We start from the raw sequence: 111,060 nt of genomic DNA, 5'->3' as shown, positions 1-111,060 counted from the left end.
GCCACGGCCACGGCCACGACGACCACGGCCACGGCGGCCACGGTCACGACCGCGAGCCCGGCTACGGCCCGCTGCGCTCCGACCCGAAGGGCATACTCGCGCTGCCCGCCGGGTTCTCGTACCGGATCATCACGCACTGCGGGGTCACCAAGCTGGAGAGCGGTGAGTACACCCCGTCCAACCACGACGGCACGGCCGCCTTCGAGGGCCCGCGCGGGGTGACCCTCCTGGTCAACAACCACGAGCTGAGCGGCACCCGGGCCGGCTGGGAGCACCCCGTGCCCCTCACCGACGGCCTGGTCTACGACCCGGTCGCGGCGGGCGGCTGCACCGTCGTGGAGACCCGCCGCGACGGACGCACCGCCGAGTGGGTCGGCATCGCCGGCACCTCGACCAACTGCGCGGGCGGCGCCACTCCCTGGGACACCTGGCTCACCTGCGAGGAGACCGAGGACAAGGCCGGCAAGAACGGTCTCCTGAAGGACCACGGCTACGTCTTCGAGGTCGACCCGTACGACAAGCGCGCCAACCGTTCGCCGCGCCCGATCAAGGCGTTCGGCCGGTACGCGCACGAGGCGGTCGTCATCGACCCCAAGCAGGGCCACGCCTACCTCACCGAGGACGCGTCGGGCCCCAACGGGCTGTTCTACCGCTGGGTGCCGCCGCAGGGCTTCCGGCACGGCCGGGGCAAGCTGCGCACCCTGGCCGACGACGCGGGCGTACTCCAGGCGTTCAAGTGCTTCGACAAGAACGGCACGTTCGTCGACGACCTCTCGCGGGCCACGAAGACCGGCACGGTGTACGGCGTGGACTGGGTGGACGTGCCGGACCGCGACGCCAAGTCCGTCTCGGTGCGCAAGCAGTTCGCGGCCGGCCAGGTCACCCGCGCCCGCAAGCTGGAGGGCATGTGGTGGGCCGACGGCGGCGCGTACGTCGTGTCCTCCTTCGCCCGTGACGAGAGCCCCGTCCAGCACGACGGCCAGGTGTGGTTCTACGACCCGAAGCGCCGCACGCTGACCCTGAAGGTGCTCCTGGGCGTCAACCCGGACCCGTCGAAGGACGGCGCGTTCGACGGCCCGGACAACATCACCGTCTCGCCGCACGGCGGGCTGGTCATCGCGGAGGACGGCGAGGGGGTCCAGCACCTCTTCGGGGCCACCGAGAGCGGCCGCACGTACCCGATCGCGCGCAACGAGCTGAACATCGGCAGCGAGGAGGAGCCGGAGTACAGCGAGTTCACAGGGGTCACGTTCTCGCCGGACGGGCGCACGCTGTTCGCCAACATCCAGACCCCGGGGATCATGGTCGCGATCACCGGCCCGTGGAAGCGGCAGCCCAACCGTTAGCCGCGGGGCATGGCGTCGGGCTCCGCGGGGGCGCATACTCGACCTTAATGAAACAGTCAGCCGGCTCCCGGCGCCACCTGCCGTCCAGTCCCTTCAACCGCCCGGCCCAGGCGGCCCCACCGGTCGAATTGTTCGACGTGGGTGACCGGGTCTCGCACGACCAGTTCGGTCTCGGGCGCGTCCTCGCCGTCGAGGGCGACAACGACGCGGTGCTCATCGACTTCGCGGGCCGCCAGGGCCGCATCATGAGCCCGTACTCCAAGCTCACCAAGCTCTGAGGCCGTCACAGGGGCCGTCCGCCGGCCGCGCGGACGGCCCCTGAGCCATGCCGGGGTGCTACAGCGCCTGGGCGGCGGGCTTGACCATGCCCCGGACGGTCCGCGACTTCACGAAGTCGCCCATCGCGGTCATCTCCCACTCGCCGGAGAACTGCTTGATCAGCTTGGCCATCATCACGCCGGTCTGCGGCTCGGCCCCGGTCAGGTCGAAGCGGACCAGCTCCTCGTCCGTCGCGGCGTCCACCAGCCGGCAGTACGCCTTGGCGACCTCGGTGAACTTCTGGCCCGTGAACGAGTTGACCGTGAACACCAGGCCGGTCGCCTCGGCGGGGATCTGCCCCAGGTCGACGGTGATCACCTCGTCGTCCCCCGCGCCCTCACCGGTGAGGTTGTCCCCGGAGTGCTTGATCGCGCCGTTCAGGATGGAGAGCTTGCCGAAGTAGCAGCTGTCCAGGTGGTTGCGCTGCGGCCCGTACGCGATGACCGAGGCGTCCAGGTCGATGTCCTTGCCCCGGAAGGCGGGCTCCCAGCCGAGGCCCATCTTGACCCGGGAGAGCAGCGGGCGCCCCGCCTTGACCAGCGAGACCGTCTCGTTCTTCCGGAGGCTGACCCGGCCCTTGTCCAGGTTGATCCGGCCGGGCGCGGCCGGTGCGGAGGCGGCCGGGGGCGCGGGGGCGGCGACCGGTGCCGGGGGCGCGGGGGTGGTGACCGCCGGGGGAGCGGGTGCGGCGGCGGGCTCCTCGACGGTGACGCCGAAGTCCGTGGCGATGCCGGCCAGGCCGTTCGCGTAACCCTGGCCGACCGCGCGGACCTTCCAGGCGCCGCCGCGCCGGTAGACCTCCATGATCACGAGCGCGGTCTCGGCGCCCAGCTGGGGCGGGGTGAAGGAGGCGATCACGGAGCCGTCGTCCGCGTTGCGCACGGTGGCGGTCGGCTCGACGCCCTGGAAGGTCCGGCCGGCCTCGTCCGGGCTCGCGGTGACGACGATCTTCTCGATGCCGGCGGGCACCGCCGCGGTGTCCACGACGACGGCGTCCGGGGCGGTCCCGCCGCCGGAGCGGTAGCTCACGCCGGGGCCCGCGGGCTGGTTGTAGAAGATGAAGTCGTCGTCGGAGCGCACCTTGCCGTCGGCGGTGAGCAGCAGGCCCGAGACGTCGAGCCGCACGGGCGCGGCGACGTCCACCGCCACGCGGACGGCGTTGAGCGGGAGGTTCGAGCCGGGTGTCATTGCGGTCATGTCCGGATGAACGAACGACCCGGCTTTGCCGTTCCCTTACCTTCCGAGGGCTTCGCCCGTACGGCGGAATTCCCCGTTCCGGGCCCTGCTCAGTGCGGCCAGCGCGGCGGGTTGGTGCAGAAGTGGCCGCCGAGGTGGGCGTGGTCCGGGTTGGCCGGGTCCAGCTCGCCCTGGTCCGCGATGAGCTTCGCGGCGTACGGCTCCGAGTCGTCCTGCGGCTCGTAGCCCAGCGCGCGGGCCGAGGTGAGGTCCCACCACAGGCGGGTGTTGTCCGAGGAGCCGTACACGACGGTGTGTCCGACGCCCTCGGCGGTCAGCGCTGCGTCGAAGAGCCGGGCGCCGTCGGCGGGGCTCATCCACACCGAGAGCATCCGTACGGAGGTCGGCTCCGGGAAGCAGGAGCCGATGCGGACGGAGACCGTCTCCATGCCGTGCAGGTCCCAGTACAGCTGGGCGAGGTCCTCGCCGAACGACTTGGAGAGGCCGTAGAAGGTGTCGGGGCGGCGCGGTGTCCCGATCGGAATCAGCGGATCGCCCGGGAGCGGGCGCGGGGTGAAGCCCACCGCGTGGTTGGAGGAGGCGAAGACGACGCGCCGGACGCCGGCCTCGCGCGCGGCCTCGTACAGGTTGTACGTGCCCTCGATGTTCGCCTTGAGGATCTTGTCGAAGGAGGCTTCCAGGGAGATGCCCGCGAGGTGGATGATCGCGTCGACCCCGGTCACGGCCGCGCGCAGCGCCTCCCGGTCCCCGAGGTCGGCGGTGATCGCGTCCGGCTCGCCCTCGATCGGCACCATGTCGAACAGGCGCAGCGTGTAGCCGTGGGCGGGCAGCAGCTCGCGCATCAGCGTGCCGAGGCCGCCGGCGGCGCCGGTGAGCAGGACGGTGCGGGGCTTTTCGGCGGGCATGCGGGGTCTCCTCTTGGATCAGGTTCACATGCGTGGACAAGGTATGCGGGGGCCCCGGGAGCGTCAAGGGAATCCGTGGAGGGGTGGCCCGGACCGGGGCGTCGTTGCCTTGACCCCGGCGTCCTGCCGGGCCTAGCTTAGGCACCGTTCATAGATATGGACGCTAATCAGAGATGCGCACGCCTCAGGAGGCGCCCGTGAGCTCAGACCCGCTTGCCGCCCGGCTCACCGCCGTTGCCGGGCCGCTCTTCTTCCCCGTCACCGCGTACGACGCGACCGGCGCCGTCGACCTGGACGCCTTCCGGGCGCACGTCCGCCAGGGCATCGACGCGGGCGCGGCGGCCGTCTTCGCGTGCTGCGGCACCGGGGAGTTCCACGCCCTGACCCAGGAGGAGTTCCGGAGCGTCGTCGCCGCCGCCGTCGAGGAGACCGCCGGGCAGGTGCCGGTCGTCGCGGGCGCCGGTTACGGCACCGCGCTGGCCGTCCAGTTCGCCCGGCTCGCCGAGGAGGCCGGTGCGGACGGACTCCTCGCGATGCCCCCGTACCTCGTGCACGCGGACCAGGAAGGGCTGCTGGCCCACTACACCGCGCTGGCCGGGGCGACCGGCCTGGAGACCATCGTCTACCAGCGCGACAACGCCGTCTTCACCCCGGAGACGGTCCTCGCCCTGGCACAGACCCCGGGGATCATCGGCCTGAAGGACGGCTACGGCGACCTGGACCTCATGCAGCGCATTGTGAGCGCGGTGCGCACCGGGCTGCCCGGGCGGGACTTCCTCTACTTCAACGGGCTGCCCACCGCCGAACTCACCGGCCTCGCCTACCGGGGCATCGGCGTCACGCTCTACTCCTCGGCCGTCTTCGCCTTCGCCCCGGACATCGCGCTCGCCTTCTACCGCGCCCTGGACTCCGGCGACGACGCCCTGGTCAACGCGCTGCTCGACTCCTTCTACCGGCCGCTGGTCGAGCTCCGGGCCCAGGGCCGCGGCTACGCCGTCTCCCTCGTCAAGGCGGGCGTCCGGCTGCACGGCCTGGACGTCGGGCCGGTGCGCAGCCCGCTCACCGAGCCCCCGGCCGCCCACATCAAGGAGCTGACGGAGATCGTCGCCGCCGGCCGCGCCCTGCTGGAGGGGCGCGGATGAGGACGTCCGCCTTCCTCTACCCCTGGGACGTCGTCGGCGACCCGGACGCCCCCGCCCGCGTCGCGGACCTCGGCGTCCAGCAGGTGACGCTCGCCGCCGCCTACCACTCCACCCGGGCGCTGACCCCCCGCCACCCCGGCCACCGCATCGTCACGGCCGCGTACGCGGCGGTCCTCTACCCGCCGGACGAGGGCCGCTGGGCGGGCCGGGAGCCGCGCCCGTACCGGCAGGCGTGGACCCCGTCGGACGACCCCTTCGCGGAGGCCGCCGAGGCGCTGTCCGGCGCCGGACTCGACGTGCACAGCTGGGTGGTCCTCGCGCACAGCTCACGCCTGGGCGCGGACCATCCGGACACCTCCGTGGTCAACGCCTACGGAGACCGCTACCCGTGGGCGCCCTGCGTCGCACGCCCCGAGGTCCGCGCGTATCTGGTGGACCTGGCGGCGGAGGCCGCGGTGCGCGACGGGGCGCGGGGCACCGAGCTGGAGTCCTGCGGCTGGTACGGCTTCGCCCACCTCCACGCCCACGACAAGGTGGCGGGCGTCGGGCTCGGGGACGCGGCGCAGTACCTGATGTCGCTCTGCTTCTGCGCCGTCTGCCGGGCCGGTTACGCCGGACAGGGCCTCGACCCCGCGGAGCTGACCGCGGCCGTGCGCCGGGCCCTGGAGCCGGTCTGGTCCGGGTCCGGATCACCGGAAGCGGGCTGGGACGCCGTCGGGAAGCTGCTCGGCCCCGATCTCGCGGAGGCGACGCTGCGGTGGCGCACCGGGGTGGCCCGGAGCCTCCAGGAAGCGGTGACCGGCGCGGTGCGGGCTGCCGCGGCGCCCGGCTTCCAGGTGCTGCTGCACGCCGACCCCGCCCCGTACCGTTGCGGGGCCAACGTGGGCGTCGACCCCGGGCACGTCCTGTCCGTGGCGGACGGGGTGGTCCTGCCGTGCACGGGGACGGACGCGGCGCGGGAGGCGGTGCTCGGGCCGTTCGCCGGTGCCTCCGGCGCGGTCGTCGCCGCCAACCTCACCGTGGTGCGCGGCATGGGCGGCAGCCCGGACACCCTGGAACGGGACGCCGCGCACGCCGCTTCGCTCGGCGCGAACCAACTCCGGCTGTACCACGCGGGCCTGGCCTCGGACCCGGACCTGGCGACCGTCAGGGGGGCGCTCTCACGCCTCGGCTGAGACGGGCGGGCCGGCGGGTGCCAGGGGGCCCCGCCGGCCCGTCACCAGCAGCCCCGCCGTCAGGACCGCCCCCGCCCCCACCAGCGGCAACAGCACCCCGACGTCCACCCGCGCCACCAGACCCGCGCCGATGCCCAGCGCCACCGCGTTCGGGGACATCATCAGCGTGTCCGCGGTCGCCGCCGTCCGGCCCAGCAACGCGTCCGGGGTCTCCCGCTGCACCGCCGTCAGCGCGGCGATGAGCACGCACGGCAGACCCACCCCGACCAGCGCGCACGCGGCGAGCGCCACCGCGTCGGACGGCACGGCCCGCAGCCCCACCGCGACCCCGAACACCGCGGTCCCGGCCGCCGCGAACACCCGCCCCGGCATCCGGCGCATCAGCGCGCCCGCGAACAGCCCGATGGCGACGGACCCGATCCCCTGGGCGACGGACAGCACCCCCGCGTACGCGGGGGAGCGGCCGAGGACGTCGTCCACGACGGCGTACAGCGTCGCCCCGTTGAGCCCGGCGCACAGCATCGTGGCCGAGGCGGCGAGGACCAGGGGGCGCAGCACCGGCGACCCCCACAGCTGCCGCAGCCCGGCCGTCCGGCCGCCCGGGCCCAGGGGAGCGGGGCGCTCCGTCCGGCGTACCCGGAGCAGCGCGTAGAGACCGGCCGCCAGGGCGAACGAGACCGCGTCCAGGAGCGCCACGGCCCCGCCGCCGAAGCGGGCGTAGAGCCCGGCGCCGGTCAGCGGGGCCACCAGCTTCATGCCCTCGTTCGCCGTCATCCGCAGGCCGTTGAAGTCACCCAGCAACGCGGGGGGTACCGTCCCCGCGACCACGGCCGCCTCCGCCGAGTCCATCAGCACCGTGAGGCACCCGTACAGCACCAGCACCGCGAACAGCAGCCACACCCGTCCCTGGGCGCCCACCAGCGCGAGCACCGCCAGCAGGGCCGCCAGGACGACGTTCGTGCCCACGAGGAGCGGCTTGCGCGGCAGGCGGTCCGCCACCGCTCCGAGCAGCGGCCCGGCCAGCACCGGCAGCCAGACCGCGAACAGGGCGAGCGCCGCCAGCGCGTCCGAGCCCGTCAGCGACTTCACCCAGATCCCGGCCGCCAGCGTCATCGCCGAGCTGCCGAATCCGGAGACCACGACCGCCGTGAGGAACACCCCCGCCGTTCGGTCCCGCAGCACCCGTCCCACCGCCATCACACCCACCGCCATCACACCCACCGCCCCCTTCCGACCTGCGCGTTCTCTCTGCGGTCAGGCTGGCGGCTGAGGCCTCGGCGCGGCATCGGGCAGATGCCCTACCCCGGGGAACTCCCGTGCGGCGGAGCGGAATCCGTGTACGGCACATGTCCCGGTCCCACGAAGTTCTTTCGTCAGAAGCGTTGACGAAACATTCGCGGCGGCCCTAGCTTCATCGCGTCGTACTCCGTACGTCATATATGAGACGCGATACGCGAGATGTGAGAGCCCTTCACCCATGACCTTTGCGCCCACCCCGATTCCGTCCCGCACCCAGTACGTGCTGGAGGCGGTCAAGCACGCGATCCTCACGGCACAACTGAGGCCGGGGCAGGCGCTCGTGGAGACCGAGCTCGCCGCGCAGTTCGGGGTCTCCAAGACCCCCGTCCGCGAGGCACTGAAGACCCTCGCCGGCACCGGACTCGTCGTCATGAGCCAGTACAAGGGCGCCACCGTCCGGCTGGTCGACGCGGCCATGGCCCGCGAGGTGTACGACGTGCGGCTGCTGCTCGAACCGGAGGCGCTGCGCCGCTCGATCACCCGCAAGGCGTCGCTCGACGCGGCGCAGGAGGCCCTGGAGCGGGCGGACTCGGCGGGCGACAAGGCCGACCGCTCGCTCGCCAACCGGGACTTCCACCGGGCGCTCTACCTGCCCTGCGGCAACCCGCTGCTCGCCCGGATGCTGGACGAGGTCCGCGACCAGGCGGCGCTCGTCTCCACGGTCGCCTGGTCCACCATCCCCTCCTGGGAGCGGGAGGCGGCCGAGCACCGCGAGATCCTGCGGCTCGCGCTCGCCGACGACGCGGACGCGGCGGCCGGGGCCCTGCACGACCACATTGCGTCGTTCGTCCGCCGCGCCTTCCCCGACGACGAGGACGGGGGCGGCGCGGCGTGAACCGGCACACCGACGAAAGGCCAGTCCGCATGGACCTCACCCCGCTGAAGGCGGCCCTCGCAGATGTCGTGGCGATCCCGGTCACCCCGTTCGCCGGGGACGGGACCATCGACACGACGGCGCACCGCGCCCTGCTGCGGAGACTGCTCGACGGCGGCGTGCGCATCGTCACCCCGAACGGCAACACCGGGGAGTTCTACGCGCTCACCCCCGAGGAGCGGCGCACCGTCACCGAGCTGACCATCGAGGAGGCCGGCGGCCGGGCCGCGGTCCTGGTCGGCGTCGGACACGACGTGCCGACCGCCGTCGCCGCCGCCGAGCACGCCCGGGACGCCGGGGCCGAGATGGTGATGGTCCACCAGCCCGTCCACCCGTACGTCTCGCAGGACGGCTGGATCGACTACCACCGGGCCATCGCGGAGGCGGTCCCCGGGCTCGGGGTCGTCCCGTACATCCGCAACCCGCACCTGGACGGCGCCTGCCTGGCCGTCCTTGCCGACAGCTGCCCCAACGTCATCGGCGTCAAGTACGCGGTGCCGGACGCGGCCCGCTTCGCCGCCTTCGCCCGCGACGCCGGACTGGAGCGGTTCGTCTGGGTCGCCGGGCTCGCCGAGCTGTACGCCCCGGCCTACTTCTCCGCCGGTGCCACCGGCTTCACCTCCGGGCTCGTCAACGTGGCGCCCGGCGTCTCGCTGGCCATGCTGGAGGCGCTGCGGGCCGGCGACCACCCGGCGGCCATGAAGGTCTGGGAGCAGATCCGCCGCTTCGAGGAACTGCGCGCCGACCGGCAGTCCGCCAACAACGTCACCGTCGTCAAGGAGGCCCTGGCCGCCCTCGGGCTGTGCGACCGCGCGGTGCGCCCGCCCAGCAAGGTGCTGCCCGAGGACCAGCGCGCCGAGGTCGCCGACCAGATCGCCGGGTGGTCCATATGACCGCCCGCATCGCCCCCGAGGAACTGCGCAGCCACCAGTGGTACGGCACCGACGGGCTCCGCTCGTTCAGCCACCGCGCCCGCACCCGCCAGCTCGGCTACCTCCCCGAGGAGCACCTGGGCAAGCCGGTCGTGGCGATCCTCAACACCTGGTCGGACATCAACCCCTGCCACGTACACCTGCGCGACCGGGCGCAGGCCGTGAAGCGCGGGGTGTGGCAGGCGGGCGGCTTCCCGCTGGAGTTCCCGGTCTCCACGCTCTCGGAGACCTTCCAGAAGCCGACCCCGATGCTCTACCGGAACATGCTGGCGATGGAGACCGAGGAGCTGCTGCGCTCCTACCCGGTCGACGGGGCGGTCCTGCTCGGCGGCTGCGACAAGTCGACGCCCGCCCTGCTGATGGGCGCCGCCTCCGTGGACCTGCCGGCCGTCTTCGTGCCGGCCGGGCCGATGCTGCCGGGGCACTGGCGCAACGAGGTCCTGGGCTCCGGCACCGACATGTGGAAGTACTGGGACGACAAGCGCGCCGGGCTCATCGGCGACTGCGAGATGGGCGAGCTGGAGAACGGGCTCGCCCGCTCGCCCGGCCACTGCATGACCATGGGCACCGCGTCCACCCTCACCGCGGCGGCCGAAGCGCTCGGCGTCACCGTCCCCGGCGCCTCCTCGATCCCCGCCGTCGACTCCGGCCACGACCGGATGGCCGCCGCCTCCGGCCTCCGCATCGTCGAACTGGTGTGGCAGCAGCGGAAGCTGTCCCAGATCCTCACGGCCGAGGCGTACGAGGACGCCGTCGCGACCGTCCTCGCGCTCGGCGGGTCCACCAACGCCGTCATCCACCTCATCGCGATGGCCGGCCGCTCCGGGATCGAGCTCACCCTGGACGACTTCGACCGCATCGCCCGTACCGTCCCGGTCCTCGCGAACCTGCGCCCCGGCGGGAAGTACCTGATGGAGGACTTCCACTTCGCCGGCGGCCTCCCCGGCTTCCTGTCCCGGCTCGCCGACGTCCTGCACCTGGACCGTCCCACCGTCGCGCACGACACCCTGCGCGAACAGCTCGACGGGGCGCTCGTGCACAACGACGACGTCATACGGGAGCGCTCCAACCCGCTCGCCGACGAGGGCGGCGTGGCCGTGCTCCGCGGCAACCTCTGCCCGGACGGCGCCGTCATCAAGCACATCGCCGCCGAACCGCACCTGCTGCGCCACACCGGACCCGCGGTCGTCTTCGACGACTACAAGGAGATGCAGCGCACCATCAACGACCCGGCGCTCGCGCTCACCCCCGACCACGTGCTCGTCCTGCGCAACGCGGGCCCCAAGGGCGGTCCCGGGATGCCCGAGTACGGCATGCTGCCGATCCCCGACTACCTGCTCAAGCAGGGCGTACGGGACATGGTCCGGCTCTCCGACGCCCGGATGAGCGGCACCAGCTACGGGGCGTGCGTGCTGCACATCGCGCCCGAGTCCTACGTCGGCGGGCCCCTCGCCCTCGTCCGCACCGGTGACCTCGTCACCCTCGACGTCGAGGCGCGGCTGCTCAGCCTCGACGTGCCCGACGAGGAACTGGCCCGCCGCCGCGCCGAGTGGACCCCGCCGCCCGTCCGGTACGAGCGCGGCTACCAGGCGCTCTACCAGGACCAGATCACCCAGGCCGACACCGGCTGCGACTTCGCCTTCCTGGCCCGGCCGGGAGAAGTGCCCGACCCGTACGCCGGCTGAACGGCCCTCAGGAATTCCAGCGCCCTCCTTGTTCGGCATACCGAACGCCATGCGGGAAGCGCTTGCGCACTACACGCACCACCGGCTCCGCCGTATCACCGCACGACCCGCACCCCCGTACAGAGAGAACGGAGACGTGTCATGGCCCAAGCCTCCGCCGCGGCCACACCGCCCAAGGTGCCCAGGCGCCGCTCCGCGAGCCCCCGCCGGCTGCCGTATCTGCTGATCGCCCCCGCGGGGCTGCTGATGCTCGGCTTCATCGCCTACCCGGTGGTCAGCGTCTTCTACTACAGCCTGCAGAACTACAACGTCACCAAGCCCTGGCGGAACGGCTTCGCCGGCTTCGACAACTTCACCCGGATCTTCACCGAGGACGACCAGTTCTGGACGACGCTCGGCTTCAGCGCCCAGTGGGTCTTCGTCCAGGTCGCGCTCCAGCTCACGCTGGGGCTCGCGCTGGCCCTGATCGTCAACCAGACCTTCATCGGCCGGGGCATCTCCCGCGCCATGGTCTTCTCGCCGTGGGCCGTCTCCGGGGTGCTGACCAGCACCATCTGGATCCTGCTCTACAACTCCTCCACCGGCTTCAGCCGCTACCTCGCGGACGCCGGGATCGGCGAGTACGGCACCTCGGTGCTCTCCGACACCGGCACCGTCTTCTGGGCCGCCACCGTCGCCGAACTCTGGCGCGGCGTCCCCTTCTTCGCCATCCTCATCCTCGCCGACCTCCAGTCCGTCTCCAAGGAGCTGTACGAGGCGGCCGCCGTGGACGGCGCCGGACGGATGCGGCAGTTCTTCCACATCACCCTGCCCCACCTGCGCGACGCGATCATCCTGTCGACGCTGCTGCGCGGCGTCTGGGAGTTCAACAACGTCGACCTGCTCTACACGCTCACCGGCGGCGGACCGGCCGGCGAGACCACCACCCTGCCGCTCTACGTCGCCAACACCGGCATCGAGGGCCACGACTTCGGCTACGCCTCCGCGCTCACCACCGTCGCCTTCGTGATCCTCCTCTTCTGCTCGATCGTCTATCTGCGCCTGAGCAAGTTCGGAGGCGACCACAAGTGACTGCCGCCCTCGCCGAGAAGAACGGCACCCACGCCGCACGGCCGACCGCCCCCGAGGGCCCGCCGCCCGCCGCGCCCCGCCGCAGGCCCGGCCGCGAACGCGCCTTCGACGACGTGCCGCGCTGGCAGATCTACGTACCGCTGGGCATCTACCTGATCTTCACGCTCGTCCCGTTCTACTGGATGTTCCTCTTCGCCGTCCGGCCCGCGGGCTCCACCTCGCTGGTGCCGTGGCCGATGACCGGGGAGCACTTCTCCAAGGTCTGGAACGAGCGCAGCTTCGCCGTCTTCTTCCAGAACAGCATGATCGTCGGCGTCTGCACCCTGGTCGCCACGACCCTCGTCGCACTGGCCGGCGGCTACGCCCTCGCCCGGTTCGACTTCAAGATCAAGAACGGCTTCATGCTGGCGCTGCTCTGCTCGCAGTTCATCCCCGGCGCGCTGATGCTCGTCCCGCTGTTCGAGATCTTCAAGAACCTCCAGATGATCAACTCCCTGGGGAGCGTGGTCATCGCCGAGACGGTCTTCCAGCTGCCGCTCTCCATCATCCTGATCAGCGGATTCATCAAGAACGTGCCGCCCTCGCTGGAGGAGGCCGCCTGGGTGGACGGCTGCTCGCGCTTCCGGGCCTTCTGCGCGGTCGTGCTGCCGCTGCTGCGCCCCGGGCTCATCGCCGTCGGCTCCTTCGCCTTCGTGCACAGCTGGAACCACTTCCTGTTCGCCCTGATGTTCCTCAGCGAGCAGGACAAGCAGACGATCCCGGTCGGCCTGAACACCCTCATCGGCGCGGACAGCGTCGACCTGGGCGCGCTCGCCGCGGGCGGGGTGATCGCCGCGGTGCCCGTGGTGATCGTCTTCGCCTTCATCCAGAAGTGGCTGATCACCGGCTTCAGCGCCGGCGCCGTGAAGGGGTGACGGACATGACCTCGCTGCCCCCCACCGCCACCCCCGTCCCCCTCGTCCTCGCGGGCGCCCGGGGCCACGGCCGCTGGCACCTCGCCAACATCCGCCGCCTCCAGCACCAGGGCCTCGTCCGGCTCGCCGGCATCTGCGAGCTCACCCCGCTCGACGCCACCGAGCTCGACGCCTTCGCGGACGAACTACCCGAGCAGTCCGCCGACTTCGGTGCGCTGCTGGACTCCACCGGGGCCCGCGCCGCGGTGATCTGCACCCCCATCCAGACCCACACCGCCCTCGCCCTGACCGCCGCCGGGCGCGGCGTGCACCTCCTCCTGGAGAAGCCGCCCGCCGCCACCCGGGCCGACTTCGGCCGCATCCTCGCCGGGGTGCGCGACGCGGGCACCGCCTGCCAGGTCGGCTTCCAGTCCTTCGGCTCGCACGCCGTCCCCGCCATCCGGGAACTCGTCGCCACCGGCGCCATCGGCACCGTCCGGGGCTACGCGGCGGCGGGCGCCTGGGTCCGCGACGACGCCTACTACCGGCGGGCGCCCTGGGCCGGCCGGCGCCGCATCGGGGACACCGACGTGGTCGACGGCGTCCTCACCAACCCCCTCGCCCACGCCGTCGCCACCGCCCTCGAACTCGCCGGGACCACCGCCGAGGACATCACCGCCATCGACACCGAGCTCTTCCGGGCCCACGACATCGAGGCCGACGACACCTCCTGCGTCCGCGTCACCACCGCGTCCGGGCCGCCCGTCACCGCCGCCGTCACCCTCTGCGCGGAACAGGCGGGGGAGCCGTACGTCATCGTCCACGGCGACCGCGGCCGCATCACCTTCTGGTACAAGCAGGACCGCGTCCTCGTCCAGCGCGCCGGACACGGCCCCCTGGAGACCGTGCACGGGCGCACCGACCTCCTGGAGAACCTGGTCGCCCACCTGACCGAGGGCGCCCCGCTCCTCGTGCCGCCGGAGCGCACCGGTGCCTTCATGGAGGTCGTGGAGGCCGTACGGACCGCGCCCGAACCGCGCCCGCTGCCGTCCGGTGCCTGGCACACCGCCCCCGTGCCCGGCACCGGGGCCACCCGCCGGGTGGTGCGCGGCATCGACGCCCTGGTCGCGTCCGGCGCGGAGACCCTCGCCCTCTTCTCCGAACTCGGCGCGCCCTGGGCGCTCAGCGAGGTGACCTCCTCATGACGAACACCGCCCTGCTCAGCTGCGCCGGCCGTCCCGTCGGCCGCTACGCCTACGCGCCCGCCGACGCGGGCCGCCCCTACCTCCACCCGGTCACCACCCTCGCGGGCACCCCCGTCACCGAGGAGCGCCCCGCCGACCACGTCCACCACCTGGGGGCCTCCGTCGCCGTGCCGGACGTCTCCGGGCACAACTTCTGGGGCGGGCGCACCTTCGTCCGGGGCCGGGGCCCCACCGTGCTCGACAACCACGGGACGCAGCGGCACCTCGGCTGGAAGCTGTGCGACCCGGACGGCTTCGTGGAGGAGCTCGGCTGGGAGGCGGGCGGCGGCGAACTGCTCCGCGAGCACCGCACGGTGGCCGCCACCGCGCTCTCGGACACCGCCTGGGCGCTCGACTTCTCCTTCTCGCTCACCAACCCCGGCCCGGCGGACCTGTCGATCGGCAGCCCCGCCACCAACGGCCGCCCGGGCGCCGGATACGGCGGCTTCTTCTGGCGCGCCCCCAAGGAGGCGTCCGCGCCCGCCGTGTTCGGCCCGACGGCGGAGGGCGAGGAGGCGGTCCACGGGCGGGCCGCCGACTGGGTCGCGCTCTGCGGCGACGGCTGGTCCCTGGTCTTCGCCGGGGCCACCGAGGAGACCCGCCGCGACCCGTGGTTCGTGCGCACCGCCGAGTACCCGGGCGTCGGCTCGTCCCTCGCCGCCGCCGAACGGCTGCCCGTCCCCGCCGGTGCCACCGTCGTACGCCGGATCGTCACGGTCGTCGCGGACGGCCGCCTCGACCGGGCCGGGGCCGACGCCCTCGTCCGCCGGGCGGTGACCGCGTGAACGCCGCCCGCCCCTGGACCGCCGACCTCGGTGACGGCACCTACCGCAACCCGGTCCTCCACGCCGACTGGTCCGACCCCGACGTGATCCGCGTCGGCGACGACTTCTACCTCACCGCCTCCAGCTTCGGCCGCGCCCCCGGGCTGCCGCTGCTGCACTCGCGCGACCTGGTCAACTGGACGCTGACCGGGCACGCCCTGGACCGTCTGGAGCCCGCCGCCGAGTTCGCGGTGCCCCGGCACGACTGCGGGGTGTGGGCCCCCTCGCTGCGGCACCACGCCGGACGGTTCTGGATCTTCTGGGGCGACCCCGACCACGGCATCCAGCAGATCAGCGCCGAGGACGTCCGGGGCCCTTGGACCACACCCCATCTGGTCAAGGCCGGACGCGGGCTGATCGACCCGTGCCCGCTGTGGGACGAGGAGACCGGCGAGGCGTACCTCGTGCACGCCTGGGCCAAGTCCCGCTCGGGGATCAAGAACCGGCTCACCGGACACCGGATGAGCCCGGACGGGCGGGAACTCCTGGACGAGGGCAAGACCCTGATCGACGCCGACACGCTGCCCGGCTGGTTCACCCTGGAGGGCCCCAAGCTGCACCGCCGCGACGGCGAGTTCTGGATTCTGGCCCCGGCGGGCGGGGTCGCGACGGGCTGGCAGGGCGCCTTCCGCTCCCGCGACTTCTTCGGCCCCTACGAGGAGCGCGTCGTCCTCGCCCAGGGCCGGACCGGCGTCAACGGCCCGCACCAGGGCGCCTGGGTGGACACCCCGTCCGGTGAGGACTGGTTCCTGCACTTCCAGGAGCGCGGGGCCTACGGCCGGGTGGTGCACCTCCAGCCGATGCGCTGGGACGGTGACGGCTGGCCGGTCATCGGGGACGCGGGCGAACCCGTCGCCCGGCACCGCAAGCCCGCCCTGCCCGCCCAGCCCGTCGACGCCCCGGCCTGCGACGACGGCTTCCCGGGCGGCCGCCACGGCAGGCAGTGGCAGTGGACGGCGAACCCGCGCCCCGGCTGGACCGTCGAGCACGCCGGGGACGGGCTGCGGCTGAGCTGCGTACCGGCCCAGGACGCGCACGACCTGCGGCTCCTGCCGCACGTCCTGGTCCAGCGGCTGCCCGCCGAGACGTTCACCGCCGAGGTGGACCTCGCCCTGGACAGCGAGGTGCCCGGGGCGAAGGCCGGGTTCGCCGTGCTCGGCGACGCCTACTCCTGGATCGGGCTCGAACGGCGGGCGGAGGGCGGGGTGCGGCTGGTGCACCGGTTCGCCGAGGCGACCGCCGGCGCCGAGCGCGACGCCGGGCACGCCAGGCCGGCGCCCTCGGGGGCGGCGCGGCTGCGGATCGAGGTGGCGGCGGGGGCCCGCTGCCGCTTCCTGGCCGACACCGGGGACGGGGCGGGGTTCCGGCCCTCCGGGCAGGTCTTCGCCGCCGCCCCGTGGCGCTGGGTCGGTGCGCTGCTCGGGCTGTTCGCCTCCGCGCCGCCGGGGACGGGCCCGACCGGGACCGCCCGCTTCAACAGCTTCCACGTAACCGCGTGACCGGACCCCCGTCCGGCGCGCAACCCCCCACGCACGCGTACGAACCGAGAGAACCGAGAGAGAAGAGCCGATCATGAACATCTCGAAGACGCAGCGGGGGCGCGCCGCGGCCGCCGTCTCCCTCGCGGCGGTGCTCGCCCTGACGGCGACCGCGTGCGGCGACGACGGCAGCGACAGCGGCGACGAGGGCAGCGGGAAGGGCGAGATCACCTTCTGGGACAACAACGGCGGTCCGCGCACCGCCGTCTGGAAGGAGATCATCCAGGACTTCGAGAAGAAGTACCCGGACATCAAGGTCAAGTACGTGCCGATCCCGATCGCCGACGTGCAGTCCAAGTACGACACGGCCATCGCGGGCGGTGGCGTGCCGGACGTCGGCGGCGTCGGCACCGCCTACCTGGCCAACATGGTCTCGCAGGACGCCCTGGAGCCGCTGGGCGACCGGATCAAGGACTCCTCGCTCAACGGCAAGCTGGTCGAGGGCATGGTCGAGAGCGTCAAGGACGCGGCCGGCCGGGACGACGAGATGTACACCGTGCCGACCTCCGCGAACAACGGCGCGCTCTGGTACCGCACCGACCTGTTCAAGGCGGCCGGGCTGGAGGCGCCGACCACCTGGGCCAAGTTCTACGAGGCCGCCGAGAAGCTGACCGACGCCAAGGACAACAAGTTCGGCTACACCATCCGCGGCGGCGCCGGCTCCATCGCGCAGGCCGTCGACGCGGCCTACGGCCAGTCCGGGATCACCGAGTTCTGGAACGGCGACAAGACCACCCTCAACGACCCCAAGAACGTGGCGGCGCTGGAGAAGTACGTCGCCCTGTACAAGAAGACGACGCCGTCCGCCGACGTCAACAACGACTTCACCAAGATGGTCGCCCAGTTCGACACCGGCACCATCGGCATGCTGAGCCACAACCTCGGCTCCTACCAGGACCACCTGAAGGCCCTCGGCAAGGACAAGTTCGCCGGCATCCCCAACCCGGTCGGCGACGGCGGCACCCGCGTCCAGGTCTCCAACCCGGTCGACGGTCTCGGCCTGTTCAAGGCGAGCAAGAACAAGACGGCCGCCTGGAAGTTCATCGAGTTCGCCGCCTCGCACGAGTCGAACAGCAAGTGGAACGAGTCGGCGGGCGCCATCCCGGCCAACACCGAGGCCGCCAAGGACCCGTGGATCAGTGAGGCCGCGCCGACCGAGCTGGCCGCGAAGGCCCTCACCGACGGCTCCACCAAGATCGTGCAGCTGCCGTACTACCTGCCCGACTGGAACAACATCAGCAAGGCCGACAACGAGCCGGAGTTCCAGAAGCTGCTGCTCGGCAAGGTCACGGCCAAGGCGTTCCTGGACAAGATGGCCGACGAGCTCAACGCCGCCCAGAAGGAGTGGAAGGAGCGGAGCAACGGCTGATCCGGCGCGGGGCCGGGCGCGGGCCCGTCGTGCGGACGGCCCGCCCCTGCCCCGCCACCCCTGCCCTCCTGCGCACCCACCCACGAGAGAGGCAGTTCCACCGTGTCACTGACCCGCAGGCAGACCGCGGCCGCCCTCGCCGCACTGCCCCTGGCGCTCGCCGCCACTCCCGCGGCGGCACACGGCGCCCGCCCCCGCAGCCGCACCGTGCACATCGCCGGCGACTCGACGGCCGCGCAGAAGTACGCCGACGCCGCACCCGAGACCGGCTGGGGCATGGCCCTGCCGTTCTTCCTCGGGCCCGGGCTCACCGTGGCCAACCACGCCATGAACGGCCGCAGTTCCAAGAGCTTCATCGACGAAGGGCTGCTCGCCGCCCTGCTGCCCGGCCTTCGCCCGGACGACCTGCTGCTGATCCAGTTCGGGCACAACGACGAGAAGACGGAGGACCCGGCGCGCGGCACCGACCCGTACACGACCTACCAGGACTGCCTGCGCCGGTACATCGCCGAGGCCCGCGCCCGGCGCGCCCGGCCCGTGCTGCTCACCCCGGTCGAGCGCCGCAGGTTCACCGAGGACGGCACCGCCAAGGCCACCCACGGCGACTACCCGGCAGCGATGCGCGCCCTGGCCGCCGAGGAGCGGGTCCCCCTGCTCGACCTGCAGGCCCGCACCCTCGCCCGCTGGCAGGAACTCGGCCCCGACGGCACCGAGGCGTACTTCAACTGGCTGGAGCCCGGCGAGTCGCCCAACTATCCCGACGGGCGGCAGGACAACACCCACTTCCGGCCCGCCGGTGCCATCGAGGTGGCCCGGATGACGGCCCGTGCCCTGCTCGACGCGCGGGTGCTCGCCCCGCGTGAACTGCGCCGGCTCGGCGCGCGCGTACCCGAGTCGTGGATCAGCTGGCCGTCGGCCGTCTGACGCCGCGCCACCCCTCCTTCCCCTTCCTCCCCCTTCCACAGGTCCCGCACCAGAACCGAGGATTTGTCATGCCCACACGTAGAATCCGTGCCCGTGCCATCGCCGTCGCGATGGGCAGCGCCTCCCTGGCCCTCGCCCTGACCGTCCCCGCCCAGGCGTCCCCGCAGCCCCACGGCAAGAAGGGCATCGAGCGCGCCGTCCTGGCCGAGGGCGACGGCTGGGCCTCCGCCGAGGGCTCCACCACCGGCGGTGCCGCCGCGACCCCCGACCACGTCTACACCGTGCACAACCGCGCCGAGCTCATCGCCGCCTTCGAGGACGCGGGCGACGCGCCGAAGATCGTCCGGATCGCCGGGACCGTCCACGGCAACGCCGACGCCGAGGGCAACCCGATCGACTGCGAGGCCTACCAGACCGACGGCTACACCCTGGACAAGTACCTCGCCGCCTACGACCCCGCCACCTGGGGCCGCGAGGAGGTCCCGTCCGGGCCGATGGAGGACGCCCGGCTCGCCTCCGCCAAGCTCCAGAAGGCCGCCGTCAACGTCTACGTCCCGTCCAACACCACGCTGATCGGCGTCGGCAAGGACGCCACGGTCATCGGCGCCTCGATCCAGATCCAGAACGTCTCCAACGTCATCGTCCGCAACATCTCCTTCGAGGACACCTACGACTGCTTCCCGCAGTGGGACCCGACCGACGGCGACACCGGCCACTGGAACTCCGAGTACGACAACCTCGTCGTCCACGGCTCCGACCACGTCTGGGTCGACCACAACACCTTCAGCGACGGCGACCGCCCGGACGCCGACCAGCCCCGCTACTTCGACGAGCTGTACCAGCAGCACGACGGGCTCTTCGACATCGTCAAGGGCGCCGACCTGGTCACCGCCTCCTGGAACGTCCTCGAGGACCACGACAAGACGATGCTCATCGGCAACAGCGACAAGGCCGGGGACACCGACCGGGGCAAGCTCCGCGTCACCCTGCACCACAACCTGTTCAAGGACGTCAACGAGCGCGCGCCCCGCGTCCGCTTCGGCCAGGTCGACTCCTACAACAACCACTTCGTCGCCACGAAGGGCAGCGTCTACGGCTACTCCTACGGGATCGGCGCCGAGTCCCACCTCGTCGCCGAGCACAACGCCTTCTCGCTCAGCGGTGATTTCGACAAGGCGAAGATCCTCAAGAAGTGGTCCGAGTCCTCGCTGACGGCCTCCGACAACTGGGTCAACGGCCGCCGCACCGACCTGATCGCGGTCCACAACGCGGGCGTTCCCGAGGAGCAGCTGACCACGGGCGCCGGCTGGACCCCGACGCTGCGCAACCGGGTCGACCACCCGCTGCTCGTGCCGCTCGTCGTGGGCCTCGGCGCGGGTGCGGCCCGGCTGCCGGGCGCCTGACCAGCCGCCCCTTCCTCCGCCGGCGCCCGCGCGGCGCCGGCGGAGGCCGCCCCAGCAAAGGAGCACCCATGCCCACCCGACGCACCGCCCTGGCCCTCTTCGCCTCCTCCGCCCTCGCCCTGACCACGGCCTCGCCCGCCCTCGCGCACGGCCGCCCCTTCGGCCGGTACGGCTCGCCCGCCCGCCGCCCCGACCCCGCCACCCTGTACGTCGACGCGCGCGGCCGGGGCGACCACACCACCGTCCAGGCCGCCGTGGACGCCGCCACCGGCACCGGGCGCACCCTGGTCATCGCCCCCGGCACCTACCGCGAGACCGTCGACATCCCCGCCGACCGGACCGGCCTCACCCTGATCGGCGCGAGCGGCGACCCGCGCGACACGGTGATCGTGTACGACAACGCCAACGGCACCCCGCGCCCCGACGGCTCGGGCACCTACGGCACCAGCGGGTCCGCCACGGTCACCGCCCGGCCCGCCGGGCTCACCGCCCGCGACCTGACCTTCGCCAACGACTGGCTGCGCGCCGACCACCCCGACTACACCGGCACCCAGGCCGTCGCCATCAAGGTGACCGGCGACCGCTCGGCGTTCCACCACTGCCGCTTCCTGGGCCACCAGGACACGCTGTACGCGGACTCGCCGTCGCTCACCGACTTCGCCCGGCAGTACTACCGCGACTGCTACGTGGAGGGGGACGTCGACTTCGTCTTCGGACGCGCCTCCGCCGTCCTGGACCGCTGCCACTTCCGCACCCTGACCCGCACCGACCTGGCCGCCGCGCCCTACGGCTTCGTCTTCGCGCCCAGCACCGCCGGGGCCTCCCCGCACGGCTTCCTGGTCCTGCGCTCCCGCGTCACCAGCACCGCCCCCGACGGGTACTTCAAGCTGGCCCGCCCCTGGGTGCCGTCCTCCGACCTCACCGCGCACCCCATGCTGACCGTGCGCGACAGCCACCTCGGCGCGGGCATCGACCCGGACGAGCCGTACGGCACCATGTCGGCGGGCTTCCCGTGGCAGGACCAGCGGTTCGCGGAGTACCGCAACACGGGGCCCGGCGCGCGCGTCACCGTCCCGGCCAACCGGCCGCAGCTCACGGACTCCGAGGCGCGGGAGCACACCCCGGCCGCGTGGTTCGGCGACTGGCGGCCGTAGAGGGGGCCGTCGGTCAGCGCGTACGCCCGAAGCGGTCGCCCACCGCCGCCTTCCCGCCCGAGGCGCGGACCGCGTGGGCGGTCACGTAGTCGCCGGTGGCGTCCCGGTCGCCCTCCGCGTGGTTGTACTGCCCGGCGAACGTGTGCGTCCCGGCCGGTACGGTCCGGCCGGGACGCAGCGTCCACCGGTAGACCAGATAGCCGCCGCTCTCGTTCACCGAGACGGTGAAGTCCGGCTCGGGCAGGGAGCGCCAGGAGCCGGTGCTGTTGACGCCGCCCGTCAGGGCCACCCGCAGCTCCACGGTGAGCGCGGTCAGCGGCTCGGTGGTCCGCAGGGTGACGTTGCTCTGCGCCCAGTACGGGTTGCTGTTCGGGTCCACCGCGCCGCCGGTCCACAGCGGGCCGTCCTCGGGCGGCAGCCCGCCCGGGCCCTTCGCGGCGGGGGAGTCCGGGGCAGGGGAAGGCGCCGAGGCCACCGGCCCGCCGCGCGCCCGGGCGTCGTCGCCCGCCGAGGTGACCGCGAACGCGCCGGCCGCCAGCACCCCGCAGACCGCCGCCGTCGCCCCGGCCACCCGCAGCCACGGGCGCACCGCGCGCGGCGGGCGCACGGACCGGGGTGCCGGACGGCCGCCCGCCATCCCGCGCTCGACCCGGGCCAGCATGCGGGCCCGGTCGGGGAGGTGCGCCTCGGCGGCCTCCCGAAGCCGCCCGGACAGCTCCTCGTCCTTCACCGGTCTCCTCCGCTGCGCTGCGCCGCGACGGCGACCCGGACCCGTGCGGCGGGCGTCCGAGGCCCCAGCAGCCGCTGCAGCTCCGCGACGCCACGCGAGGTCTGGCTCTTCACCGTACCCACCGAGATCCCCAGGACCAGCGAGGTGTCGCGCTCCGAGAGGTCGAAGGCGTGCCGCAGCACCACACAGGCCCGCTTGCGGAACGGCAGCCTCCGCAGCGCCTCCTGCACGTCCACCACCGCCGGCACATCGGGACCGTCGGCCGCCCCGTCGTCCCCGCCGCCGCGCGGTGCCCAGAACAGGGCGATCCGGCGCCGCTCGCGGACCGCGCTGCGAATGCGCGTCCTGGCCAGATTGGCGACGACGCCCCGCGCGTACGCCACGGGGTGTCCGGTCTCGCGGACCCGGTCCCAGCGGTGCCAGAGCGCGAGCAGGGCGTCGGCCGCGAGATCGTCGGCGGCGTCCGCCTCACCGGTCAGCAGATGGGCGAGGCGGGCCAGCTCCGCGTAATGGGCCTCGAAGAACTCATGGAACTCGGCGGCGGCGTCGTCGACTGCTGTGCCCACGGCTACCCCGTCCCCTGCGCTCGCACGCCCGGCCCGTCCGGATACGTTCCCGCCGGGGCGTGAGCGTACCGCAAGCGCTTCGACAGAAGGAGAGGGGCGGCCGGGCGCTACCGCCGCAGCGCGGCCTCCATCATCTTCCTGGCGACCGGCGCCGCGAGCCCGTTGCCGCTGACCTCCGAGGCGGTCGAACCGGAGTCCTCGACGATCACGGCCACCGCGACCTCCTGGCCGCCGGACTTCGCGTACGAGGTGAACCAGGCGTACGGGGTGTTGCTGTTGTCCACGCCGTTCTCGGCGGTGCCCGTCTTGCCGCCGACCTCGGCCCCGGCGATCCGGGCGTTGGTGCCGGTGCCCTTCTCCACCACGGTCACCATGGCGCTGCGCAACTGCTTCGCGGTGTCCTCGGAGACGATCCGCTCCGTGTCGCCGTCCGCGAAGTCCTCCAGTGTGCCGCCGGCCCCGTCGGTCACCTTCGAGACCATGTGCGGGGCGGCCAGCTCGCCGCCGTTGGCCAGGGCGGCGGAGACCATCGCCATCTGGAGCGGCGTCGCGGTCACCTCGAACTGGCCGATGCCCGACAGCGCCGTCTGCGGCTTGTCCATGTCCGTCGGATACACGCTCTTCGACGCCCGGACCGGCACGTCCAGCTTCTCCTCGTTGAAGCCGAACTTCTCCGCCATCGCCCGCACCTTGTCCTGGCCCAGGTCGGCGGCGACCTTGCCGAAGACGTTGTTGCACGAGTACTGGAGGGCGACGCGCAGCGAGGCGTTCTCGCAGGGGGCGGAGGCGCTCTCGTTCCGCAGCGGGGTGCTGGTGCCCGGCAGGGTGTACGGGACGGGGCTCTTCGTCGCCTCGTCCACGGAGTCGTACAGCCCGTTCTCCAGCGCGGCCGCCGCCACGACCAGCTTGAACGTCGAACCGGGCGCGAGCGGCTGCCGCAGCGCCCGGTTGACGAGCGGCTTGTCCTTGTCCGCGAGCAGCTTCGACCAGGTGTCGCCGTCGTTCGTGCCGCTGATGTCCGAAGGGTCGTACGACGGGGACGACACCATGCCCAGGATCTGCCTGCTCCTCGGGTCGATCGCCACGGCCGCGCCCTTGTCGTCGCCGAGCGCGTCGCGCGCCGCCTTCTGCACGTCCGGGTCGATCGTCGTCACCACGTCACCGGGCGCGGACCGCTTCCCGGTGAGCGCGCCCAGCGGACTCTTCAGCCGGTCGTCCGTGCCGTCCAGCACATGGCTGTAGATCCCTTCGAGCTGCGTCGAGCCGTACGCCTGCGAGCTGTAGCCGGTGACGGACGAGTAGAGACCGCCCTGCTTGTAGGTGCGCTTGTACGCGAGATCGCTGCCCTCCGTCCGCTTCGAGCCCGTGACCGGCGAACCGGCCACGATGATGTCGCCCAGCGGCTGCGCGTACTGCGCGATGATCTTCCGCCGGTTGTGGTCGTCGTCTGCGAGCGCCCGGGCCTGGTACGCCTGCACCCAGGTCGCCCGCCCGAGGAGGGCGAGGACCAGCAGCAGGCAGAAGACCGAGGCGCGCCTTATCGTCTTGTTCATCCCGCTTGAGGGACGAGCGGCGTCCGGCGGGTCGTTCCCGGTTGTGCCGCTTCTCACCGATTCCTCATACGGTGACCACGGCGTCCACGCCCGTACGGGCTCAGCCCGGCTTGATGAACCCCGACTCGTACGCCGTGATCACCGCCTGGGTGCGGTCCCGGGCCCCGGTCTTCGCGAGGACCGCCGCCACGTGCGTCTTGGCCGTCGCCGCGCCCACCGTCAGCCGGTCCGCGATCTCCGCGTTCGTCAGCCCCGCCGCGATCAGCCGCAGCACCTGCGCCTCCCGCTCGGTGAGCCGCGCGGCCCACGGCGGGGCGGGAGCCGGTGCGGGCGGCCCGTACGCGGCGGCGAGCTGCCGCACGGCGGACGGGAAGAGCAGCGAGTCGCCGCACGCCACCAGCCGGACCGCCTGCACCAGCTCCTCGGCCGCCGCCCGCTTCAGCAGGAAGCCCGCCGCCCCCGCGCGCAGCGCCTCGTACACATAGGCGTCGTGCTCGAAGGTGGTGACGACCACGACGCGCGGGGCCGGGTCGAGGCCCGCGAGGATCTGCTCGGTGGCCCGGATGCCGTCCGTCTCGGGCATCCGCACGTCCATCAGCACCACGTCGGGCCGCAGCGCCCGCACCACGGAGACCGCTTCGGCGCCGGTGGCCGCCTCGCCGACGACCTCCAGGCCGTCCTCGGCGTCCAGGATGGCCCGCAGCGCGGTGCGGACCATGCGTTCGTCGTCGGCGAGGACGATCCGGACCGGCGCGCTCATCGTGACTCCTTCGCGGGGGCCTGCAGGGGGAGGCGGGCGGCCAGCCGCCACACGCCGTCGTCGCGGGGCCCGGCCTCGGTGGCGCCGCCGAGCAGCAGGGCGCGTTCCGCGACGCCGGTCAGGCCGCGTCCGCCGCCGGGGCGGGCGACCGGGGGCCCGGGCGGGAGCGCGCTGTCCAGGACGAGCGTCAGTTCGCGGGGGCCGACGCCGACGCGCAGCCGGACCGGCGAGCCGGGGACGCCGTGCCGCAGGGCGTTGCTCAGGCCCTCCTGCACGATCCGGTACGCCTCGGCCGAGAGGGGTCCGGGCACCCTGCCCGGGTCGCCGTCGGTCTCGTGGCGCACCGGCACCCCGCACCGGGCGAGCAGTCCGCCGAGCGCGTCGAGCCCGGGACCCGCGAACGCGTCGGACCCGTCGCCGTCCTGCCGCAACAGGCCGAGGACCGCGTCGAGTTCGCCGACCGTGCGCCGCGTGGTCTCCTCGATCGCGGTGAGCGCCTGCCGGGCGAACTCGGGATCGCTGTCCAGGACCCGGCGGGCGGCCCCCGCCTGGAGCGTGACGGCGCTCAGCGCGTGGCCGACCGAGTCGTGCAGCTCCCGGGCGAGGCGGTTGCGCGCGGCCAGCTCGGCGGCGCGGCGCTCGGCGGCGGCGAGCCGGTCGTCCGGGGCCGGGCCGAGCAGCACGGGCGCCCCGTGGGCGAGCAGGGCCCCGGCCGCCGCCGCGCACCCGGCCAGCGCGACGAGCATGGCCGCCCCGGCCGGGGGCGCGACGGCCAGGACCCAGGTGTGGTCCAGGGCCGGACGGGCGCCCAGGGCGGCTGACTCGCGGAGGGCCGGCACGAACGGCAGCGCCATCACGCAGACCGCGAACGGGACGAGCGCCAGGGTCATCCCGCTGACGATCCCGCCGATCCCCACGTGCAGCGTGAACCAGGCGGCCGAGCGCACCCGCGCCTGCCGGGACGCGGCGGGCCCGTCCGCGAGCGGCCGGTCCGGGGCCAGGCCGCACAGGGCCCGGGCGGCGGCCACCGAGAGCGGCCGGGCGGTGGGCAGCAGCGCGGTGACGGCGGCCATCGGCAGCGCGTAACCGAAGGCGGAGAACTGGGCGGACTGCGAGGTGAAGGCGTTGGCGCCGGGCGCGTACAGCCCGACGATCACCGTGCCGACCAGGAAGTACGGCATCAGCAGGGCGCCACCGATGATCAGATGCAGCCAGCGCAGCCGGGCGCGCCGGCCCACCAGCCGGGCCATGAGCGGGGTCATGCGGAGACGTCTCGCGCACCTCGCGCACCGGCCGCGCGTTCTGCGAGGAAGTACGCGCCGAGGGTCACCACCAGCGTTCCGACCAGCATCTGCACAGCGTAGGTGAGCACCATGCCGGGCGTGGCCCTTTCAGCGGCCTCCCCGGCGGAGCCCAGCGCGGCCAGGCAGAGCCAGCCGCCCCAGCAGGCCGTCGCCCCGGACCCGCCCCAGGCCAGCGCGAGCGGCACCCGCAGCGGCAGCGCGGACCGGCGGAAGGCGAGGAGCAGGACCCCGGCCACGGTGGCCGCGATCCACAGCGCGTACACCGCCTCCAGCACGTGGAAGCCGCTGTCCCGCCCGGCCGCCCGGTCCGGGGTGAGGCCGGCCGTCGAGCCCGCCGCCCAGAGCAGGTGTGCGGTGCCGGGTGGCAGGGCGAGGAGCGACGCGGCGACGGCGGCCGCCCGCAGCGCGGGGGCGGTCGGGCTCGCGGGCAGCTCGCCCAGCGTGCCCCGCCAGAGGTGCCCCCAGCGGTCGCGGGCGTACAGCACGAACAGGGCGCCCAGGGACAGCCCCTGGAGGATGAAGCCGCCGTAGACGACGCCGAACACCCACTCGTGCAGGAACGGCCGGCCCGCCGCGGCCTCCGCGCCGCCGGTGTCCCCGCCCAGCGCCCGGACCAGCAGCTGCGCCGGATAGCCGGTCATGATCGGCAGCAGCAGCCCGGTCGCCGTCCACATCGGCAGTGCCAGCATCCACGCGGGCACCCGCAGCCCCCAGGGCCGGGTGAGCAGCAGGGCCAGGACCACCACCCCGCCGTCCATCAGCACCGAACCGCCGTTGGCGACGGCCATCAGGGCGCGGTGGTCGAGCAGCACGCTGCCGTCCGGAATCCCGACGCGGCTGCCCGCCACCCACAAGATCTTGAGCGTGATGTACGGCAGGCAGGAGACGATGGCGACGGCACGCAGCGCGGTGCGGGCGGAGACGGTTGTCATGGCCTCCACGCTGCCGGGCGACGCGCCCCCGCACGTCCTGCCCGGTGACGATCCGCCTCCGCCGCGTGGGGGAGACGGGCCGGGGCGTCAGAGCCTGCGGGTGGCGAGCGTCAGCCGGTCGCGCGCGTCGAACAGCGCGTCCTTGACCATCTGTTCGTGCGCGGGGGTGAGCCGGGCGACCGGCACCGAGCAGCTGATGGCGTCCCGGGCCGGGGTGCGGTACGGGACCGCGACGCCGAAGCAGCGCAGCCCCAGCGTGTTCTCCTCGCGGTCCACCGCGTACCCCTGCTCGCGGATCTGGTGCAGCTCCTCGATGAGCTTCTCCCGGTCCGTCAGGGTGTGCTCGGTGAGCGCGGGCAGCGTCTCGGGCAGCATCTTGCGGACCTGCTCGTCGCTGTGGGTGGCGAGCAGCGCCTTGCCGAGCGAGGTGGAGTGCGCGGGCAGCCGGCGGCCCACCCGGGTGAAGGGGCGCAGATAGTGCTGGGACTGGCGGGTGGCGAGGTAGACCACGTTGGTGCCGTCGAGCCGGGCCAGGTGGATGGTCTCCGTGGTGTCGTCGGAGAGCCGGTCGAGGGTGGGGCGGGCCGCGGCGACGACCTCGTCGCCGTCGATGTAGGAGGTGCCGACCAGCAGGGCCCGTACGCCGATCCCGTACCGCGTGCCGGTGGCGTCGGTCTCCACCCAGCCCAGCTCCACCAGGGTGCGCAGCAGCATGTAGAGGCTGGACTTCGGGTAGCCGACGGCCTCCTGGACCGCGGCGAGCGAGTGCATGCCGGGCCGCCCCGCGAAGTACTCCAGCAGCTCGACCGTCCGTACCGCGGACTTGACCTGCGCCCCACCCGACTCGGGAACCGACATCGCCCTGCTCCTTTCACCCCGCCGACGAAACCCTGCGACTTCTTGCCAACACCGAACGCCCGGAAATAGAGTCGCTTCACATTCACGTTCAGGAACGCTGTTCAGAATACCGAACAGCCTATACCGGACGACTTCTGATGTGCGGCAGTGGAGCGGAAGGAAACACGGTGGCAGCAGCACCAGTCTGGAGCGTCGACCCCCGCACCGGGAACCCGCGCGAGCAGGTTGCGGTGGAGGCCACAGCGGAGGAGGTCGACCGCGCGGTCCGTGCCGCCCACGCGGTACGCGACTCGCTCGCCGACCGCACCACGCGTGCGGCGTTCCTGCGCACGGCCGCCGAACTGCTCACCGAGGCCGGAGACCACGTCGTCGAGGCCGCCGACGCCGAGACGGCCCTCGGCCCGGCCCGGCTCACCGGCGAACTCGCGCGCACGGCAGCCCAGTTGCGGGCCTTCGCGGAGGTCGTGGACGAGGGCGCCTTCCTCGACGTCCACATCGACCACGCGGACGCCACCCGCACCCCGCCCTGGCCCGACCTGCGCCGCTACAAGATCCCGCTCGGCGTCGTCGCGGTCTACGCCGCCAGCAACTTCCCGCTCGCCTTCTCCGTCCCCGGCGGCGACACCGCCAGCGCCCTCGCGGCCGGCTGCCCCGTCGTCGTCAAGGCCCACCCGGACCACCCGGCGACCTCCGAGCTCTGCGCCTCGGTCCTGCGCCGGGCCGCCGCGCGCACCGGGCTGCCCGAGGACGTCGTCTCGCTCGTCCACGGCTTCGAGGCGGGCGTCGCCCTCGTCCGGCACCCGCTCGTCGCCGCCGCCGGTTTCACCGGTTCGGTGCGCGGCGGGCGCGCCCTGTTCGACGCCGCCGCCGCCCGCCCCGCGCCCATCCCCTTCCACGGCGAGCTGGGCTCCCTCAACCCCGTCGTCGTCACCGGGGCCGCCGCGGCCGAGCGCGGCGAGGAGATCGGCGCGGGCCTGGCCGGCTCGATGACCATGGGCGCGGGCCAGTTCTGCACCAAGCCCGGATTCGTCCTGGTTCCCGAGGGCGAGGGCGGCGACCGCCTCCTCAAGGCGCTCACCGAGGCCGTCAGCGACACCGAGGCCGGCGTCCTGCTCGACCACCGCATGCGCGACGCCTTCCTCGCCGGGGTCACCGAGCGCGCCGCGCTCCCCGGGGTCGAGGCGCCCGTCACTCCCGGCGCGGGCGGCGAGCACACCGTCGCGGCCGGCTTCCTGACCGTCCCGGCCCGCGAGCTCACCGCCGAAGGCCCGCACGACGCGCTCCTGGAGGAGTGCTTCGGGCCCGTCACCGTCGTCGCCCGCTACGCCTCCGACGACGAGATCACCGCCGTCCTGGCCCGCCTCCCCGGCAACCTCACCGCCACCCTCCACATCGCCACCGAGGAGGCCGGAGGCGGTGCGGCGGACCTCCTCGCCGCGCTCACCCCGCTCGCCGGGCGGGTCCTCGTCAACGGCTGGCCGACCGGCGTCGCCGTCGCCCCGGCCCAGCACCACGGCGGCCCCTACCCGGCCACCACCTCCACCTCCACCTCGGTCGGCGCCACCGCCATCGAGCGCTGGCTGCGCCCGGTCAGCTACCAGTCCACCCCCGAGGCGCTCCTCCCGCCCGAGCTGCGCGAGGACAACCCGCTGGGCCTGCCCCGCCGCGTGGACGGACGCCCGGCATGAACCTCCCCGAACTCCCCTTCCCGCTCCGGCCCCACGGCCCGGACGGCGGCTGGACGTACGAGAACGGCGCGCTCACCGGCCGCGCGGGCGCCCGCCAGGACCGCTTCGTCCCGCCGGGCGGCGCCGGCCTGGACCCGGCGAGCGACGCGCCCCGGCTGCTCGGCGCCGCCCCGGCCGGTGACTTCCAGCTCATTGCCCGGGTGAAGGTGGGCTTCGCCGCCGCCTTCGACGCGGGCGTGCTCTACCTCCACACCGGCGAGCGGGAATGGGCGAAGCTCTGCCTGGAGCTGTCCCCGGAGCGCCCGACCATCTGCACGGTGGTCACCCGGGGCCACTCGGACGACGTCAACTCCTCCGTCGTGGACGGCGACACCCACTGGCTGCGCCTGAGCCGCACGGGACACGCCTTCGCCTTCCACGCCTCGGCCGACGGCGAGAAGTGGACCTTCGTCCGCGTCTTCTCCCTCGGCACCCCGGAGCAGGCGGCCGCCGCCTCCGTCGGCTTCCTGGCCCAGTCGCCCACGGGCGAGGGCTGCGAGGTGACCTTCGACCGGATCGCCTTCCGGCCCGAGGGTCTGGCCGATCTGCGCGACGGCAGCTGACGGCACGGGGCGGCGGAACCGGCGCCCCGTGCCGTACGTCCTCCCCACCATGATCCGTACAGCGACGCAGGACGACCTCGACGCGATAGTCGCCCTGCACACCGAGGCCAGGGCCACCTACTACAGCGGACATCTCGCCGAGGAGGAGTACGCGGGCCCGGCCGAGGTGGGCCGGGCCCGGGACGACTGGGCCCGCGCGGTGGACGGGGAGGACGCCACGGTGCTCGTCGCCGAGGAGGACGGCGCCCTCGTCGGCATCGCCGCCCACGCGGTGCGCGACGGATGGACGTACCTCACGCAGCTCCACGTCTCCCCGGCCCACTGGCGCCAGGGCGTCGGCAGCGCCCTGCACCTCGCGTGCGTCGCCGACTGGCAGCGGCGCGGCGTGACGCGGGCCCGCCTGGAGGTCTTCGAGCCCAACAAGCGGGCCCAGGCGTTCTACTCGGCGTGCGGCTGGGTCGCCGACCCGGAGACGCCCCGGCACGGCGACCATCTGGTGCTGCGCCTCGCGGTGGAAGCGCCCGGGAGAGGCTGAGCACAAGGGCGGCGGACCGGGAATGGCACGGGTCCGCCGCGCGTTGGCCCGGGGAGCGGAGGGTGCCTCCGCGCCCTGCCGCAGTCGTCGACGAGTCCGGAGAGAAGAAGAGTCATGCGCGTCGAGATCTGGAGCGACATCGCCTGCCCCTGGTGTTATGTCGGAAAAGCCCGTTTCGAGAAGGGTCTCGCGGGCTTCGCTCACCGCGACGACGTCGAGGTGGTGCACCGCTCCTTCGAACTCGACCCCGGCCGCGCCAAGGACGACATCGAGCTGGTCACCGACATGCTGGCGCGGAAGTATGGGCGCACCCCCGACGAGGTCCGGTCGATGGAGGCCAACGTCGCGGCCAACGCGCGGGCCGAAGGGCTCGGCTACCTCACCGAGGGCCGCGACCACGGCAACACCTTCGACATCCACCGCCTGCTGCACCTGGCCAAGGCCCGCGGCCGCCAGGACGAGCTGCTGAACCGCGCCTACCGGGCCAACTTCGCCGAGGAGCGGTCCGTCTTCGACGAGGCCGTCCTGCTGGACCTGGCCGTCGAGGCGGGACTCGACGCCGAGGAGGCGCGCGCCGTGCTCGCCGACCCGCAGGCGTACGCCGACGAGGTGCGCGCCGACGAGAAGGAGGCGGCCGAGCTGGGCGCCAACGCGGTGCCGTTCTTCGTCTTCGACCGGCGCTACGGCATCTCCGGCGGCCAGCCCGCCGAGGTCTTCGCCCAGGCGCTGGAGCAGGCGTGGAAGGACCGCCCGGTGACCGCCGCCGGCGACGCGGCGGCCTGCGACGCCGACGGAGCCTGCGAGGTCCCCGGAGCGGCCCGGAACGCCTGACCCCGCCGCGCGGGCCGTTCCCGGCGGCCCGCGCACCCGGCGCCGGACACATAAGCATCGCTTGGGGTTGTCCGTGAATTTTTGTCAATTGACCCCAGGTCGGCGAAGGTTCACGCTGAACGCATGACGATCTCTCCGCTCAGCCGTGCCGCCGCCGCCGAGTTCGCGCCCGAGACCACCTACCTCAACACCTCCACCTGCGGGCTGCTGCCCCGTCGCACCGTCGACGCCGTGAAGACCCTCGCCGAGGAGGGCGCCTCCGGCCGCCGCGTCGGTTCGGGCGACTTCGAGGCGGTGGACCGCGCCCGGGACGGCTTCGCACGGCTCGTCGGCGTCGGGGCCGACCGGGTCGCCGTCGGCAGCTCGGTCGTCGCCCACGTCGGGCTGATCGCGGCCTCACTGCTGCCGGGGGCTGAAGTGCTCGCCCCCGAGGGCGAGTTCAGCTCGGTCGTCAGCCCCTTCGCGGTCCGCGGCGACCTCGACATGCGGTACGTCCCGCTGGACGGGCTGGCCGAGGCGGTGCGCCCGTCGACCGCGCTCGTCGCCTTCTCCTCGGTGCAGTCGGCGGACGGCCGCCGCGCCGACCTGGAGGCGGTCCGGGCCGCCGCGGCCGCCCACGGCGCCCGCACCCTGCTGGACGCCACCCAGTCCGCCGGCTGGCTGCCGCTCGACGCGGGCGCCTACGACTACACGGTCACCGGTGGCTTCAAGTACCTGCTCTGCCCGCGCGGTACGTCGTTCCTCACCGTCACCGAGGAGGCGCAGGAGGACGTGCGGCCGGTCGACGCGGGCATGGCCGCCTCCGAGGACCCGTGGGGCAGCGTGTACGGACCGGTCACCAAGCTCGCCTCCGACGCCCACCGCTACGACGAGCCGCCCGTCTACCTCGCGTACCACGGCGCCGAGCACTCCCTCGCCCTGATCCACGAGATCGGCGTCGACGCGCTGCACGACCACGCCCTCGCGCTGGCCGGCCGCTTCCGCGCCGGGGTCGCGGCCCTCGGGCACCCGGCCGTCCCCGCGGACACCGTCGTCGTCGCGGTGCCCGGACTCGGCGACCGGGCCCCCGAACTCCAGCGGGCCGGGGTGCTGGTCGCCGGGCGGGCCGGCAACCTGCGCGCGTCCTTCCACCTCTACAACACCGAGGCGGACGTGGACCGCGCCCTCGAGGTGCTCGCCGGCTGACGGGCCCCGGCCGCGCACCCGGTCACGCCGAGTCGCGGTGGACCAGCTCGGTCGGCAGGATCACCGCGGCCGGGTCCTCCCCGCCGATCTGCGCCAGCAGCACCCGTACCATCTCGGCGCTGATCCGGTCCCACGGCTGGCGGATCGTCGTCAGCGCCGGCCGGGAGGCGAGCGCGGCGGGGGAGTCGTCGAACCCGCCCACCGCGACGTCGTGCGGCACGCTGCGCCCGGCCTTCTCCAGGGCCGCGAGCACGCCCTGCGCCATCAGGTCCGAGGCCACGAACACCGCGTCCAGGTCCGGGGCCCGCTCCAGGAGCAGCGCCGCCGCCGTCTCGCCGCCCGCCCGGCTGTAGTCGCCGGGGACGATCAGCGCGTCGTCGGCGGGCAGCCCGCACTCGGCCAGCATCTCGCGGTAGCCGGCGAGCCGCTCGACGCCGCCCGGGGTGTCCAGCGGGCCGCTGACCGTGCCGATGCGGCGGCGGCCCGACTCGTACAGGAAGCGCACCATGTCCCGGGCGCCGTCCCGGTCGGCGGCCGCCACGTAGCTCACCTTCGAGCCCTGCCCGAGCGGCTTCCCGCAGGCGACGAGGGGCACCCCGGCCTTGTGCAGCTGGGCGGCGACCGGGTCGCCGGAGTGGCTGGAGACCAGCAGGACCCCGTCCACATGGCCGGCGATGTACCGCATGTTCCGGCGGCGCTCGGCCTCCGTGCCCGCGATCATCAGCAGCAGCGGGATGTCGTGCGCGGCGAGCGCGCTCGTGCAGCCCCGCAGCAGCACATTGAAGTTCGGGTCCTCGAAGAACCGCTCCTGGGGCTCGGTGAGCAGGAACGCCACCGAGTCCGAGCGGCCCGTGATCAGCGACCTGGCGTGCCGGTTCACCGTGTAACCGGTCTTCCGGATGGCGGAGTTCACGGCGTCGAGGGCCGCCGGGCTGACGTTGTGGCCGCCGTTGAGCACCCGGGAGACCGTGCCCCGGGAGACCCCCGCCTCCCGCGCCACGTCGTGGATCGTCGGCGGCCGACGGCGTTCCGTTCCGGTCTGTTCTGTGCGGCTCATGGTGCGTGATCTTTCATCAAGTGGGCTCCTGGCGGCGCCTGTCAGGACTTTACGGCCCCGGAGAGCAGGTCGAGGCTCCAGAACCGCTGGATGACCAGGAACAGGGCGATCAGCGGGACGATCGCCAGCAGCGCCCCCGTGATCACCAGCGTATAGAGGGCCGGGGTGGTGGACCCCTGCTGGAGCAGGGTGAACAGCCCGAGCGTGACCGGGAACTTCTCGTCGTCACCGAGCATGATGTACGGCAGCAGGAAGTTGTTCCAGATCGCGACGAACTGGAAGAGGAAGACGGTCACCAGGCCCGGCAGCATCATCGGCAGGGCGATGGTGCGGAAGATCCGCCACTCGCCGCCCCCGTCCATCCGCCCGGCCTCGATCACATCGCCCGGCACGGCCGCCGATGCGTAGATCCGGGCCAGGTACACCCCGTACGGGGAGAGGATCACGGGCAGCATCACCGACAGGTAGGAGTCGGTGAGGTCGGCCTTCGCCATCAGCAGGTACTGCGGCACGGCGAGGATCACCGGCGGCATCAGCACCCCGGCGAGCAGGATGTTGAAGATGCTCTCCCGGCCCCGGAAGCGGTACACCGCCAGGGCGTACCCGGAGACGGCGGAGACCGCCGTGGACAGCAGCGCGCCCACGCCGGCGTAGAGCGCCGAGTTGGCCATCCACCGCCAGTACACCCCGTCCCGGTACGCCGACAGGTCGGCGACGTTGTCCGCGAAGCCGGACCCGGGCAGGAAGGTGAACGTGGAGAACAGCTCGCTGCCGGACTTCGTCGAGGCGACGAGGATCCAGGCGACGGGGAGCAGGCAGTAGACGGCGCCCAGCAGCAGCGCCGCGGTGGGCACGAGGGCGAACCGGCGGCGGGTCGCGGTCCCGGGTCCCGGGTGCGTCGTGGTCACTGCGATCCCCCCTGCTTCGTACGGGAGTTGGCCGCCCGGAGGAATCCGAAGGACAGCGCCAGGGTGACGGCGGCGACGATGACCGCCTGCGCGGCCGCCGCGTAGATGTCGTTGTTGACGAACGCGTCCTGGTAGACCTTCATCAGCGGACTCCAGGTGGTGGAGAGGGAGTTGGTCAGCGGCTTCAGCGTGGTCGGCTCGTTGAACACCTGGAGCGTCGCGATGATCGAGAAGAAGAAGGTCAGCACCAGCGAGGGCGCCACCATCGGGATCTTGATCCGGAGCGCGATCTGCAGCTGCGAGCAGCCGTCGAGGCGGGCCGCCTCGAAGACCTCACCGGGGATGGCCCGCAGGGAGGTGTAGATCACGATCATGTTGAAGCCGGTGCCGCCCCAGACCGCGATGTTGGCGAGCGCGGCGTAGAGCGGCCCGCCGTCCAGGAGGTCCGGCGCGGGCAGCCCCGCCTTGTCCAGGACGAAGTAGAACGGGCTGACGTCCGGCAGGTAGAGGAAGCCCCACATCAGGGCGGCGACCACACCCGGGATGGCGTACGGCAGGAAGATCGCCAGCCGGGTGAAGCCGCGCAGCCGCAGCCGTTCGGTGTCCAGGAGCAGGGCGAAGAGCAGGGCAAGACCGAGCATCACCGGCACGACGATCGCGCCGTAGCCGAGGATGCGCAGCGCGCCGTGCAGCAGTTCGGAGTCGGAGAGCGCCTCGCGGTAGTTGGCGAAGCCGGCCCAGACCTCCTCGCGCGCGCCCCTGCCGAGCCCCAGTCCGCTGACCTCGGTGCGGCGGACGGAGAGGTACACGGCGTAGCCGATGGGCAGGGCGAAGAAGAGCAGGAACAGCGCGGTGGCCGGGATCAGGAAGACGTACGGGGCGCTCTTGACCCCGTACGGCTTCCGGCGGCGTGCGCGAGTCACTCGGCGACTCCGAAGCCCTGCTTCTTCAGGTCGGCGATGGTGGCGTCCTGCATCGCGGTGAGCGCGGGCGCGAAGTCCGACTTGTTCTTGGCGGCCTTGGCGAAGTTGTCCTTGAAGGCGGAGTACGCGACGTTCACGTTCGGGCCCCAGGCGGCCGGGGCGGTGCCCTTGGCGATCTTGGCGGCCTCGGTGTAGAAGTCCGGCTGGTTGGCGAAGTAGGCCGGCGGCTTCGCGAGCGCGCCCCCGGTCTGGGCGGCGGTGGCGGCGGGGTAGATGCCGCTCTCCTTGACCAGGGCGGCGAGCGCGGCCGGGTCGGTGTTCAGCCACTTCGCGAAGGTGGCCGCGGCCTCCTTGTGCTGCGAGTCGTTGGTGACCGCGGTGGAGGAGCCGCCCCAGCTGCCGGTGACGTTCTCGCCGGCGGTCCACTGGGGGAGCGGGGCCATCGCCCACTTGCCCGCGGTGTCGGGGGCAGCGGTGGTCAGGGTGCCGGGCGCCCAGACCGCGCTGACCCAGGCGATCTGCTTGCCGGTGTTGAGCGCCTTGTTCCAGGCGGGGGTGTACATCGGCTGGTTGTCGATGGCGCCCTCCTTCACCAGCCCGCCCCAGAAGTCCGCGACCTTCCGCGTGGCCGGGTCGTCGATGGCGACCTTCCACTTGTCGCCGGAGGTGGTCCACCACTTGGCGCCGGCCTGCTGGGCGAGGCCCGCGAAGAGACCGGAGTCGTTGGAGGAGAAGGTGGTGAGGTCCTTGTCCGGCGCCTTCTTCTTCAGCGCCCGGGCGGTCTCGGCGAACTGGTCCCAGGTGGTGGGCACGGACAGCCCGTACTGCTCGAACAGGTCCTTGCGGTAGTAGAACATCAGCGGGCCGGAGTCCTGCGGCAGCGCGTACAGGGCGGCCGAACCGACGGTCGCCTGCTGCCAGACGCCCTCGGCGAACCGGTCCTCGACGTCGCCCGCCTCGTCGGATATGTCGGCGAGCACGTCGTTGGAGACCAGCGTGGGCAGCGCCTGGTACTCCGCCTGCACCAGGTCGGGGGCCTTGTGCGCCTTCGCCGCGGTGATGATCTTGGTGACCAGGTCGTCGCCGGACGCCTGCTTCTTCACCGTGACCTTGATGCCGGCCTTCTTGCCCTCGCCCTCGTTCCAGATGTCCGCGACCTTGTCCAGGCCGGGGGCCCAGGCCCAGTAGGTGAGCGAGACGGGACCGGACGCGGCCGGGCCGTCGCCGTCGCCGTCGTCCGACGAACCGCAGCCCGTGAGCAGTGCGGTGGCGGCGAGCGAGGCGGCCGCGCAGGCCGCGACGATGCGGTACTTCATGGAGGTCTCCCCTGACGAGAACCGAGGGTGCAGCGCCTGATGTGCGCTGTGATCGTTCACAGTAGAGAAACGAAACCAACACTTGTCAATGGTTGTTGCTGTGCGGTTATGTTGGCTCTGCGCCACCGGGAGGGTGTGTGCACGTTCCCAGAATTTGTATCAAAGAGCCCAGGAGACGCCCATGCCGCACACCCCTCGCGCGACTTTTCCGAAGGGTCTGCACCAGCTGGCCTTCGGCGGCGACTACAACCCCGAGCAGTGGCCGGAGGAGGTCTGGCCCGAGGACATGCGCCTCATGCGGGAGGCCGGCGTCACCATGGTCAGCGTCGGGATCTTCTCCTGGGCCCTGCTGGAACCCGAGCCCGGCCGCTACGACTTCGGCTGGCTCGACCGGCTCCTGGACCTGCTGCACGCCAACGGCATCCGCGCCGACCTCGGCACCCCGACCGTCGCCCCGCCCGCCTGGTTCTACCGCGCGCACCCCGACGCGCTGCCGGTCAGCAGGGACGGGATCCGTTACGCCTTCGGCTCACGCGGCGCGATCTGCCACAGCAGCCCGGACTACCGGGCGGCCGCGGCCCGTATCACCGAACAGCTCGCCCGCCGGTACGGGAACCACCCGGCGCTCGCCCTGTGGCACGTCCACAACGAGTACGGCGTCCCGGTCAGCGCCTGCTACTGCGACCACTGCGCCGCCCACTTCCGCCGCTGGCTGACCGCCCGCCACGGCACCGTCGAGGCCGTCAACGAGGCGTGGGGGACCGCCTTCTGGGGCCAGCGCTACCGCGGCTTCGACGAGATCGACCCGCCCCGCACCACCCCGACCGTCGGCAACCCCGCCCAGCAGCTGGACTACGCGCGCTTCGCCGACGCCACCATGCGCGAGAACTTCCGTGCCGAGCGCGACCTCCTGCACCGCCACGCCCCCGGCATCCCGGTCACCACCAACTTCATGACCGCGCTCAGCCAGTGCGAGTCGGTGGACTACTGGGCCTGGGGGCGCGAGGTCGACCTCGTCACCAACGACCACTACCTGATCACCGACGGCCGCCGCACCCACGTCAACCTGGCCATGGCCGCCGACCTCACCCGGTCCGTGGCGGGCGGCGCCCCCTGGCTGCTCCTCGAACACTCCACCGGCGGCGTCAATTGGCAGCCCCGCAACCCCGCCAAGCGCCCCGGCGAGATGGCCCGCAACAGCCTGTCCCACGTCGCCCGGGGCTCCGAAGGCGCGATGTTCTTCCAGTGGCGGCAGTCCCGGCGCGGCGCCGAGAAGTTCCACTCGGCGATGCTCCCGCACGCCGGCACCGACTCCCGGGTCTGGCGCGAGGTCTCCCGGCTGGGCGCCGACCTCGGCCTGCTGGACGGCATCCGCGCCACCCGGACCGTCGCCGACGCGGCCATGGTCTGGGACTGGCAGTCCTGGTGGGCGCAGTCCCTGGAGTGGCGGCCCAGCCAGGACCACGACGCCCGCGAGCGCGCCGACACGTTCTACGCCTCGCTCTACGACCGCCACCTCACCGTCGACTTCGCCCACCCCGAAGCCGACCTCTCCGGCCACCCCCTGGTCGTCGTCCCGGCCCTCTACCTCGCCACCGAGGAGACCGGCCGCAACCTGCGCCGGTACGTGGAGGGCGGCGGCACCCTCGTGGTCTCGTACTTCTCGGGCATCGTCGACACGAACGACGCCGTGCACCCCGGCGCGTACCCGGGCCCGCTCCGGGACGTGCTGGGGCTGAGCGTCGAGGAGTTCGCGCCGCTCGCCGAGGGGGACACGGTCCGCCTGATCACTCCCGAGGGCGCCCCGGAGGGCCCGGAGCTCACCGGCGACCTCTGGTCGGACGTGGTGATCCCGCGCGGCGCCGAGACCGTGTGGTCCTACGCGAACGGCATCCCGGCCGGCCGCCCCGCCGTCACCCGCCACCGCCTCGGCGAGGGCACGGCCTGGTACATCTCCACCCGGCTGGGCGGCGCGGACCTGGACGCCGTCCTCGACCGGGCCTGCGAGGACGCCGGCATCGCGCCCCGCACCGCCCTCCCCCACGACGTCGAGGTCGTCACCAGGACCGGCGAGAGCGGCACGTACCTCTTCGCGATCAACCACACCGGGGACGAGGCGAAGGTCCCGCTCACCGCCCCCGGCACGGAACTCCTCACCGCCGAGCCCGTGTCGGGCGAACTCGCCGTACCGGCGGGCGCCGTCCGCGTCGTCCGGCTCGGCGGCTAGGCACGACCGCTCCACCCCAGGCAACTCCCGCGCACGGTCGAAGGGACATCGACGATGTACGCAATGAAGCACGGCAGGAAGAGAGCGGCGGCGATGGCCGCCTCGCTCTCCGGACTCCTGCTGGCCGCCCTGCCCGCCCAGTCCGCCCACGCCGCCACCACGCTCACCAACCCCGGATTCGAGTCGGGCACCACCGGCTGGTCGACCTACTCGGCGGGCGGGCAGAACGCCGCCTCGTTCACCGAGGCCGGCGGCCACGGCGGCAGCACCCGGCTCAGCCACTGGTCCGCCTCCGCCTACAAGGTGGAGACGTACCAGTACCTCACCGGCCTCACCGACGGCACCTACACCCTGAGCGCCTGGGTGCGGTCCGGCGGCGGCCAGAAGTCCGCCTACATCGCCCTGCGCAACTGCGGCAGTGCCGAGCGGCGCACCGACCTGCCGCCCACCGCCAACGGCGCCTGGATCCGCATCGTCACCTCCGTGAAGGTGGTCGGCGGTGCCTGCACCATCAGCTTCAACTCCGATGCGCACGCGGGGGAGTGGGCCAACTTCGACGACATCTCCTTCGCCCGCGGAACCACCGGCCTCACCGTCAGGGGCGGCGACCTCTCCACCCTCCCGAAGAACGAGGCCCACGGCGCCGTCTACCGCTCCGCGAGCGGTACCACCGGCGACGCGATGGGCCTGCTGAAGTCCGCCGGGATGAACTACGTCCGCCTCAAGGTGTGGGTGAACCCGGCCGACGGCTTCAACGACAAGGCCCACGTGCTGGCCATGGCCAAGCGCGCCAAGGCCCTCGGCATGAAGGTGCTCGTCGACTTCCACTACTCCGACAGCTGGGCGGACCCCGGCAAGCAGAACAAGCCCGCCGCCTGGTCCGGACACGGCTACGCGCAGCTGCGGACGGACGTGTACAACCACACGTACGACGTGCTGAACGCACTCAAGGCGCAGGGCACCACCGCCGACATGGTCCAGATCGGCAACGAGATCAACGCCGGCATGCTCTGGCCCGAGGGCTCCACCGACCACTGGTCCCAGCTCGCCGGCCTCCTCACCTCCGGTGCGAACGCGGCCAAGGCCGTCTCCTCCGGTACGAAGGTGGCCCTGCACCTGGCCAAGGGCGGCGACAACGCGGGCACCCGCTGGTGGTTCGACAACGCGGTCGCGTACGGCGTGCCCTTCGACGTCGTGGCGCTCTCGTACTACGGCTACTGGCACGGGCCGCTCTCCGACCTCCAGGCCAACCTGGACGACGCCGCCGCCCGCTACGGGAAGCCGGTGCTGGTCGCCGAGACCGCCTACGCCCACACCCTCGCGGACGCCGACGGCCTGGAGAACAACATCGCCACCGCGGACCAGCTGGTCAGCGGCTACCCGGCCACCCCGGCCGGCCAGGCGGCCAACTTCCGGGACGTGCTGAACGTCGTCGAGGCCGTCCCCGGCGGCCGGGGCCTGGGCGCGGTGTACTGGGAGCCGGCCTGGACCGCCGTCAGCGGCAGCGGCTGGGACCCGGCCGACCCGTCCTCCGGCAACGCCTGGGAGAACCAGGCCCTCTTCGGCTACGACCAGAAGCTGCTGCCGGCGGCGAACTGGTTCTCCCACCCGTGACCGGCGGGGTCACGCCTGCGGGGCGCCCTGCCACCTCCACGAGGTGACGCGCTCGCGCCCCGGCAGGTCGGCACGACCGGTGGACCACAGCAGCACGGTCCACCGGTCCTTGTCGTCCGGTGCCCCCGGGAAGAGCCGGGCCAGCACCCGGTCGCACAGCTCGGCGGGCGGCTCCCAGGAGACGCCCAGGCCCGACGCGATGTCATGGGCGTGCACCAGGGTCTCCACGACGCCCATGGCCGCGAACCCCTCCGGGTCGGAGACCCCGTACCCGTGGTACGAGCGGAGGTCCGGCGAAGCCGTACGCACCATCGCGGCCAGCAGCGCGCCGCTCGCCTCCACGGTCTGGAGCAGCCCCGCCACCCCCGCCTCCGGGTCCGCGAAGACCGCGTTCCACGGGCCGCCCTCGCGCCGGGGGCCCCAGTGGTACGGCACCTCGGTCTCCACCGACGGCGTACGCGGGCCCAGCTGGACGGCGTACGCGAAGAGGTCGTCGCTCAGGTGCTCCGCGGTCTCCCGGCAGTCCCAGGTCAGCGTCCCGGCCGGGACGAGCCAGTCGGCGTCCGCCGCGCCGGAGAGCGTGTCGACCGCCAGCCGGACCGCCCGCGTCACGTCGTCGGCGGTGACCGGCAGCCGCGTACCGGTGAGCGCGGCCCGTTCACCGGCGCTGCACTCCACGCAGAACTCGTTGCCCTCCGGGTCGGCCAGGGTCGCCCAGCCCCGTCCGTTCGGCTTGCGGTGGTCGGCGACCAGGGTGGCGCCGAGGGCCAGCAGCCGCTCGACCTCCTCGTCCCGGGTGCGGTCCTCGGGCTTGATGTCCAGGTGGACGCGGTTCTTGGTCTGCTTCTTGTCCGGCACGGTGACGAACAGGAGGGCGGCGCCTTCTGCCTGGACCAGGGCCTCGGGGTCGCCGGGGAAGTCCTCGTCGGAGAGCGGGGAGCCGAGCACGGCCGCCCAGAAGGTGCCCAGGGTGTAGGCGTCGGCGCAGTCGATGGTGATGTGCTGTACGTGGGATGTCATGCGCCCACTGTTCCCGCCGCCCCCGCCCCGGTCCACCGAGATATGCCGGAGGGGGGGGGCGCGGTCGCTCCCGTGCCACCCCCTTCCGAAGGCCCTACTTCACCGGGGTGAAGTCGCGCGCCCCGATGAACTCCGGGCGGCGGACCGGCGCCGCGAACGGCTCCTGCGCGGCGTTCTCCACGCTGTTGAACACGATGAACACGTTGCTGCGCGGGTACGGCGTGATGTTGTCGCCCGAACCGTGCATCGCGTTGCAGTCGAACCAGGTCGCCGACCCGGGCTTGCCCGTGAAGAGCCTGATGCCGTGCCGGTCGGCCATCTTCGTCAGCGCCTCGTCCGACGGAGTGCCCGCGTCCTGCATCTGGAGCGACTTCTTGTAGTTGTCCTTCGGCGTCTCGCCCGCGCAGCCGAGGAACGACTTGTGCGAGCCGGGCATGATCATCAGCCCGCCGTTGGTGTCGTGGTTCTCGGTCAGCGCGATCGACACGGACACCGTCCGCATGTTCGGCAGACCGTCCTCCGCGTGCCAGGTCTCGAAGTCCGAGTGCCAGTAGAAGCCGGAAGCCCCGAACCCGGGCTTGACGTTGATCCGCGACTGGTGGACGTAGACGTCCGAACCGAGGATCTGGCGGGCCCGGCCCACCACTCGCTCGTCGGCGACCAGCCGGGCGAAGACCTCGCTGATCCGGTGGACCTCGAAGACCGACCGCACGGACTGCGACTTCGGTTCGATGATGGAGCGCTCGTCGGCGCGGACCGCCGGGTCGGTGATCAGCCGCTCCAGCTCGGCGTGGTAGCCGGCCACCTCGTCCGGGGTGATCAGCTGGTCGACGGTCAGGAAGCCGTCGTGCTCGTAGCCCTGGAGGTCCTTGGCGCTGATCGGCCCCGGCGCGCCCGGCGCGGACCAGATGACCGGGTCCTGGCGGGGAGTGGTCATCTCGGCGGCGCCGCGCGAGGGGTACAGATCGGTGCGTACGTCGGTGGTCATGGGTTCAGCCCTCCTCGGTCAGCAGTGGATAGACACCGTTCTCGTCGTGCTCCTCCCGTCCGGTGACCGGCGGGTTGAAGACGCAGACGCAGCGGAAGTCGGACTTGGGCCGCATCGTGTGGCGCTCGTGGCCGTTGAGCAGGTACATGGTCCCCGGCGTGATCCAGTGCTTCTCACCGGTCTCGTCGTTGGTCAGCTCGGCCTCGCCCTCGACGCACAGCACCGCCTCGATGTGGTTCGCGTACCACATCGACGTCTCGGTGCCGGCGTACATGATGGTCTCGTGGAGCGAGAAGCCGACCTTCTCCTCGGCGAGCACGATGCGCTTGCTCTCCCAGGTGCCGGAGGCGGCCTTGATGTGCCGGTCGGTGTTCTCGACGTCGGCGAACGATCGGACGATCACGGTGTTTCGGTGCCTTTCTCTCTACGGGGGTGAGGGGTGCGGTTCCGGGCCGTCAGGCGGTCTCGCGGACGGCACGGGCCAGCGTGCGCAGGCCCTCGTCCAGCTCCTCGGGCGTGATGGTGAGCGGCGGCAGCAGCTTCACGACCTCGCTCTGCGGGCCGGAGGTCTCGAGCAGCAGCCCCAGCTGGAACGCGCGGGCGCAGACCGCGGAGGCGCGCGCCGGGTCCTCGAACTCCAGGCCCCAGACGAGCCCGCGGCCCCGGAACCGGGCGCTGTGGTGCTCGCCGCAGATGGCCAGCATCGTCTGCTCGATCTGCTCGCCCCGGGCCAGCGTCTGCTTCTCCATCTGGCCGTCCGCCCAGTAGGCGTCCAGCGCGGCGGCCGCGGTGACGAACGCGGGGTTGTTGCCGCGGAAGGTGCCGTTGTGCTCGCCGGGCTCCCAGACGTCCAGCTCCGGCTTGAACAGGCAGAGGGACATGGGCAGTCCGTAGCCGCTGATGGACTTCGACAGCGTCACGATGTCCGGCGTGATCCCGGCCTCCTCGAAGGAGAAGAAGCCGCCGGTGCGGCCGCAGCCCATCTGGATGTCGTCCACGATGAGCAGCATGTCCTGGCGGTGGCACAGTTCCTGGAGCGCGCGCAGCCACTCGGCGCGGGCTACATTGATGCCGCCCTCGCCCTGGACGGTCTCCACGATCACGGCGGCCGGGTGGTTGAGCCCGGAACCCTGGTCCTCCAGCAGCCGCTCGAACCAGAGGAAGTCGGGGACCTTGCCGTCGAAGTAGTTGTCGAACGGCATCGGGGTGCCGTGCACCAGCGGGATGCCGGCACCGGCCCGCTTGAACGCGTTGCCGGTCACGGCGAGCGAGCCGAGCGACATGCCGTGGAAGGCGTTGGTGAACGAGACGACGGACTCGCGTCCCTTGACCTTGCGGGCCAGCTTCAGCGCCGCCTCGACGGCGTTGGTGCCCGTGGGGCCGGGGAACATCACCTTGTACGGCAGGTCGCGGGGGCGCAGCACGACGTTCTGGAAGGTGTCCAGGAAGGCGCGTTTGGCGGTGGTCGCCATGTCGAGGCCGTGCGTGATGCCGTCGCGTTCGATGTAGTCGATCAGCGCGCGCTTGAGCACCGGGTTGTTGTGCCCGTAGTTGAGCGAGCCGGCGCCGGCGAAGAAGTCCAGGTACGAGTGGCCGTCCTCGTCGGTCAGCCGGGCGCCCTGGGCGCGGTCGAAGACGGCGGGCCAGCCGCGGCAGTAGCTCCGGACCTCGGATTCCAGGGTCTCGAAGACACTGAGGTCAGCAGGTGTCAGGCCGTAGGCCGGTCCGTTGAGGGTGGTGGTGGGAGACGGGCGGGCGGGCGGGGTGATGGTCACAGCGGGTCTCCTGCGTGAGGGGGGTGTGACGGGCGGCGTTGAAGGAAGCTGCGGCGGGCGGGAGTGCGCGCTCAGGCGTGGAACGGGCCGATGCGGTACAGCACTTCCGGCAGATGGGTGCCCTCGGGGAACAGTCCGCCGTCGAAGAGCACCTCGCGCTCCAGGGCCACGTCGTGGCGCCGCGCGTAGGAGGTGAACAGGCGGTCCGAGGCGGTGTTGTCCGGGGTGACGGTCGTCTCGACCGAGGCCAGGCCCTGTTCGGCGGCGACCCGCGCGGTCAGGGAGTCCAGCAGCTTCGCCGCCAGGCCCGTACCGCGGTGGCGGTGGTCGACGGCCACCTGCCAGACGACGAGCGTCTCGGGACGGTCCGGCCTGATGTACCCCGTCACGAAGGCGACCGGGGAGCCGGTCTCGTCGCGGGCGACCACGGAGGTCGCCGCGAAGTCACGACACCACAGCAGGTAGCTGTACGAGGAGTTGAGGTCCAGGACCTCGGAGTCGCGGGCGATGCGCCAGATCGCGGCTCCGTCCTCCACTCGTGGCGTGTCGATCGTAAGGAATTCGCTTCGGGCACTTGCAAAATCTGCTGGTGCGGCGGTCATGGCATTTGAATTTACCCAGCAAGTTTTTAAATTGCATCGACGTGAGGGGTTGGGTGAGGCAGGCGTCTGTGTTATCAGGCGGGTGCGCGCACCGGCGCGAGCGGCCTTTGTTTTATGGTGTTCTGTCCGGTATTTTTCGGGCAAATCTCCGGCTATGTGGAGTCGGTCACAAGACCGTAACTCTCTCCACACACAACTGGAATGGGGTCCTGAAACGCATTGGGAACCGGGGTGTTTAGTCCCGGGAGATGCGGGCATAAGAATGCGGGGAGCTGCTCTGATTCAGGCAGCTCCCCGCATTGTTTAATCGATGCGCTTTTTATGCGCTCGGCCAGGTTTCCGAGACGGCCTTCCGGGCAGCCTCCAGATCGACCTGCCGGCCGGTCCCGGCCAGCGCCGCCCCCAGAGCCGCGAGCGAGGAGAGCACCGCGCCCCGCGTCGCATCCACCCCGTAGTGATTGACCCGGATCATCTCCTTGGCCAGCGCGCCCCCGCCCGCGATCAGCGGCAGCGAGGGCTCGCCCGCGAGCGCCCGCGCGACCAGCTCGGACGCGTCCACACCCTCGGGCGTGCGCAGCGTCGTCGCCACCGGCGCCGCGTCCCGGGCCTCGTGGACGTACGGGGTCAGGCCGCCGCCCAGCGCCACCGCACCGGCCCGGGTGGCCGCCGCGGCCGCCGCGTGACGGGCCATCACCGCGTCCGCGCCCTCCGCCTCGATCCGCTCCACGCACGCCTCGAGGGCCAGCATCTCCAGCTGGGCCGGGGCGTGCAGCAGAGCCTTGCGGCCGCCGTCGATCCAGCGCTCCTTCCAGTCGAGGAGCGACAGGTAGGACCGGCGCGGCGCCTGCGGGTTGGCGGCGATCCGCTCCCAGGCCCGCGCGCTCACCGACACCGCCGAGACCCCGGCGGGCCCGCCCATCGCCTTCTGCGCCCCGATCACGCACAGGTCCACGCCCCAGGCGTCCGGGAGCAGCGGCTCGGCGCCGACCGAGGCCACCGCGTCCAGCATGAACAGCGCGCCGTGCGCCCGGACCACCTCGCCGATCTCCGCGACGGGGTTGGTGTTCCCGGTCGCCGCCTCGGCGTGGACCAGCGAGACGAAGTCGATCTCCGGGTGCGCGGCCAGCGCCTCGGCGACCTGGTCCGCGGTGACGGCCGTGTGGAACGGCACCTCCAGGTCGACGACCTCGGCCCCGCAGTCGCGCAGCCAGTTGCCGAAGGTCTGCCCGTAGGGCCCGGTCACCACGTTCAGCGCCGTCGAGCCGGGCCGGGCGCCGCCCCGGATGCAGCCCTCCAGGGGCAGCAGCGCCTCGCCCTGCATGATGACGACGTCCTGCTCGGTGGCCAGCAGACCGGCCACCCGCCGCTCGATCGCCGCGAAGTGCGCGGCGGTCAGCGGAGCGAGGTCGAGGAAGGGGTGCGTCACGGCGGTGCTCTCTTCGGTTTCGGTCGGCGGGCTCCGGCCTGCTGACCGGGCGCCTCCGAGAGTACCCAGCACCGTCCGGACGGGCCGGGACAGGGCATGTCGCACCCGGTGGGCCCCTCGTACAGTGCTGTGCATGAGTGATCACGAGGCATCGCGGGTGCTGCATGTGAAGGGGCGGGTGCTCGTCGGACCCGAGGAGGTCAGGGACGAGCTCTGGGCGGTCGGCGGCCGGATCACCTACGAGCGGCCGCCCGGCGCGGACGACGCCGTCACCGTCACCGGCTGGGCCCTGCCCGGCCTGGTCGACGCCCACTGCCACGTCGGCCTCGACCACCACGGCGCGGTGGACGCGGCGACCAGCGAGAAGCAGGCCCTGGACGACCGGGAGGCCGGGGCGCTGCTCCTGCGGGACGCGGGCTCGCCCGCCGACACCCGGTGGATCGACGACCGCGAGGACCTACCGAAGATCATCCGGGCCGGCCGCCACATCGCCCGGCCCCGCCGCTACACCCGGAACTACGCCTGGGAGATCGAGCCGGACGAACTCGTCGCGTACGTCGCCCAGGAGGCGCGCCGTGGCGACGGCTGGGTGAAGCTCGTCGGCGACTGGATCGACCGCGAGGTGGGCGACCTGACGGCGCTCTGGCCGCGCGAGGCGGTCGAGGCGGCCATCGCCGAGGCGCACCGGCTGGGCGCCCGCGTCACCGCGCACTGCTTCGCGGAGGACTCGCTGCGCGACCTGGTCGAGGCCGGGATCGACTGCGTCGAGCACGCCACGGGCCTCACCGAGGACACCATCCCGCTCTTCGCGGAGCGCGGGGTGGCGATCGTGCCGACGCTGGTCAACATCGCCACGTTCCCCTCGCTCGCGCAGAGCGGCGAGGCGAAGTTCCCGCGCTGGTCCGCCCATATGCGCCGGCTCCACGAACGCCGTTACGACACCGTGCGCGCCGCCCACGACGCCGGAATCCCGGTCTTCGTCGGCACCGACGCGGGCGGGGTCCTCGCGCACGGCCTGGTGGCCGACGAGGTCGCGGAGCTCGTCAAGGCGGGCATCCCGGCCCTGGAGGCGCTGTCCGCGACGACCTGGGGGGCGAGGGCCTGGCTCGGCAGGCCCGGCCTCGACGAGGGGGCACCGGCCGACCTCGTGGTGTACGACGAGGACCCGCGGGCGGACGTCCGGGTGCTGGCCGGGCCGCGCCGGGTCGTCCTGAACGGCCGCGTGATCGCCTGACGCACACCGCGTTGACCAGCAGTGACCTGAGGGCGGCCCGCTCGTTGACCCTTCTCCGCGCATGCGGGAGGCCGGCGTACGGGCCGCTCTCGCGTGCTCCGGAGCGCCCCTGCGCTCAGTGAAACGGGTGAACCCGAGGAACGCACGTGCCGGAATATTCGAATACAGACGCGGAAACCCCCCTTTGGAGTGAACTGGCGTCAGGTGTCCGCCAGTTCACCCTCTGTGCGTAAAGATTCACGGAGTCGAGGCCACCGGTGCCCGCGATGTCCCCCATTGGACGGCGCGCCGGTGGCTCCATGTCTCCTGTGGGGGTTCCACCATCTTGAACAGCAACACCTTCCGCCTCGCCGCCCTGGCGGTCGCCGCAGCTCCCGTCGCCGCCCTGGTCGCGGTCCCGGCCCAGGCCGCCCCCGCGACGACCACCACGGCCGGCGGCGACGGGAAGGCGAGCGCGGTCGTGCTCCGTACCGCGCTCGACGTCTCCCTCCTCAACAAGACGGTCGACGTGCCGTTGAAGGTCACGCTCAACGAGGTGCGGGCACCGCGCAGCGCGGAGCAGACCGCGCTCAGCGTGCGGCTCGACGGGGTGGACCGCGGAAGGCCGTTCAGCGTCCTCAAGGCCGATGTGGCCACCGCGAAGGCCACCGCCGACAAGCACCGCGCCGCCGGCTACAGCAACCTCGCCAACGCCCGGGTGGGCCTCCCCGGACTCACGGCGTTCCCGCTGATCGAGGTCGAGAAGGTCACGTCGAAGGCGGTCTGCGAGGCGGGCGGCCGCCCGGTCGCCGAGTCCAACGTGCTCGGGCACGTGTCGGTGCTCGGCAAGCGCGTCACGCTCACGGCGGGCGGCACCACGCGGGTCGCGGTGCCGCACGTCGGCGAGGTGACGCTCGACCTGTCGAAGACGGAGACCACCTCGCGCACGGCCGCGGCAGTGGCCCTCCGGCTGAAGGTGTCGGTCAACCCGCTCGAACTGAACGTCGCGGACGTCAAGGGCGAGGTCACGCTCGCGGAGGCCACCTGCGAAGCCCCGAAGGGCCACGGCGGCCACACGGGCGGCGGCGACCACGGGGGCAACGGCGGCAACGAGAACGGCGGCGCGACCGGGGGCGGTTCGACGGACGGCGGCTCGGGTGACGGCGGCGCCACCGACGGCGGTTCCACGGGCGGCGACAAGGGCGGCTCCACCGGGGGCGGCGACGTGAAGACCCAGACGGGTACGGACCAGGCGCCGGCCGCCACCGACGCGGACCTGGCCGAGACGGGCAGCAGCTCCAGCACGCCGTACATCGCGGGCGGCGCGGCTCTGCTGCTGGCGGCCGGCGCGGGTGCCATGGTCCTGACCCGCCGCCGCGCCCGAGGCTGACGGCCCGAGGGGAGGGACCCCGGGGGAGGGGTTGGTGAGCGGTGCTCCGAGGGGGGAGCACCGCTCACTCATGGGGGCGCCCCGCTAACGCCCCGCCACAGTCAGCGCCTGGAGCGCCAGGTCCAGCGCCTGAAGGAAGCGGTTGGTCGTCGTCCGGTCGCGCACCGCCAGCCGCAGCCAGCCCTCCCCGAGCCCCGGAAACGTATCTCCCCGCCGCGCCGCGAACCCCAGCATCCGCAGCCGCTCCCTGATCTCGGCGGCCCCGTCGAGGCGGATCAGGACGAACGGCCCCTCGGCCGGCTCCACCACCCGGACCTCCGTGAACTCCCGCAGCCCCGCGACCAGATGCGCCCGGTCGACCACGATCCGGTCCGCCGCACCGGCGGCCTCCGCCAGCGCGCGCGGCTCCACGCACGCCTCCGCCGCCGCCAGCGCGGGCGACGACACCGGCCACAGCGGCTGCGCCGCCTCCAGGGTGCGGATCGTCTCCGGGTCGGCCGCCACGTAACCGATGCGCAGCCCGGCGAGGCCCCAGGTCTTGGTCAGGCTGCGCAGGACGACGAGCCCGGGGACGTCCGTGCGCCCGCACAGGGCCTCGCGCTCGCCCGGCACCGCGTCCATGAACGCCTCGTCCACCACCAGGGTCCGGCCGGGACGCGCGAGGCGTTCGAGGACGGCGGCGGGATGGAGGACGGACGTCGGATTGGTCGGGTTGCCGACGACCACCAGGTCCGCTTCGTCGGGGACGTCCGCCGGGTCGAGCCGGAAGTCGTCCTCGGCCCGCAGCAGCACCCGCCCCACCTCGTGCCCGGCCGCGCGCAACGCCGCCTCCGGCTCGGTGAACTGAGGGTGCACCACGTACGGACGCCGGGCGGGCAGCGCACGGGCGACGAGGACGAACGCCTCCGCCGCACCCGCCGTCAGCAGCACGCGTTCGGGCGGAAGCTCGTGGCGCGCGGCAACCGCCTCGCGGGCCTCGCGGCCGTCCGGGTACGCCGCGAGCGTGCCCAGGGAGCCGGCTATACGTTCCTGCAGCCAGGCCGGTGGGGTGCCGGCCCGTACGTTGACGGCGAGATCGGTCAGATCCCGGCCCCGTCCGCGTACTTCCGCGTCGCCGTGGTGACGCAGATCGTGGGTGCCCGCGCCTGTCGCGTCGGGACTCTCAGTGGGAGTGTGCATGACCGCCGTGGTGGGGGTGTGGTGTGGGGGTGTGCGCCGTGGCCTGGGTGGACTCCGGCAGGATGACTATGCGCCCCGCACCCGGTTTCACGCAACGGTCCCGACGGGCCGGCGCACGACCGCGCAGGTGGCCATCGACGGGTGCCCGTCACGCGGCCGCGACTTCCTTTTGGGTACGAGGAGTTGACCGCCGCCGGCGAGGGCGGCGGCCTCGGCCACCGAGGGGGTGCCGAGGGCGGCGAGCGCGGCGCCGGAGGGGTGCGGCACGCGGACCAGGGCGAGCACGTCCGCCGGATACGCGCGCAGCGGAACCCCGAACCGGGCGGCGGCGGCCAGCAGCCCCGGCTCACGGGCCTTCGCCGTCACGGTGGCCAGTTCGGCGATGTCCGTGAGTCCTGCCTCCCGCAGCACCTCCAGGACCAGCCCGGTGACCTCGTCGGCACGGACGCCCCGGGAGGCGCCGACGCCGACGACCAGCGCGCCGAGATGCGCGGGGCCGGGTGCATCGGCTAGCAAGAGGCCATGGCGGTGTTCGTCGCGCTCGGCGCGTTCCTGATGACCCTGGCGGGCGGCTGGGTCGCCCAGCGCGTCAGCGACCGCCGCCACCTGGTCCTCGGTCTGGCCGGCGGGCTGATGCTCGGGGTGGTCGGCCTGGACCTGCTGCCCGAGGCGGTGGAGGCGGCGGGCGGCCTCGTCTTCGGCGTCCCGGCCGCGCTGCTGCTGTTCGTCGGCGGCTTCCTCGTGGCCCACCTGGTGGAGCGGCTGCTCGCGGTGCGCCAGGCGGCCCACGGGGCGGCCGAGGAGCGGGTCCCGCAGGTCGGCCTGACGGCGGCGGCGGCGATGGTCGGCCACAGCCTCATGGACGGGGTGGCGCTCGGCGCGGCCTTCCAGGTCGGCGGCGGGATGGGGGCGGCCGTCGCCCTCGCCGTGATCACGCACGACTTCGCGGACGGCTTCAACACGTACACGATCACCAGCCTCTACGGGAACGCCCGCCGCAGGGCACTCACGATGCTCTTCGCGGACGCGGCGGCACCTGTCGTCGGGGCGGCGACGACCCTGCTGTTCACCCTGCCGGAGGAACTGCTCGGCTGCTATCTCGGCTTCTTCGGCGGCGCGCTGCTCTACCTCGCCGCCGCCGAGATCCTGCCCGAAGCCCATCACGACCACCCGGCCCGTTCCACGCTGCTGTGCACGGTGGCCGGAGTCTGCTTCATCTGGCTGGTGGTGGGCCTCGCCCAGTGACCCCGTCACCCCCGGCACCGCTCGACGAACCGTGCGGCGGTGCCGGGCGAGGCGGCCCAGTGGGTGTGCAGATAACTCGCGTGCACGTTGCCCCGGACGAACCCCTCGACGCGCCGCTCGGGCCGGTGCATGCCCCAGGCGGGCTCGTCGCCCGCCCCGGGCTCGATGACGGTCCGGTGGAACTCGTGCCCCCGCATCCGCGTCCCGGCGGCGGCCAGCACGTTGTCGGTGAGCGCCACGGCGTCCCGGTAACCGAGCGTCAGCCGCTTGGTCATCCGCGCCTCGGCGTCGAGCACCCCGCACATCGGCAGCCCGTCCAGAGACCGCGCCAGATACAACAACCCGGCACACTCGGCGGCCACGGGCCCCCCGGAGAGCGCCAGTTCCGCGACGGCCTTCCGCAAGCCCGCGTTGGCGGACAGCTCGGCCGCGTACACCTCGGGAAACCCGCCCCCGATGACGACGCCCCGGGTCCCGGGGGGCAGAGCCTCGTCCCGCAGGGGATCAAAGGTCACGACGTCGGCCCCGGCAGCGGCGAGCAACTCGGTGTTCTCGGCATACGAGAACGTAAAGGCGGCCCCACCGGCAACGGCGACGACGGGCCGCGCCGAACCAAGCCCCTCCGGCGCTTGAGGAGCGGGGTCAGGGGCAGCGCCCCGGTCACGGGAAGGGGCGGGTAGGGGAACACCCCCGCCTGCAGCACCCCCCGCATCCCACACCGCCCCACCCGGCACCGCGGGTGCCGACCGCGCCAACGCCAGCAACCCCTCCAGGTCGCACCCGGCCGCAACCCGCTCACCCATCGCCGCGACAGCGGCCACCGCCTCGGCCCGCCGCTCCGCCACCGGCACCAGCCCCAGATGCCGCGACGGCACGGCGACCCCCTCCGCCCGCCGCAAGGCACCCAGCACCGGCACCCCGGACTCCTCCAACGCCTCCCGCAGCAACGCCTCGTGCCGGTCGGACCCCACCTTGTTGAGGATCACCCCGCCGATCCGCACGCCCGCGTCCCAGGACGCGAACCCGTGCACCAGCGCCGCCACCGACCGCGACTGCGACGACGCGTCCACGACGAGCACCACCGGCGCCCGCAGCAGCTTCGCCACCTGCGCCGTCGACGCCAGCTCACCGAGCCCCGAGGCCCCGTCGTACAGACCCATCACGCCCTCGACCACGGCCAGCCCGCAGCCCCGCGCGCCGTGCGCGAACAGCGGGGCGATCAGCTCGGGCCCGCACATGTACGCGTCGAGGTTGCGCCCCGGGCGTCCCGTCGCCAGCGTGTGGAAGCCGGGGTCGATGTAGTCGGGGCCCACCTTGTGCCCGGACACGGCGAGCCCGCGCGCGGCGAACGCGGCCATCAGCCCCGTCGCGACGGTGGTCTTGCCGCTCCCCGACGACGGCGCGGCGACGACCAGGCGGGGGACGTTCACCACTCGATGCCCCTCTGGCCCTTCTGCCCGGCGTCCATCGGGTGCTTGACCTTCGACATGTCCGTCACCAGGTCCGCCGCGTCGAGCAGCGCGGCGGGCGCGTTGCGGCCGGTGATGACGACGTGCTGCGTACCGGGGCGGTCGCGCAGCACCGAGACGACCTCGTCGGTGTCGATCCACCCCCAGTGCAGCGGATAGGCGAACTCGTCCAGCACGTACAGCCGGTACGTCTCCGCGGCCAGGTCGCGCTTGACCTGCTCCCAGCCCTCGCGGGCCTTCGCCTCGTTGTCCGTCTGGTCGTCGCGCTGGACCCAGGACCAGCCCTCGCCCATCTTGTGCCAGGCGACGGACCCGCCCTCGCCGCTCGCGCCGAGCACCTTCAGCGCGTTCTCCTCGCCGACCTTCCACTTCGCCGACTTGACGAACTGGAAGACCCCGACGGGCCACCCCTGGTTCCAGGCGCGCAGCGCGAGCCCGAAGGCCGCCGTCGACTTCCCCTTGCCGATGCCGGTGTGCACCATCAGCAGCGGCCGGTTGCGCCGCTGCCGGGTGGTGAGTCCGTCGTCCGGCACGTTCTCCGGCTGTCCCTGCGGCATTACGCGACCCTCCTGTCGGTGTGCCCGGGACCCGCGCCCCGGACGTCCTTGACCAGCCCGGCGATCGATTCGGCGCGCAACTCGTCCAGCGTGACGGCGGTGCCGCCCAGGTCGGCGGCGAGGCGCGCGGCGAGGCCCAGCCGTACCGGGCCCGCCTCGCAGTCCACGACGACCGACGCGGTGCCCTCGGCCGCGTGCAGCCGGGCGGCCCGCGCGGCCAGCGCCACCGGGTCCGGCCCGCCCGTCGCCCGCCCGTCCGTCACCACGACCAGCAGGGGCCGCCGGGACGGGTCGCGCAGCCGCTCCACCCGCAGCACGTCGTGCGCCTTCAGCAGCCCGGCGGCCACCGGGGTCCGCCCGCCCGTCGGCAGCGATTCGAGGCGGGCCGCCGCCGCGTCCACCGACGAGGTCGGCGGCAGCGCCACCTCCGCCCCCCGGCCCCGGAAGGTGACCAGGCCGACCTTGTCGCGCCGCTGATAGGCGTCCATCAGCAGGGACAGCACCGCGCCCTTGACGGCGCCCATGCGCTGCCGGGCGGCCATCGACCCGGAGGCGTCCACGACGAACAGCACGAGATTCCCCTCGCGCCCCTCCCGCGTCGCCTGCCGCAGATCGTCCCGCCGCACCACCAGCCCCCGCCCGGACCGGCCCCGCGCCCGCTGGTGCGGGGCGGCGGCCAGGACCGTCGCGGCCAGATGCAGCTTGGTCAGCGCGCCCTCGGGCCGCCGCGCACCGGTCGTCCGCCCGTGCTCGGTGCGCGCCCGGGACCGCCGCCCCGCCGCGCCCTCGCCGAGACCGGGCACGCTCAGCATCTTCGTACGGAACGGCTCACCCGCCCGTACGGGCTGCTGCTCACCGCCCTGACCGGGCACGGGGGCCCCGGGCGTGTCGTCCGCCCCGTCGGCGGGCGCGGGCGGCGTGTCGGGCCCGTCCCCCCGCGGCGGCAGCCCGCCGCCACCCCCGCCGCCCCCGCCGTCACCGGGGCCGTCCGGCTCCGGTTCGTCGTCCCCGCCGCCGTTCCGCTCCAGCGTGTCGTCCAGCTTGTCCTCGTCCAGCCCCGGCGCGTCGAAGGGGTTGCGCCGCCTCCGGTGGGGGAGCGCGAGCAGGGCCGCCTGCCGGACGTCCTCGGCGCTCACAGCGGTGCGCCCCGCCCACGCGGCCAGCGCGGTCGCGGTCCTGGCCATGACGATGTCCGCCCGCATCCCGTCGACCTCGAAGGCCGCGCAGGTCGCCGCGATCTGCCGCAACGCCTTGTCACCGAGCACCACTTCGGGCAGCAGCGCCCGCGCGGCGGTGATCCGGCCCCGCAACTCCGCCTCCTCGTCGGCCCAGCGCGCCGCGAAGCCCGCAGGATCGTCCTCGTAGGCGAGCCGCCGCCGCACGACCTCCACCCGCTGGTCCGTCTCGCGGGACGCCGCGACCTCGACGGTCAGCCCGAACCGGTCGAGCAACTGCGGCCGCAACTCGCCCTCTTCGGGATTCATCGTCCCCACCAGCAGGAACCGCGCCGCATGCCGTACGGAGACGCCCTCGCGCTCCACGTACGAGGCACCCATGGCCGCCGCGTCGAGCAGCAGGTCCACCAGATGGTCGTGGAGGAGATTGACCTCGTCCACGTACAGGATTCCGCGGTGCGCGTCCGCGAGCAGCCCCGGCTCGAAGGCCTTCACGCCCTCCGCGAGGGCCCGTTCGATGTCGAGCGCCCCGACGAGCCGGTCCTCGGACGCCCCGACCGGCAGCTCCACGGTCCGCGCCGCCCGCGACACGCCCGCAGCGTCCTCGTGCGGCCCGTCCGGACACGCCGGATCGGGCGACGCCGGGTCGCAGGAGAACCGGCATCCCGGCACGACGGCGACCTCCGGCATCAGCGCGGCCAGCGCGCGCACGGCGGTCGACTTCGCGGTGCCCTTCTCGCCGCGGACCAGGACCCCGCCCACGGCCGGGCTGACCGCGTTGAGCAGCAGCCCGAGCCGCAGGTCGTCCTGGCCGACGACGGCGGTGAAGGGGTAGGGCGTACTCACAGGGCCTCCTTGACGGGGATGGCGGGCGCGCCGGGCGGGATGAACGGCAGACCGGACGGCGCGCCCGACTCGACGAGCCGCCACAGCGCGTCGGTGTCCGCGTGTTCCTCGATCAGGTCGCCGAGGCGGTCGAGCTGTTCCTCGCGCAGGGCGGCGAAGCAGGTGTCGGGCGCGGGCACGAAGCGGCGGCCGGTGAGCCGGGCGACCTCGGCCAGGAACCGGCGGCGGAAGGCGTCGCTCTCCAGGGAACCGTGCCAGTGCGTGCCCCACACGGCCCCGGACCGGCAGCCGTCCAGCGGGGTGCCCCGGCCGTCCGTCAGGAACGGTTCGCCGCCGCGCACATCGGCGACCCCGTGGTGGATCTCGTAGCCCTCGACGGGCTCGCCGAGCGCCACGCCGGACGGCCGGGCCAGGGTCTTCTCGCGCTCGAAGCGGACGCGCACGGGCAGCAGGCCGAGCGCGTCCACCCGCCCGGCGCGCGACTCCACCTCGTCCTCGACGCGCTCGCCCAGGATCTGGTAGCCGCCGCAGATGCCGAGCACCGGCCGCCCCTCGGCGGCGCGCCGCCGCAGCGCCCCGGCGAGCCCGCGCTCGCGCAGCCAGGCGAGCGCCTTCACGGTGCCCCGGGTGCCGGGCACGATGACGAGGTCGGCGTCGGCCAGCTCCTCGGGCCGGTCCACGAAGCGGACGACGACGCCCGGTTCGGCGGCCAGCGCGTCCACATCGGTGAAGTTCGACATCAGCGGGATCGCGCACACGGCGACGCGCAGGACGTCCTCGCCGTGCGGCGGGGCGACCGTCGACTCCCGTACGGTGCCGCGCAGCGACACCCGCAGGCCGTCCTCCTCGTCGATGCCGAGCCCGTGCGCGAACGGCAGCACCCCGTACGTGGGACGGCCCGTCAGGTCCCGCAGCATGTCGAGCCCCGGCTCGAGCAGCGAGACGTCGCCCCGGAACTTGTTGACCAGATACCCGGCGATCAGCTCCTGGTCCTCCGGCGCGAGCAGCGCGGTCGTCCCGAAGAACGAGGCGAACACCCCGCCCCGGTCGATGTCCCCGACCACCACGACCGGGAAGCGCGCGGCCCGGGCGACGCCCATGTTCACGATGTCCGTGCGGCGCAGGTTGATCTCGGCGGGCGAGCCCGCGCCCTCGCAGATCACCGCGTCGTAGGTGCTCCGCAGCTGCTCCAGACAGTCCGTGACGGTGGACAGCAGGCGCTCCTGCCGTCCGCCGTGGTAGCCGCGGGCGCTCATCTCGCCGACCGGCCTCCCCATCAGGACGACCTGGCTGGAGCGGTCGCCGCCGGGCTTGAGCAGCACCGGGTTCATCAGGGCGGTCGGCTCGACGCGGGCGGCCTGGGCCTGCATCGCCTGGGCCCGGCCGATCTCGGCGCCCTCGCGGGTGACGAAGGAGTTCAGCGACATGTTCTGCGCCTTGAACGGGGCGACCTTCACGCCCCGGCGCACCAGCCAGCGGCAGATGCCCGCCGTGACGACGCTCTTGCCCGCGTCCGAAGTGGTCCCGGCGACCAGCAGTCCACCGCTCATATCGCTCTCCGTCCAGCCGTACGCGATCCGTGAGGTCTCCGGGCCCGCCGCGCCAGGGCCGCCGTGCCGAGCCGGGCGGCCACGGTGACGCCGAGGGCGAGCACGCCCACCCGGCGCGAGAGGCGCACGGCGCGCTCGATGTCCGCCGTCTCCACCGCCCGCCCGGCCGCACCGTTGAGCACGGGCCGGTGCTCGACGCGCCCGCCGTACGCCAGGGTCCCGCCCAGCCGTACGCCGAGCGCCCCGGCGAACGCGGCCTCCACGGGCCCCGCGTTGGGGCTCGGGTGCTTGGCGGCATCCGCCCGCCAGGCCCGTACCGCCTCCCGGGGACGGCCGCCGGAGGCCACGGCGAGCAGGGCGGTGAGCCGGGCGCCGGGCCAGCCCGCGAGGTCGTCGAGCCGGGCCGAGGCCCAGCCGTACCGCAGGTGGCGGGGCGACTTGTGGCCGACCATCGCGTCGAGCGTGTTGGCGGCGCGGAATCCGACGAGCCCGGGGACACCGGCGAGGGCGCCCCAGACGAGGGCGCCGACCACGGCGTCCGAGGTGTTCTCGGCGACGGACTCGACCACGGCGCGCGCGATCCCGGGGCCGTCCAGCGCCTGCGGGTCGCGCCCGCACAGATGGGGCAGCCGCTCCCGGGCAGACTCGATGTCGCCCGCGGCGAGCGCCCCGCCGATGGCCCGGGCCTCCCGCCCCAGCGACGTACCGCCGACGACGGACCAGGTGGCGGCGGCGGTCAGGGCCACGGACGCGGCGGGGTGGCTCCGCAGGGCGCGGGCGGCGAGCGCGGCGCTCCCGGCGGCGCCCCCGGCGCAGATCAGGGTGTGCAGGGCGCCCCGGCCGCGGTGGTCGCGCCAGAGCCGGTCCTCGACGGCTGCGGCGGCCCGCCCGAAGGCGGCGACCGGGTGCCCCCTGCGCGGGTCACCGAGCAGCAGGTCGCCGATCAGGCCGGCGGTGGCGCCGTACGCGTAGATGCGATCGGCACGCACGGTTCAGCCGGCCGTGCCGGAGTCCGCCGACGAGGGCTGTGGGAAGAGGGGCGCACGGCAGCCGGGCATGGCGATATGTCCTCACTCAGGGTCCGCGCCCTGGTTCGACGTGACGGCGACAGGGAGTCTCCTGGCTTCCGGATCGGCGGATTCCCCCGGTCTTCCAGCCCGCTCGCGCGGGCCGTGACGTGCGGTGGGGGACCGCTCCCCGGTGACAGTGGCGGGACCGCGCCGGATTCGCACCGGCTTCCTCTGCTGTCGCCGTAATGGCTCCGGCAGTCCACCACGCCCCGCGAACGCCCGTCAACTCGCCGTTGACCTGCGGCGGTGCGGTGTGGGCGGACGCACATCGGGCCGGACGCGCACGAGGTGCGTCCGGCCCGATGGGGTGGTGAGGCGTCAGGCGACGATCAGATAGATGCCGTACGCGACCGCCGCCGCGCACAGCCCGAAGCAGACGTACGCCCCGGCCCGCGCCAGCAGGACCGATCCGCCCGCCGTACCGCCCCCGGCGGCCGCTTCCGGCTGCCTGGAGAGGCCGACGATGCCGAGCGTGAAGAGGCCCACCAGGGCGACCGTGGTGACGAGGGAGACGCCGAAGACGGTGCCCAGAGCTGCCCAGTCGATGTTCATACGGGTTGTCCTTTACCGGAGTACCGGGGTCTGTCAGACCGTGGCGGGTCGGGCCGGATCGGCGGCGACGGGACCGGCGGGCGCCGGAATGGTGGCGGCGAGGTCGTGCGCCTGGGCCGCGGTGGGCGGCGGGCTCACGGCGGCGATGGCCTGGGTGACGACACCCGCGGGCTCGGCCGGGGCCACGTCCTCGGTGCCGGGTGCGACATCGCCGTGGCCGACGGGCTTGCGGCGCGAGAGCACCCAGATCGCCCCGGAACCGGCGACCAGGAGGGCCGCGACGACCACGACGCCCCAGGTGCCCTGCTTCGTCAGGAACTCGGCGCCCGCGCCGACCAGGCCGGCGGCCGGCAGGGTCAGGCCCCAGGCGACGAACATCCGGGTGGCGGTGGACCAGCGGACCACGCCCCCGGCACGGCCGAGTCCCGCGCCCATCACGGCCCCGGAGCAGGACTGCGTGGTGGAGAGGGAGAAGCCGAGGTGCGAGGAGGCCAGGATGACGGTGGCCGCGCTGGTCTGGGCGGCGAAGCCCTGCGGGGGCTTCAGCTCGGTCAGGCCGCTGCCCATGGTGCGGATGATGCGCCAGCCGCCGAGGTAGGTGCCCATGGCGATGGCGAGACCGGCGCTCACGATCACCCAGACCGGCGGGTTGGAGCCGGGGGAGAGGACGCCGCCGGTGACCAGGGCCAGGGTGATGATGCCCATCGTCTTCTGCGCGTCGTTGGTGCCGTGGGCGAGCGAGACGAGCCCGGCCGAGGCGATCTGCCCCGCCCGGTAGCCCTTGGCGGTCGCCTTCTCCTGGGCGTCGTTACGGATCTTCCCGCCGATCCGGTACGTGAGGCGGGTGGCCAGGAGCGCGGCCACGCCGGCCACGATCGGGGCGGCGACGGCGGGCAGCAGCACCTTGGTGACGACGGTGCCGCCGTTGACCGACGACCAGCCGGCGGACATCACCGCGGCGCCGATGAGGCCGCCGAACAGTGCGTGGGAGGAGCTGGACGGCAGCCCGACCAGCCAGGTCAGAAGATTCCACAGGATGGCGCCGACGAGCGCCGCGAAGATGACCTCGGTTCTGAGGCCGTCCTCGTTGACGATCCCGCCGGAGATCGTCTTGGCGACCTCCACGGACAGGAACGCGCCGACCAGATTGAGAACGGCGGACATCGCGACCGCCGTCTTGGGTTTGAGGGCGCCGGTCGAGATGGTCGTGGCCATCGCGTTGGCGGTGTCGTGGAAACCGTTCGTGAAATCGAACACTAGAGCTGTCACGATCACTATCGCGAGCAGCAGCGTGATGTGTTCCATTTACCCAGGCAATCGTTCGACGTCATTGGCACGTGGAACGTAGGCAACTTGAGTGAACAGAAGATGAACTGAACAGGGCGCTGTGGTGACCCCCGCGGCGGTGCCCGGGCGGCGCCCGGGGCGGGGCCGGAAAGGATCTTCGTATGAGTGACCGAGAGCACGACGCGATCGCCCGCGGATGGGAGGCGGTCGTCGCCGCGGCCCGCCGCACGGCGGACGACGGCCTGGTCGTCGGAACCTCCGGAAACGTCTCGCTCCGGATCGGCGACACGGTGCTGGTCACACCCAGCGGAGTGCCGTACGACCGGCTGGGCCCCGAGGATCTGACCGGTGTCGATCCGGAAGGCAACCAGACCTTCGGGAAACTGGCCCCCACCAGCGAACTTCCCCTCCACCTGGCCATCTACCGGAACACCGACGCGAAGGCCGTTGTGCACACCCACGCGGTCCACGCCACCGCCGTCTCCACCCTGCTCACCGAGGTCCCCCCGGTGCACTACGCCGCCGCGATGCTCGGCGGCACGGTCCGCGTCGCCCCCTATGCCCGCTACGGCACCCCCGAACTCGCCGCGAACATGCTCGCCGCCCTCCGCGACCGCACCGGCTGCCTGCTCGCCAACCACGGCACCGTCACCTACGGCGCCACGCTCGACGAGGCGTACGACCGCACCGCCCAGCTGGAATGGCTCTGCCACGTCTGGCTCACCGCGAGCGCCGTACCGGGCCGCACCCCGGCCCTGCTGTCCGAGGACCGGCTCGGCGAGGTCCTGGAGGCGCTGAAGGGTTACGGGCAGCGCGGCTGAGGCGGCACCGGACGGCGTCGACGGGAGACGGGCGGCACCGGACGGCCCTGCCCACTGGCATCGCGGCGCCCGGAGACCGACACTGAGGGTGTGCGCCCGGTTACCGCGACGGCAGCGGCCGTCACCACACTCATCGGCGCCGGCGCGGCAGCGGTCGCGGCCGGCCGGTTCGCCGGCGACGTCGCCCTGAAGACGCCGCCCGGACGACCGCTCCCCGCCGACCGCGAACTCACCGTCCACGCGACGGCCGCCGGACAGGTCACCCTGACCCGGTCCCTCACCTCGCTGCGCCCCGGCACGTACGGGCTGACCGGCAAGGACGTCCACGCCGTCGTCGGCCCCGTGCTCGACCGGGCCCACCAGGCCGCCGACACCGTCGTGCGCCGGCTGGAACGCGTCGACCACGGCGTCCTGGCCCCCGGCGACAAGGTCCGCCTCACGCCCCAGGTGTACAGCGGCGACCCCGGCAGCGCCCTCGGCCTGGCCTTCCGCGAGGTGCGCATCCCGGGCGAGCTGGGCGAACTGCCCGCCTGGTACGTCCCGGCGCCCCGCCGCACCTGGGTCATCACCGTCCACGGCATCGGCACCACCCGGGAGCACCCGCTCAACCTCATGGGGTTCCTGCACGGCCGGCAGCTGCCCGTGCTCGACCTGGCCTACCGGGGCGACCCCGGCGCCCCGCGCTCCCCGGACGGGCTCGGCCACCTCGGCGAGTCCGAGTGGCGCGACCTGGACGCCGCGATCCGCTTCGCCGTCCGCAACGGCGCCGAGCAGGTCATCCTGTACGGCTGGTCAACCGGCGCGTCCATGGCGCTGCACGCCTGCGTGGGCTCCGCGCTCCGCGACCGGATCTCCGGCCTCGTCCTCGACTCACCGGTGCTGGACTGGAACGACACCCTGCGCGGCCTGGCCGCCGCACGCGGGGTCCCCGCCGCACTGCTGCCGCTGGCCGTGCGCGCCGCCCAGGGGCAGACCGGACTGCCCGGCACCGCCCTCCTGGACACCTCGGTCCCCGTCACCCTGCACGTCCCCACGCTCGTGCTCCACGGCCCCGACGACACCCTGGCCCCCTGGATCCACTCCCGCCGGCTCGCCGCCGCCCGCCCCGACCTGGTCTCCCTGCACACCGTGGACCGCGCTCCGCATGCGGCGATGTGGAACGCCGACCCGGCCCGCTACGAGGAGACCCTGCGCCGCTTCCTCACGCCCCTGATGTGAGGTGATGCACCGGTTCGGCCGATTGGTCCCGGCCGGTCCGCGGGCCCGTCAACGTCGGTGACCCAGGTTCCGTTTGGGCTTTCGGGCCGTCAGGGGCAAGACTGCTCCCGTGACGTCCCGTACCCCGCGCGACTCCAGGCTGCGTCTTGTCCGCCCGCGACCCCTCACCACCGCCCGAAGGGCCGTGACCACCCGGCGCACCAGGCCCGCGCCGCGCCCGCCCGAGGGCACCCCACCCCGGGCGGAGCTGGCCCGCCAGGCCCGGACGGTCCTCGCCGACGCCGTACGGATCGCCCGCTGGGCGGCCGACGGGGCGGCCCCCGGCACCACACCGCCGGCCGCGCTCGAACACGCCGCCGCCGCGCTGGACATCTCCCCGGCGCAGGTGCGCTCCGGCTGGGACCGGGCCCGGCTCGCCGGACTGGTCGAACTCCACGGCGACACCGCGCGGCCCGGCTGGCGGCTGCGCGCCTGGGACCGGGACGACTCCGCCGTGCTGCGCGGCTGGGTCGCGCTCTTCGACGCCTGGTCACTCGTCCACCCCGCGCCCCGGGGCGTCGAGTCCACCGCCGTCGCCGAGGCCGTCGAGGCCGTGCCACAGGTCCTCTCGCTGCTCCAGCTCTCGGCCGGGCCCGTCACCGTGCCGGCCCTCCTCGACCTGCTCGGCCAGCGCGTCGCGGAACTCCACGAGGAGCGCTGCGAGGTGCCGTACGGCCCCGAACCGCTGCCCGCCCCCGCCCAGCCGGCGCCCACCGCCCACTCCCCGGCCCTCGTCGCCCGCCTGCTGGACTGGGCCCTGGAGGGCCTGGCCGACGTCGGGGCGCTCACCCTCGGCGCGGGCCAGGCCACGCTGACGCCGCTCGGCAACTGGGCGGTCTGGGTCAAGCTGGAGCAGATCTGCGTCGCCGCCCAGAGCCCCGCCGGCAACATCGAGCAGGCCGCCGCCGACATGCTCCTCGGCTGCGCCCGCCTCACCCCCGGCCCCGCCCGCGCCGAATACCGCGCCTGGCTGGCCGCCCGCCCCGTCGGCAGCGCCGTCGCCGAACTGCTCGACGTCGCCCGGGGCGAGGACGCCCTCCTGCGCGGCCTGGCCTTCGAGGCCCTGCGCGTCGTCGGAGCCCCCGCGGAGCCCGAGGTCCGGGCCGTCCTGACCGACCCGTCGCTGCGCCCGTACGCGCTGCTCTGGCTCGCCGAGTACGACGGTACGGACCCCGAGGACGCCCAGGAGGTCCTCAGCCGCGAGGAGGCCACGTGGCTCTGGGTCGACACGGCGGCGGCCGTCGCCGACCACGGGGAGACGGGCCTCCTGGTCCGCCACCTCGACTCGGCGGTCCAGGGCACGGTCCCGGCCCTCCTGGACGAGGTCCGGGCCGTCGGCCACCCCCGCACGGTCCAGGTCCTGGTCGCCCTGGCCGCGGCCCACCCGGACCCGGCCCTGGCCAAGGCGGTCCGCAAGGCGGCCTTCCAGGTCCACACGGGCGGTTCCTGACCTGGGGCAGCGCTCCAGAAACCAGCCCCTCCAGCCCTCGCACCCCCAGCCCCTCCGGCGTTTGAGGAGCGGGGCCCGGGGCGGAGCCCCGGTTCCGGGAAGGGGCGGGCAGGGGAACAGGCCCGCCGCAGGCGCTACACCCCGCGCCCGCCCCGCTCAGCGGAACGTGTCGCAGTCCCCCATGTCCCCGCCCCGGAACCCCACCGTGAACCACTCCTGCCGCTGCGCCGCGGACCCGTGCGTCCAGGACTCCGGCGTGACCCGCCCCTGGAACCGCTCCTGGATCCGGTCGTCCCCGACCGACGCCGCCGCGTCCAGGCCGTCCCGGACGTCCGCCCGGGTGACCTCGGTGATCAGCGGCCGCCCGGTCGACTCGTCGGGCGTGGTCGTCGCGTGGTGCGCCCACACCCCCGCGTAGCAGTCCGCCTGGAGCTCCACCCTGACCGCGTCGCTGTCCTCGCCGGTCCGCCCGTCCTGGGTCCGGCCCAGCGTCCCCATCTGGTTCTGCACGTGGTGCCCGTACTCGTGGGCGACGACGTACGCCTGGGCGAACGGGCCGCCGCTCGCCCCGAACTTCGTCCGCAGCTCGTCGAAGAACTCCAGGTCGAGGTAGACCTGCCGGTCACCGGGGCAGTAGAACGGCCCCACGGCCGAGGTCGCGGAGCCACAGGCCGTGCCGACCCGGTCGGTGAACAGGACGGTCCGCGCCGTCGCGTACCGCGCGTCGCGCCGGGCGAACTCCTGGCCCCAGTAGTCCTGCACGCTGTTGACCACCGCCACGATCCGGCAGTCGTCCTTCGCGTTGGCGTCCCGCCCGGTCCGGCACTCCCGCGCCACCTGCCCCGCCGAGGACGCGGTCGCCGTCGGCGAGTCGCCCGACGAGAGCCCGAGCTGATCGGGACCCACCCCGAAGAAGAGCCCCAGGATCAGCGCGATCACCCCGGCGATGCCCCCGCCCACCGTGGCCCGGCCGCCCGGGACGCGGCTGCCGCGTACGTCCCTGACCTCCGACGTGTCCAGACCGGCGTCGTCGTCGAACTGCATCGCACACCCTCCGCAACGGACCACGGTCCCTTCGCCGAGTATCCGGTCATACGCCCCGTGATGCCCTGTTCACGTCCCGCACCCGGGCGGGCGGACCGGCGCGGGAGCACGCGGAAAAGTCGGTGGACACCGCCAGTAGACTGGTTTCCATGGCAGTTCTCCTTGTGCGTGTGCGTGAGTAGCGGCGTCGATCCGTCACCACCCGTCGTTCCTCCGCCCTCCCTTCCGCCTTGGAGTACTTCCCCGTGATCACCGCCTCCGGCATCGAGCTGCGCGCCGGCGCCCGTCTGCTCATCGAATCCGCCAGCTTCCGCATCGCCAAGGGCGACCGCATCGGCCTCGTCGGCCGCAACGGAGCCGGCAAGACCACCCTCACCAAGTGCCTGGCGGGCGAGGGCGTCCCCGCCGCGGGCACCATCACCCGCTCCGGCGAGGTGGGCTACCTCCCGCAGGACCCCCGCACCGGCGACCTCGACGTCCTGGCCAGGGACCGGGTCCTGTCCGCCCGCGGCCTGGACGAGATCCTGCGCAAGATGCGGGAGAACGAGGACCGGATGGCGAACGGCAAGGGCGCCACCCGCGAGAAGGCGATGAAGAAGTACGAGCGCCTGGAGACGGAGTTCCTCACCAAGGGCGGTTACGCCGCCGAGGCCGAGGCCGCCACCATCGCCGCCGCGCTCAGCCTGCCCGACCGGGTGCTGGGACAGCCGCTGCACACCCTCTCCGGCGGTCAGCGCCGCCGCGTCGAGCTGGCCCGCATCCTCTTCTCGGACGCCGACACGCTGCTCCTGGACGAGCCGACCAACCACCTCGACGCGGACTCGATCGTCTGGCTGCGCGACTACCTCAAGACCTACCGCGGCGGCTTCGTCGTGATCTCCCACGACGTCGAGCTGGTCGAGACGGTCGTCAACAAGGTCTTCTACCTGGACGCCAACCGCTCCCAGATCGACGTCTACAACATGGGCTGGAAGCTCTACCAGCAGCAGCGCGAGGCCGACGAGAAGCGCCGCAAGCGCGAGCGCCAGAACGCCGAGAAGAAGGCCGCCGCGCTCAACGCACAGGCGGACAAGATGCGCGCCAAGGCGACCAAGACGGTCGCCGCGCAGAACATGGCCAAGCGCGCCGACCGGCTGCTGTCCGGCCTGGAGGAGGTCCGGGTCGCCGACAAGGTCGCCAAGCTGCGCTTCCCCGACCCCTCACCCTGCGGCAAGACGCCCCTGATGGCGGAAGGGCTCTCCAAGTCCTACGGCTCGCTGGAGATCTTCACCGACGTCGACCTGGCCATCGACAAGGGCTCCCGCGTCGTCATCCTCGGCCTCAACGGCGCCGGCAAGACCACGTTGCTGCGGCTCCTCGGCGGCGCCGAGAAGCCCGACACCGGCCGCGTCGTGGAGGGCCACGGCCTCAAGCTGGGCTACTACGCCCAGGAGCACGAGACCCTGGACCCGGACCGCACGGTCCTGGAGAACATGCGCTCCGCCGCCCCCGACCTGGACCTCGTCGCCGTCCGCAAGACGCTCGGCTCGTTCCTGTTCTCCGGGGACGACGTGGACAAGCCCGCCGGGGTGCTCTCCGGCGGCGAGAAGACCCGTCTGGCCCTGGCGACCCTGGTCGTCTCCTCCGCCAACGTGCTCCTGCTCGACGAGCCCACCAACAACCTGGACCCGGCCAGCCGCGAGGAGATCCTCGGCGCGCTGCGCACGTACAAGGGCGCGGTCGTCCTCGTCACGCACGACGAGGGCGCGGTCGAGGCCCTTCAGCCGGAGCGGATCATCCTGCTCCCGGACGGCATCGAGGACCTGTGGGGTGCGGACTACCGGGACCTGGTCGCCCTGGCCTGACCCCCGGGACCGGATCATTCGGCCTACTCGTGATCCGTCATCTGTGTGATGAGGTCTCGTACCTCGGCGTGGCGCCCGGCAGATAGCTGCCGGGCGCACCCATTTGCGCCCCCCGGCCCGTGCGGCCCCTGACCTGGACGTTCCTTGCCCTGCGCCCGCACGACACCGCCGGCGGCCCGTTGGAATGAGGCATTCCGGTCGCACCGGCGCACTCCCGGGGCGCGAATCCGGTCGCAGAGACCTTGCCGAATGGGTGGCCAGGAAGCGCCCGAGGGGTGATCATGAGAGTCCAGAGCGCACTTCCCATGAGGAGGCACGGGTGGCCGAGACTCTGAAGAAGGGCAGCCGGGTGACCGGCGCCGCGCGCGACAAGCTCGCGGCAGACCTGAAGAAGAAGTACGACTCCGGTGCGAGCATCCGGGCGCTGGCCGAGGAAACGGGCCGCTCCTACGGATTCGTCCACCGGATGCTCAGCGAATCCGGAGTGACGCTCCGCGGACGCGGCGGCGCCACACGAGGCAAGAAGGCCGCGGCGGCCTGACGGCCGGCAGCGGATCGGGGCCCGTCACGGGACGGCTCCGGGAGGTCCCTGGTTCCGGGTGTGTCCACCCGGTCGGCCGCAGGGTCGATCCGGTGGTTACTGTTCAGTCACTTAGCTTCATGTGCTGACTGCACCCGAACCGGAGGCCCCGTATGACCTCGCTCGACTCCGTGCTCGACCAGGACGGCGTACGACTCACCGTCGACGACGCGGTTGCCACGGTGACCCTCACCAATCCGGCGAAGCGCAACGCCCAGTCTCCCGCTCTGTGGCGGGCGTTGACCGAGGCCGGACGGGCCCTGCCCGGCAGTGTGCGGGTCGTCGTGCTGCGCGCCGAAGGCGTGTCGTTCTCCGCCGGACTCGACCGCCAGGCGTTCACCCCCGAGGGATTCGACGGCGAGCCGTCGTTCCTCGACATGGGGCGCGGCCCGGAGGCCGAGCTCGACGCGCTGATCGCCGAGTACCAGGAGGCGTTCACCTGGTGGCGCCGCAACGACATCGTGTCGATCGCGGCCGTCCAGGGCCACGCCATCGGCGCCGGCTTCCAGCTGGCCCTCGCCTGTGACCTGCGCATCGTCGCCGAGGACGTCCAGTTCGCCATGCGCGAGACCAGCCTCGGCCTGGTGCCCGACCTCACCGGCACGCACCCTCTGGTGCACCTCGTCGGGTACGCCCGCGCGCTGGAGATCTGCGCCACCGGCCGCTACGTCCACGCCGAGGAGGCGGAGCGCACCGGCCTGGCCAACCTCGTCGTGCCCGCCGCCGACCTCGAAGGCGCGGCGCGCGACCTCGCGGGCGCCCTGCTGGCCGCCCCGCGCGACGCCGTCATCGAGACCAAGGCCCTGCTGGGCGGCGCCCTCTCGCGTACGTACGAGGAGCAGCGCGCCGCCGAACGGGCCGCGCAGGGGCGCCGCCTCCGCGACCTGGCGAGCGCCCTCGGCTGACGCGTGGACGGACCGGCCGGGGCCGTGACGCCTCCCGCCGGTCCGCACCCGCGCCGGGGGTCAGCCCGCCGCGCCGTCCTCCCTGACCGCCGTGACCAGCACCGCGACCGGGGGCCGCCCCTCGGCCGCCTCCGTCACCGCCTCGCGCACGGCCAGGGCCACGTCCAGCGCGCGGTGGCCGCTCTCCGTCGCCAGCTCGACGCGCACATGGTCCTCGCCCGTCCGCACCGCCGGGCCCAGCACGCCGGTCAGCGCCGCCACCCCGGCCACCGAGGCGGCGGCCCGCCCCGCGGAGTTCTCCGCGTCCACCGGGCGCACCTCCACCGGCTCCGGCTTCACCCGTTCGGGCGAGCCGTCGAGCAGTCCCGTCACCCGCAGGTCCACCTCGGAGACCACCAGGCCCAGCCGGCGCGCGGCGGCCGACAGAAGGGCCGCGCGCAACGCGTCGGCGGCTGCGGGCAGGGGCCGGTCGGCCGTCGCGGTCATCGTCGCCTCGATTCGCAGGGGTCCCGGCGGCAGCGCGCTCGGGGGCGGGGGCACTTGGGCGGCGGGGGCCGAGTCCGGGTCGGCCACGGCGATCCGCAGCTCACCGAGGACCGGGCCGGGCTCCGGGCCCGCCGCTGCCCGGCGCAGCACCGCGACCGCGGCCCGCTCCGCGATCCAGGCGCCGTCCGCCGGACCCCCCAGAGGGAGCAGCCGGCCCAGGGAGAGCCGTTGCCGTACCGCAGCCGTCCACGCGTGGGCCCTGTGCGGGCCGTCAGCCGTCGTCATGGCCACCAGACTGCCGTATCCACGGCGCGACTCGGGGCAAGCGCCCTTAATGTGGGCAAAGTAGTCAAATCTGCCCCGAAGGGAAGAGTGGCGATGACCGAGACCCCGCAGCGGAACCGACCCGAGAACTCCGACAGCAACGCCTCGGGCGGCAGCAGCCTGACCAAGCGCGGCGGAGGCGACCCCGGCACCCGCGGCCGTACGACCATCGCGGACGGTGTGGTCGAGAAGATCGCCGGCATGGCGGCCCGCGACGTCGTCGGCGTGCACGCGATGGGCAGCGGCCTGTCCCGTACGTTCGGCGCGGTCCGCGACCGGGTCCCCGGCGGCTCCAAGTCCGTCACCCGGGGCGTCAAGGCCGAGGTCGGCGAGACCCAGACGGCGCTGGACCTGGAGATCGTCGTCGACTACGGCGTGTCGATCTCCGACGTCGCCCGCGACGTACGGGAGAACGTCGTCGCGGCCGTCGAGCGCATGACGGGCCTGGAGGTCGTCGAGGTCAACATCGCCGTCAGCGACGTGAAGCTGCCCGACGAGGACGACGATGACGACGAGTCAGAGTCCCGAGTCCAGTAGTCCCGGCGTCCCCGAGCGGTTGAGGAGCACACGATGAGCATGGCTGTGGCCGGTCTGCTGGCCGGCATGGCGCTCGGTTTCGCCGGGTACTTCGGCGGGTTCGGAGCCTTTGTGCTGGTGGCCGCCCTCGGAGCGGTCGGCTTCGTCGCCGGCCGCTTCTTCGACGGCGACCTGGAACCCGGCGACTTCTTCCGCAGTCGCGAGCGCGGCGACCGACGGCGGTGACGGAGGTGTCGGGGGCGAGCGGCCCGGTCCCGGCCGGGGAACGGGGAGAGACACGGATCGCCGACCGGGTGGTCGCGAAGATCGCCGCACAGGCGGCCAAGGAGGCGGTGGACGCCGTCCCGAAGGAGGCGGCGTCGCCGCGCGCCACGGTCACCGTGCACCGCGACACCGCCCGCGTACGGGTGAGCCTGGAGCTGGGATATCCCACTGACATCGGCCACCAGAGCGGGGCCGTGCGTCGACGGGTCGCCGAGCGGGTAAAGGCGTTGGCGGGGATGGAGGTGCCCGAGGTGGCCGTCCAGGTCGAACGCCTGCATCCCACCGGAGCGAGCCTGGCGGCACAGGGGAGGATTCGATGACCGAGCCCCACGACCCGGACGACGGCACGCGGCGAGGGCCCGAGGCCGGGGCGGTGGAACACGGCAGTGTCCTCGCGCTCGACCAGTCGGCCTCCTCCGCGGCCTACGACCCCGCGCCCGACAAGGAACGGCCCGAAGGCGGCGCGGGGCGCTTCTGGGCCGCCCGACGCATCCCCGCGGGCATCGTCGCCGCGGTGGTCCTCGGCGCGAGCGGCCTGCTCCTCTACGACGTGGCGGCGGTCCGCGCCGGACACTCCGCGATGCAGTGGCGCCGCACCCTGGCGGACGAGCTCGCGACGCGGAAGCTCGACGACGTCTGGGTGCTGACCGGCGCGTCCGTCGCGGCCGCCCTCGGGCTCTGGCTGCTGCTCCTCGCGCTCACGCCCGGGCTGCGCGACCTGCTGCCGATGCGCCGCGAACACACCGACGTGCGCGCCGGGCTCGACCGGACGGCGGCGGCCATGGTGCTGCGCGACCGGGCCGTCGAGGTGGCCGGCGTCCAGTCGGTCCGGGTCCGCATGGGCCGGCGCAAGGTGGGAGTGCGTGCCGTCTCGCACTTCCGGGAACTGGACGACGTACGGGCCGACCTGGACACCGTGCTCTCCACAGGCATCCGGGAACTGGGACTCGCCAGGCAGCCGAGCCTGTCGGTCCATGTCCGCCGGCCGGCGAAGAAGGGGTGAACGGCGTGCTCAGGACCGTCAACCGGGTACTGCTGGGGCTCGTCGGACTGGTGCTGGTCTGCGTGGGCGGCGGTGTGCTCGCCGCGGCGGCGGGTCTGTCCGTGCCGTCCTGGTGGCCCTGGTACGGCAAGAACGACGTCCTGCTCAGCGAGGCGGACCGGGACCGCTGGCGCGCCGAGGGCTGGTGGTGGCCGACGGTGATCGCGGTCCTCGCCGTCCTCGTGGTCCTCGCCCTGTGGTGGCTGCTGGCCCAGCTCCGCCGCTCCCGGCTCAACGAGGTGCTGGTGGACAGCGGCGACGGCGAGGGCGCCCTGCTGCGCGGCCGCGCCCTGGAGGGGGTGCTCGCCGGGGAGGCCGGCGCCCTGGACGGGGTCGCCCGCGCCCAGGTCACCCTGACCGGCAAGCGCTCCACCCCGGCCGCCCGGGTCCGGCTGCTGATGGAGCCGCACGCCGCCCCCGACGAGGCGTTGGGGAGGCTGAGCGACGAGGCACTGGCCCACGCCCGGGACTCCGCCGGGCTGGCCCGGCTGCCCGCCGAGGTCCGGCTCAAGGCCGTCAAGCACCGGGCCGCGCGGGTGAGCTGACGGGCGGTGCGGTGGCGCGGGCCCCCGCGCCACCGCCGTACGCCCCCCCCGCGGCTCAGATCCCGTGCCGGTGGCCGCCGTCGACCGGCACCATGATGCCCGTGAGGTACGAGGCGGCGGGCGACAGCAGGAACGCCGCCGTGCGGCCGAACTCCTCCGGGGTGCCGTAGCGGCGCAGCGGGATGTTCGCCTCGTTGGCGGTACGCGCGGCCTCCGCGTCGCCCGACAGCGCGTCCAGCTCCCGCACCCGGTCCGTGTCGATCCGGGCCGGCAGCAGGCCCACGACCCGGATGCCGCGCGGGCCGAGCTCGTCCGCCATCGACTTCGCGACGCCGGCCAGACCGGGGCGCAGCCCGTTGGAGATGGTCAGCCCGGGAATCGGCTCGTGGACGGAGCCGGAGAGCACGAAGCCGATGGCCCCGCCCTCGCCGAGCGCCGCGGCGGCCGCCCTGGCCAGCCGTACCGCGCCCAGGAAGACGGACTCGAAGGCCGTCTGCCACTGCTCGTCGGTGTTGTCCGCGATCCCGCCCGGCGCCGGGCCGCCGACGCTGATGAGGATGCCGTCGAGCCGGCCCAGGCCCTCCCGGGCCGCCTCCACGAGACGTTCGGCCGCCGCCGGGTCGGCGTTGTCGGCGGCGAGCCCGACGGCGTCCGGGCCCAGGTCGGCGGCGGCCTGCTGGGCGCGCTGCTCGTCCCGGCCGGTGATGATCACCTTCGCGCCGTCCGCCACCAGGGCCCGCGCGGTGGCGTAGCCGAGCCCCCGCGTCGCTCCGGTGACGATGTACACACGGTCCTTCAGTCCAAGATCCATGGTCCTATCCTGCCGTGCCGCCCCCGGCGCCGTCCTCGGCGGCCCGTGCTTCGGCGGGCTGTGCCCCGGCCAGCGCGACCGCCGTGCCGACCAGACCGATGTGGCTGAACGCCTGCGGGAAGTTGCCGAGCTGGCGCCCCGCCGCCGTGTCGTACTCCTCGGCCAGCAGGCCCACGTCGTTCCGCAGGTCCAGCAGCCGCTCGAAGAGCTCGGTGGCCTCCTCGGCGCGCCCGGTCAGGAGCAGGGCGTCCGCCAGCCAGAACGAGCAGGCCAAGAACGCGCCCTCGCCGCCCGGCAGCCCGTCGATCGAGCCGCCGTCCGTGCTGTAGCGGCGCACCAGTCCGCCGCTGCCCAGTTCCTCGCGCACCGCGTCCACCGTGCCGATCACCCGCGGGTCGTCCGGCGGCAGGAAGCCGGTCCGGGCGATCAGGAGCGTCGCGGCGTCCAGCTCCCGGGAGCCGTACGACTGGGTGAAGGTGTTGCGCACCGGGTCGTACCCCTTCTCGCACACCTCCCGGTGCACGGCGTCCCGCATCGCCCGCCAGCGGTCGGCGTCCCCGGCCAGCGAGGGGTCGTCCTCCAGGCTGCGCACCGCCCGGTCGGCCGCGACCCAGGCCATCACCTTGGAGTGCACGAAGTGGCGCCGCTGCCCGCGGATCTCCCACAGCCCCTCGTCCGGTTCGCGCCAGGTGGACTCCAGGAATCCGAGCAGGCTGAGCTGGAGGCTCCAGGCGTGCGGCTTGTCGTCCAGGCCCGCGTCACGGGCCAGCCGGAGCGAGTCGATGACCTCCCCGTACACGTCCAGCTGGCGCTGGCGCACCGCCGCGTTGCCGATCCGGACGGGGGCGGAGTTCTCGTAGCCGCGCAGCCACGGCAGCTCGGACTCGGGGAGTCTGCGCTCGCCGGCCAGTCCGTACATGATCTGCAGGTCCGCCGGGTCGCCGGCGACCGCGCGCAGCAGCCAGTCGCGCCAGGCGGCGGCCTCCTCCAGATAGCCGGCCGAGATCAGCGCGCCGAGGGTGAGCGTGGAGTCCCGTAGCCAGCAGAAGCGGTAGTCCCAGTTCCGTACGCCGCCGATCTCCTCCGGGAGCGAGGTGGTCGGGGCCGCCACGATCCCGCCGGTCGGGCCGAAGGTGAGCGCCTTGAGGGTGATCAGCGAGCGGATCACGGCCTCCCGGTACGGCCCCCGGTACTCGCAGCGGGCGGACCACTCGGCCCAGTCGGTCAGGGTGTTCTCCAGCGCCTCGTAGGGGTCGACGCGCCCCGGCCGGGGCGAGTGCGAGGGGTGCCAGGTGAGGACGAAGGCCACCTTCTCGCCCTCGGACACGCTGAAGGACGAGCAGGTGGAGAACTGCTGGCCCCACGTCTTGACCGGCGGTTCGCTGCGCAGCCAGGCGGAGTCCGGCCCGGCGACCGCGACCCGATGGCCGTCGGAGCGGCGCATCCAGGGCACGATGGACCCGAAGTCGAAGCGCAGCCGGATCACGGACGACATCTCGACGGTGCCGCTGATCCCCTCGACGATCCGCATCACGTCCGGCTCCTTGTCGCGCTGCGGCATGAAGTCGATGACCTTGACGGTGCCGGTGCGCGTCTCCCAGTACGTCTCCAGGACGAGGGAGTCGCCCACGTAGCCGCGCCGGGCGCAGGTGCCCGCGCCCTTCGGGGCGATCCGCCAGTGACCGTTGTCCTCGTCGCCGAGCAGGGCGGCGAAGCAGGCGCCCGAGTCGAAGCGGGGGAGGCACAACCAGTCGACAGAACCGTTTTTGCCGACCAGGGCCGCGGTCTGCAGATCGCCGATGAGGGCGTAGTCCTCGATGCGTGGGGTCACGTTCAGGCGTCTTCCCGAACCCGGCCCCCGTTAAGCAGACTGCGTGCCGGGAGAGGCGGGAGTCACGCCTGGGCGGGCTCGGGCTCCGGTGCCGCGCCCTCGGCCGCGGCCGCCTGTGCCGCCGCGACCCGGTCGCGCTTCTCGCGCCGGGCCAGGACCACGAAGCCCACCGGGACCCCGGCGGCGAAGAGCCACCACTGGACGGCGTAGGCCATGTGCGGGCCGATGGAGCTGTCGTCGGGGGCCTCGATCGGCTCGGGCGAGCCGTTCTTCGGGGCGGGGGCGGTCAGCTCGATGTAGCCGCCGAGCACCGGGCGGTCGAGCAGCCGGGCCTGCTGGGCGCTGTTGATCAGCATCACCTGACGGTCCGGAAGGTCCGAGATGTCCTTGATGCCGCTCGCGCCGGTCGTCTCGTCGGCCTTGAGCCGCCCGGTGACGGTCACCTCGCCCTTCGGGGCGGCCGGTACGTCGGGGAAGGCGTGCTGGTCGTCGGCGGAGGGGACCCAGCCCCGGTTGATCAGCACCGTGCCGCCGCCCTTGAGGTCGAACGGGACCAGCACATGGACGCCGATCGAGCCGTCGGTGGCGGTCCTGCGGCGCACGACGACCTCGTGCTTCTCGTCAAAGGTCCCGGTGGCCGTCACGGTGCGCCAGTAGTCCGAGCGCGGGACGGTGTGGCCGGGGGAGGTGAGCGCGGACACGGCGACCGGGTCCGCCTTCAGATTGCGCGAGATCAGGGCGTTCTGCGCGACCTTGTGCTCGTGCCGGTGCAGCTGCCAGAAACCCAGCTCGATCATCGTGGGGATGAGGGCGAGCGAGAGGAGGGCGAGGATCAGCCACTGCCGGGTCATCAGGAAGCGGTACACCCCACGACGGTACAACCGGCCGTGGGGTGTCTCGCGCACGGGGTGGCCGAAGGGGTGGCCGCCCCGCTTCCTCAGACCCGGTCGACGATCCCCACCTTCCCCTCCGCGCGGGCGCAGTGCCCGCCGCAGAACCAGTGCCCGTCGACCTCGACGCCCTGGCCGATGACCTGGACGCGGCAGTGCTCGCAGATGGGCGCCATGCGGTGGATGGCGCAGGCGAAGCAGTCGAAGACGTGCACCGCGCCCTGCGCGTGCACCTCGAAGGACATCCCGTAATCGTTTCCGCAGACCTCACAACGTGCCATGCGCCACAGGGTGGGACGCGGAAGCGGCGGCGGGTGGCCGGCGGACGGCGAGTCGCCGCCGGTTCACTCCGATGACGGTGTGGGCGCCGGCACCTTCGCGACGGCCGGGGCGACATCGCGCAGGAGATGGGTGAAGGCGCTCTCGTCCAGGATCGGGGTGCCGTACGCCTTCGCCTTCACCGTCTTCGACGTCGCCGAGTCCGGGTCGTTGGTGACGAGCAGGCTGGTCAGCCGGGAGACGCTGGTCGCCACGTGCAGCCCCGCCTCCACCGCGCGGTCCTCCAGCAGCTCCCGGTCGACCGAGGTGTCCCCGGAGAACGCCACCCGCATGCCCTGCTTGAGCGGTTTGTCCTTCTCGTACCGTCCCGGGTTCGGATACGGGCAGGCCGGGCGCTTCCGCGAGGCGCGCCAGGTGGTGTGCCCCCCGTACGAGGAGGAGCCGGACCGCGGGGTCACCGGCGAGTGCGACCACTCGGTCAGCGGGCGGCACTCCAGGAGCGGCAGCCGCACCCCGCCCCGCGCCGCCGCGTGCAGGCTCGGGCGGAACGCCTCCGCCAGCACCCGCGCGTCGTCCAGCGCGTGGTGCGCGTGCTGCTGGACCACGCCGAAGTGCTCCGCGAGGGACGCCAGCTTGTGGTTGGCCAGCGGCAGCCGGAGCTCCTTGGCCAGCGCGATGGTGCACAGCCGCTGGCGCACCGGCGCGGTGACCGAGGCGCGCGCGTACTCCCGCGCCAGCATCGACCAGTCGAACGCGGCGTTGTGCGCGACGAGCACCCGGTCCGCCAGCCGTTCGGACAGCTCGGCGGCGATCTCGGGGAAGAGCGGCGCCCCTTCCAGCACGTCGCTCGTCAGCCCGTGGATCCAGACCGGGCCCGGATCGCGCTCCGGATTGACCAGCGTGTACCAGTGGTCCTCGACGTCGCCCCGCGCGTCCAGGCGGTAGACGGCAGCGGACACTATCCGGTCGTCCCGGGCCAGCCCGGTGGTCTCCACGTCGACGACCGCGTACCCCTGTGGGTAGGCGGCCGGCCATGGTGCTGCGGTCTGCGGGTCGTCGAGCATGGTCACAGAGAATACGGGCCGTGTCGGACAGTCCCCTATTCGGTGCGGACGCGTGCCCGGTGGCGCCGCGGGTGAGACCATCCCGGGATGACGCGAGCGCCTGAGCACGACGAACCTCACGGTGCCGGGCTGGGCGCCCGGCTCAACTGGCTGCGGGCAGCCGTGCTCGGGGCGAACGACGGCGTGGTGTCCACCGCCGGACTCGTCGTCGGTGTCGCCGGGGCCACCGACGACCGGGGGGCCCTGCTGACGGCCGGGCTGGCCGGGCTGCTCGCCGGGTCGCTGTCGATGGCGGCCGGTGAATACGTCTCGGTGTCCACCCAGCGCGACTCGGAGAAGGCCGCGCTGGCCACCGAGAAGCGGGAGCTCCAGGAGACCCCCGAGGCGGAACTCGCGGAGCTGACGGGGTTGCTGGAGGACAAGGGGCTGAGCCGTGAGGTGGCCAGGGAGGCCGCCGTCCAGCTCACCGAGCGCGACGCGCTGCGCGCCCACGCGGAGGTCGAGTTGGGCATCGACCCGGACGACCTCACCAACCCGTGGCACGCGGCGGGCGCCAGCTTCCTCGCGTTCACCGTCGGCGCGCTGCTGCCGTTGCTCGCGATCGTGCTGCCCCCGGCCACCGCCCGGGTCCCGGTGACCGTGCTCTCCGTCCTCGCGGTGCTGGCCGTGACGGGCTGGTGGAGCGCCCGCCTGGGCGAGGCGGCCCCGGGCGGGGCGGTGCTGCGCAACATGGGCGGGGGAGCGGTGGCCATGGCGGTGACGTACGCGGCGGGGCATCTGCTGGGGGCGGCGGGGGTCTGAGGCCTCAGCCCAATCGTGTGATCCGCTCGGGCGGGAAGAGTTCGGCTCCGACCACGGGCGTGTCCGAGCCGAGCGTGATGGTGAGTTCGGCGAGGCCGGCCAGCGGTGACAGGTCGTAGGCCTCGTCGTCACCAAGATCCCCCGGCAGGACGTAGAGCGAAAGTGCCTTCAGCCAGGGCAGGTCGGTCAGCGGCTCCAACCCTCGGCGCAGCCGGCAGTGGTATAGGTCGAGTGACTTGAGGGAGGACGCGCCGCTTGGCGAGGCCAGATCGAGGTCGTCCAGGCTTTGGACGGTGAGCCGACGGAGTTTCCGAAGGGTCTCGGATGACAGATAGCGGAACTGGGAACGTCCGTCGAGGCGGAGGTCCTCCAGCTCGGTCCACTGCTCGATTCCCTCCAGACGCAATTCGTTGGCCTCTCTGGTCACAGTCAGGTTCGTGAGATGGGGGCTCAGAGGCAGCTCGCCGATGCTCTCGACAGGGAAACGATGTCCCAGAACCACGTGTGCCACCTCCGTGAACGGCTCCAGTTGGGCGGTCGGCAGGTCCGGGTGCAGTCGGACCAGCGTGAGCCAGTTGATGGGGAGGCCGTGCAGAGGGCTCCAGCCGGTCCGGCTTCGCTGGGCGGGGGAGCGGGCGGACCGGGTCGGGCACGAGACCGGCGCCGGGCTTCGGCGCAAGCAGTGACCTGGCCACCGTCCCGATCACCGTCGTCGCCAGCCTCAGCAGCGCAACTTCCAGTCCCTGCACGGTAGTTCCTCCCCCAAGTCAGGCCGGTTGAGCGATCGTACGGCGCTCGCCTGTCGGAAGGTGCCAAAGAGTGCTGACAGCCGGTCTCACATACTTGTTGGTAACAACATCTGGTCCCCGGCCGACCCCGGCCCTACGGTGCAGGCATGCCGACGAACCTGCCCGACGTAGTGCTCTGGTCCATACCGGCCTTCGTGCTGCTCACCGTCCTGGAGATGGCGCTGCACCACTTCCATCCCGACGAGGACGCCGCCGGGTACGAGGCGAAGGACACCGCCACCAGCATCACCATGGGGCTGGGCAGCCTGGGCTTCGACCTGATGTGGAAAGTGCCCATCGTCGCCCTCTACACCGCGGTGTACGAGCTGACGCCGCTGCGCGTCCCGGTCCTGTGGTGGACGGTCCTGCTGATGCTGCTCGCGCAGGACTTCTTCTACTACTGGTCTCACCGCGGCCACCACGTCATCCGCATCCTGTGGGCCTGCCACGTGGTGCACCACTCCAGCGAGAAGTTCAACCTCTCCACCGCGCTGCGCCAGCCCTGGACCTCGCTGACCTCCTGGCCGTTCTATCTGCCGCTCATCGCGTGCGGGGTGCACCCGGCGGCGCTCGCCTTCTGCTCGTCGGCCAACCTCGTCTACCAGTTCTGGGTGCACACCGAGCGGATCGACAGGCTGCCCCGGCCCTTCGAGTACGTGCTCAACACGCCCTCCCACCACCGGGTGCACCACGCCTCGCAGGGTGGCTACCTCGACCGCAACTTCGGCGGCATCCTCATCGTGTGGGACCGCTGGTTCGGCTCGTTCGCCCAGGAGACGGTGCGGCCGGTCTACGGACTGACCAAGAACATCCACACGTACAACCCGCTGCGCGTCGCCACCCACGAGTACGCCGCCATCGCCCGCGACGTCCGCGCGGCGAGCGGCTGGGGCGAGCGGGCCGGGCGGATCTTCCGCGGCCCGGGCTGGCAGCCGGCCGCGGCCCGCAGCGCCGCGGCCGCCGCCCCCGTCACGGCGCCCGCCCCGGAGGGCTCCGCGTGAACGAGCGCCACGCCCGGCCCCTCCTCGTCGCCTTCCTCGTCGCGTGCGCCGCCGACCTGGTCGGCGTACTCACCGGACCCGGCTGGCTCCACCTCGGCGCCAAGCCGCTCCTGATGCCGCTGCTCGCCGCGTACGCCCTCGCCCGGCGCGGGCCCCGGCTGCTGATCGCGGCGCTGCTGTGCGGCTGGGCGGGCGATGTGTTCCTGCTGGCCGACTCCGACCTCGCGTTCCTCGTCGGGATGGCCGGGTTCGCCGCCGGGCACGTCTGCTACCTGGTGCTGTTCGGCCGGGCGCGCGGACCGCTGCTCCCGGCGCTCGGCTACGCCGTCGTGCTCACCGCGTTCCTCGTCCTGCTCTGGGGCGGGCTGCCGGGCGGGCTGCGGATTCCGATGGCCGGCTACAGCCTGCTGCTGACCGCCATGGCGTACCGCTCCGGCGTCCTCGGCCGGTACGCGGCCACCGGCGGGGCCCTCTTCCTGCTCTCCGACGCGCTCATCGCCACCGGCATCGCGGACCGACCGCAGCCCCCGGCCCCCGGCTTCTGGGTGATGCTCACCTACGTCGCCGCGCAGCTCCTGCTCACCCTGGGTGCGCTGGGCCCTGTCCGGCGGGAAGCCGGCCCGGGGGCGTACCGTGAGAGGAGTATCAGCATCTGAGATCGGCAAGGACCCCCACGCATGCGCGCCACCGTCATCCACGCCCCCCACGACATCCGCGTGGAGGAGGTGCCCGACCCGGTGATCCAGCAGCCCACCGACGTGGTGCTCAGGGTCCTGCGGGCCTGCATCTGCGGCAGCGACCTCTGGGCCTACCGGGGGGAGTCCGCGCGGCAGCCGGGCCAGCGCATCGGCCACGAGTTCCTGGGCATCGTCGAGGAGGCCGGGTCCGAGGTGCGCGGGTTCTCCGCCGGGGACCTGGTCGTCGCCCCCTTCGTCTGGTCCGACGGCACCTGCGCGTACTGCGCCGAGGGCCTGACCACCTCCTGCCCGCAGGGCGGCTTCTGGGGTTCGGTGGGCTCCGACGGCGGGCAGGGCGAGGCCGTCCGCGTGCCCTTCGCCGACGGCACCCTGGTCGCCCTGCCCGCCGCCGCGGCCTCCGACGACCGGCTGCTCACCGCGCTGCTGGCCCTGTCCGACGTGCTCGGCACCGGCCACCACGCGGCGGTCGGCGCGGGCGTACGGGCCGGCTCGACCGTCGCCGTTGTCGGGGACGGGGCCGTCGGGCTGTGCGGCGTGCTGGCCGCCAGGCGGCTCGGCGCGGAGCGCATCATCGCGCTCGGCCGGCACGCGACGCGCACGGACATCGCCCGGGACTTCGGCGCCACCGACGTCGTCGCCGAGCGCGGCGACGCGGCGGTCGCGGCCGTACGGGAACTGCTCGGGGGCGAGGGCGCGCACTGCGTGATCGAGGCCGTGGGCACCGAGCAGTCGATGCGCACCGCCGTCGGCATCACCCGGGACGGCGGGGCGATCGGCTACGTGGGCGTCCCGCACGGCAGCGGCACCGGGCTCGACCTCGGCGACATGTTCGACCGGAACATCGCGCTGCGCGGCGGCGTCGCCCCCGTGCGCACGTACATTCCGGAGCTGCTGCCCGACGTGCTGGACGGCACCATCGACCCCTCGCCCGTCTTCGACCTGTCCGTCGGGCTCGACGGCGTACCGGCCGGCTACAAGGCGATGGACGGGCGCACGGCGCTGAAGGTTCTCATCAAGCCGTGATCCCGCGGTCCGGGGGCCGTGGCGTACCGGCCCCCGGGCCCCTGGCTCACCAGCGCACGGCGTCCAGCGCGTCGACCACCCCGGCCCCGTAGAAGCCGTTGCGGTTCTTGCCGCCCTCGCAGACCGCGTCGGCCGTGCCGTCGCCGTCGATGTCGTACGGCGCGTCGCACGCCTTCGCGTCCGCCTCCAGCGTCAGCAGCGCCTTGACCGCGGCGGGCGAGGCGTACGGGTGCTTCGACTTGATCAGGGCCACGACGCCGGCGACGTGCGGGGACGCCATCGACGTACCGGCCTTGTAGCCGTACCTGCCGCCCGGCAGCGTCGACAGGATGAGGCCGCTCGTCGCCGGGGGCTCGGGGGTCTGGTAGACCGTCGAGTCCCCGCCGGGCGCGGCCACGTCGATGACCCCGTTCCCGTAGTTCGAGTACGACGCCTTCAGGCCCTTCGCGCCCGTCGCCGAGACCGTGACGACGCCCGGGAGCATCGTCGGGATGTCCAGGCACTGGCGGGGGTCGACGGTCCGGCTGCCCGGGGTGGAGTCGTCCGGGCTGGTCGTGTCCTCGATGGAGTCCGCCGCCAGGTCCTCGGCCGAGTTCCCGGCGGCCGCGACGTTGACCGCGCCCTTCAGCTCGGCGTACCGGGCGGCCCGGTACACGGCCTCGACCAGGGCGCCCTGGTCCGGGTCGTTCTTGCAGTTGTACATCCACGGGTCGGTGTAATAGCTGTTGTTGGTGACGTCCACCCCGTGCTCGGCCGCCCAGACGAAGCCGCAGACGACGGACTCGGTGTAGAAGAAGCCGTCCGGGTCGGCGACCTTGATGCCGGACACCTTCACGCCCGGCGCCACCCCCGTCACGCCGATGCCGTTCTTGGCCGCCGCGATGGTGCCGGCGACATGGGTGCCGTGGTCGCTCTCGCCGGGCCTGGGCCGCCAGGCGCCGTCCGTGGTGTCCGGGGCGCCCGACACGCAGTTCGCGGAGGCGGCGCGGTCGAAGTTGGGCGCGAGGTCCGGGTGGGTGTCGTCCACCCCGGTGTCGATGACCGCGACCGTCACCTTCGAGCTGCCCAGCGACTTCTTGTGCGCCAGGTCCGCCTTGATGGCCGGCAGGTCCCACTGCAACGGCTCCATCGGGTCCTGGTCCGCCGCCGCCTCAGCCGCCGCGGCCTTCTCCTGCGCGGCCGTCAGGGGCTGCTCGACCCCGATGTCCTTGGTCGCCTGGGGCACGATCGGGTTGGTGCGCGTGGCACCCGCCGACTGGACGCCCCTGACCCCGCGGACCGTCCTCGCGAAGTCCGGGTTCTTCGAGTGGACGACGATGACGCCGATCCGGTCGTAGGCGATCACCACCGTGCCGCCGGCCCGTTCTATCGCCTTGCGCACCTGCTTGACGGTGCCCGGACCGCCCTGGGTGTTGACCACGTACGACAGTTCGGGTCCGTCCGCCGGCGCCGCCGCGGGGGCACCGTGCCCCGCCGGGGCGGCGGAGGCGACCCCCGCCGGCAGGAAGCCGAGCGAGGCGGTGAGGGCCAATCCGACGGGCAGCGTCAGTGCGCGCGTCCGTCCGGATCCCAGATGAGCCATGGGGTCTCCACTTCATCCGTGTCAGCCGACCGGACACGGGGCGTGTCCGGTCGCGTACATGACCAGTGAAGCTAGCGCCGATCATCCCGGCACATCAATCGATTCGCGCGAACACGTGCACATCGGACCCCCCGAAGGGGTGACGGAGAGAAGACGCGAACCCAAGTGAACCGCTTCGCCGCGCGTTGCGTGCCGTTGTCAGGGGAAGCGCATCACCACCCCCCGAACCCGAGGTCCCCCATGCAACCGACCGTCCCCACCACCGCACCCGCGTCGCGAGGAGAATCCGTGGCTACCGATGCACCGCCGCCCGAGGGCAGTACCGAGAAGACTCCTGCCCAGCCCACGACCGAGGCGTTCATCGCGGAGCAGGACAGCGCGGAGTTCGGCGAACTGCGCCGCTCCTACCGCTCGTTCGCCTTCCCGCTGACCGTCGCCTTCGTCCTCTGGTACCTGCTGTACGTGCTGCTCTCCAACTACGCGGGCGGCTTCATGGGCACCAAGGTGTTCAGCAACATCAACGTGGCCTTCGTCTTCGGCCTCGCCCAGTTCCTCACCACCTTCCTCATCGCCTGGTTCTACTCGCGGCACGCCAACGCGAAGCTGGACCCGAAGGCCGAGGCCATCAAGGACCGCATGGAGGCCGACGCATGAGCGCCGCGTACCACTCCCACACCGCCGTGACCCTCGCCGCCTCGTCCACCAGCGAGCACCGGCCGCTCATCATCACGCTGTTCGCGGTCTTCGTCGCCGCCACCCTCGGCATCACCGTCTGGGCCGGCCGCCAGACCCGCAGCGCCTCCGACTTCTACGCGGGCGGGCGGCAGTTCACCGCCTTCCAGAACGGACTCGCGGTATCCGGCGACTACATGTCCGCCGCGTCCTTCCTCGGCATCGCCGGCGCCATCGCCCTCTTCGGCTACGACGGCTTCCTCTACTCCATCGGATTCCTCGTCGCCTGGCTGGTGGCGCTCCTGCTCGTCGCCGAACCCCTGCGCAACTCCGGCCGTTACACCATGGGCGACGTCCTCGCCTACCGGATGCGGCAGCGCCCGGTGCGCACCGCGGCGGGCGTCTCGACCATCATCGTGTCGATCTTCTACCTGCTGGCACAGATGGCGGGCGCCGGAGCACTGGTCACCCTGCTCCTCGGCATCAGCAGCGACGGCGGAAAGATCCTCATCGTTGCGCTGGTCGGCGTACTGATGATCGTCTACGTCACCATCGGCGGCATGAAGGGCACCACCTGGGTCCAGATGGTCAAGGCCGTCCTGCTCATCGCCGGCGCCCTCCTGATGACCCTCATGGTGCTGTGGAAGTTCGACTTCAACGTCTCCGACCTGCTCGGCACCGCCGCCGAGAAGAGCGGCCACGGCGCCGCGTTCCTGGAGCCCGGGCTGAAGTACGGCGCCACCGGCACCTCGAAGCTTGACTTCCTCTCCCTCGGCCTGGCCCTCGTCCTCGGCACCGCGGGCCTGCCGCACATCCTGATCCGCTTCTACACGGTGCCCACCGCCAAGGCCGCCCGTAAGTCCGTCAACTGGGCCATCGGCATCATCGGCGCCTTCTACCTGATGACGATCGCCCTGGGCTTCGGCGCCGCCGCGCTGATCGGCCCGAAGAACATCGCGGCCCCCGGCAACACCGCCGCCCCGCAGCTCGCCGAATACCTCGGCGGGACCGGCACCACCGGCGGCGCGATCATGCTCGCCGTCATCTCCGCCGTCGCCTTCGCCACCATCCTCGCCGTCGTCGCCGGGCTGACCCTCGCCTCCTCGTCCTCCTTCGCGCACGACATCTACGCCAACGTCATCCGCAAGGGGCAGGCCACCGAGCAGGAGGAGATGAAGGCCGCCCGCTGGTCCACCGTCTTCATCGGCGCCGCCGCGATCGTCCTCGGCGTCTTCGCCCGCGACATGAACGTCGCCGGACTCGTCGCCCTGGCCTTCGCCGTCGCCGCCTCCGCCAACCTGCCGACGATCCTCTACAGCCTGTTCTGGAAGCGCTTCACCACCCAGGGCGCGCTGTGGTCGATCTACGGCGGCCTGGCCTCCTCCGTGATCCTGGTGCTGTTCTCGCCGGTCGTCTCCGGCAACGAGAAGTCCTCGATGTTCAAGGGCGTCGACTTCGCCTGGTTCCCGCTGGAGAACCCCGGCCTCATCTCCATCCCGCTCGGCTTCCTGCTCGGCTGGATCGGCTCGCTCCTGTCCAAGGAGGAGCCGGACAAGGGCAAGTACGCGGAGCTGGAGGTCAAGTCCCTCACCGGCATCGGAGCCCACTGACCGGTGCGTACGGGGCCGCGTCGTAGGACCCTACGACGCGGCCCCGCCGCGCCTCGTGCCAAACGGGCCCCGCCGCCACCACCGCTCTCGCGTAGGCTCGAAAGAGTCAGACACCGCGACCGGGAAGTCACCGGGGGAGGGGGCCCACCATGCTCATCGACACCTACGGCCGGGTCGCCACCGACCTGCGCGTCTCGCTCACCGACCGGTGCAACCTGCGCTGCACCTACTGCATGCCCGAGGAGGGCCTGCAGTGGCTGGGCAAGCCCGACCTGCTCACCGACGACGAGATCGTCCGGCTGGTCCGCATCGCCGTCACCACCCTCGGCGTCACCGAGGTCCGCTTCACCGGCGGCGAACCCCTGCTGCGCCCCGGCCTCGTCTCCATCGTCCAGCGCTGCGCCGAGCTGGACCCGCGCCCGAGGATGTCGCTCACCACCAACGGCATCGGGCTGAGGCGGACCGCCGCCGCCCTCAAGGACGCCGGTCTCGACCGGGTCAACGTCTCGCTCGACACCCTGCGGCCTGAGGTGTTCAAGACCCTCACCCGCCGCGACCGCCACCACGACGTGCTCGCCGGTCTGGAGGCCGCCCGCGAGGCCGGGCTCACCCCCGTCAAGGTCAACACCGTCCTGATGCCGGGGCTCAACGACGACGAGGCCCCCGACCTGCTCGCCTGGGCCGTCGACAACGGCTACGAGCTCCGCTTCATCGAGCAGATGCCGCTGGACGCCCAGCACGGCTGGAAGCGCGACGGCATGATCACCGCGGGCGACATCCTCGACTCGCTGCGCACCCGCTTCGACCTCACCCCCGAGGACGACGGCGAGCGCGGCTCCGCCCCCGCCGAGCGCTGGACCGTCGACGGCGGACCGCACCGGGTCGGCGTCATCGCCTCCGTCACCCGCCCCTTCTGCCGGGCCTGCGACCGCACCCGGCTCACCGCCGACGGACAGGTCCGCACCTGCCTGTTCGCCCGCGAGGAGACCGACCTGCGCGGGGCCCTGCGCTCGGACGCGCCCGACGAGGAGATCGCCCGCATCTGGAAGCAGGCGATGTGGGGCAAGAAGGCCGGGTCCGGCCTCGACGACCCGAGCTTCCTCCAGCCCGACCGCCCCATGTCCGCGATCGGCGGCTGACCCGCCGGTCAGGACGCCGCGGGCCGCGACTCCCACTCCGCCAGCGTCACCACGTCCTTGAGGAAGCCCCGCACCCCGAGGAACGAGGACAGGTGCTCCCGGTGCTCCTCGCAGGCCAGCCACGTCTTGCGGCGCTCCGGCGTGTGCAGCTTCGGGTTGTTCCAGGCCAGCACCCAGACGGCGTCGGCACGGCAGCCCTTGGCCGAACACACGGGCGCGGGATTCTCGGCGGATTCGGGGGAGTTCACGGACCCAACCCTAAGACGCGCCCCGTGCGGCGGAAAAGGCGACGCCGGGCAGCCACGGGGGGAGCTGCCCGGCGTCGGTCCGTCGCTCCGACGGGGGATGCGGAGCGCCTACAAAGTATGTCACGCACACCCTGCCGCGGTGCACCGGAACTTCATGATTGATCTGAGCTTTTCTTGAGCTTGGGCCCGTCCTGGGCTCAGTCGTGCTCCGGCCCATCCGAAGACCGGAAACCGCGTCCGGACTGCGGTGAGGGAGCCGCCGCACCGGCTTCCAGCGCCGGGTACGACTGGGGCGGCAGGACGAACGTGGACGGCAGCGCGGGGCTCGTCTCGCGGCCCGCGTTGGCGATGACGACGGCCACGTACGGCAGCAGCACCCCGAGGCCCAGGGCCACGAACGCGATGTGCCGCTCCACGTTCCACAGGAGCGCGGCGGCCACCACCGACACCGTGCGCACGCTCATCGAGATCACATAGCGGCGCTGTCTGCCGCGCACGTCCTCGGCGAGCCCCTGCCGGGCACCCGTGATCCGGAAGACCTCCGCACCACCCTGTTTGCGCACCACGTCCCCACCAACCTTCCCCGGACCCGGACCGGCCGCTCCTACGCTACGCCCGGCTTTCTCCCCGTACGAGACCGGGGCACGCCGTATGCGTACATTCCCGCCCACCGGCCCGCACGGACCCGCACGACGTGCGGAGGACCGGCGCTGCACCGAGACTGGGCGGGACATGTGCGACACCGCGTCGCTCAAGGAGGCAGCATGGGCTGGTTGTGGGCAATCATCGTGGGCCTGGTGCTCGGACTGATCGCCAAGGCGATCCTGCCGGGCAAGCAGCAGATCCCCCTGTGGCTGACGGTCATCTGCGGCATGATCGGCAGCATTCTCGGAAATGCTGTCGCGACATGGATCGGGGTCAACGCCACCAAGGGCATCGACTGGACGCGCCATGTGCTCCAGCTCATCGGCGCGATCGTGGTCGTGGGTGTCGGCGACATGCTGTACGCCTCGCTGCGCGGCAACAGACAGCGCACCTGAGACCGCCGGAAGCGACGGCAGCGGCCGGGCACGCACCACGCGCGCCCGGCCGCTGCCTTGCGGTACGCGTACGGCTCAGCCGGCCGTGACCTCGATCGCCGCCAGGTTCTTCTTGCCCCGGCGCAGCACCAGCCAGCGCCCGTGCAGCAGCTCCTCGCGGGCCGGGACCGCCTCGCCGTCGACGGCCTTCACGTTGTTCACGTAGGCGCCGCCCTCCTTGACCGTGCGCCGCGCCCCCGACTTGCTCGGCGCCAGACCGGCCTCCACCAGCAGGTCCACCAGCGGGCCCAGCTCGGTGACCCGGGCGTGCGGCACCTCGGACAGCGCGGCGCCCAGCGTCGCCTCGTCCAGCTCGCCCAGCTCCCCCTGGCCGAAGAGGGCCTTCGACGCGGCGACGACCGCCGCGCACTGGTCCGCCCCGTGCACGAGCGTCGTCAGCTCCTCGGCCAGCGCGCGCTGCGCCGTCCGCGCCTGCGGGCGCTCCTCCGTGACCTTCTCCAGCTCCTCCAGCTCGGCCGGGGTCCGGAAGCTCAGGATGCGCATGTAGCGCGAGATGTCCCGGTCGTCCACGTTCAGCCAGAACTGGTAGAACGCGTACGGCGTCGTCATCTCGGCGTCGAGCCAGACGGCCCCGCCCTCCGACTTGCCGAACTTGGTGCCGTCCGCCTTCGTCATCAGCGGCGTCGCCAGCGCGTGCACCTCGGCGCCCGGCTCCAGGCGGTGGATCAGGTCCAGGCCGGCCGTGAGGTTGCCCCACTGGTCGCTGCCGCCCTGCTGGAGGGTGCAGCCGTAGCGCCGGTACAGCTCCAGGAAGTCCATGCTCTGGAGCAGCTGGTAGCTGAACTCGGTGTAGCTGATGCCCTCGTCGGACTCCAGCCGGCGGGCGATGGACTCCTTGGTCAGCATCTTGTTGACCCGGAAGTGCTTGCCGATGTCCCGCAGGAACTCGATCGCGGACATGCCCGCGGTCCAGTCCAGGTTGTTCACCATGACCGCGGCGTTCTCGCCCTCGAAGGACAGGAACGGCTCGATCTGCGTACGCAGCCGGGTCACCCACTGGGCGACGGTCTCCGGGTCGTTCAGCGTGCGCTCGGCGGTCGGCCGGGGGTCACCGATCTGGCCGGTGGCCCCGCCCACCAGGGCGAGCGGGCGCAGCCCGGCCTGCTGGAGCCGGCGCATCGTGAGCACCTGCACCAGATGGCCGACGTGCAGACTCGCCGCCGTGGGGTCGTAGCCGCAATAGAACGTGACGGGACCGTCCGCGAGAGCCTTGCGCAATGCGTCCTCGTCGGTGGACTGGGCGAACAGCCCGCGCCACTTCAGCTCGTCGACGATGTCCGTCACGGTTCCAGTGCTCCTTAAGGCGATACGTTTGACGGTTCAGTCTAGGCCGGTCACACGCCCCGGCTGACCGAGCTCATGTTGAAGTCCGGGATGCGCAGGGCGGGCATCGCGGCCCGGGTGAACCAGTCGCCCCACTCGCGCGGCAGCGTCTTCTCGGTGCGGCCCGCCTCGGTGGCCCGGGACAGCAGGTCGACGGGGGACTCGTTGAACCGGAAGTTGTTCACCTCGCCCACCACCTCGCCGTCCTCCACCAGGTAGACCCCGTCCCGGGTCAGCCCGGTCAGCAGCAGCGTGGCCGGGTCCACCTCGCGGATGTACCAGAGGCAGGTCAGCAGCAGCGCGCGGCCGGTCGTGGCGGCGACCATCTCCTCGAGCGACCGTTCGCCCCCGCCCTCCAGGAGCAGGTTGTCGACCGCCGGGGCGAGCGGTTGCCTTGTCAGGGCCGCGGTGTGCCGGGTCGTCGTCAGCTGCTCCAGGCGGCCGTCGGCGATCCAGTCGGTCCGGGCCAGCGGCAGCCCGTTGTCGAAGACCGAGGCCCCGTCCCCGGAGGAGTGCGCGATGACGAAGGGCGCCGACTCCAGGCCCGGCGCGTGCGGGTCGCTGCGCAGGGTCAGCGGCAGCGGGGACAGCGTCTCGCCGAGCCGGGTACCGCCGCCCGGCTTGGAGAACACCGTCCGGCCCTCCGCCGCGTCCCGCGCCGTGGACGACCAGAGCTGGTAGATCAGCAGGTCGGCGACCGCGGTCGGCGGCAGCAGCGTCTCGTACCGCCCGGCGGGCAGCTCGATCCGGCGCTCCGCCCAGCCGAGCCGCCGCGCCAGCTCGGTGTCCATCCCGGCCGGGTCGACGTCCTTGAAGTCCCGCGTGGAGCGGCCCGCCCAGGCGGAACGGGTGCGGTCGGGCGACTTGGCGTTCAGCTCCAGCGTGCCGTTCGGCTGGTCGTGGCGCAGCCGCAGCCCCGTGGAGGTGCCCAGGTAGGTGGAGGTCATCTGGTGGTGGGCGAAGCCGTACAGCTCGCGCCCCCCGGCCCGGGCCCGGGCGAAGGCGTCCCCGAGGGCCGGTGCGAACGCGGCGAACACATCGGAGTCCGTCTCGGCGGGCGCGTCCGTGAAGTCGGGCGACGCGGGCACCCCGGTGACCAGCGGCTGGGCGTCCTCGGCCGGTCCGGCGGAGCGGGCGGCGGCCTCGGCGGCCCGGACCAGCGGCTCCAGGTCGTCGGCGGTGACGGCGGCCCGGGACACCACACCGGAGGCGGTGCCCTCGGCGCCGTCGACCGTGGCGACGACGGTCAGGGTCCGGCCCCGGGTGACCCCGTTGGTGGTCAGCGCGTTGCCGGCCCAGCGGAGGTTGGCCGAGGACTCCTCGTCCGCGATGACCACACAGCCGTCGGCGGTGGACAGTTCGAGCGCCCGCTCGACGATCTCGTACGGCTTGCTGACGCGGCTCATCGCCCGGCCTCCTGCGTCGTGTTGAGGATGTTCACGCCCCGGAAGAGGGCGGACGGGCAGCCGTGCGAGACCGCCGCGACCTGGCCCGGCTGGGCCTTGCCGCAATTGAAGGCACCGCCCAGCACGTACGTCTGCGGGCCGCCGACCTTCTCCATCGAGCCCCAGAAGTCCGTCGTCGTCGCCTGGTACGCCACATCGCGCAGCTGCCCGGCCAGCCTGCCGTTCTCGATTCGGAAGAACCGCTGCCCGGTGAACTGGAAGTTGTACCGCTGCATGTCGATGGACCACGACCGGTCCCCGACCACGTAGATCCCGCGCTCCACCCCGCCGATCAGGTCCTCCGTGGAGAGCCCGCCCGGGTCCGGCCGCAACGACACGTTCGCCATGCGCTGTACGGGGACATGGCCGGGGGAGTCCGCGTAGGCGCACCCGTTTGACCGGCCCAGACCCGTGAGCTTCGCGATCCGGCGGTCCGTCTGGTAGCCCACCAGCGTCCCGTCCTTCACCAGGTCCCAGGACTGCGCCTCGACGCCCTCGTCGTCGTAGCCGATCGTCGCCAGCCCGTGCTCGGCGGTGCGGTCGCCCGTCACGTTCATCACGGGCGAGCCGTACGCCAGCTTCCCCAGCTGGTCGAACGTGGCGAACGACGTGCCCGCGTAGGCCGCCTCGTAACCCAGCGCCCGGTCCAGCTCCGTGGCGTGGCCGATCGACTCGTGGATGGTCAGCCACAGGTTCGACGGGTCCACGACCAGGTCGTACGTCCCCGGCTCCACGCTCGGCGCCCGCATCTTCTCGGCCAGCAGCCCGGGGATGCGCTCCAGCTCGCCGGCCCAGTCCCAGCCCGTCCCGGTCAGGTACTCCCAGCCGCGCCCCACCGGCGGCGCGATGGTGCGCATCGAGTCGAACTCGCCGGTCGCGGAGTCCACCGCCACGGCCGTGAACTCCGGGTGCAGCCGGACCCGCTGCTGCGTGGTGACCGTGCCCGCCGTGTCCGCGTAGAACTTGTTCTCGTGCACGGTCATCAGCGAGGCGTCCACATACGCCACACCCTCTGCCGCCAGCAGCCGCGCGCTCCACTCGGCGAGCAGCCCGGCCTTCTCCCCGGCCGGTACGTCGAAGGGGTCGACCTCGTACGCCGAGACCCAGGTCCGCTCCCCGTGCGAGGGCTCGTCCGCCAGCTCGACCCTCTCGTCGGACCCCGCCGCCGCGATCACCTTGGCCGACAGCTTCGCCATCGCGACGGCCTGCGAGGCCACCCGGGCCGCCGCGTCCATCGTCAGATCGACGCCCGAGGCGAACCCCCAGGCCCCGCCGTGCACGACGCGGACCGCGTAACCGAGGTCGGTGGTGTCGGAGCCCCCGGCGGGCCGGGCGTCCCGCAGCCGCCAGGTGGCACTGCGCACCCGCTCGAACCGGAAGTCGGCGTGCGTCGCCCCGAGCGCCCGCGCCCGGGCGAGCGCCGCGTCGGCGAGGGCCCGTAGCGGAAGCGCCAGGAACGACTGATCTACCTCATGGGGCACGGGCGGGCTCTCCTTAGCGGTCACATACCCTCGGATCGTTTACGAGGCAGTGAAGCACGGCCCGTGCCCCGTCGCGGCCGAATTGCCGGGGCGGGCCGCGGCCCCGGACTGTAGGAACCCGACAGTGCCCGGCCGGAGGCGCTGTCAGGGGCCGATTCCCCGCCGCGCGGACGGTACCGATAGGTTTCCGAGGTACCAGACCGCTAACGAAAGGGTGATCCGTTGAGCCGCTCGGTTCTCGTCACCGGAGGAAACCGGGGCATCGGCCTCGCCATCGCCCGCGCTTTCGCCGACAACGGCGACAAGGTCGCGATCACCTATCGTTCCGGCGAGCCGCCCGCCGAGCTCACCGAAGCCGGTGTCCTCGCGGTCCGTTGCGACATCACGGACCCCGAGCAGGTGGAGCAGGGCTACAAGGAGATCGAGGAGAAGCACGGCAACGTGGAGGTGCTGGTCGCCAACGCCGGTATCACCAAGGACCAGTTGCTGATGCGCATGTCCGAGGAGGACTTCACGTCCGTACTCGACACCAACCTCACCGGCACCTTCCGGGTCGTCAAGCGCGCCAACCGCGGCATGCTGCGCGCCAAGAAGGGCCGCGTCGTCCTGATCTCCTCGGTCGTGGGCCTCCTCGGCTCGGCCGGCCAGGCCAACTACGCGGCGTCCAAGGCCGGTCTGGTCGGATTCGCCCGGTCCCTGGCGCGCGAGCTCGGCTCGCGGAACATCACTTTCAACGTCGTCGCGCCCGGCTTCGTGGACACCGACATGACGCAGGTGCTCACCGAGGAGCAGCGCAAGGGCATCGTGGCCCAGGTGCCGCTCGCGCGTTACGCGCAGCCCGAGGAGATCGCCGCCGCGGTGCGCTTCCTCGCCTCCGACGACGCGTCGTACATCACTGGAGCCGTCATCCCCGTTGACGGCGGATTGGGCATGGGTCACTGATCACCATGAGCGGAATTCTCGACGGCAAGCGCATCCTCGTCACGGGTGTGCTGATGGAGTCGTCCATCGCGTTCCACGCCGCCAAGGTGGCGCAGGAGCAGGGCGCGGAGGTCATCCTGACCGCGTTCCCGCGGCCCACGCTGACCGAGCGCATCGCCAAGAAGCTCCCCAAGCCCGCCAAGGTCATCGAGCTGGACGTGACCAACCAGGAGCACCTGGACCGCCTCGCCGGCCTGGTCCGCGACGAGCTGGGCTCGCTGGACGGTGTGGTGCACTCCATCGGCTTCGCGCCGCAGGACGCGCTCGGCGGCAACTTCCTCAACACCCCGTTCGAGTCGGTCTCCACGGCGATGCACGTCTCGGCGTTCTCGCTGAAGTCGCTCGCCATGGCGTGCAAGCCGCTGATGAGCGAGGGCGGCTCGATCGTCGGCCTCACCTTCGACGCGCAGTTCGCCTGGCCGCAGTACGACTGGATGGGCCCGGCCAAGGCCGCCCTGGAGGCCACCTCCCGCTACCTGGCCCGTGACCTGGGCCCGGACGGCATCCGCTGCAACCTGATCTCGGCCGGGCCGCTCGGCTCCATGGCCGCCAAGTCCATCCCGGGCTTCGACGGGCTCGCCGACGTGTGGAACACCCGCGCGCCGCTCGCCTGGGACATGAAGGACCCGGAGCCGGCCGGCCGCGGCATCGTCGCGCTGCTCTCGGACTTCTTCCCGCGGACCACCGGCGAGATCATCCACGTCGACAGCGGCGTGCACATGATGGGCGCCTGACCCCCGGGTCGTAAGCTCCGCCCGCGCACCGTCCCCGGAATCCCGAAGGCGGTGCGCGGGCGTTTCCGCGTCCGGTGCGCCTCGGCGGCGCTCAGGTCGAAAAGCCGGACGATCCACCGCAGAATGTGGAGGAACCGGACTTCCGGTCAGGCGTGGGGAGGAGGTCGCTGTGCGTCACACACCCCGCCGAACCCGTTCCCTGCTGGCCTCCGGCGCCGTCGTCGCCGCGTTGCTCGTCCCGGCCGGCCTGTACGCCGCCGGCCACGTCGGAGCCGCCGCCGGTGCGGCAGCGCCGCCCGCGCCCAGCCCCGAACCCGCCGGCTCCGAGTGCCGTACGTCCGTCGAGGGCTCCCGGGTCGTCGCCTACTGCCACAACCCGTACCCCTCGTCCGACCGCGTCCAGCTGCACACCGAGTGCGCCCGCTGGTGGGACGTGGACGCGGACTCCAAGCCGGTGACGGTGGAACCGGGGCGCACGGTGCGCCTGGCCGACCGCTGCTGGAAGGAAGTCGCCTCCGCCTGGGTCACCCACAGCGCGGCGCCCAAGGCGTAGGGGCCAGGGCGTGGGGGCCAGGGCTAAACCCGGTCCGCCAGGCAGGTCAGCGCGTGGCTCGCGGCCTCCGCCGCCGCCGTCTCCGCGTCGCCCGCCCGGATCGCCTCCACCAGGCGGCTGTGGTCCATGTGGTTCTCCGGCCGCAGCTCCTGGCCGACGTCCCCGCGCAGGTAGTCCCGCAGCAGGTCGCCCAGGTCCGCGTAGAGGCCCGTCAGCACGTCGTTGTGGGAAGCGGCCACCACGGCCAGGTGCAGCGTCGCGTCGGCGGCCACGAACGCCTCGGCGTCACCGGCCGCCCAGGTCTCCTCGCGCCGCCGCATCAGGGCGTCCAGCTGCTTCAGGTCCCGCTCGGTGCGCCGGACCGCGGCCAGCCGTGCCGCCGAGGACTCCAGGGTCGACCGGAGCTCCGCGATGTGGCGCGGGTCCGCCGTGGCGAACCGGCGGTGCATCACCCCGGCCAGCTCGCTGGTGGCGACCACATAGGTGCCCGAGCCCTGCCGGATGTCCAGCAGCCCGTTGTGCGCGAGCGCCCGGACCGCCTCCCGGACCGTGTTGCGGGCCACCCCCAGCTGCTCGACCAGCTCGGGCTCGGTCGGGATGCGGGAGCCCACCGGCCACTCGCCCGTGGTGATCTGGTTCCTCAGCTGGGCAATCACCTGGTCGGCGAGTGCCGAACGCCTCGGGGACGTCAGCGCCATGGTGCTCCTCGGTCGCAACGGCTCATGGGCCCGATCCTCTCAGGGTCCGGAGGGCGGACGGAATGGACAACCAATCATCCCATGATTCTATGATGGCCTCATGCGTGACGAAGAGACGACTCCCCAGACCGCGACCGGGACCCTGAGCCCCGGCGCCCCGGCAGCCACCCGCGCCGACACCCCCGCACCGCGGACCGGTCCCTCGCCGTGGACGCTGCGCCTGGTGGCCGTCGGGCTCGTCCTCACCGCGCTCAACCTCCGCCCCGCCATCACCAGCCTCGGCGCCCTCCTCGAAGAGGTCCGGGACGGGCTGCACATGAGCGGCAGCGTCGCCGGGGTCCTCACCTCGGTGCCCCCGCTCTGCTTCGCGGTCTTCGGTGTCATGGCACCGCGCCTCGCCCGCCGCTTCGGCCCCGGCGCGGTGGTCTGCGCGGGCATGGTCGCCATCACGGCGGGCCTGGTTATCCGGCCCCTGGTCGGCGGCACCGCCGGCTTCCTGGCCGCCAGCGCCCTGGCCCTCATGGGCATCGCCGTCAGCAACGTCCTGATGCCGGTGATCGTCAAGCGCTGGTTCCCCGACCGCGTCGGCTCCATGACCGGGCTCTACTCCATGGCCCTGGCCCTCGGCACCTCGCTCGCCGCTGCCGTCACCGTGCCCCTGACCGACGCGATGGGCGGCAGCTGGAAGGCCGGACTCGGCGTCTGGGCCGTCCTGGCCGCCGCCGCGATCCTGCCCTGGATCCCGCTGCTGCGGGACCGGGCCACCGCCCACGAACCGGCCCCGGCCGGCCCCGCCGCGCGGCCCGAGGCCCCGGAGCTCCGGATCACCCGCAGCCGGACCGCCTGGGCCCTCGCCTGCTTCTTCGGCCTCCAGGCCACCGCCGCGTACATCACCATGGGCTGGATGCCGCAGATCTTCCGGGACGCCGGGGTCTCGGCCGGCACGGCGGGCGTCCTGCTCGCGGTCACCATGGCCATGGGCGTCCCGCTCGCCTTCGTGATCCCGCGCGTCGCCGCCCGGATGCGCACCCAGGGCCCGATCGTCGTCTTCCTCGGCGCCTGCGGCCTCACCGGCTACGCGGGCCTCTACCTGGCCCCCTCCGGCGGCGCCTGGGCCTGGGCGCTGCTCCTGGGCATCTCGAACTGCGCGTTCCCGCTCGCCCTCACGATGATCGGGATGCGGGCCCGCAGCGGCGCCGGAGTGGTCCGGCTCTCCGCGTTCGCCCAGTCCACCGGCTACCTGATCTCGATCCCCGGCCCGCTCCTGGTCGGCGTGCTCTACCAGCACAGCGGCGGCTGGGGCGTGCCGATCGCGCTGATGGCCGCCCTGATGGTGCCGCAGATGGTCATGGGCGTCCTGGCCGGCCGGGACCGGACGATCGAGGACGAATCCTGAGATGCGAGACTGGGACCATGTCACCTGTGCTCGATCCGAATCCCCAGAACGGTCAGAAGAAGCTGCTCCTCGTCTTCGGGGCCATGCTGCTGATCACGGTCGTCGTCGGCGTCATCGCCGCCATCGCGTCCCCGTGACGCCCCGCCGCGGCCATGGTGGGGCTAGCACCACCATCCCCTAGGGGGCCAGGGTCAGGGAGAAGTGGGTGGGGCACCGGATGGGGGCGGCGCCCCCGTTTCCGTAAGTTCTGAGTATCAGAACCGACCACTCACGGAGGCGGACATGCCGGCCCGTACGCACACCACCCGTCCGGAGCCGAGCGGCGTCGACGTGCGGCTGCCGTGGTGGGCCGTCGCGCTGCCCGCCGCCGCCTTCGCCGCGCTCCTGCTGCTGATCGCCGGACCGGGCCAGGCGCAGGCCGCCAGCGGTGAATCGGCGACCGGCCACGTGCTGCGGCACCTCGTGGAGCTGCTGACCCGCTGACCTCCGGCCACGGGGGCACGAAGCCTCCAACACCCTGCGCCGGGTGGCGCGTTTCATGCGAAGCTGAAGTGTATGAGCGCCGATACACCTCGCAGGATCGTCCTTCTCAGGCATGCCAAGGCGGAATGGTCGCAGGAGTCCGACCACGAGCGGCCGCTGGCCGAGCGCGGCCGCATGGAGGCCCCCATGGCGGGCCGCAAGCTCGCCGATTCCGGGATCGTCTTCGACCTGGCCCTCTGCTCGACCGCCGTCAGAACGCGTGAGACGTGGAAACTGGCCGTGCACGAGATGCCCGAGCGCCCGAGGACCGTGTACGAGGAGCGGCTCTACGAGGCCTCGCTCGGCGAGCTGATCGCCCTGGTCAACGAGACCCCGGACGATGTCGCCGACCTGCTCGTCATCGCGCACAACCCCGGCATGCACGCGCTCGCCGACGCCCTCTCCGGCAGCGGCGAGGGCGACGCGCTCTCCCGGATGGCGCGCGGCGGCTTCCCGACCGCCGCCTTCGCCGTGGTCGCGTTCACCGGCTCCTGGAAGAGCGTCGAGCACGGCGTCGGCCGGCTCGCCGAGTACTGGACCCCCAACGACTGACCCGCCGCCGTACGGCAAGGGCCCCGGCACACACCGCGAGGTGCGCGCCGGGGCCCTTCCCGCAGGAGCGGCGGAAACTACTCCACGAGGCCGTCGGCCGCCTCGACCTCCTCGCGGGTGACGCCGAGCAGATAGAGCACGGTGTCCAGGAACGGCACGTTCACCGCCGTGTGCGCGGCCTCGCGGACCACCGGCTTCGCGTTGAACGCGACCCCGAGCCCCGCCGTGTTCAGCATGTCCAGGTCGTTGGCCCCGTCACCGATCGCCACCGTCTGTGCCAGCGGCACCCCCGCCTCGGCGGCGAAGCTCCGCAGCAGCCGGGCCTTGCCCGCCCGGTCCACGATGTCCCCGGTGACCCGGCCCGTGAGCCTTCCGTCCACGACCTCCAGCGTATTGGCGGAGGCGAAGTCGAGCCCCAGGCGCTCCTTCAGATCGTCGGTCACCTGCGTGAAACCGCCCGAGACCACGCCCACTTGGTAGCCGAGCCGCTTCAGCGTACGGATCAGCGTCCGGGCCCCCGGCGTCAGCCGGACCTCGGCGCGGACCTTCTCCACCACGGACACGTCGAGACCCGCCAGCAGCGCCACCCGGGCGTGCAGCGACTGCTCGAAGTCCAGCTCGCCCCGCATCGCCCGCTCGGTCACCTCGGCGACCTCGGCCTCGCAGCCCGCGTGCGCCGCGAACAGCTCGATGACCTCGTCCTGGATCAGCGTCGAGTCGACGTCCATCACGACGAGCCGCTGCGCCCGGCGGCTCAGCCCCGCCGAGACGACCGCCACGTCGACGCCGATGCCCGCGGCCTCCGGCGCCAACGCGGTGCGCAGCTCCTCGGTCCCCGTACCGGACACCGCGAACTCGACCGCCGTGACGGGGTACTTCGCCAGCCGGAAGATGCGGTCGATGTTCCCGCCGGTCGAGGTGATCCGGGCCGCTATGGCCGCCGTGGACTCCGCGGTCAGGGGGTGCCCCAGCACCGTGACGTGGGAACGGCCGACGCCGCGTGGCCGGTTGTCGCCGGTCCCGGAGATGATCTCCGCCTGGAGCTTCAGCGACTCCGCCCAGCTGTGCACGGTCGCCCGCAGTTCGCCCTCGGTGGTCCCGCCCGCGGTGGGCGCGGTGACCAGCGCGCACAGGACGATGCGGCCCCGGGTCACGACCTGCTCGATGTCGACCACGTCGACCGAGTAGGCGGCGAGGGTGTCGAAGAGGCCCGCGGTGATCCCGGGGCGGTCCTTCCCGAAGATCTTCACCAGAAGGGTCGGTACGTCCGGGCCCTGCCGGGACGCGGCGGGCTCGGGAGGCGGGGCGGGCTCAGGAGGCCGGGATACGCTCATGGTGCACCCACCGTATCGGTCCCCGAGCGCGCGCAGGCAGCCCGTCCCGAGTGCCGGACACCCCGGGCGTCCGCACCCGGTCCGTCCCCTTTCGCCTGGCTGCGCAGGTCTCGGTGAGGTCACCCTGGGCCGCCCGGCTTTCGTATCCGGGACTGGTCCTGGAATAGTTCCCCACGATGTTCAGCATCCCTAGACTCCCTGCGACGGGGGTAACACGGGGGACAACTAGTGGGGCGCGGAGTGCCGGAACTCGTACTGGAATTGAATGGCAGGACCTGGACGCTCGATCCGTCCAGGACGTACACCCTGGGGCGTGACCCGCAGGGGGACATGACGATCGACGACGCCAGAGTGTCGTGGCGGCACGCCACGATCAGCTGGAACGGACGCAGTTGGTTCATCGAGGACCACGGCAGCACCAACGGCACGTACGTGCACGGGCAGCGGATCCACCAGATGGAGATCGCGGCCGGCTCCACCGTGAACCTGGGCAACGCCACCGACGGACCGCGCCTGAGCCTGAGCGCCGCGGACGTCTACAGCGGCCGGGCCGCCGGCCCCGCGCAGCCGCAGCAGACCCCGCCGCACCAGCCCCAGCAGGGCGGCCCGGGCTGGCAGCAGCCGGCCCCCCAGCAGCCCGTCCCGCCGCAGCAGCAGGGCTGGCAGCAGCCCGCGCCGCAGCAGCCGCACGTGCCGCAGCAGGGCGGGGCCCCGGCCCCGCCCGGCCCCGGTGCCGGCCCGGCGGGAGCGGCGCCGGTCTACGGGGACCGCAGCCCGACCACGTTCCACCAGCTGGCGCTCGGCCGGGTGATGCGGATCGGTCGTGCGCTGGAGAACGACCTGGTCGTCTCGGACCTCCAGGTCTCCCGCAACCACGCCGAGTTCCACGCGACGCCCGACGGCCGCTTCGAGATCCGCGACCTCGGCTCGCACAACGGCACGTACGTCAACGGCCAGCCGCTCTCCAAGTCCGGCTCGGCGTTCATCGGCCCGAACGACACCGTCGGCGTCGGTCACTCGACGTTCCGGCTCGTCGGCGACCGGCTGGAAGAGTTCGTCGACACCGGTGACGTCTCCTTCGCGGCCCGCCACCTCACGGTCACGGTCGACGGCGGCAAGCAGATCCTCAAGGACGTCTCGTTCGGCGTCCCGGAGAAGTCGCTCATCGGCGTCATCGGCCCGTCCGGCTCCGGAAAGTCCACCCTGCTCAAGGCGCTCACCGGCTACCGGCCCGCCAACCAGGGCGATGTCCTCTACGACAACCGGAACCTCTACAAGCAGTTCGCCGAGCTCCGCCAGCGCATCGGTCTGGTCCCGCAGGACGACATCCTGCACAAGGAACTGACCGTCACCCGCGCCCTGAAGTACGCGGCCAAGCTCCGCTTCCCCGCGGACACCACCGAGGCCGAGCGCCAGGCCCGGATACACGAGGTCCTGACCGAGCTCAAGCTCGACGTCCACAAGGACAAGAAGGTCACCTCGCTCTCGGGCGGTCAGCGCAAGCGCGTCTCGGTGGCGCTGGAGCTGCTCACCAAGCCGTCGCTGATCTTCCTGGACGAGCCGACCTCCGGCCTCGACCCGGGCATGGACCGCGACGTCATGCAGCTGCTGCGCGGCCTTGCCGACGACGGCCGCACCGTCCTGGTCGTCACGCACTCGGTGGCCGAGCTGGCCATCTGCGACAAGCTCCTGGTGATGGCGCCGGGCGGCGCCGTGGCCTACTTCGGCCCGCCGGACGAGGCGCTGAACTTCTTCGGCTACACGACCTGGGCCGACGTCTTCTCGGCGTTCGAGAACTACCGCGACTACGACTGGTCGGGCCGCTGGCGCGGTTCGCAGCACTACCAGATGTACGCCGCCGACATCGACGCCGCCGCCGTGCAGTCGGTGCACATGCCGCCGCCGCAGCAGCTGCGGCCGCCGAAGCCGCAGGGCTGGGGCACGCAGCTGTGGACGCTGATGCGCCGCTACCTGTCGGTGATCGGCTCCGACAAGGGCTTCATGGGTCTGATGGTGATCCTGCCCGCGGTGCTCGGCATCGTCAGCGTGGTCATCCCGTCGGACTACGGTCTCGCCCCGCCGAAGCCGCCGCACAAGTTCAACGGCGACGCCGGAACGATCATGCTGATCCTCACGATCGGGATGTGCTTCTCGGGTGCGGCCAACTCCGTACGTGAACTGATCAAGGAACGCGTCATCTACGAACGGGAACGGGCCACCGGTCTGTCCCGCTCCGCGTACCTGATGTCCAAGGTCATCGTCCTGGGCCTGATCACAGCCCTCCAGGGCGTCATCATCTGCGGCATCGGCTTCGCCACCCGCGACCTGCCCGAAGAGGGCCTGATCATGCCGCCGGCCGTCGAGCTCTGCCTGACGGTCATCGCGCTCGGCTTCACGTCGATGATGTTCGGCCTGGTCATCTCCTCGCTGGTGAAGACCGCCGAGAAGACCATGCCGCTGCTGGTCATGTTCGCGATCGTCCAGGTCGTCTTCACCGGCATCCTCTTCCAGGTGTACGGCTCGCCCGGCCTGGAGCAGTTCGCCTGGCTGATGCCCTCCCGCTGGGCCATCGCGGGCGCCGGCTCGACGCTGGACCTCGCCCACCTCATGCCGCCGTGGGACGCGAGCAACCCCACCGACCTGGACCCGCTCTGGGAGCACTCGGTGAGCCAGTGGGGGACGAACATCTCGGTGCTGCTGTTCATCGGCGTCGTCTGCGGCTTCGCGGTCGCGCGGCTGCTGCGCCGCCACGAGCCCGAGGTCATGCGCAAGTAACCGGCCCGGACACGCGCCGAAGGGCGGCACCCCGCACGGGGTGCCGCCCTTCGGCGTCTGTCACCGGCGATACGGACCGCGGCGGATCAGTACGCGCTGTTGACGTTGTCGATCGAGCCGTACTTGTCGGCGGCGTAGTTGGCCGACGCGGTGATGTTGGCGACCGGGTCGTACTGCGTGTGCGGGGTGCCGGGCACGTGGTAGTAGTCGAAGGTCGGCTTGATGATCTGGAGCAGACCGATCGACGGCACGCCGTTCTGGGCGTTGATGTCCCAGTCGTTGATGGCGTTCGGGTTGCCGCTGGACTCACGGATGATGTTGCGGTGCAGGCCCTCGTACGTGCCCGGGATGCCCTTCTCGTGCATGATGTCGAGGGACTCCCGGATCCAGCCGTCCAGGTTGTTGGCGTACATGTGCGTACGCGCGGAGGAGCGGCTGGAGCGCGACTCGGACTTGTGGGACTTGGCCTTGGAGTGCGCCTTGGCCTTCGCCTTCTTCTTCAGCTCGGCCTTCTTCTCGGCCTTCTCCGCCTTGGCCTCGGCCTTCTCCTTCACCGCGGCGGCCTTCTTGGCCTTGGCGGCGTCGGAGGCCTTGACCAGCTTCTCGGCGGTCGAGTGCTGCTGGATGACGCTGTCCTGGATCGCCCGGGCCTGCTTGGAGCTCGCGGAGTCGAAGATGACCGGGGAGGCGGACAGGGCCTGCGGTTCGGTCTCGGCCTCGGCGTGACCGGGCACCAGGGACAAGGAGAGTGCAGCGGCGGCGACGGCGGAGACGCCGGCGGCGGAGAGCTTCTGGGTCTTGTTCAGGTTGCGGATACGGCCGGTGAAGCGGGACGCGGACATACAGGCTTACCTCTTCGAATTCGGGGGGTCCTCACGGAGGACGAAGACGGGAGCGACTACGCATCTCCGTCGGGGACGAGCTCAATTCTTAGCGGCGGCAAAATGTCGTGGCAAAGGTGTGACGTACGAAGCCGGGTAGTGGAATGGTGGGCGGTTTGCCGGGTTCGCTCCCAGGTCATCCCGCACCAAATCGCCCTTTTCGGTCCACTAGGCGGCTTCGTAAGTGACGTGGGCCCTATGCCTGGCCTCACATCGGGCGGGTATCCGGCTCACCATGCGTTGCTGGAGCAATGCGGAATGCGACGATCCGGAAAGGTTTCGTGGCTCTCGCCGGCGCCACTCCCGGCGCCCCGACCGCAGGTCCTAGTCCCTCCGCCCCGGTCCCCGGCCGCCTCCGGTCCGATACGGGGCGCGGGACCCGCCGGTACGGTGAGCCGCATGAGCCACCGACCGCCCTCCGGCCTCGCCGCCGTCAGCGCCGCGCTGCTCGCCATGAGCCGCCACCTGGAGGTACGGGACGTCCTGAAGACGATCGTCGCCTCGGCCCGCGAACTCCTGGACGCCGAATACGCCGCCCTCGGGGTCCCCGACGACCACGGCGGCTTCGCCCAGTTCGTCGTGGACGGCGTCAGCGACGAACAGTGGAAGGCCATCGGCCCGCTGCCCCGGCAGCACGGCATCCTCGCCGCGATGCTCCACGGCGGGAAGGCGGAGCGCCTCGCCGACGTCCGCAAGGACCCCCGCTTCGAGGGCTGGCCCAGTGCCCACCCCGACATGTCCGACTTCCTCGGACTGCCCATCCGGGACGGCGACGAGACGATCGGCGCCCTCTTCCTCGCCAACAAGAGGTGCCCCAAGCCCGAGGGCGTCTGCGGCTTCGACGCCGAGGACGAGGAACTGCTCTCGATCCTCGCCCAGCACGCGGCCATCGCCCTCACCAACGCCCGCCTCTACGAACGCAGCCGCGAGCTCACCATCGCCGAGGAGCGCTCCCGCCTCGCCCACGAGCTGCACGACGCGGTCAGCCAGAAGCTCTTCTCGCTACGGCTCACCGCCCAGGCCGCCGCCGCCCTGGTCGACCGCGATCCGGCCCGCGCCAAGGGCGAGCTCCAGCAGGTCGCCGCCCTCGCCGCCGAAGCCGTGGACGAACTGCGCGCCGCTGTCGTGGAGCTCCGCCCGGCCGCCCTGGACGAGGACGGCCTCGTCGCCACCCTCCGCACCCAGGTCCAGGTCCTCGACCGGGCCCACACCGCCCGGGTCACCTTCACCGGCGCCGGCGTCCGGGCCCTGCCCGCCGCCCAGGAGGAAGCGCTGCTCCGGGTCAGCCAGGAAGCCCTGCACAACGCCCTGCGCCACGCCGACGCCGCCCACGTCGACGTCACCCTCACCCGCCACGACGGTGCCACGCTGCTGCGGATCACCGACGACGGCCGGGGCTTCGAGCCCGCCGCCACCCGCCGGGCCGGGCGCCACCTGGGCCTCGTCTCGATGCGGGACCGGGCGAGCGGCGTCGGCGGCCGCCTCACCGTTGCATCCGCGCCCGGCAAGGGCACCACGATCGAGATGGAGATCCCCGGTGGCTGACAGGATCATCAGGGTGCTGCTCGTCGACGACCACCAGGTCGTCCGCCGCGGCCTGCGCACGTTCCTGGAGATCCAGGACGACATCGAGGTCGTCGGCGAGGCGGCCGACGGGGCCGAGGGCGTGGCCAGGACGGAGGAGCTGAGGCCCGACGTCGTACTGATGGACATCAAGATGCCAGGCACCGACGGCATCGAGGCGCTGCGCCGCCTCCGCGAGCTGGACAACCCGGCCAAGGTGCTGATCGTCACCAGCTTCACCGAGCAGCGCACGGTCGTCCCCGCCCTGCGCGCGGGCGCCTCCGGTTACGTGTACAAGGACGTGGACCCGGACGCCCTGGCCGGCGCCATCCGCTCCGTGCACGCCGGGCACGTCCTGCTCCAGCCCGAGGTGGCCGGGGCGCTGCTCGCCCAGGACGAGCCGGGCACGGGCACCGGCCGGGGGAGCACCCTCACCGAACGGGAACGGGAAGTGCTCGGCCTGATCGCCGACGGCCGGTCCAACCGCGAGATCGCACGCGCCCTGGTGCTGTCCGAGAAGACGGTCAAGACCCACGTCTCGAACATCCTCATGAAGCTCGACCTGGCCGACCGCACCCAGGCGGCGCTCTGGGCGGTCCGCCACGGAGCGGCGGGCTGAGACAGGGGAGCGGGCGCGGCAGGAGGTAAGGGCCGCGCCCGCTCTCCTGGCCGCGTCCGTCCCCCTTGCCTACCGCGCCCGCTCCTCCACATACGCGTTGTACGCCGCCACCTGCGCCCGCCGGGCCACCCGCTCCACCGGCCGCAGCGCCTCGCCCCGCGCCGCCATCTCCGACGCGCTCACCGCTCCGCCGTGCCCGTTCTCGTACGCCACCGAGATCAGCAGCCCGACCCGCTGGGCCAGCTCGAGGACCCGCACCGCCCGCGGCGGATAGCCCGGGGCCAGCACCTCGCGCCCCCGCTCCGCACGCGCCCGGTACGCGTCCACCGCCGCCTCGGCCACCGGCCCCGAACCGGCCACGTCGAGCCGGGTCAGCAGCGCCGTCGCGTCCCGCAGCGCCTCGGCCAGCTCGCGTTCCGCCTCGCCCAGCGAGGGCACGTCGGCCGGCGGAGCCTCCCGTACCGCCAGGCAGTGCCACACCACGTCCACGTGCACATCGCCGGCCGGGCCCGCCTCGCGCACCTCGGGCACCAGCCCGTACGGAGCCCCGAACGTGACGACGGCCTCCTCCGCCTCCAGCGCGCGGGCGTTGAAATCGGCCGGACCGCTCAGCCCCAGCGGATGCCCCGGTACCGGAAGCGCGACCCGGAAGCCGCTCACCCCCAGCGCCCGCAGCCGCCCCAGGGCGAACGTCAGCCCGACCGGACCGGCCTCGCCCGGCAGCCCCTCGACGCGGTGCACCGCGTCCTCCCCGACGATGGCGAGCGCGGCGTCGTCCGGCGATACGAGCCCCGCCAGCAACGCGTTCCCCCAGGCGGCCAGCAGCCCTGAACGTGGTTCCGAAAGCATGCGGACAGCCTAGGGGGTGTCTTGCCGATCACGGCCGGCTCCACGACGGCGGGCCCAGCGCCGCCCGCACTCCCGCGGTGGCGTAGGTTTTCCCTGGGAGCTGTGCCCACAGGCACGCGACGATCTCGACACTGCATGGGGAGACAACGCGCTCATGAGCGATGTACTGGAGCTGGTGGACGTATCCGTGGTCCGCGACGGACGCGCTCTGGTGGACGACGTCTCCTGGTCGGTCAAGGAGGGTGAGCGCTGGGTCATCCTCGGCCCCAACGGCGCCGGCAAGACCACCCTGCTCAACATCGCGTCCAGCTACCTCTTCCCCACCAAGGGCAGCGTCAGCGTCCTCGGCGAGCGCCTCGGCGGCGTCGGCACCGACGTCTTCGACCTGCGCCCCCGCATCGGCATCGCGGGCGTGGCCCTGGCCGAGAAGCTGCCCCGCCGCCAGACGGTCCTCCAGACGGTGCTGACCGCCGCCTACGGCATGACCGCCACCTGGAACGAGAACTACGACCAGGTGGACGAGGACCGCGCCCGCGCCTTCCTCGACCGGCTCGGCATGACCGAGTACCTCGACCGCAAGTTCGGCACCCTCTCCGAGGGCGAGCGCAAGCGCACCCTGATCGCCCGCGCCATGATGACCGACCCCGAGCTCCTCCTCCTGGACGAGCCCGCCGCCGGTCTCGACCTCGGCGGCCGCGAGGACCTGGTCCGCCGCCTCGGCCGGCTGGCCCGCGACCCGTACGCACCCTCCATGATCATGGTGACCCACCACGTCGAGGAGATCGCCCCCGGCTTCACCCACGTCCTGATGATCCGCCAGGGCAAGGTGCTCGCCGCCGGCCCCATGGAGACCGAGCTCACCTCCCGCAACCTCTCCCTCTGCTTCGGCCTGCCCCTCGTCGTCGAGCACCAGGGCGACCGCTACACCGCCCGCGGACTGCCGCTCGGCTAGGGCCGGTTGACCGTCGCGCCCTGTCCGTAAGGGTGCATACGGTCCTACGATGACCACGTGGACATCGACGCGTGGGTGTGGTGGCTGATCGGCGCGGTGGGACTGGGCATTCCGCTCGTCCTGACCGCGATGCCCGAATTCGGCATGTTCGCCGTGGGGGCCGTCGCCGCCGCGGTCGTCGCGGCCCTAGGCGGCGGAATCGTCGCCCAGGTTCTGGTCTTCGTCATCGTCTCGGTGGCGCTGACGGCCGTGGTGCGCGTGATCGCCGGGCGGCAACGCGCGGACCGTGCGCCCGTGCACCCCACCGGGATCGACGCCCTGAAGGGCCGTCAGGCCGTCGTCCTGGAACGGGTGGACGGCGGCGGTGGCCGCATCAAGCTGGCCGGTGAGGTCTGGTCGGCGCGTCCCTTCGACCCCGGATTCAGTTACGAGCCCGGCGATCACGTGGACGTCGTGGACATCGACGGGGCGACGGCCGTCGTCATGTGACCGAACTGCCCCCACACCAAGGCGCGTTCTGTCAGACTCGATGACGATCATCAACCGAAGGGCACGAGGAAACGATGCAACCGATCATCATCGTCCTGATCATTCTGGTGGTGCTCGTCTTCATCGCCCTGATCAAGACGATCCAGGTCATCCCGCAGGCCAGCGCCGCCATCGTGGAGCGCTTCGGCCGGTACACCCGCACCCTCAACGCGGGCCTCAACATCGTCGTCCCGTTCATCGACTCGATCCGCAACCGGATCGACCTGCGCGAGCAGGTCGTGCCCTTCCCGCCGCAGCCCGTCATCACCCAGGACAACCTGGTCGTCAACATCGACACCGTCATCTACTACCAGGTGACCGACGCCCGGGCCGCGACGTACGAGGTCGCCAGCTACATCCAGGCCATCGAGCAGCTCACCGTCACCACCCTCCGCAACATCATCGGCGGCATGGACCTGGAGCGGACCCTCACCTCCCGCGAGGAGATCAACGCGGCCCTGCGCGGCGTCCTGGACGAGGCCACCGGCAAGTGGGGCATCCGCGTCAACCGCGTCGAGCTCAAGGCGATCGAGCCGCCCACCTCCATCCAGGACTCGATGGAGAAGCAGATGCGCGCCGACCGCGACAAGCGCGCCGCCATCCTCCAGGCCGAGGGAACCCGGCAGTCCGCGATCCTCACCGCGGAGGGCGAGAAGCAGTCCGCGATCCTGCGCGCCGAGGGTGAGGCCAAGGCCGCCGCCCTGCGCGCGGAGGGCGAGGCCCAGGCCATCCGTACGGTCTTCGAGTCCATCCACGCGGGCGACCCGGACCAGAAGCTCCTGTCGTACCAGTATCTCCAGATGCTGCCGAAGATCGCCGAGGGCGACGCCAACAAGCTCTGGATCGTGCCCAGCGAGATCGGCGACGCCCTCAAGGGCCTCAGCGGCGCCTTCGGCAACCTCGGCTCCGGCGCTCCCGGCTTCAACACCGGCCAGGAACGGCGCGAGGAACCCCCGGTCGACTGACGTGTACACCCCCCGTGCATGATTCGTGCAGCAAGCACCGATCACGCACGGGGGATACGTCATGTCCATCTGGGAGATGCTCGCCGTCTTCGCCGCGGGAATCAGCGCCGGCACGATCAACACGATCGTCGGCTCCGGCACGCTGATCACCTTCCCCGTCCTGCTCGCCACCGGCCTCCCCCCGGTCACCGCCACCGTCTCCAACGCGCTCGGCCTGATCCCCGGCTCCATCAGCGGCGCGATCGGCTACCGCAAGGAGCTCGAAGGCCAGCGCTCCCGCGTCCTCAAGCTCACCGTGGGCGCCCTCATCGGTGGCCTGACCGGTGCCACCCTGCTCCTGGCCCTGCCCTCGACGGCCTTCGAGACCATCGTCCCGGTCCTGGTCGCCCTGGCCCTCGTCCTGGTCATCCTGCAACCGCGCATCAGCAAGGCCGTCCAGGACCGGCGCGCCCGGACCGGAACGTCCGCCCACCCCGACGGCGGCCCCCTGCTCTACATCGGCCTGACCCTCGCCAGCGTCTACGGCGGCTACTTCACGGCAGCGCAGGGGATCATCTACCTCTCCCTGATGGGCATGCTGGTGGACGACACCATCCAGCGCCTCAACGCCGTCAAGAACGTCCTCGCCGCCGTCGTCAACAGCATCGCCGCGCTGTTCTTCCTCTTCGTCGCCGACTTCGACTGGACCGCCGTCGTCCTGATCGCGGTCGGCTCCGCCATCGGCGGCCAGATCGGCGCCACGGTCGGCCGCCGCCTCAGCCCCGCCCTGCTGCGCGCCCTCATCGTCGCCGTCGGCACGGCCGCCATCGTCCAGCTGCTGCTCCGCTGAACGACCGAGGCCCGCCTCCCTCGGGGGAGACGGGCCTCGCTCACATCGCCGGGCGTACGGCGGCTACGCCGCGCTGCGCGCCAGCCACTCCGGCAGCGCCGAGCGGTCGCCGGCCCCCAGCGCCAGCAGCATCGCCTCCGCGGGGGACGGCACGAAGGGCTTCCGCAGCAACGGCATCCCCGCCTGCTCCGGCGTACGGTCCGCCTTGCGGTGGTTGTCCTCGGCGCAGGAGGCCACCGTGTTGAGCCAGGTGTCCTGCCCGCCCTGCGCTTTCGGCACCACGTGGTCGACGGTGCTCGCCCGCTTCCCGCAGTACGCGCACCGGTGCTGGTCCCGGACCAGGACCCCCCTCCTGGACCACGGCGCCTGTCTTCGGAACGGCACCCGTACGTACCGGCACAGGCGGATCACCCGGGGCACCGGGATGTCCACATCGGCGCCGCGCATCCGAAGGCCGGGGTGGGACTGCTCGACGACGGCCTTGTCCTGAAGGATCAGCACCACCGCACGGTTCAGCGTCACTGTCGACAGCGGCTCGAAGCTCGCGTTCAGTACCAGCGTGTCCCGCATCCCGCCCACCTCCCGTGTGCCGGCCGCCCCCTGGCAGGCCCGGATCAACTCTGGCCCCGGCACGCCGTGATGGACAACGCATTAAAAAATGCCCTGCCCTGATCTCTCCAGGACCAGGGCAGGGCAAACGGATGCGGACGTTTTGGTGCTCAGGCGTTGTCGGCGGGCTCCGCGTACTCGGTGACCAACTGGGCCCGGCCCAGGGTGTGGAACCGCAGGTTGAACCCGACGGCCGCCGGCGAGGCGTCGCTGTCGGGGCCCAGCTTCTCGGTGTCCACCGCGTACACGGTGAACACGTAGCGGTGGTTCTCTCCGGCCGGCGGGGCGGCGCCGCCGAAGTCCTTGGTCCCGTAGTCGTTGCGCGCGTGCACGGCCCCTGCGGGCAGCCCCTCGAACTTCCCGCCGCCCGCGCCGGCCGGCAGCTCCGTGACGGACGCGGGGATGTCGAAGAGCACCCAGTGCCAGAACCCGCTGCCCGTGGGCGCGTCGGGGTCGAAGCACGTCACGGCGAAGCTCTTGGTCTCCGCCGGAAAGCCCTCCCACCGCAGCTGCGGCGAGGTGTTCCCCGCCGCGTACACCTGTGCGTCGGAGAGCACGGCGCCCGGGGCGGCGTCCTCGCTCACCACGGTGAACGAGGGAACCTCCGGATGGAAGTCGTGCGGCAGCGGCGCCCTCTTCGGCTCGGTCACGTCAGCACCTCTCTGTCGGCTCTGTCGGATGACCCCTCCGACCCTAGAGCCAGTTGCGCTGCCCGCCGACCTGCGCCAGCCACTGGTTCAGATATGCCGCCCAGTCGGTCTCGTGGAAGTTGTGCAGACCGACCTTGAACGCGCGGTACGAGTCGCTGCCCTCGCTGAAGAGACCCGCCTTCTTGTCCATCTCCAGGATGACGTCCATCTCGCGGTCGTCCGCGACGAACGACAGCTCCACCTGGTTCAGCCCCCGGTACTGCTGCGGCGGGTGGAACTCGATCTCCTGGTAGAACGGCAGCCGCTGCCGCGTACCGCGGATGTGGCCGCGCTCCATGTCGGCGCTGCGGAAGCTGAAGCCCAGCCGGCCGAAGGCGTCGAGGATGGCCTCCTGGGCAGGCAGCGGGTGCACGTTGATCGGGTCCAGGTCGCCGGAGTCCACGGCCCGCGCGATCTCCAGCTCCGTCGTCACCCCGATGTTCATGCCGTGCAGGTGCTGGCCGGCGAACATGGTGATCGGCGTCTCCCAGGGGATCTCCAGGCCGAACGGCACGACGTGCACCGCGCCCGCCCGCACCTCGAAGGCGCCGCCGACGCGCAGCTTGGTGAACTCGATGTCCTGCTTGTACTCCTGGTCCTGGCCCTCGACCTCGACCCGGGCCTGAAGACCCACGGAGAGCCCCTCGATCTGCTGGTCGACCGAGCCGCCCTGGATCCGCACCTCGCCCTGGACGACCCCGCCCGGGACGACGTTGACCTCGCTCAGCTCGGTCTCCACCGAGGCGCCACCGGCACCCATGCTCGCGAGCAGCCGCTTGAAGCCCATGTTTTCTCCTCCTAGGTCCTGACCCCTACATACGCGCGACGACCGTAGTCGGTTCCCAGTAACCTCGAACCTCATGATCGATGGCCCGGACCGTACGCCGCTGACGCGGGACTTCTTCGACCGCCCCGTACTGGAGGTGGCGCCCGACCTCCTGGGACGCACCCTGGTCCGCAACACCCCGGAGGGCCCGATCGCCCTGCGCCTCACCGAGGTGGAGGCGTACGCCGGCGAGATCGACCCGGGTTCGCACGCCTTCCGGGGCCGGACGCGACGGAACGAAGCGATGTACGGCCCGCCGGGCCACGCGTACGTCTACTTCACGTACGGGATGTGGCACTGCATGAACCTGGTGTGCGGTCCGGAGGGCAGGGCGAGCGGGGTGCTGCTGCGGGCCGGCGAGATTCTGGAGGGCGCCGAGCTGACGCGCAAACGTCGAGTTTCGGCCCGTAATGACAAGGAACTGGCCAAAGGGCCCGCCCGCCTCGCGACCGCCCTGGACATCGGCCGCGCGCTGGACGGCACCGACGCCATCGCCCACGAGGGCGCCGAGCTCTCCGTGCTCCACGGCACCCCGCCCGCTCGTGACCAGGTGCGCAGTGGTCCGCGGACCGGGGTGGGCGGGGACGGGGCGGTGCACCCCTGGCGGTTCTGGATCGACGGCGACCCCACGGTGAGCCCGTACCGGGCCCATGTGCCGCGCCGCAGGTCAACTTGACTCGCCCGGAAGGGCCCCCTAATGTTGTCCGAGTCGCTTGACACGGGTACAGCTGTTGGTTCGGTCCATCGGATCGAGAGCCGCGCAGACCTGAAGCGGCCAACCACTACCTACGACTCACCCCAGAGGGTGCGGGTTTCGGCATGCCGGAATTCAATCCCGCTGACTCGATTATGAGTAAACGGGAGAGTCCGCTAAAGTAGTGGACACGCCGAAAGGCAGCCGAAAGGCAAATGGAAAGACCCGCTTCGACCGGGAATCGGACACGAAAGAGTCTGATAGAGTCGGAAACGCAAGACCGAAGGGAAGCGCCCGGAGGAAAGCCCGAAAGGGTGAGTACAAAGGAAGCGTCCGTTCCTTGAGAACTCAACAGCGTGCCAAAAGTCAACGCCAGATATGTTGATACCCCGGCCTGCTT

At 72.5% G+C, this 111,060-nt stretch carries 108 protein-coding genes, 1 pseudogene and 1 riboswitch (1 of these 110 only partly in view); of the genes and pseudogenes, 60 read left to right on the top strand and 49 right to left on the bottom strand.

Annotated features, from left to right (window positions below):
* Together AB0L33_RS28700 and AB0L33_RS28695 are read left to right on the top strand one after the other, a co-directional pair.
* Positions 1-1,346 carry the 3' portion of an alkaline phosphatase PhoX gene (locus tag AB0L33_RS28700; protein WP_365686051.1) on the top strand. It extends 127 nt beyond the left edge of the window, so only the last 1,346 of its 1,473 coding nucleotides appear in the window; the start codon falls outside the window, past its left edge; it ends in the stop codon at positions 1,344-1,346.
* Positions 1,347-1,393: 47 nt separating this feature from the next.
* The gene (locus AB0L33_RS28695; protein ID WP_018104640.1) at positions 1,394-1,624 is read left to right on the top strand and encodes a CarD family transcriptional regulator; all 231 of its coding nucleotides are present in this window, start codon (positions 1,394-1,396) and stop codon (positions 1,622-1,624) included.
* 58 nt (positions 1,625-1,682) lie between these two features.
* Here the strand turns inward: AB0L33_RS28695 and AB0L33_RS28690 are convergent, their stop codons facing one another.
* Entirely contained in the window at positions 1,683-2,861 is a 1,179-nt protein-coding gene (locus tag AB0L33_RS28690; RefSeq protein WP_365686049.1) for a TerD family protein, read from the bottom strand.
* A gap of 89 nt (positions 2,862-2,950) precedes the next feature.
* Positions 2,951-3,766 carry an NAD(P)-dependent oxidoreductase gene (locus AB0L33_RS28685; RefSeq protein WP_365686048.1) on the bottom strand — a complete coding sequence of 272 codons (816 nt, stop codon included), beginning with the start codon at positions 3,764-3,766 and terminating at the stop codon, positions 2,951-2,953.
* 197 nt (positions 3,767-3,963) lie between these two features.
* Between AB0L33_RS28685 and AB0L33_RS28680 the strand changes: the two genes are divergently transcribed.
* Entirely contained in the window at positions 3,964-4,908 is a 945-nt protein-coding gene (locus AB0L33_RS28680; RefSeq protein WP_365686047.1) for a 5-dehydro-4-deoxyglucarate dehydratase, read from the top strand.
* Positions 4,905-6,083 (top strand): hypothetical protein, encoded by a 1,179-nt coding sequence (locus tag AB0L33_RS28675; protein WP_365686045.1) that lies wholly within the window; start codon positions 4,905-4,907, stop codon positions 6,081-6,083. The genes AB0L33_RS28680 and AB0L33_RS28675 overlap by 4 nt, the downstream gene beginning before the upstream one ends.
* Here the strand turns inward: AB0L33_RS28675 and AB0L33_RS28670 are convergent.
* Positions 6,069-7,280 (bottom strand): MFS transporter, encoded by a 1,212-nt coding sequence (locus AB0L33_RS28670; RefSeq protein ID WP_365686088.1) that lies wholly within the window; start codon positions 7,278-7,280, stop codon positions 6,069-6,071. The genes AB0L33_RS28675 and AB0L33_RS28670 overlap by 15 nt on opposite strands.
* Before the next feature lie 280 nt (positions 7,281-7,560).
* Here AB0L33_RS28670 and AB0L33_RS28665 point away from each other — a divergent pair, with 280 nt between their 5' ends.
* From AB0L33_RS28665 to AB0L33_RS28610, 12 genes are all read left to right on the top strand, one after another.
* Positions 7,561-8,217, top strand: coding sequence for a GntR family transcriptional regulator (locus AB0L33_RS28665; RefSeq protein ID WP_365686044.1), 657 nt, complete (start codon positions 7,561-7,563; stop codon positions 8,215-8,217).
* Between the two features lie 29 nt (positions 8,218-8,246).
* The gene (locus AB0L33_RS28660) at positions 8,247-9,149 is read left to right on the top strand and encodes a dihydrodipicolinate synthase family protein (protein WP_365686042.1); all 903 of its coding nucleotides are present in this window, start codon (positions 8,247-8,249) and stop codon (positions 9,147-9,149) included.
* Positions 9,146-10,873: an L-arabinonate dehydratase gene (gene araD, locus AB0L33_RS28655; protein WP_365686040.1), complete on the top strand. Its 1,728-nt coding sequence runs from the start codon at positions 9,146-9,148 to the stop codon at positions 10,871-10,873. Before AB0L33_RS28660 ends, araD begins: the two co-directional genes overlap by 4 nt.
* 141 nt (positions 10,874-11,014) lie before the next feature.
* Positions 11,015-11,944: a sugar ABC transporter permease gene (locus tag AB0L33_RS28650; protein ID WP_365686038.1), complete on the top strand. Its 930-nt coding sequence runs from the start codon at positions 11,015-11,017 to the stop codon at positions 11,942-11,944.
* On the top strand, positions 11,941-12,858 hold the full coding sequence (locus tag AB0L33_RS28645) for a carbohydrate ABC transporter permease (protein WP_365686036.1): 918 nt from the start codon (positions 11,941-11,943) through the stop codon (positions 12,856-12,858). Before AB0L33_RS28650 ends, AB0L33_RS28645 begins: the two co-directional genes overlap by 4 nt.
* Before the next feature lie 5 nt (positions 12,859-12,863).
* The gene (locus tag AB0L33_RS28640) at positions 12,864-14,042 is read left to right on the top strand and encodes a Gfo/Idh/MocA family oxidoreductase (protein WP_365686034.1); all 1,179 of its coding nucleotides are present in this window, start codon (positions 12,864-12,866) and stop codon (positions 14,040-14,042) included.
* Positions 14,039-14,866 carry a PmoA family protein gene (locus AB0L33_RS28635; protein WP_365686032.1) on the top strand — a complete coding sequence of 276 codons (828 nt, stop codon included), beginning with the start codon at positions 14,039-14,041 and terminating at the stop codon, positions 14,864-14,866. The genes AB0L33_RS28640 and AB0L33_RS28635 overlap by 4 nt, the downstream gene beginning before the upstream one ends.
* The gene (locus AB0L33_RS28630; protein WP_365686030.1) at positions 14,863-16,404 is read left to right on the top strand and encodes a family 43 glycosylhydrolase; all 1,542 of its coding nucleotides are present in this window, start codon (positions 14,863-14,865) and stop codon (positions 16,402-16,404) included. Before AB0L33_RS28635 ends, AB0L33_RS28630 begins: the two co-directional genes overlap by 4 nt.
* Positions 16,405-16,477: 73 nt before the next feature.
* Positions 16,478-17,812: a sugar ABC transporter substrate-binding protein gene (locus AB0L33_RS28625; RefSeq protein ID WP_365686028.1), complete on the top strand. Its 1,335-nt coding sequence runs from the start codon at positions 16,478-16,480 to the stop codon at positions 17,810-17,812.
* Positions 17,813-17,914: 102 nt separating this feature from the next.
* On the top strand, positions 17,915-18,736 hold the full coding sequence (locus AB0L33_RS28620; RefSeq protein WP_365686026.1) for a rhamnogalacturonan acetylesterase: 822 nt from the start codon (positions 17,915-17,917) through the stop codon (positions 18,734-18,736).
* Positions 18,737-18,804: 68 nt separating this feature from the next.
* Entirely contained in the window at positions 18,805-20,139 is a 1,335-nt protein-coding gene (locus tag AB0L33_RS28615; protein ID WP_365686025.1) for a polysaccharide lyase family 1 protein, read from the top strand.
* 68 nt (positions 20,140-20,207) lie between these two features.
* Entirely contained in the window at positions 20,208-21,293 is a 1,086-nt protein-coding gene (locus tag AB0L33_RS28610; RefSeq protein WP_365686023.1) for a pectinesterase family protein, read from the top strand.
* Between the two features lie 13 nt (positions 21,294-21,306).
* On the opposite strand, the gene AB0L33_RS28605 is transcribed toward AB0L33_RS28610, so the two are convergent.
* The 7 genes from AB0L33_RS28605 to AB0L33_RS28575 form a co-directional block, all read right to left on the bottom strand.
* Entirely contained in the window at positions 21,307-22,023 is a 717-nt protein-coding gene (locus AB0L33_RS28605) for a hypothetical protein (protein ID WP_365686021.1), read from the bottom strand.
* A complete protein-coding gene (locus AB0L33_RS28600; protein ID WP_365686020.1) occupies positions 22,020-22,589 on the bottom strand; it encodes a SigE family RNA polymerase sigma factor in 570 nt (189 codons plus the stop codon). The genes AB0L33_RS28605 and AB0L33_RS28600 overlap by 4 nt, the downstream gene beginning before the upstream one ends.
* A gap of 107 nt (positions 22,590-22,696) precedes the next feature.
* Positions 22,697-24,142 (bottom strand): penicillin-binding protein 2, encoded by a 1,446-nt coding sequence (locus AB0L33_RS28595; RefSeq protein ID WP_365686018.1) that lies wholly within the window; start codon positions 24,140-24,142, stop codon positions 22,697-22,699.
* A gap of 100 nt (positions 24,143-24,242) precedes the next feature.
* The gene (locus AB0L33_RS28590; protein WP_365686016.1) at positions 24,243-24,902 is read right to left on the bottom strand and encodes a response regulator transcription factor; all 660 of its coding nucleotides are present in this window, start codon (positions 24,900-24,902) and stop codon (positions 24,243-24,245) included.
* Positions 24,899-26,164 (bottom strand): histidine kinase, encoded by a 1,266-nt coding sequence (locus AB0L33_RS28585; protein WP_365686014.1) that lies wholly within the window; start codon positions 26,162-26,164, stop codon positions 24,899-24,901. The genes AB0L33_RS28590 and AB0L33_RS28585 overlap by 4 nt, the downstream gene beginning before the upstream one ends.
* Complete coding sequence (locus AB0L33_RS28580; RefSeq protein WP_365686012.1) at positions 26,161-27,138, bottom strand: hypothetical protein; 978 nt, start codon at positions 27,136-27,138, stop codon at positions 26,161-26,163. Before AB0L33_RS28580 ends, AB0L33_RS28585 begins: the two co-directional genes overlap by 4 nt.
* 87 nt (positions 27,139-27,225) lie before the next feature.
* Positions 27,226-27,996: an IclR family transcriptional regulator gene (locus AB0L33_RS28575; RefSeq protein ID WP_365686010.1), complete on the bottom strand. Its 771-nt coding sequence runs from the start codon at positions 27,994-27,996 to the stop codon at positions 27,226-27,228.
* Between the two features lie 167 nt (positions 27,997-28,163).
* Between AB0L33_RS28575 and AB0L33_RS28570 the strand changes: the two genes are divergently transcribed.
* From AB0L33_RS28570 to AB0L33_RS28550, 5 genes are all read left to right on the top strand, one after another.
* Positions 28,164-29,684 (top strand): aldehyde dehydrogenase (NADP(+)), encoded by a 1,521-nt coding sequence (locus tag AB0L33_RS28570; protein WP_365686008.1) that lies wholly within the window; start codon positions 28,164-28,166, stop codon positions 29,682-29,684.
* Positions 29,681-30,286 (top strand): DUF1349 domain-containing protein, encoded by a 606-nt coding sequence (locus tag AB0L33_RS28565; RefSeq protein WP_365686006.1) that lies wholly within the window; start codon positions 29,681-29,683, stop codon positions 30,284-30,286. The genes AB0L33_RS28570 and AB0L33_RS28565 overlap by 4 nt, the downstream gene beginning before the upstream one ends.
* Before the next feature lie 49 nt (positions 30,287-30,335).
* A complete protein-coding gene (locus AB0L33_RS28560; protein ID WP_365686005.1) occupies positions 30,336-30,821 on the top strand; it encodes a GNAT family N-acetyltransferase in 486 nt (161 codons plus the stop codon).
* Positions 30,822-30,935: 114 nt separating this feature from the next.
* Complete coding sequence (locus AB0L33_RS28555) at positions 30,936-31,652, top strand: DsbA family oxidoreductase (protein ID WP_365686003.1); 717 nt, start codon at positions 30,936-30,938, stop codon at positions 31,650-31,652.
* Between the two features lie 123 nt (positions 31,653-31,775).
* Positions 31,776-32,837 (top strand): aminotransferase class V-fold PLP-dependent enzyme, encoded by a 1,062-nt coding sequence (locus tag AB0L33_RS28550; RefSeq protein WP_365686001.1) that lies wholly within the window; start codon positions 31,776-31,778, stop codon positions 32,835-32,837.
* Positions 32,838-32,859: 22 nt separating this feature from the next.
* Here AB0L33_RS28550 and AB0L33_RS28545 read toward each other — a convergent pair whose 3' ends face one another.
* Genes AB0L33_RS28545 through AB0L33_RS28530 form a run of 4 tightly spaced genes read right to left on the bottom strand, consistent with a single transcriptional unit; the run spans position 32,860 to position 37,041 of the window.
* Positions 32,860-33,894 (bottom strand): LacI family DNA-binding transcriptional regulator, encoded by a 1,035-nt coding sequence (locus AB0L33_RS28545; RefSeq protein WP_365685999.1) that lies wholly within the window; start codon positions 33,892-33,894, stop codon positions 32,860-32,862.
* A 41-nt stretch (positions 33,895-33,935) separates the two neighbouring features.
* Positions 33,936-34,802, bottom strand: a complete 867-nt coding sequence (locus AB0L33_RS28540) for a carbohydrate ABC transporter permease (RefSeq protein WP_365685997.1) — start codon at positions 34,800-34,802, stop codon at positions 33,936-33,938.
* Positions 34,799-35,725, bottom strand: a complete 927-nt coding sequence (locus AB0L33_RS28535) for a sugar ABC transporter permease (RefSeq protein ID WP_365685995.1) — start codon at positions 35,723-35,725, stop codon at positions 34,799-34,801. The genes AB0L33_RS28540 and AB0L33_RS28535 overlap by 4 nt, the downstream gene beginning before the upstream one ends.
* The gene (locus AB0L33_RS28530; RefSeq protein WP_365685993.1) at positions 35,722-37,041 is read right to left on the bottom strand and encodes an extracellular solute-binding protein; all 1,320 of its coding nucleotides are present in this window, start codon (positions 37,039-37,041) and stop codon (positions 35,722-35,724) included. Before AB0L33_RS28530 ends, AB0L33_RS28535 begins: the two co-directional genes overlap by 4 nt.
* Before the next feature lie 181 nt (positions 37,042-37,222).
* Between AB0L33_RS28530 and AB0L33_RS28525 the strand changes: the two genes are divergently transcribed.
* Positions 37,223-39,268, top strand: coding sequence for a beta-galactosidase (locus tag AB0L33_RS28525; RefSeq protein WP_365685992.1), 2,046 nt, complete (start codon positions 37,223-37,225; stop codon positions 39,266-39,268).
* Positions 39,269-39,322: 54 nt separating this feature from the next.
* Complete coding sequence (locus tag AB0L33_RS28520; RefSeq protein WP_365685990.1) at positions 39,323-40,882, top strand: arabinogalactan endo-1,4-beta-galactosidase; 1,560 nt, start codon at positions 39,323-39,325, stop codon at positions 40,880-40,882.
* 9 nt (positions 40,883-40,891) lie between these two features.
* On the opposite strand, the gene AB0L33_RS28515 is transcribed toward AB0L33_RS28520, so the two are convergent.
* The 6 genes from AB0L33_RS28515 to AB0L33_RS28490 form a co-directional block, all read right to left on the bottom strand.
* Positions 40,892-41,902 carry a VOC family protein gene (locus AB0L33_RS28515; RefSeq protein WP_365685988.1) on the bottom strand — a complete coding sequence of 337 codons (1,011 nt, stop codon included), beginning with the start codon at positions 41,900-41,902 and terminating at the stop codon, positions 40,892-40,894.
* A 94-nt stretch (positions 41,903-41,996) separates the two neighbouring features.
* Positions 41,997-42,890: an ectoine hydroxylase gene (gene thpD, locus AB0L33_RS28510; RefSeq protein ID WP_365685985.1), complete on the bottom strand. Its 894-nt coding sequence runs from the start codon at positions 42,888-42,890 to the stop codon at positions 41,997-41,999.
* A 4-nt stretch (positions 42,891-42,894) separates the two neighbouring features.
* A complete protein-coding gene (locus AB0L33_RS28505) occupies positions 42,895-43,293 on the bottom strand; it encodes an ectoine synthase (protein ID WP_073968379.1) in 399 nt (132 codons plus the stop codon).
* 52 nt (positions 43,294-43,345) lie between these two features.
* The gene (gene ectB / locus AB0L33_RS28500; protein ID WP_365686087.1) at positions 43,346-44,602 is read right to left on the bottom strand and encodes a diaminobutyrate--2-oxoglutarate transaminase; all 1,257 of its coding nucleotides are present in this window, start codon (positions 44,600-44,602) and stop codon (positions 43,346-43,348) included.
* 134 nt (positions 44,603-44,736) lie between these two features.
* Positions 44,737-45,267 carry a diaminobutyrate acetyltransferase gene (gene ectA, locus AB0L33_RS28495; RefSeq protein WP_365685983.1) on the bottom strand — a complete coding sequence of 177 codons (531 nt, stop codon included), beginning with the start codon at positions 45,265-45,267 and terminating at the stop codon, positions 44,737-44,739.
* Between the two features lie 319 nt (positions 45,268-45,586).
* On the bottom strand, positions 45,587-46,693 hold the full coding sequence (locus tag AB0L33_RS28490; protein ID WP_365685981.1) for an aminotransferase class V-fold PLP-dependent enzyme: 1,107 nt from the start codon (positions 46,691-46,693) through the stop codon (positions 45,587-45,589).
* Positions 46,694-46,826: 133 nt separating this feature from the next.
* Here AB0L33_RS28490 and AB0L33_RS28485 point away from each other — a divergent pair, with 133 nt between their 5' ends.
* Together AB0L33_RS28485 and AB0L33_RS28480 are read left to right on the top strand one after the other, a co-directional pair.
* Entirely contained in the window at positions 46,827-47,927 is a 1,101-nt protein-coding gene (locus AB0L33_RS28485) for an amidohydrolase family protein (RefSeq protein WP_365685980.1), read from the top strand.
* A 325-nt stretch (positions 47,928-48,252) separates the two neighbouring features.
* Complete coding sequence (locus AB0L33_RS28480; RefSeq protein WP_365685978.1) at positions 48,253-49,296, top strand: SCO1860 family LAETG-anchored protein; 1,044 nt, start codon at positions 48,253-48,255, stop codon at positions 49,294-49,296.
* A gap of 84 nt (positions 49,297-49,380) precedes the next feature.
* On the opposite strand, the pseudogene cobC reads toward AB0L33_RS28480, so the two are convergent.
* Positions 49,381-50,991: pseudogene (gene cobC, locus AB0L33_RS28475) on the bottom strand (Rv2231c family pyridoxal phosphate-dependent protein CobC).
* A 6-nt stretch (positions 50,992-50,997) separates the two neighbouring features.
* On the opposite strand from cobC, the gene AB0L33_RS28470 reads away from it, so the two are divergent.
* Positions 50,998-51,720, top strand: a complete 723-nt coding sequence (locus AB0L33_RS28470; protein WP_073968386.1) for a ZIP family metal transporter — start codon at positions 50,998-51,000, stop codon at positions 51,718-51,720.
* Positions 51,721-51,725: 5 nt separating this feature from the next.
* Here AB0L33_RS28470 and AB0L33_RS28465 read toward each other — a convergent pair whose 3' ends face one another.
* The 7 genes from AB0L33_RS28465 to AB0L33_RS28435 form a co-directional block, all read right to left on the bottom strand.
* Positions 51,726-53,153, bottom strand: a complete 1,428-nt coding sequence (locus tag AB0L33_RS28465; protein ID WP_365685976.1) for a cobyrinate a,c-diamide synthase — start codon at positions 53,151-53,153, stop codon at positions 51,726-51,728.
* Positions 53,147-53,746, bottom strand: coding sequence for a cob(I)yrinic acid a,c-diamide adenosyltransferase (gene cobO, locus AB0L33_RS28460; protein ID WP_365685975.1), 600 nt, complete (start codon positions 53,744-53,746; stop codon positions 53,147-53,149). The genes AB0L33_RS28465 and cobO overlap by 7 nt, the downstream gene beginning before the upstream one ends.
* On the bottom strand, positions 53,746-55,767 hold the full coding sequence (locus AB0L33_RS28455; RefSeq protein WP_365685974.1) for a putative cobaltochelatase: 2,022 nt from the start codon (positions 55,765-55,767) through the stop codon (positions 53,746-53,748). Before AB0L33_RS28455 ends, cobO begins: the two co-directional genes overlap by 1 nt.
* Positions 55,764-57,317 carry a cobyric acid synthase gene (locus AB0L33_RS28450; RefSeq protein WP_365685973.1) on the bottom strand — a complete coding sequence of 518 codons (1,554 nt, stop codon included), beginning with the start codon at positions 57,315-57,317 and terminating at the stop codon, positions 55,764-55,766. Before AB0L33_RS28450 ends, AB0L33_RS28455 begins: the two co-directional genes overlap by 4 nt.
* Positions 57,314-58,306, bottom strand: a complete 993-nt coding sequence (locus tag AB0L33_RS28445; protein ID WP_365685972.1) for a cobalamin biosynthesis protein — start codon at positions 58,304-58,306, stop codon at positions 57,314-57,316. The genes AB0L33_RS28450 and AB0L33_RS28445 overlap by 4 nt, the downstream gene beginning before the upstream one ends.
* Before the next feature lie 123 nt (positions 58,307-58,429).
* A riboswitch (cobalamin riboswitch) is annotated at positions 58,430-58,560 on the bottom strand.
* 145 nt (positions 58,561-58,705) lie between these two features.
* A complete protein-coding gene (locus AB0L33_RS28440; protein WP_365685970.1) occupies positions 58,706-58,939 on the bottom strand; it encodes a hypothetical protein in 234 nt (77 codons plus the stop codon).
* Between the two features lie 33 nt (positions 58,940-58,972).
* Positions 58,973-60,244 (bottom strand): inorganic phosphate transporter, encoded by a 1,272-nt coding sequence (locus AB0L33_RS28435; RefSeq protein WP_365685968.1) that lies wholly within the window; start codon positions 60,242-60,244, stop codon positions 58,973-58,975.
* Between the two features lie 143 nt (positions 60,245-60,387).
* Between AB0L33_RS28435 and AB0L33_RS28430 the strand changes: the two genes are divergently transcribed.
* The 3 genes from AB0L33_RS28430 to AB0L33_RS28420 all read left to right on the top strand — a co-directional run bounded on the left by AB0L33_RS28430 (position 60,388) and on the right by AB0L33_RS28420 (position 63,754).
* A complete protein-coding gene (locus AB0L33_RS28430) occupies positions 60,388-61,047 on the top strand; it encodes a class II aldolase/adducin family protein (RefSeq protein WP_365685966.1) in 660 nt (219 codons plus the stop codon).
* A gap of 90 nt (positions 61,048-61,137) precedes the next feature.
* The gene (locus AB0L33_RS28425; protein ID WP_365685965.1) at positions 61,138-62,265 is read left to right on the top strand and encodes a hypothetical protein; all 1,128 of its coding nucleotides are present in this window, start codon (positions 61,138-61,140) and stop codon (positions 62,263-62,265) included.
* 184 nt (positions 62,266-62,449) lie between these two features.
* Positions 62,450-63,754: a hypothetical protein gene (locus AB0L33_RS28420; protein ID WP_365686085.1), complete on the top strand. Its 1,305-nt coding sequence runs from the start codon at positions 62,450-62,452 to the stop codon at positions 63,752-63,754.
* A gap of 156 nt (positions 63,755-63,910) precedes the next feature.
* Here AB0L33_RS28420 and AB0L33_RS28415 read toward each other — a convergent pair whose 3' ends face one another.
* Positions 63,911-64,798 carry a neutral zinc metallopeptidase gene (locus tag AB0L33_RS28415; RefSeq protein ID WP_365685963.1) on the bottom strand — a complete coding sequence of 296 codons (888 nt, stop codon included), beginning with the start codon at positions 64,796-64,798 and terminating at the stop codon, positions 63,911-63,913.
* Between the two features lie 245 nt (positions 64,799-65,043).
* On the opposite strand from AB0L33_RS28415, the gene AB0L33_RS28410 reads away from it, so the two are divergent.
* From AB0L33_RS28410 to AB0L33_RS28400, 3 genes are all read left to right on the top strand, one after another.
* On the top strand, positions 65,044-66,642 hold the full coding sequence (locus tag AB0L33_RS28410) for an ABC-F family ATP-binding cassette domain-containing protein (protein ID WP_365686083.1): 1,599 nt from the start codon (positions 65,044-65,046) through the stop codon (positions 66,640-66,642).
* Positions 66,643-66,961: 319 nt separating this feature from the next.
* Positions 66,962-67,183 (top strand): helix-turn-helix domain-containing protein, encoded by a 222-nt coding sequence (locus AB0L33_RS28405; RefSeq protein ID WP_007263382.1) that lies wholly within the window; start codon positions 66,962-66,964, stop codon positions 67,181-67,183.
* Between the two features lie 152 nt (positions 67,184-67,335).
* Positions 67,336-68,127 carry an enoyl-CoA hydratase/isomerase family protein gene (locus tag AB0L33_RS28400; RefSeq protein WP_073864760.1) on the top strand — a complete coding sequence of 264 codons (792 nt, stop codon included), beginning with the start codon at positions 67,336-67,338 and terminating at the stop codon, positions 68,125-68,127.
* Between the two features lie 60 nt (positions 68,128-68,187).
* Here the strand turns inward: AB0L33_RS28400 and AB0L33_RS28395 are convergent, their stop codons facing one another.
* Positions 68,188-68,898, bottom strand: coding sequence for a hypothetical protein (locus AB0L33_RS28395; protein WP_365685961.1), 711 nt, complete (start codon positions 68,896-68,898; stop codon positions 68,188-68,190).
* 93 nt (positions 68,899-68,991) lie between these two features.
* Between AB0L33_RS28395 and AB0L33_RS28390 the strand changes: the two genes are divergently transcribed.
* From AB0L33_RS28390 to amaP, 5 genes are read left to right on the top strand one after another with little or no spacing between them, the layout of a single operon-like run.
* Positions 68,992-69,474 (top strand): Asp23/Gls24 family envelope stress response protein, encoded by a 483-nt coding sequence (locus AB0L33_RS28390; protein ID WP_073968401.1) that lies wholly within the window; start codon positions 68,992-68,994, stop codon positions 69,472-69,474.
* 33 nt (positions 69,475-69,507) lie between these two features.
* Complete coding sequence (locus tag AB0L33_RS28385; RefSeq protein WP_143624117.1) at positions 69,508-69,699, top strand: hypothetical protein; 192 nt, start codon at positions 69,508-69,510, stop codon at positions 69,697-69,699.
* Positions 69,700-69,704: 5 nt separating this feature from the next.
* The gene (locus AB0L33_RS28380; protein ID WP_365686081.1) at positions 69,705-70,058 is read left to right on the top strand and encodes an Asp23/Gls24 family envelope stress response protein; all 354 of its coding nucleotides are present in this window, start codon (positions 69,705-69,707) and stop codon (positions 70,056-70,058) included.
* Complete coding sequence (locus tag AB0L33_RS28375; RefSeq protein WP_365685959.1) at positions 70,055-70,741, top strand: DUF6286 domain-containing protein; 687 nt, start codon at positions 70,055-70,057, stop codon at positions 70,739-70,741. The genes AB0L33_RS28380 and AB0L33_RS28375 overlap by 4 nt, the downstream gene beginning before the upstream one ends.
* Entirely contained in the window at positions 70,738-71,325 is a 588-nt protein-coding gene (amaP, locus tag AB0L33_RS28370) for an alkaline shock response membrane anchor protein AmaP (protein WP_365685958.1), read from the top strand. The genes AB0L33_RS28375 and amaP overlap by 4 nt, the downstream gene beginning before the upstream one ends.
* Before the next feature lie 55 nt (positions 71,326-71,380).
* On the opposite strand, the gene AB0L33_RS28365 is transcribed toward amaP, so the two are convergent.
* From AB0L33_RS28365 to AB0L33_RS28345, 5 genes are all read right to left on the bottom strand, one after another.
* A complete protein-coding gene (locus AB0L33_RS28365) occupies positions 71,381-72,136 on the bottom strand; it encodes an SDR family oxidoreductase (RefSeq protein WP_365685957.1) in 756 nt (251 codons plus the stop codon).
* A gap of 4 nt (positions 72,137-72,140) precedes the next feature.
* Positions 72,141-73,967, bottom strand: a complete 1,827-nt coding sequence (locus AB0L33_RS28360; protein WP_365685956.1) for a glycoside hydrolase family 15 protein — start codon at positions 73,965-73,967, stop codon at positions 72,141-72,143.
* A 62-nt stretch (positions 73,968-74,029) separates the two neighbouring features.
* Positions 74,030-74,833: an SURF1 family protein gene (locus AB0L33_RS28355; protein WP_365685954.1), complete on the bottom strand. Its 804-nt coding sequence runs from the start codon at positions 74,831-74,833 to the stop codon at positions 74,030-74,032.
* Positions 74,834-74,904: 71 nt separating this feature from the next.
* Positions 74,905-75,138, bottom strand: coding sequence for a hypothetical protein (locus AB0L33_RS28350; RefSeq protein WP_026171732.1), 234 nt, complete (start codon positions 75,136-75,138; stop codon positions 74,905-74,907).
* Positions 75,139-75,201: 63 nt separating this feature from the next.
* Positions 75,202-76,206: a DEDDh family exonuclease gene (locus AB0L33_RS28345; protein ID WP_365685952.1), complete on the bottom strand. Its 1,005-nt coding sequence runs from the start codon at positions 76,204-76,206 to the stop codon at positions 75,202-75,204.
* 81 nt (positions 76,207-76,287) lie between these two features.
* On the opposite strand from AB0L33_RS28345, the gene AB0L33_RS28340 reads away from it, so the two are divergent.
* Positions 76,288-77,001 carry a VIT family protein gene (locus tag AB0L33_RS28340; RefSeq protein WP_365685950.1) on the top strand — a complete coding sequence of 238 codons (714 nt, stop codon included), beginning with the start codon at positions 76,288-76,290 and terminating at the stop codon, positions 76,999-77,001.
* Between the two features lie 4 nt (positions 77,002-77,005).
* On the opposite strand, the gene AB0L33_RS28335 is transcribed toward AB0L33_RS28340, so the two are convergent.
* Entirely contained in the window at positions 77,006-77,503 is a 498-nt protein-coding gene (locus AB0L33_RS28335) for a hypothetical protein (RefSeq protein WP_365685948.1), read from the bottom strand.
* Between the two features lie 393 nt (positions 77,504-77,896).
* Here AB0L33_RS28335 and AB0L33_RS28330 point away from each other — a divergent pair, with 393 nt between their 5' ends.
* The 3 genes from AB0L33_RS28330 to AB0L33_RS28320 are packed head-to-tail and all read left to right on the top strand — an operon-like array spanning position 77,897 to position 80,511.
* Positions 77,897-78,790 (top strand): sterol desaturase family protein, encoded by an 894-nt coding sequence (locus tag AB0L33_RS28330; RefSeq protein ID WP_365685946.1) that lies wholly within the window; start codon positions 77,897-77,899, stop codon positions 78,788-78,790.
* The gene (locus AB0L33_RS28325; RefSeq protein WP_365685944.1) at positions 78,787-79,446 is read left to right on the top strand and encodes a lysoplasmalogenase; all 660 of its coding nucleotides are present in this window, start codon (positions 78,787-78,789) and stop codon (positions 79,444-79,446) included. The genes AB0L33_RS28330 and AB0L33_RS28325 overlap by 4 nt, the downstream gene beginning before the upstream one ends.
* Before the next feature lie 21 nt (positions 79,447-79,467).
* Entirely contained in the window at positions 79,468-80,511 is a 1,044-nt protein-coding gene (locus AB0L33_RS28320) for a zinc-dependent alcohol dehydrogenase family protein (RefSeq protein WP_365685942.1), read from the top strand.
* 46 nt (positions 80,512-80,557) lie between these two features.
* Here the strand turns inward: AB0L33_RS28320 and AB0L33_RS28315 are convergent, their stop codons facing one another.
* Positions 80,558-82,093: a S8 family serine peptidase gene (locus AB0L33_RS28315; protein ID WP_365685940.1), complete on the bottom strand. Its 1,536-nt coding sequence runs from the start codon at positions 82,091-82,093 to the stop codon at positions 80,558-80,560.
* A 288-nt stretch (positions 82,094-82,381) separates the two neighbouring features.
* On the opposite strand from AB0L33_RS28315, the gene AB0L33_RS28310 reads away from it, so the two are divergent.
* The 3 genes from AB0L33_RS28310 to moaA all read left to right on the top strand — a co-directional run bounded on the left by AB0L33_RS28310 (position 82,382) and on the right by moaA (position 85,514).
* On the top strand, positions 82,382-82,747 hold the full coding sequence (locus AB0L33_RS28310) for a DUF485 domain-containing protein (protein WP_365685938.1): 366 nt from the start codon (positions 82,382-82,384) through the stop codon (positions 82,745-82,747).
* Entirely contained in the window at positions 82,744-84,375 is a 1,632-nt protein-coding gene (locus AB0L33_RS28305; protein WP_365685936.1) for a cation acetate symporter, read from the top strand. Before AB0L33_RS28310 ends, AB0L33_RS28305 begins: the two co-directional genes overlap by 4 nt.
* Positions 84,376-84,524: 149 nt before the next feature.
* Positions 84,525-85,514 (top strand): GTP 3',8-cyclase MoaA, encoded by a 990-nt coding sequence (gene moaA / locus AB0L33_RS28300; protein WP_365685934.1) that lies wholly within the window; start codon positions 84,525-84,527, stop codon positions 85,512-85,514.
* A gap of 8 nt (positions 85,515-85,522) precedes the next feature.
* Here moaA and AB0L33_RS28295 read toward each other — a convergent pair whose 3' ends face one another.
* Together AB0L33_RS28295 and AB0L33_RS28290 are read right to left on the bottom strand one after the other, a co-directional pair.
* Positions 85,523-85,762: a hypothetical protein gene (locus AB0L33_RS28295; protein ID WP_365685932.1), complete on the bottom strand. Its 240-nt coding sequence runs from the start codon at positions 85,760-85,762 to the stop codon at positions 85,523-85,525.
* A 197-nt stretch (positions 85,763-85,959) separates the two neighbouring features.
* Positions 85,960-86,328: a DUF3099 domain-containing protein gene (locus AB0L33_RS28290; protein WP_365685930.1), complete on the bottom strand. Its 369-nt coding sequence runs from the start codon at positions 86,326-86,328 to the stop codon at positions 85,960-85,962.
* Positions 86,329-86,526: 198 nt separating this feature from the next.
* Here AB0L33_RS28290 and AB0L33_RS28285 point away from each other — a divergent pair, with 198 nt between their 5' ends.
* The gene (locus tag AB0L33_RS28285) at positions 86,527-86,802 is read left to right on the top strand and encodes a GlsB/YeaQ/YmgE family stress response membrane protein (protein ID WP_365685928.1); all 276 of its coding nucleotides are present in this window, start codon (positions 86,527-86,529) and stop codon (positions 86,800-86,802) included.
* 75 nt (positions 86,803-86,877) lie between these two features.
* Here the strand turns inward: AB0L33_RS28285 and tyrS are convergent, their stop codons facing one another.
* Genes tyrS through AB0L33_RS28270 form a run of 3 tightly spaced genes read right to left on the bottom strand, consistent with a single transcriptional unit; the run spans position 86,878 to position 91,111 of the window.
* Positions 86,878-88,146 (bottom strand): tyrosine--tRNA ligase, encoded by a 1,269-nt coding sequence (gene tyrS / locus AB0L33_RS28280; protein WP_365685927.1) that lies wholly within the window; start codon positions 88,144-88,146, stop codon positions 86,878-86,880.
* A 50-nt stretch (positions 88,147-88,196) separates the two neighbouring features.
* A complete protein-coding gene (locus tag AB0L33_RS28275; protein WP_365685925.1) occupies positions 88,197-89,591 on the bottom strand; it encodes a metallopeptidase TldD-related protein in 1,395 nt (464 codons plus the stop codon).
* The gene (locus AB0L33_RS28270) at positions 89,588-91,111 is read right to left on the bottom strand and encodes a TldD/PmbA family protein (protein WP_365685924.1); all 1,524 of its coding nucleotides are present in this window, start codon (positions 91,109-91,111) and stop codon (positions 89,588-89,590) included. The genes AB0L33_RS28275 and AB0L33_RS28270 overlap by 4 nt, the downstream gene beginning before the upstream one ends.
* Positions 91,112-91,333: 222 nt before the next feature.
* Between AB0L33_RS28270 and fabG the strand changes: the two genes are divergently transcribed.
* The 3 genes from fabG (at position 91,334) to AB0L33_RS28255 (ending at position 93,379) form a co-directional block, all read left to right on the top strand.
* Entirely contained in the window at positions 91,334-92,053 is a 720-nt protein-coding gene (fabG, locus tag AB0L33_RS28265) for a 3-oxoacyl-[acyl-carrier-protein] reductase (RefSeq protein WP_018104724.1), read from the top strand.
* A 5-nt stretch (positions 92,054-92,058) separates the two neighbouring features.
* Positions 92,059-92,826, top strand: a complete 768-nt coding sequence (gene fabI / locus AB0L33_RS28260; RefSeq protein ID WP_164629747.1) for an enoyl-ACP reductase FabI — start codon at positions 92,059-92,061, stop codon at positions 92,824-92,826.
* A gap of 169 nt (positions 92,827-92,995) precedes the next feature.
* Entirely contained in the window at positions 92,996-93,379 is a 384-nt protein-coding gene (locus AB0L33_RS28255; RefSeq protein WP_365685921.1) for a hypothetical protein, read from the top strand.
* Between the two features lie 23 nt (positions 93,380-93,402).
* Here the strand turns inward: AB0L33_RS28255 and AB0L33_RS28250 are convergent, their stop codons facing one another.
* Positions 93,403-94,077: a FadR/GntR family transcriptional regulator gene (locus tag AB0L33_RS28250; RefSeq protein WP_365685920.1), complete on the bottom strand. Its 675-nt coding sequence runs from the start codon at positions 94,075-94,077 to the stop codon at positions 93,403-93,405.
* Between the two features lie 100 nt (positions 94,078-94,177).
* Between AB0L33_RS28250 and AB0L33_RS28245 the strand changes: the two genes are divergently transcribed.
* From AB0L33_RS28245 to AB0L33_RS28230, 4 genes are all read left to right on the top strand, one after another.
* Positions 94,178-95,473, top strand: coding sequence for a CynX/NimT family MFS transporter (locus AB0L33_RS28245; protein ID WP_365685918.1), 1,296 nt, complete (start codon positions 94,178-94,180; stop codon positions 95,471-95,473).
* A gap of 26 nt (positions 95,474-95,499) precedes the next feature.
* Positions 95,500-95,610, top strand: a complete 111-nt coding sequence (locus AB0L33_RS28240; protein ID WP_260697003.1) for an SGM_5486 family transporter-associated protein — start codon at positions 95,500-95,502, stop codon at positions 95,608-95,610.
* Positions 95,611-95,755: 145 nt separating this feature from the next.
* Positions 95,756-95,956 carry a hypothetical protein gene (locus AB0L33_RS28235; protein WP_365685916.1) on the top strand — a complete coding sequence of 67 codons (201 nt, stop codon included), beginning with the start codon at positions 95,756-95,758 and terminating at the stop codon, positions 95,954-95,956.
* Positions 95,957-96,028: 72 nt separating this feature from the next.
* Positions 96,029-96,547 carry a histidine phosphatase family protein gene (locus AB0L33_RS28230; RefSeq protein ID WP_365685914.1) on the top strand — a complete coding sequence of 173 codons (519 nt, stop codon included), beginning with the start codon at positions 96,029-96,031 and terminating at the stop codon, positions 96,545-96,547.
* A 77-nt stretch (positions 96,548-96,624) separates the two neighbouring features.
* On the opposite strand, the gene serB is transcribed toward AB0L33_RS28230, so the two are convergent.
* The gene (serB, locus tag AB0L33_RS28225) at positions 96,625-97,881 is read right to left on the bottom strand and encodes a phosphoserine phosphatase SerB (protein WP_365685913.1); all 1,257 of its coding nucleotides are present in this window, start codon (positions 97,879-97,881) and stop codon (positions 96,625-96,627) included.
* A gap of 228 nt (positions 97,882-98,109) precedes the next feature.
* Here serB and AB0L33_RS28220 point away from each other — a divergent pair, with 228 nt between their 5' ends.
* The gene (locus tag AB0L33_RS28220) at positions 98,110-100,656 is read left to right on the top strand and encodes an FHA domain-containing protein (protein WP_365685911.1); all 2,547 of its coding nucleotides are present in this window, start codon (positions 98,110-98,112) and stop codon (positions 100,654-100,656) included.
* A gap of 86 nt (positions 100,657-100,742) precedes the next feature.
* On the opposite strand, the gene AB0L33_RS28215 is transcribed toward AB0L33_RS28220, so the two are convergent.
* On the bottom strand, positions 100,743-101,498 hold the full coding sequence (locus tag AB0L33_RS28215; RefSeq protein ID WP_365685909.1) for a transglycosylase SLT domain-containing protein: 756 nt from the start codon (positions 101,496-101,498) through the stop codon (positions 100,743-100,745).
* 438 nt (positions 101,499-101,936) lie between these two features.
* Here AB0L33_RS28215 and AB0L33_RS28210 point away from each other — a divergent pair, with 438 nt between their 5' ends.
* Together AB0L33_RS28210 and AB0L33_RS28205 are read left to right on the top strand one after the other, a co-directional pair.
* Entirely contained in the window at positions 101,937-103,082 is a 1,146-nt protein-coding gene (locus AB0L33_RS28210; protein ID WP_365685907.1) for a GAF domain-containing sensor histidine kinase, read from the top strand.
* Positions 103,075-103,719 carry a response regulator transcription factor gene (locus AB0L33_RS28205; RefSeq protein ID WP_365685905.1) on the top strand — a complete coding sequence of 215 codons (645 nt, stop codon included), beginning with the start codon at positions 103,075-103,077 and terminating at the stop codon, positions 103,717-103,719. The genes AB0L33_RS28210 and AB0L33_RS28205 overlap by 8 nt, the downstream gene beginning before the upstream one ends.
* A 69-nt stretch (positions 103,720-103,788) precedes the next feature.
* Here the strand turns inward: AB0L33_RS28205 and AB0L33_RS28200 are convergent, their stop codons facing one another.
* Positions 103,789-104,568, bottom strand: coding sequence for a hypothetical protein (locus tag AB0L33_RS28200; RefSeq protein ID WP_365685903.1), 780 nt, complete (start codon positions 104,566-104,568; stop codon positions 103,789-103,791).
* 154 nt (positions 104,569-104,722) lie between these two features.
* Here AB0L33_RS28200 and AB0L33_RS28195 point away from each other — a divergent pair, with 154 nt between their 5' ends.
* From AB0L33_RS28195 to AB0L33_RS28180, 4 genes are all read left to right on the top strand, one after another.
* Positions 104,723-105,520, top strand: a complete 798-nt coding sequence (locus AB0L33_RS28195) for an ABC transporter ATP-binding protein (RefSeq protein ID WP_365685902.1) — start codon at positions 104,723-104,725, stop codon at positions 105,518-105,520.
* Between the two features lie 57 nt (positions 105,521-105,577).
* Entirely contained in the window at positions 105,578-106,009 is a 432-nt protein-coding gene (locus tag AB0L33_RS28190) for an NfeD family protein (RefSeq protein WP_365685900.1), read from the top strand.
* 74 nt (positions 106,010-106,083) lie between these two features.
* Complete coding sequence (locus AB0L33_RS28185; protein ID WP_365685898.1) at positions 106,084-107,013, top strand: SPFH domain-containing protein; 930 nt, start codon at positions 106,084-106,086, stop codon at positions 107,011-107,013.
* Positions 107,014-107,074: 61 nt separating this feature from the next.
* Complete coding sequence (locus AB0L33_RS28180) at positions 107,075-107,842, top strand: sulfite exporter TauE/SafE family protein (protein ID WP_365685896.1); 768 nt, start codon at positions 107,075-107,077, stop codon at positions 107,840-107,842.
* Between the two features lie 63 nt (positions 107,843-107,905).
* Here AB0L33_RS28180 and AB0L33_RS28175 read toward each other — a convergent pair whose 3' ends face one another.
* From AB0L33_RS28175 to AB0L33_RS28165, 3 genes are all read right to left on the bottom strand, one after another.
* Complete coding sequence (locus AB0L33_RS28175; RefSeq protein ID WP_365685894.1) at positions 107,906-108,412, bottom strand: HNH endonuclease; 507 nt, start codon at positions 108,410-108,412, stop codon at positions 107,906-107,908.
* 149 nt (positions 108,413-108,561) lie between these two features.
* Entirely contained in the window at positions 108,562-109,101 is a 540-nt protein-coding gene (locus AB0L33_RS28170; protein ID WP_365685892.1) for a YbhB/YbcL family Raf kinase inhibitor-like protein, read from the bottom strand.
* Between the two features lie 43 nt (positions 109,102-109,144).
* Entirely contained in the window at positions 109,145-109,927 is a 783-nt protein-coding gene (locus AB0L33_RS28165) for a sporulation protein (protein ID WP_365685890.1), read from the bottom strand.
* A 73-nt stretch (positions 109,928-110,000) separates the two neighbouring features.
* Here AB0L33_RS28165 and AB0L33_RS28160 point away from each other — a divergent pair, with 73 nt between their 5' ends.
* Positions 110,001-110,642, top strand: coding sequence for a DNA-3-methyladenine glycosylase (locus AB0L33_RS28160; protein WP_365685888.1), 642 nt, complete (start codon positions 110,001-110,003; stop codon positions 110,640-110,642).
* Positions 110,643-111,060 lie beyond the last annotated feature (418 nt).

This window comes from Streptomyces sp. NPDC052299 (assembly GCF_040679335.1).
Taxonomy (GTDB): domain Bacteria; phylum Actinomycetota; class Actinomycetes; order Streptomycetales; family Streptomycetaceae; genus Streptomyces.
The sequence above is the reverse complement of the archived record's forward strand: the minus strand, read 5'-3'. Positions and strand labels throughout refer to the sequence as shown.

Excerpts from the sequence above, each read along its gene's own strand:
- AB0L33_RS28695 (WP_018104640.1), top strand. The coding sequence starts at position 1,394 with ATGAAACAGTCAGCCGGCTCCCGGCGCCACCTGCCGTCCAGTCCCTTC.
- AB0L33_RS28690 (WP_365686049.1), bottom strand. The coding sequence starts at position 2,861 with ATGACCGCAATGACACCCGGCTCGAACCTCCCGCTCAACGCCGTCCGC.
- AB0L33_RS28685 (WP_365686048.1), bottom strand. The coding sequence starts at position 3,766 with ATGCCCGCCGAAAAGCCCCGCACCGTCCTGCTCACCGGCGCCGCCGGC.
- AB0L33_RS28675 (WP_365686045.1), top strand. The coding sequence starts at position 4,905 with ATGAGGACGTCCGCCTTCCTCTACCCCTGGGACGTCGTCGGCGACCCG.
- AB0L33_RS28670 (WP_365686088.1), bottom strand. The coding sequence starts at position 7,280 with ATGGCGGTGGGACGGGTGCTGCGGGACCGAACGGCGGGGGTGTTCCTC.
- AB0L33_RS28665 (WP_365686044.1), top strand. The coding sequence starts at position 7,561 with ATGACCTTTGCGCCCACCCCGATTCCGTCCCGCACCCAGTACGTGCTG.
- AB0L33_RS28660 (WP_365686042.1), top strand. The coding sequence starts at position 8,247 with ATGGACCTCACCCCGCTGAAGGCGGCCCTCGCAGATGTCGTGGCGATC.
- araD (WP_365686040.1), top strand. The coding sequence starts at position 9,146 with ATGACCGCCCGCATCGCCCCCGAGGAACTGCGCAGCCACCAGTGGTAC.
- AB0L33_RS28650 (WP_365686038.1), top strand. The coding sequence starts at position 11,015 with ATGGCCCAAGCCTCCGCCGCGGCCACACCGCCCAAGGTGCCCAGGCGC.
- AB0L33_RS28640 (WP_365686034.1), top strand. The coding sequence starts at position 12,864 with ATGACCTCGCTGCCCCCCACCGCCACCCCCGTCCCCCTCGTCCTCGCG.
- AB0L33_RS28635 (WP_365686032.1), top strand. The coding sequence starts at position 14,039 with ATGACGAACACCGCCCTGCTCAGCTGCGCCGGCCGTCCCGTCGGCCGC.
- AB0L33_RS28625 (WP_365686028.1), top strand. The coding sequence starts at position 16,478 with ATGAACATCTCGAAGACGCAGCGGGGGCGCGCCGCGGCCGCCGTCTCC.
- AB0L33_RS28615 (WP_365686025.1), top strand. The coding sequence starts at position 18,805 with ATGCCCACACGTAGAATCCGTGCCCGTGCCATCGCCGTCGCGATGGGC.
- AB0L33_RS28610 (WP_365686023.1), top strand. The coding sequence starts at position 20,208 with ATGCCCACCCGACGCACCGCCCTGGCCCTCTTCGCCTCCTCCGCCCTC.
- AB0L33_RS28595 (WP_365686018.1), bottom strand. The coding sequence starts at position 24,142 with ATGAACAAGACGATAAGGCGCGCCTCGGTCTTCTGCCTGCTGCTGGTC.
- AB0L33_RS28590 (WP_365686016.1), bottom strand. The coding sequence starts at position 24,902 with ATGAGCGCGCCGGTCCGGATCGTCCTCGCCGACGACGAACGCATGGTC.
- AB0L33_RS28585 (WP_365686014.1), bottom strand. The coding sequence starts at position 26,164 with ATGACCCCGCTCATGGCCCGGCTGGTGGGCCGGCGCGCCCGGCTGCGC.
- AB0L33_RS28580 (WP_365686012.1), bottom strand. The coding sequence starts at position 27,138 with ATGACAACCGTCTCCGCCCGCACCGCGCTGCGTGCCGTCGCCATCGTC.
- AB0L33_RS28575 (WP_365686010.1), bottom strand. The coding sequence starts at position 27,996 with ATGTCGGTTCCCGAGTCGGGTGGGGCGCAGGTCAAGTCCGCGGTACGG.
- AB0L33_RS28565 (WP_365686006.1), top strand. The coding sequence starts at position 29,681 with ATGAACCTCCCCGAACTCCCCTTCCCGCTCCGGCCCCACGGCCCGGAC.
- AB0L33_RS28560 (WP_365686005.1), top strand. The coding sequence starts at position 30,336 with ATGATCCGTACAGCGACGCAGGACGACCTCGACGCGATAGTCGCCCTG.
- AB0L33_RS28555 (WP_365686003.1), top strand. The coding sequence starts at position 30,936 with ATGCGCGTCGAGATCTGGAGCGACATCGCCTGCCCCTGGTGTTATGTC.
- AB0L33_RS28550 (WP_365686001.1), top strand. The coding sequence starts at position 31,776 with ATGACGATCTCTCCGCTCAGCCGTGCCGCCGCCGCCGAGTTCGCGCCC.
- AB0L33_RS28545 (WP_365685999.1), bottom strand. The coding sequence starts at position 33,894 with ATGAGCCGCACAGAACAGACCGGAACGGAACGCCGTCGGCCGCCGACG.
- AB0L33_RS28530 (WP_365685993.1), bottom strand. The coding sequence starts at position 37,041 with ATGAAGTACCGCATCGTCGCGGCCTGCGCGGCCGCCTCGCTCGCCGCC.
- AB0L33_RS28525 (WP_365685992.1), top strand. The coding sequence starts at position 37,223 with ATGCCGCACACCCCTCGCGCGACTTTTCCGAAGGGTCTGCACCAGCTG.
- AB0L33_RS28520 (WP_365685990.1), top strand. The coding sequence starts at position 39,323 with ATGTACGCAATGAAGCACGGCAGGAAGAGAGCGGCGGCGATGGCCGCC.
- AB0L33_RS28515 (WP_365685988.1), bottom strand. The coding sequence starts at position 41,902 with ATGACATCCCACGTACAGCACATCACCATCGACTGCGCCGACGCCTAC.
- thpD (WP_365685985.1), bottom strand. The coding sequence starts at position 42,890 with ATGACCACCGACGTACGCACCGATCTGTACCCCTCGCGCGGCGCCGCC.
- ectA (WP_365685983.1), bottom strand. The coding sequence starts at position 45,267 with ATGACCGCCGCACCAGCAGATTTTGCAAGTGCCCGAAGCGAATTCCTT.
- AB0L33_RS28485 (WP_365685980.1), top strand. The coding sequence starts at position 46,827 with ATGAGTGATCACGAGGCATCGCGGGTGCTGCATGTGAAGGGGCGGGTG.
- AB0L33_RS28470 (WP_073968386.1), top strand. The coding sequence starts at position 50,998 with ATGGCGGTGTTCGTCGCGCTCGGCGCGTTCCTGATGACCCTGGCGGGC.
- cobO (WP_365685975.1), bottom strand. The coding sequence starts at position 53,746 with ATGCCGCAGGGACAGCCGGAGAACGTGCCGGACGACGGACTCACCACC.
- AB0L33_RS28450 (WP_365685973.1), bottom strand. The coding sequence starts at position 57,317 with ATGAGCGGTGGACTGCTGGTCGCCGGGACCACTTCGGACGCGGGCAAG.
- AB0L33_RS28440 (WP_365685970.1), bottom strand. The coding sequence starts at position 58,939 with ATGAACATCGACTGGGCAGCTCTGGGCACCGTCTTCGGCGTCTCCCTC.
- AB0L33_RS28435 (WP_365685968.1), bottom strand. The coding sequence starts at position 60,244 with ATGGAACACATCACGCTGCTGCTCGCGATAGTGATCGTGACAGCTCTA.
- AB0L33_RS28430 (WP_365685966.1), top strand. The coding sequence starts at position 60,388 with ATGAGTGACCGAGAGCACGACGCGATCGCCCGCGGATGGGAGGCGGTC.
- AB0L33_RS28415 (WP_365685963.1), bottom strand. The coding sequence starts at position 64,798 with ATGCAGTTCGACGACGACGCCGGTCTGGACACGTCGGAGGTCAGGGAC.
- AB0L33_RS28400 (WP_073864760.1), top strand. The coding sequence starts at position 67,336 with ATGACCTCGCTCGACTCCGTGCTCGACCAGGACGGCGTACGACTCACC.
- AB0L33_RS28395 (WP_365685961.1), bottom strand. The coding sequence starts at position 68,898 with ATGACGACGGCTGACGGCCCGCACAGGGCCCACGCGTGGACGGCTGCG.
- AB0L33_RS28390 (WP_073968401.1), top strand. The coding sequence starts at position 68,992 with ATGACCGAGACCCCGCAGCGGAACCGACCCGAGAACTCCGACAGCAAC.
- AB0L33_RS28385 (WP_143624117.1), top strand. The coding sequence starts at position 69,508 with ATGAGCATGGCTGTGGCCGGTCTGCTGGCCGGCATGGCGCTCGGTTTC.
- AB0L33_RS28375 (WP_365685959.1), top strand. The coding sequence starts at position 70,055 with ATGACCGAGCCCCACGACCCGGACGACGGCACGCGGCGAGGGCCCGAG.
- AB0L33_RS28365 (WP_365685957.1), bottom strand. The coding sequence starts at position 72,136 with ATGGATCTTGGACTGAAGGACCGTGTGTACATCGTCACCGGAGCGACG.
- AB0L33_RS28350 (WP_026171732.1), bottom strand. The coding sequence starts at position 75,138 with ATGGCACGTTGTGAGGTCTGCGGAAACGATTACGGGATGTCCTTCGAG.
- AB0L33_RS28340 (WP_365685950.1), top strand. The coding sequence starts at position 76,288 with ATGACGCGAGCGCCTGAGCACGACGAACCTCACGGTGCCGGGCTGGGC.
- AB0L33_RS28330 (WP_365685946.1), top strand. The coding sequence starts at position 77,897 with ATGCCGACGAACCTGCCCGACGTAGTGCTCTGGTCCATACCGGCCTTC.
- AB0L33_RS28320 (WP_365685942.1), top strand. The coding sequence starts at position 79,468 with ATGCGCGCCACCGTCATCCACGCCCCCCACGACATCCGCGTGGAGGAG.
- AB0L33_RS28315 (WP_365685940.1), bottom strand. The coding sequence starts at position 82,093 with ATGGCTCATCTGGGATCCGGACGGACGCGCGCACTGACGCTGCCCGTC.
- AB0L33_RS28305 (WP_365685936.1), top strand. The coding sequence starts at position 82,744 with ATGAGCGCCGCGTACCACTCCCACACCGCCGTGACCCTCGCCGCCTCG.
- moaA (WP_365685934.1), top strand. The coding sequence starts at position 84,525 with ATGCTCATCGACACCTACGGCCGGGTCGCCACCGACCTGCGCGTCTCG.
- AB0L33_RS28285 (WP_365685928.1), top strand. The coding sequence starts at position 86,527 with ATGGGCTGGTTGTGGGCAATCATCGTGGGCCTGGTGCTCGGACTGATC.
- AB0L33_RS28275 (WP_365685925.1), bottom strand. The coding sequence starts at position 89,591 with ATGAGCCGCGTCAGCAAGCCGTACGAGATCGTCGAGCGGGCGCTCGAA.
- fabI (WP_164629747.1), top strand. The coding sequence starts at position 92,059 with ATGAGCGGAATTCTCGACGGCAAGCGCATCCTCGTCACGGGTGTGCTG.
- AB0L33_RS28250 (WP_365685920.1), bottom strand. The coding sequence starts at position 94,077 with ATGGCGCTGACGTCCCCGAGGCGTTCGGCACTCGCCGACCAGGTGATT.
- AB0L33_RS28245 (WP_365685918.1), top strand. The coding sequence starts at position 94,178 with ATGCGTGACGAAGAGACGACTCCCCAGACCGCGACCGGGACCCTGAGC.
- AB0L33_RS28235 (WP_365685916.1), top strand. The coding sequence starts at position 95,756 with ATGCCGGCCCGTACGCACACCACCCGTCCGGAGCCGAGCGGCGTCGAC.
- AB0L33_RS28230 (WP_365685914.1), top strand. The coding sequence starts at position 96,029 with ATGAGCGCCGATACACCTCGCAGGATCGTCCTTCTCAGGCATGCCAAG.
- serB (WP_365685913.1), bottom strand. The coding sequence starts at position 97,881 with ATGAGCGTATCCCGGCCTCCTGAGCCCGCCCCGCCTCCCGAGCCCGCC.
- AB0L33_RS28215 (WP_365685909.1), bottom strand. The coding sequence starts at position 101,498 with ATGTCCGCGTCCCGCTTCACCGGCCGTATCCGCAACCTGAACAAGACC.
- AB0L33_RS28210 (WP_365685907.1), top strand. The coding sequence starts at position 101,937 with ATGAGCCACCGACCGCCCTCCGGCCTCGCCGCCGTCAGCGCCGCGCTG.
- AB0L33_RS28200 (WP_365685903.1), bottom strand. The coding sequence starts at position 104,568 with ATGCTTTCGGAACCACGTTCAGGGCTGCTGGCCGCCTGGGGGAACGCG.
- AB0L33_RS28195 (WP_365685902.1), top strand. The coding sequence starts at position 104,723 with ATGAGCGATGTACTGGAGCTGGTGGACGTATCCGTGGTCCGCGACGGA.
- AB0L33_RS28185 (WP_365685898.1), top strand. The coding sequence starts at position 106,084 with ATGCAACCGATCATCATCGTCCTGATCATTCTGGTGGTGCTCGTCTTC.
- AB0L33_RS28180 (WP_365685896.1), top strand. The coding sequence starts at position 107,075 with ATGTCCATCTGGGAGATGCTCGCCGTCTTCGCCGCGGGAATCAGCGCC.
- AB0L33_RS28175 (WP_365685894.1), bottom strand. The coding sequence starts at position 108,412 with ATGCGGGACACGCTGGTACTGAACGCGAGCTTCGAGCCGCTGTCGACA.
- AB0L33_RS28165 (WP_365685890.1), bottom strand. The coding sequence starts at position 109,927 with ATGGGCTTCAAGCGGCTGCTCGCGAGCATGGGTGCCGGTGGCGCCTCG.
- AB0L33_RS28160 (WP_365685888.1), top strand. The coding sequence starts at position 110,001 with ATGATCGATGGCCCGGACCGTACGCCGCTGACGCGGGACTTCTTCGAC.